At 67.9% G+C, this 82475-nt stretch carries 73 protein-coding genes (1 of these 73 running past the window's edge); 48 read left to right on the top strand and 25 right to left on the bottom strand.

The annotated features are described in order from the left end of the window. The first annotated feature begins 187 nt into the window (after positions 1–187). The 30 genes from LRH25_RS29015 to LRH25_RS28870 all read left to right on the top strand — a co-directional run bounded on the left by LRH25_RS29015 (position 188) and on the right by LRH25_RS28870 (position 33394). Positions 188–2257, top strand: a complete 2070-nt coding sequence (locus LRH25_RS29015) for a methyl-accepting chemotaxis protein (RefSeq protein WP_141290971.1) — start codon at positions 188–190, stop codon at positions 2255–2257. 35 nt (positions 2258–2292) lie between these two features. Next, complete coding sequence (locus tag LRH25_RS29010) at positions 2293–2853, top strand: chemotaxis protein CheW (protein ID WP_231013014.1); 561 nt, start codon at positions 2293–2295, stop codon at positions 2851–2853. 96 nt (positions 2854–2949) lie between these two features. Further along, positions 2950–5001 carry a methyl-accepting chemotaxis protein gene (locus tag LRH25_RS29005; RefSeq protein WP_141290323.1) on the top strand — a complete coding sequence of 684 codons (2052 nt, stop codon included), beginning with the start codon at positions 2950–2952 and terminating at the stop codon, positions 4999–5001. Positions 5002–5360: 359 nt separating this feature from the next. After that, positions 5361–6047, top strand: a complete 687-nt coding sequence (locus tag LRH25_RS29000; protein WP_141290322.1) for a response regulator transcription factor — start codon at positions 5361–5363, stop codon at positions 6045–6047. A gap of 18 nt (positions 6048–6065) precedes the next feature. Further along, entirely contained in the window at positions 6066–7913 is a 1848-nt protein-coding gene (locus tag LRH25_RS33220) for an ATP-binding response regulator (protein ID WP_231013013.1), read from the top strand. Between the two features lie 180 nt (positions 7914–8093). Further along, positions 8094–8462, top strand: a complete 369-nt coding sequence (locus tag LRH25_RS28990; RefSeq protein WP_141291446.1) for a DUF1428 domain-containing protein — start codon at positions 8094–8096, stop codon at positions 8460–8462. Between the two features lie 150 nt (positions 8463–8612). Next, entirely contained in the window at positions 8613–9626 is a 1014-nt protein-coding gene (gene tssA, locus LRH25_RS28985) for a type VI secretion system protein TssA (RefSeq protein ID WP_231013012.1), read from the top strand. Between the two features lie 81 nt (positions 9627–9707). After that, positions 9708–10226, top strand: a complete 519-nt coding sequence (tssB, locus tag LRH25_RS28980; RefSeq protein ID WP_141289182.1) for a type VI secretion system contractile sheath small subunit — start codon at positions 9708–9710, stop codon at positions 10224–10226. Between the two features lie 24 nt (positions 10227–10250). Further along, entirely contained in the window at positions 10251–11750 is a 1500-nt protein-coding gene (gene tssC / locus LRH25_RS28975) for a type VI secretion system contractile sheath large subunit (protein WP_141289180.1), read from the top strand. 70 nt (positions 11751–11820) lie between these two features. Beyond that, a complete protein-coding gene (locus LRH25_RS28970; RefSeq protein WP_141289178.1) occupies positions 11821–12300 on the top strand; it encodes an Hcp family type VI secretion system effector in 480 nt (159 codons plus the stop codon). A 15-nt stretch (positions 12301–12315) separates the two neighbouring features. Continuing rightward, the gene (locus tag LRH25_RS28965; RefSeq protein WP_141289177.1) at positions 12316–12825 is read left to right on the top strand and encodes an Hcp family type VI secretion system effector; all 510 of its coding nucleotides are present in this window, start codon (positions 12316–12318) and stop codon (positions 12823–12825) included. Positions 12826–12831: 6 nt separating this feature from the next. Continuing rightward, the gene (locus LRH25_RS28960) at positions 12832–13647 is read left to right on the top strand and encodes a type VI secretion system accessory protein TagJ (protein WP_141289175.1); all 816 of its coding nucleotides are present in this window, start codon (positions 12832–12834) and stop codon (positions 13645–13647) included. A gap of 87 nt (positions 13648–13734) precedes the next feature. Continuing rightward, positions 13735–14229: a type VI secretion system baseplate subunit TssE gene (gene tssE / locus LRH25_RS28955; protein ID WP_141289170.1), complete on the top strand. Its 495-nt coding sequence runs from the start codon at positions 13735–13737 to the stop codon at positions 14227–14229. Positions 14230–14270: 41 nt separating this feature from the next. Next, on the top strand, positions 14271–14687 hold the full coding sequence (locus LRH25_RS28950) for an F-box protein (protein WP_141289168.1): 417 nt from the start codon (positions 14271–14273) through the stop codon (positions 14685–14687). Positions 14688–14693: 6 nt separating this feature from the next. After that, entirely contained in the window at positions 14694–16595 is a 1902-nt protein-coding gene (tssF, locus tag LRH25_RS28945; RefSeq protein WP_231013011.1) for a type VI secretion system baseplate subunit TssF, read from the top strand. Between the two features lie 27 nt (positions 16596–16622). Then, positions 16623–17699, top strand: coding sequence for a type VI secretion system baseplate subunit TssG (gene tssG, locus LRH25_RS28940; RefSeq protein WP_231013010.1), 1077 nt, complete (start codon positions 16623–16625; stop codon positions 17697–17699). Next, complete coding sequence (gene tssH / locus LRH25_RS28935) at positions 17696–20347, top strand: type VI secretion system ATPase TssH (RefSeq protein WP_141290168.1); 2652 nt, start codon at positions 17696–17698, stop codon at positions 20345–20347. Before tssG ends, tssH begins: the two co-directional genes overlap by 4 nt. A gap of 44 nt (positions 20348–20391) precedes the next feature. After that, positions 20392–21108 (top strand): hypothetical protein, encoded by a 717-nt coding sequence (locus LRH25_RS28930; RefSeq protein ID WP_231013009.1) that lies wholly within the window; start codon positions 20392–20394, stop codon positions 21106–21108. Further along, a complete protein-coding gene (locus LRH25_RS28925) occupies positions 21105–21623 on the top strand; it encodes a hypothetical protein (RefSeq protein ID WP_231013008.1) in 519 nt (172 codons plus the stop codon). Before LRH25_RS28930 ends, LRH25_RS28925 begins: the two co-directional genes overlap by 4 nt. Before the next feature lie 98 nt (positions 21624–21721). Further along, positions 21722–24034 carry a type VI secretion system Vgr family protein gene (locus LRH25_RS28920; RefSeq protein WP_141287632.1) on the top strand — a complete coding sequence of 771 codons (2313 nt, stop codon included), beginning with the start codon at positions 21722–21724 and terminating at the stop codon, positions 24032–24034. 76 nt (positions 24035–24110) lie between these two features. Further along, positions 24111–24572, top strand: a complete 462-nt coding sequence (locus LRH25_RS28915; protein WP_141287633.1) for a DUF6484 domain-containing protein — start codon at positions 24111–24113, stop codon at positions 24570–24572. Positions 24573–24580: 8 nt separating this feature from the next. After that, the gene (locus LRH25_RS28910; protein ID WP_141287634.1) at positions 24581–25633 is read left to right on the top strand and encodes a DUF2169 family type VI secretion system accessory protein; all 1053 of its coding nucleotides are present in this window, start codon (positions 24581–24583) and stop codon (positions 25631–25633) included. Next, positions 25623–26687, top strand: coding sequence for a beta-ketoacyl synthase (locus LRH25_RS28905; RefSeq protein WP_141287635.1), 1065 nt, complete (start codon positions 25623–25625; stop codon positions 26685–26687). Before LRH25_RS28910 ends, LRH25_RS28905 begins: the two co-directional genes overlap by 11 nt. Positions 26688–26691: 4 nt before the next feature. Then, positions 26692–27597, top strand: a complete 906-nt coding sequence (locus LRH25_RS28900) for a DUF4150 domain-containing protein (RefSeq protein WP_141287636.1) — start codon at positions 26692–26694, stop codon at positions 27595–27597. Positions 27598–27623: 26 nt separating this feature from the next. Then, positions 27624–28070: a DUF6392 family protein gene (locus LRH25_RS28895; protein ID WP_141287637.1), complete on the top strand. Its 447-nt coding sequence runs from the start codon at positions 27624–27626 to the stop codon at positions 28068–28070. 6 nt (positions 28071–28076) lie between these two features. After that, complete coding sequence (locus tag LRH25_RS28890) at positions 28077–29129, top strand: hypothetical protein (protein ID WP_141287638.1); 1053 nt, start codon at positions 28077–28079, stop codon at positions 29127–29129. A 75-nt stretch (positions 29130–29204) separates the two neighbouring features. Further along, entirely contained in the window at positions 29205–29369 is a 165-nt protein-coding gene (locus LRH25_RS28885; RefSeq protein ID WP_170200858.1) for a hypothetical protein, read from the top strand. A gap of 91 nt (positions 29370–29460) precedes the next feature. After that, positions 29461–31419 carry a protein kinase domain-containing protein gene (locus tag LRH25_RS28880; protein WP_141287639.1) on the top strand — a complete coding sequence of 653 codons (1959 nt, stop codon included), beginning with the start codon at positions 29461–29463 and terminating at the stop codon, positions 31417–31419. 8 nt (positions 31420–31427) lie between these two features. Next, positions 31428–32468: a polysaccharide deacetylase family protein gene (locus tag LRH25_RS28875; protein ID WP_231013007.1), complete on the top strand. Its 1041-nt coding sequence runs from the start codon at positions 31428–31430 to the stop codon at positions 32466–32468. After that, positions 32465–33394: a hypothetical protein gene (locus tag LRH25_RS28870; protein WP_231013006.1), complete on the top strand. Its 930-nt coding sequence runs from the start codon at positions 32465–32467 to the stop codon at positions 33392–33394. The genes LRH25_RS28875 and LRH25_RS28870 overlap by 4 nt, the downstream gene beginning before the upstream one ends. Before the next feature lie 46 nt (positions 33395–33440). Here the strand turns inward: LRH25_RS28870 and LRH25_RS28865 are convergent, their stop codons facing one another. Further along, positions 33441–34409, bottom strand: a complete 969-nt coding sequence (locus LRH25_RS28865; RefSeq protein WP_231013005.1) for a LysM peptidoglycan-binding domain-containing protein — start codon at positions 34407–34409, stop codon at positions 33441–33443. A gap of 135 nt (positions 34410–34544) precedes the next feature. On the opposite strand from LRH25_RS28865, the gene LRH25_RS28860 reads away from it, so the two are divergent. The 3 genes from LRH25_RS28860 (at position 34545) to LRH25_RS28850 (ending at position 38312) form a co-directional block, all read left to right on the top strand. Next, positions 34545–35834 carry a TIGR02270 family protein gene (locus LRH25_RS28860; RefSeq protein WP_231013004.1) on the top strand — a complete coding sequence of 430 codons (1290 nt, stop codon included), beginning with the start codon at positions 34545–34547 and terminating at the stop codon, positions 35832–35834. A 63-nt stretch (positions 35835–35897) separates the two neighbouring features. Further along, on the top strand, positions 35898–37529 hold the full coding sequence (gene tagH / locus LRH25_RS28855) for a type VI secretion system-associated FHA domain protein TagH (protein WP_231013003.1): 1632 nt from the start codon (positions 35898–35900) through the stop codon (positions 37527–37529). Positions 37530–37553: 24 nt separating this feature from the next. Next, a complete protein-coding gene (locus tag LRH25_RS28850; protein ID WP_231013002.1) occupies positions 37554–38312 on the top strand; it encodes a PP2C family protein-serine/threonine phosphatase in 759 nt (252 codons plus the stop codon). Positions 38313–38520: 208 nt separating this feature from the next. Here LRH25_RS28850 and tagF read toward each other — a convergent pair whose 3' ends face one another. From tagF to LRH25_RS28820, 6 genes are all read right to left on the bottom strand, one after another. After that, entirely contained in the window at positions 38521–39225 is a 705-nt protein-coding gene (gene tagF / locus LRH25_RS28845; protein WP_231013001.1) for a type VI secretion system-associated protein TagF, read from the bottom strand. After that, positions 39225–42782 carry a type VI secretion system membrane subunit TssM gene (gene tssM, locus LRH25_RS28840; RefSeq protein ID WP_231013000.1) on the bottom strand — a complete coding sequence of 1186 codons (3558 nt, stop codon included), beginning with the start codon at positions 42780–42782 and terminating at the stop codon, positions 39225–39227. The genes tagF and tssM overlap by 1 nt, the downstream gene beginning before the upstream one ends. Continuing rightward, positions 42779–44125, bottom strand: coding sequence for a DotU family type VI secretion system protein (locus LRH25_RS28835; protein ID WP_231012999.1), 1347 nt, complete (start codon positions 44123–44125; stop codon positions 42779–42781). Before LRH25_RS28835 ends, tssM begins: the two co-directional genes overlap by 4 nt. Positions 44126–44140: 15 nt before the next feature. After that, positions 44141–45478, bottom strand: a complete 1338-nt coding sequence (gene tssK, locus LRH25_RS28830) for a type VI secretion system baseplate subunit TssK (RefSeq protein WP_310742449.1) — start codon at positions 45476–45478, stop codon at positions 44141–44143. Further along, positions 45475–45960 carry a type VI secretion system lipoprotein TssJ gene (gene tssJ / locus LRH25_RS28825; RefSeq protein WP_231012998.1) on the bottom strand — a complete coding sequence of 162 codons (486 nt, stop codon included), beginning with the start codon at positions 45958–45960 and terminating at the stop codon, positions 45475–45477. The genes tssK and tssJ overlap by 4 nt, the downstream gene beginning before the upstream one ends. Before the next feature lie 264 nt (positions 45961–46224). Further along, a complete protein-coding gene (locus tag LRH25_RS28820) occupies positions 46225–47607 on the bottom strand; it encodes a hypothetical protein (protein WP_141289730.1) in 1383 nt (460 codons plus the stop codon). Between the two features lie 33 nt (positions 47608–47640). On the opposite strand from LRH25_RS28820, the gene LRH25_RS28815 reads away from it, so the two are divergent. Beyond that, complete coding sequence (locus LRH25_RS28815; RefSeq protein ID WP_141289729.1) at positions 47641–49554, top strand: hypothetical protein; 1914 nt, start codon at positions 47641–47643, stop codon at positions 49552–49554. Positions 49555–49639: 85 nt separating this feature from the next. Here the strand turns inward: LRH25_RS28815 and metE are convergent, their stop codons facing one another. Then, on the bottom strand, positions 49640–51958 hold the full coding sequence (metE, locus tag LRH25_RS28810; protein ID WP_231012997.1) for a 5-methyltetrahydropteroyltriglutamate--homocysteine S-methyltransferase: 2319 nt from the start codon (positions 51956–51958) through the stop codon (positions 49640–49642). 96 nt (positions 51959–52054) lie between these two features. On the opposite strand from metE, the gene LRH25_RS28805 reads away from it, so the two are divergent. The 3 genes from LRH25_RS28805 (at position 52055) to LRH25_RS28795 (ending at position 55383) form a co-directional block, all read left to right on the top strand. Next, a complete protein-coding gene (locus LRH25_RS28805; protein WP_141289811.1) occupies positions 52055–53032 on the top strand; it encodes a LysR family transcriptional regulator in 978 nt (325 codons plus the stop codon). 7 nt (positions 53033–53039) lie between these two features. Beyond that, positions 53040–54230 (top strand): tRNA pseudouridine(13) synthase TruD, encoded by a 1191-nt coding sequence (gene truD, locus LRH25_RS28800; protein ID WP_211361509.1) that lies wholly within the window; start codon positions 53040–53042, stop codon positions 54228–54230. Between the two features lie 223 nt (positions 54231–54453). Continuing rightward, positions 54454–55383 (top strand): Gfo/Idh/MocA family protein, encoded by a 930-nt coding sequence (locus LRH25_RS28795; RefSeq protein WP_141289810.1) that lies wholly within the window; start codon positions 54454–54456, stop codon positions 55381–55383. Positions 55384–55415: 32 nt separating this feature from the next. Here LRH25_RS28795 and LRH25_RS28790 read toward each other — a convergent pair whose 3' ends face one another. Both LRH25_RS28790 and LRH25_RS28785 read right to left on the bottom strand, forming a co-directional pair. Then, positions 55416–55823 (bottom strand): DUF1801 domain-containing protein, encoded by a 408-nt coding sequence (locus LRH25_RS28790; protein ID WP_141289809.1) that lies wholly within the window; start codon positions 55821–55823, stop codon positions 55416–55418. A gap of 68 nt (positions 55824–55891) precedes the next feature. After that, positions 55892–56491, bottom strand: coding sequence for an EcsC family protein (locus LRH25_RS28785; protein ID WP_231012996.1), 600 nt, complete (start codon positions 56489–56491; stop codon positions 55892–55894). Between the two features lie 141 nt (positions 56492–56632). Between LRH25_RS28785 and LRH25_RS28780 the strand changes: the two genes are divergently transcribed. Both LRH25_RS28780 and rlmB read left to right on the top strand, forming a co-directional pair. Next, positions 56633–57421, top strand: a complete 789-nt coding sequence (locus LRH25_RS28780; protein WP_231012995.1) for a heparan-alpha-glucosaminide N-acetyltransferase — start codon at positions 56633–56635, stop codon at positions 57419–57421. Between the two features lie 76 nt (positions 57422–57497). Next, positions 57498–58256, top strand: a complete 759-nt coding sequence (rlmB, locus tag LRH25_RS28775; RefSeq protein WP_141290295.1) for a 23S rRNA (guanosine(2251)-2'-O)-methyltransferase RlmB — start codon at positions 57498–57500, stop codon at positions 58254–58256. On the opposite strand, the gene LRH25_RS28770 is transcribed toward rlmB, so the two are convergent. The 7 genes from LRH25_RS28770 to nosR form a co-directional block, all read right to left on the bottom strand. Beyond that, positions 58257–58793: a response regulator gene (locus LRH25_RS28770; protein WP_141290296.1), complete on the bottom strand. Its 537-nt coding sequence runs from the start codon at positions 58791–58793 to the stop codon at positions 58257–58259. It abuts the gene before it with no gap. Between the two features lie 35 nt (positions 58794–58828). Further along, complete coding sequence (locus LRH25_RS28765; RefSeq protein WP_310733371.1) at positions 58829–59755, bottom strand: ATP-binding protein; 927 nt, start codon at positions 59753–59755, stop codon at positions 58829–58831. A gap of 70 nt (positions 59756–59825) precedes the next feature. Then, positions 59826–60686: an HDOD domain-containing protein gene (locus tag LRH25_RS28760; RefSeq protein WP_141290298.1), complete on the bottom strand. Its 861-nt coding sequence runs from the start codon at positions 60684–60686 to the stop codon at positions 59826–59828. Beyond that, positions 60679–60891, bottom strand: coding sequence for a hypothetical protein (locus LRH25_RS28755; protein WP_231012994.1), 213 nt, complete (start codon positions 60889–60891; stop codon positions 60679–60681). Before LRH25_RS28755 ends, LRH25_RS28760 begins: the two co-directional genes overlap by 8 nt. Continuing rightward, positions 60888–63878, bottom strand: coding sequence for an EAL domain-containing protein (locus tag LRH25_RS28750; RefSeq protein WP_231012993.1), 2991 nt, complete (start codon positions 63876–63878; stop codon positions 60888–60890). Before LRH25_RS28750 ends, LRH25_RS28755 begins: the two co-directional genes overlap by 4 nt. Continuing rightward, positions 63878–66043: a PAS domain S-box protein gene (locus tag LRH25_RS28745; RefSeq protein ID WP_141288354.1), complete on the bottom strand. Its 2166-nt coding sequence runs from the start codon at positions 66041–66043 to the stop codon at positions 63878–63880. The genes LRH25_RS28750 and LRH25_RS28745 overlap by 1 nt, the downstream gene beginning before the upstream one ends. Next, positions 66036–67439, bottom strand: coding sequence for a response regulator c-di-GMP phosphodiesterase, NosR family (gene nosR / locus LRH25_RS28740; protein WP_141288355.1), 1404 nt, complete (start codon positions 67437–67439; stop codon positions 66036–66038). Before nosR ends, LRH25_RS28745 begins: the two co-directional genes overlap by 8 nt. A 218-nt stretch (positions 67440–67657) precedes the next feature. On the opposite strand from nosR, the gene upp reads away from it, so the two are divergent. Continuing rightward, on the top strand, positions 67658–68299 hold the full coding sequence (upp, locus tag LRH25_RS28735; RefSeq protein ID WP_141288356.1) for a uracil phosphoribosyltransferase: 642 nt from the start codon (positions 67658–67660) through the stop codon (positions 68297–68299). Between the two features lie 18 nt (positions 68300–68317). Here the strand turns inward: upp and LRH25_RS28730 are convergent, their stop codons facing one another. The 8 genes from LRH25_RS28730 to LRH25_RS28695 form a co-directional block, all read right to left on the bottom strand. Beyond that, a complete protein-coding gene (locus tag LRH25_RS28730; protein WP_141288357.1) occupies positions 68318–69325 on the bottom strand; it encodes a D-2-hydroxyacid dehydrogenase family protein in 1008 nt (335 codons plus the stop codon). 128 nt (positions 69326–69453) lie between these two features. After that, positions 69454–69981 (bottom strand): hypothetical protein, encoded by a 528-nt coding sequence (locus LRH25_RS28725; RefSeq protein ID WP_141288358.1) that lies wholly within the window; start codon positions 69979–69981, stop codon positions 69454–69456. Beyond that, on the bottom strand, positions 69959–70411 hold the full coding sequence (locus tag LRH25_RS28720) for a hypothetical protein (RefSeq protein WP_231012992.1): 453 nt from the start codon (positions 70409–70411) through the stop codon (positions 69959–69961). The genes LRH25_RS28725 and LRH25_RS28720 overlap by 23 nt, the downstream gene beginning before the upstream one ends. A gap of 100 nt (positions 70412–70511) precedes the next feature. After that, positions 70512–71150, bottom strand: coding sequence for an endonuclease III (gene nth / locus LRH25_RS28715; protein WP_141284708.1), 639 nt, complete (start codon positions 71148–71150; stop codon positions 70512–70514). 74 nt (positions 71151–71224) lie between these two features. Then, complete coding sequence (rsxB, locus tag LRH25_RS28710; protein WP_231012991.1) at positions 71225–71938, bottom strand: electron transport complex subunit RsxB; 714 nt, start codon at positions 71936–71938, stop codon at positions 71225–71227. A 33-nt stretch (positions 71939–71971) separates the two neighbouring features. Beyond that, positions 71972–73429 (bottom strand): polyhydroxyalkanoate depolymerase, encoded by a 1458-nt coding sequence (locus LRH25_RS28705; protein WP_141284662.1) that lies wholly within the window; start codon positions 73427–73429, stop codon positions 71972–71974. Positions 73430–73666: 237 nt separating this feature from the next. Further along, positions 73667–74359 (bottom strand): DUF6445 family protein, encoded by a 693-nt coding sequence (locus LRH25_RS28700; RefSeq protein WP_231012990.1) that lies wholly within the window; start codon positions 74357–74359, stop codon positions 73667–73669. A 34-nt stretch (positions 74360–74393) separates the two neighbouring features. Continuing rightward, positions 74394–75605, bottom strand: coding sequence for an amino acid aminotransferase (locus LRH25_RS28695; RefSeq protein WP_141284664.1), 1212 nt, complete (start codon positions 75603–75605; stop codon positions 74394–74396). A gap of 188 nt (positions 75606–75793) precedes the next feature. Between LRH25_RS28695 and uvrB the strand changes: the two genes are divergently transcribed. The 8 genes from uvrB to hscA all read left to right on the top strand — a co-directional run. Then, entirely contained in the window at positions 75794–77941 is a 2148-nt protein-coding gene (uvrB, locus tag LRH25_RS28690; RefSeq protein ID WP_141284666.1) for an excinuclease ABC subunit UvrB, read from the top strand. 286 nt (positions 77942–78227) lie between these two features. Next, the gene (gene iscR, locus LRH25_RS28685) at positions 78228–78761 is read left to right on the top strand and encodes a Fe-S cluster assembly transcriptional regulator IscR (protein ID WP_141284715.1); all 534 of its coding nucleotides are present in this window, start codon (positions 78228–78230) and stop codon (positions 78759–78761) included. 124 nt (positions 78762–78885) lie between these two features. Further along, positions 78886–80106 (top strand): IscS subfamily cysteine desulfurase, encoded by a 1221-nt coding sequence (locus tag LRH25_RS28680; protein ID WP_141284668.1) that lies wholly within the window; start codon positions 78886–78888, stop codon positions 80104–80106. A gap of 121 nt (positions 80107–80227) precedes the next feature. Beyond that, positions 80228–80647, top strand: a complete 420-nt coding sequence (gene iscU, locus LRH25_RS28675; RefSeq protein ID WP_141284670.1) for a Fe-S cluster assembly scaffold IscU — start codon at positions 80228–80230, stop codon at positions 80645–80647. A 1-nt stretch (position 80648) separates the two neighbouring features. Beyond that, complete coding sequence (gene iscA, locus LRH25_RS28670) at positions 80649–80972, top strand: iron-sulfur cluster assembly protein IscA (RefSeq protein ID WP_141284672.1); 324 nt, start codon at positions 80649–80651, stop codon at positions 80970–80972. Between the two features lie 145 nt (positions 80973–81117). Further along, the gene (locus LRH25_RS28665; RefSeq protein ID WP_141284674.1) at positions 81118–81630 is read left to right on the top strand and encodes a GNAT family N-acetyltransferase; all 513 of its coding nucleotides are present in this window, start codon (positions 81118–81120) and stop codon (positions 81628–81630) included. Then, positions 81627–82145, top strand: coding sequence for a Fe-S protein assembly co-chaperone HscB (gene hscB / locus LRH25_RS28660; RefSeq protein ID WP_141284676.1), 519 nt, complete (start codon positions 81627–81629; stop codon positions 82143–82145). The genes LRH25_RS28665 and hscB overlap by 4 nt, the downstream gene beginning before the upstream one ends. Positions 82146–82178: 33 nt before the next feature. Then, positions 82179–82475: the 5' portion of a Fe-S protein assembly chaperone HscA gene (gene hscA, locus LRH25_RS28655; protein ID WP_141284678.1), read on the top strand. 1563 nt of this gene lie beyond the right edge of the window; the window shows 297 of its 1860 coding nt (coding positions 1–297); the start codon lies at positions 82179–82181; the stop codon falls past the right edge of the window.

Below are 82475 nucleotides of genomic sequence, written 5' to 3'. Positions count from 1 at the left end.
CCGGCCAGCATTCGGGCATGGTCGCCAGCGAAGCAACGGCCTGATTCAACTGCCTGATTCAAATACCTCTTCAATTCGCCAGATTGCCTCGTACCGAGTTCCAGCATGTCTCGGGCTGACTGAATCGCTTTTCAGTGCCTCGAACTGACGGCCAATTACCCCCTTGGGAGCTACCTTGTTCAACCAAATGAAGATTTCAACCCGCCTGGCACTGGGCTTCTGCACGGTGGTGGCCTTGATGCTGGTCCTGTCGTTGACCGCCATCGTGAAGATGGGCGGCATGCAGGATCTCACCACCCAGATCACGAACGACCGCTATCCCAAAGTGATGCTGGTCAACGACTCGATCAAGAACACGCTGGACAACGGCCGGCTGCTGCGCAACATGCTGCTGAGCAGCGATGACACGGAGATGGCCACCTACAAGAAGGCGGTCGGCGTCAACACCGACGAAATCAAGACCTCGCTCAGCAAGCTCGACGGCATGATCAACACCCCGAAGGGACGCCAGCTGTTCGACGCGATCCGGGTCAAGAGTGACGCGCTCGGAGAGCACTACAGCAAGCTCTATGAACTGATGAGCACCGACCGCAAGGCCGCGGTCACCTACCTCAAAAGCAGCTTCGGCCCCGCCAATACCGCGTATTGGGAAGCCCTGGAGGCCATGGGCGCGTTCCAGTCCTCGCTGATGGAGGACGCCGTCAAGGCATCCGCCGCAACCTACGACAGCACCCGCACGACCGTCATCGGCCTGTCCGCCCTCGCCATGGCGCTTGCCGCCGTGATCGCGACACTCATCGTGCGCAACCTGAGCAAGGTTCTGGGCGGCGAGCCGGCCTATGTGGCCGAGATTGCCAGCAAGGTCGCGGCAGGAGATCTGACGATGGACGTGGTGACGCGGCCGAATGACGGTGGCAGTGCGGTGCTCGCGATCAAGAGCATGGTGGACAAGCTCAAGCAGGTTGTCGACAGCCAGCGCCGCATGGTCGAGGCGGCCAACCGGGGTAGTTTTGAAGAACGCATGAGCCTGGATGGACTTCAAGGCTTTCAGAAGGACATCGCGCTGGGCCTGAACAGCTTGATGAGCACCACCGGCAGCAGCATCGACGACGTCGTCCGCGTGATGGCCGCGATTGCCAAGGGTGACTTGAGCCAAAACATCGACAAGGACTACGACGGCGCCTATGGCCGCATGAAGTCTTACGTCAACGACATGGCGAGCACCACAAGCGGCAGCATCGATGACGTGTCGCGGGTGATGCGCGCGATGGCCAACGGCGATCTGACCCAGCAGATCGAGGCCGAGTACCCCGGTGTCTACGCCGAGCTGACGCGCTATGTGAATGCCACCGTGGTCAAGATGGCCGAGGTGGTGGCAGAAGTCAATGCCAGCGCAGAGTCGCTGGCCGGTGCTTCGGAAGAGGTGAGCGCCACCGCGCAGTCGCTGTCGCAAGCCGCCAGCGAGCAGGCCGCCGGTGTCGAGGAAACCAGCGCCTCGATGGAGCAGATGACGGCTTCCATCTCGCAGAACACCGAAAACGCCAAGGTCACCGACGGCATGGCCTCCAAGGCCGCGACCGAAGCGGCCGAAGGCGGCGAAGCGGTCAAGGCCACGGTGGCGGCGATGAAGCAGATCGCGCAGAAGATCGTGATCATCGACGACATCGCCTACCAGACCAACCTGCTGGCGCTGAACGCGGCCATTGAAGCGGCCCGCGCCGGCGAGCATGGCAAGGGCTTCGCGGTGGTTGCAGCCGAAGTGCGCAAGCTTGCGGAGCGCAGCCAGATCGCGGCGCAGGAGATTGGCACCGTGGCGTCTTCCAGCGTCGAGCTGGCCGAGCGCGCCGGCAGCTTGCTGAGCCAGATCGTGCCCAACATCCGCCGCACCTCGGACCTGGTGCAGGAGATCACCGCCGCATCGGAAGAGCAGTCTTCCGGCGTGGGCCAGATCAACGGCGCCGTGACCCAGCTCAGCCAGACCACGCAGCAGAACGCTTCCAGCTCCGAAGAGCTGGCTGCCACGGCAGAAGAAATGAGCAGCCAGGCCGAGCAGCTGCAGCAGACCATGGCCTTCTTCAAGCTGAGCGGCGGCGGCCAGCGCCGCCTGCCTCCAGCCCCGATTCGCCCGAGTGGCAAGCCAGCAGCGCGCAGCAGCGGCCGTGCAGCCCAGGCCAGTGGTGTGCGACCGCCAGTTGCACGCCCGGTCGCCTTGGCCACAGCCGACAGCATCGACGAATCGCAGTTCGCCCGCTTTTGAGTGATCAGCAGCCCTCAAGCCCACAGGACATCCCCATGAGCGCACTGGTTCCCCACACCTCTTCCGCCGCCCTCGCCGCGCCCGCATCCTCAACTGCCGAGCCTGGCCAGTACCTGACCTTCATGCTGGCCGGCGAGGTCTTCGCGATCGGCATCCTGGCGATCAAGGAGATCATCGAGTACCACAGCCTGACCGAGGTCCCGATGATGCCGGCCTGCGTGCGCGGCGTGATCAACCTGCGCGGCGCGGTGGTGCCGGTGATGGACCCGCTGGCGCGCTTCGGCCGCAAGTCCAGCGATGTCACCAAGCGCACCTGCATCGTCATCGTCGAGACCGAGGTCGACAACGATGGCCGGCTGGAACGCCAGGTCATCGGCGTGGTGGTCGACGCGGTCAACGAAGTGCTGGAAATCGCATCGAGCGACATCGAGCCGGCACCGGCCTTCGGCGCCCGCATCCGCAGCGAGTTCATCCAGGGCGTGGGCAAGGTCAAGGGCAAGTTCGTGATCCTGCTGGACGTGAACCATGTGCTCACGATTGACGGGGTCGGCGAGACCGCGGCGGTCGCCCCCGCTGAGCTCGCCATCGCGAACTGAACACCTCACCTGAGCTTTGGCTGGTGAGCTTGACCGGAAGACCCTGAAGCAGTCCCCGCTACACGCGGCTTGTATTCGTCCACCTGAAAGATACCCGTGCCAAATCAAAAAAGCATTGCCATTCGACTGGCCGGCAGCTTTGCAGCCGTCATCGTCTCGTTGCTGGGAACCAGCCTCTGGCTGAGTGCCCACGCCTCGGCCGTCTCCGAGTCCGGCAGCCTGCTCGCCGTCGTGGCAGCACTGTGTGGCGTATTGGGATTCTGGGTGATACGCAGCGTGACGGTGCCGCTGGGGCTGGCGGTAAGCGCCGCTGAGCAGATCAGCCTGGGGCATCTCGACGTCACCGTGCCCAGCGGCCCGGCCGATGAAACCGGCCGCCTGTTGCAAGCACTGGGCACCACCGTGCACGGGCTCAAGCGCATGAATGGCGAACTCACCCGCATGTCCGCCGAACACGACGCCGGGGACATCGATGTGGTGATCGACACCGAGGCCCTGGTGGGCGATTTCCAAAGCATGGGCCAGGGTGTGAACCGGATGGTGGCGGGTCACATTGCAGTGAAGAAGAAGGCCATGGCCTGCATCGCTGAGTTTGGCCGCGGCAACTTCGAAGCCCCGCTGGACAAGTTCCCGGGCAAGAAGGCCTTCATCAACGAGACCATCGAGCAGGTGCGCAGCAACCTCAAGGGCCTGATCTCGGAACTCAACCGCATGTCGCGCGAACATGATGCGGGCGACATCGACGTGATCATCGAAGCGGCGCGCTTCGACGGTGAGTTCCGCACCATGGCGCAAGGCATCAACCAGATGGTTGGCGGCCACATCGCGGTGAAGAAGAAAGCCATGGCCTGCATTGCAGAATTTGGCCGCGGCAACTTCGAAGCGCCGCTGGACAAGTTCCCAGGCAAGAAGGCCTTCATCAACGACACCATCGAGCAGGTGCGCCTGAACCTGAAGGCGCTGATTCGGGACACCGAAATCCTGGTCACCGCCGCCAACGCTGGGCGCCTCGAAGTGCGCGCAGACACTGACCTGCACCAAGGTGATTTCCGCAAGATCGTGGATGGCATCAACCGCACCCTGGATGCGGTGATCGAGCCCCTGAACGAGGCGAAGCGAGTGCTGCAGGCCATGGAAGGGGGCGACCTGACCCAGGTGGCCAAGGCCGACTACCAAGGGCAGCTCAAGGACTTGTGCGACTGTGTGAACAGCACGGTGGCCAAGCTCTCGCAGGTGGTGACCGAGGTCAACAGCGGTACCGATGCCTTGTCCAGCGCTTCCGAAGAGGTCAGCGCCACTGCGCAGGCCCTGTCGCAGGCGGCCAGCGAACAGGCTGCAGGCGTCGAAGAGACCAGCGCCTCGATGGAGCAGATGACGGCCTCCATCTCGCAGAACACCGAAAACGCCAAGGTCACCGATGGCATGGCCACCAAGGCTGCTGCAGAAGCCGCCGAAGGTGGCGAAGCCGTGAAGGCCACGGTGGCGGCGATGAAGCAGATCGCACAGAAGATCGTGATCATCGACGATATCGCCTACCAGACCAACCTGCTGGCGCTGAACGCGGCCATCGAGGCCGCACGTGCCGGCGAACACGGCAAGGGCTTTGCGGTCGTGGCCGCCGAGGTGCGCAAGCTGGCCGAACGCAGCCAGATCGCAGCGCAGGAGATCGGCACCGTGGCCTCTTCCAGCGTGGAGCTGGCCGAGCGGGCCGGCCAGTTGCTGAACCAGATCGTGCCGAACATCCGCAAGACTTCGGACCTGGTGCAGGAGATCACCGCCGCCTCGGAGGAGCAGTCTTCCGGCGTGGGCCAGATCAACAGCGCCGTGACCCAGCTCAGCCAGACCACGCAGCAGAACGCCTCCAGCTCCGAAGAGCTGGCCGCCACGGCAGAAGAAATGAGCAGCCAGGCCGAGCAGCTGCAGCAGACCATGGCCTTCTTCAAGCTGGCCAATGTGCAGCACCTTGCCCGCGCACCACAGCCGAGCCTGGTCGTCCGTGGTGGCCGCGGCCATGCCCCGCAGGCGTCACGCCGCCAGACCCGCAGCAACTCGCTGGTTTCCAAGAGCGGTGCCGTGACCCTTGGCGGACAGAGCAGCGCGCTCGGCTCGGCCGAAACCCTGGACGAGTCGCAGTTCGCCCGCTTCTGATCCCATGGTCATTTGAGTTGGGAATCAGGCACTGCGCCTGGCGGGAAAAGTGGGAAAAGTATTCGCCGGTGGTCGTGGACAGCGTTTCCAAAAAGCCGTCCGGGGGTGCTGGAAACTGAAATGGCCGCTTGTACGAAATCCATTGTCGGCAATGGACAATGCATCACAATCATTAACAACTTCATCGAAAATCGATCTCGGCGCAAATAACTGATCGCTTTGTCCCTTATCAGGGTTTCATCCCCCATTTGCGGGAGTGCGCCCCCGCCCGGGAAGCCTATGATCCGGCTCCTCCGGCGCTCAAAGGTTTGGCGACTGCCGAGCCGGAGATTTTTCTCCTGTCGCCAGGAGGCTCTCCCATGGAAGCAGTAACAGATCTTCGCTTTCACACGGTGAGCAGTGACCTTCGTTGCGCCGTGCCGGCAACGCGGCGTGTGCTGCTGATCGACGACCACGAACTGGTGCGCGCCGGCATCCGCACGCTGTACCGGCTGCTGGATGACCTCAGCATCGAGTGGCTGGAAGCCGCATCCTTGCAGGAAGGCCTGCAGGTCTACCGAGACAGCGGGCCGGTCGACGTGGTCTTGCTGGACCTGAACCTCAGCGACTGCAAAGGCCTGCAGGGCCTGCGCCAGTTCCTGCAGGCCTTCCCCGAGGCCAGGGTGGCCGTCTTCAGCGGCACGCAGGACGAGTTCGTCGTGCGGCAGGCCAGGGCGCTGGGGGCGGTGGGCTACGTGCCCAAGGGCGCGATGATGGTCGAGATGCGCAACACGCTGGCAGCGCTGGTGGGCGACGCGCGGCGCGGCCGGCCTGCATCGCCCGGCACCTTGTTCCCCCGCTTCCCGTCTTCTGCCATGTACGACCGCGTGGCCGAACTGGGTCCCCGCCACCTGGAGATCCTGGAACTGGTGCTGTCGGGCTGCAGCAACCAGGAGATCAGCAACTCGACCCAGCTCTCGCTGGGCACGGTGAAGAACTACGTTTCTTCGCTGTTGCTGGCATTGGATGTGAAGTCCCGTTCGCACATGATCAGCCTGTTCCGCTGACGGCCACCCCGGACCAAGGTGGCGTCACACGCGGCCGGTTCGCCAGCGCCATGGGCGGCGCATGTTGCAGTCGCCGGCCTCTCCCGTGGCGACGAGGACTCGCCGGCCGACGGCCGCTGGCACGAGCGCCGCGCGCGGGCCAGGCGCCTGAAGGACGCCGCCTTCGACGAGGCCTGGACTCCGGGCGCCTGCCTGCTGGCGGGCTTGGCCTTGCTGCTGCTCGTCTGCCTGCTGGTGCAGGCCTTCGGCCGCCCGCTGGAAGTCGTGCAGGGCCTGTGGCTGCTGGCGGTTGCAGGGTCGGCAGGCAGTTGCGTGTGGATGGCGGCGCGCTTGCGGCGGCGCAACCGGCGCAGCCTCGGCAACCCGCGCGCCACGCGCCGTTGGCTGACGGCACTGGCTGTGGCCTGCCTGCTGTTGCTGAGCCTCTACCCCTGGCTGGCCAGCACGCCAGTCCCGCGCCCGCCCTGGGCCGATGCCTTGCAGATCGTCCTGACGATGCTGCTGGCGCTGGCACTCGCCCCGTTGCGCCATGTGGCGACCATGACCGCGCTGCTGCCCATGTCCGAAGGGCTGGCGGCGCTCGCCGAGGCCGCGGCCATGGGCACGTCCTGGCAGGAGGCGGCCGACCCCGTGCCGTTCGGCCTGGCGTTCGGCGTCGTGGGCCTGGCCTGGTGGGGCCACCGCCACTGGCGCCGCATGCGCGAAGCGCTGATGGCGCGGGACGACCAGGTCGAGGTGCTGGCGGGTGCGCGTGACGCCGCGCTGCGTGCCGACCAGGAGAAAAGCCGCTTCCTGGCGATTGCCAGCCACGACCTGCGCCAGCCGGTGCATGCGCTCGGGCTGTTCGCCGCCACGCTGGAGCAGCGGCTGCAGGGCAGCGCCGAAGAGCCGCTGGTGCGCAACGTGATGCGCTCGATCGAAGGGCTGGAGCAGTCGTTCAACGCAATGCTGGACATCTCGCGGCTGGACGCCGGCACCATCGAGCCCAACATCCAGCACTTCCCGCTGCGCGACGTGTTCCGCCGCCTGCACATGCACCACGCCGGCCAGGCCGAAGCCTCGGGCCTGGGGCTTCGGTTTTCGCCCGGCGGCAAGTCGGTCAGCAGCGACCCGCAACTGCTCGAACGCATCCTCGGCAACCTGGTGCAGAACGCGCTGAAGTACACCCGGCAGGGCGGCGTGGTGGTGGTGGCGCGATCCACGGCCACGCACACCAACGTGGAGGTGTGGGACACGGGTCCGGGCATGCGGGCTGCCGACCTGCCGCGCATCTTCGTCGAGTTCCTGCAACTGGGCGACGGCCAGCGCAGCCGCGCACAAGGCCTGGGCATGGGCCTGGCCATCGTCAAGCGCTTGGCTCAGCTGCTGGGCCACCGGCTGGTCGTGGCCTCGCGGCCCGGCCGGGGCACGATGTTCCGCCTCAGCATTCCGCTGGGCGGCTTGCCCGAGATCCAGGATGCCACCGCTGCCGCCGACACCGTGCCGATGCCGGTCATGGAGCCGCGCTCGGTGCTGGTGATAGACGACGAGGAACCCATCCGCGAAGGCCTGCGCATCCTGCTGGAGGAATGGGGCTACGAGGCCACCGTGGCGGCCAACGCGATGGAGGCCGAGCAATCGGTACAGCTCCGCGGCCTGGCGCCCGACCTGATCCTGTCGGACCTGCACCTGGGTGCCGGCCGGGACGGCATTGCCGCCATCGAGGCGGTGCGCCGCCTGTGCGGCCAGGAGGTGCCGGCCATCCTGGTGACCGGCGACACCACGCGCGACGAGCTGCGCCGCGCCACCGAAAGCGGCCACACCGTGCTGTTCAAGCCACTGCAGCCGCGCCGCCTGTTCGACGCGATGCGCGGCATGGTGCCCTGAGGCGCAGGGGGCATGACTGAGGCGCTGCCCTGGGGGGCAGAAAATCTGCATTCCCGTCCGCCGACCGTGCTCAGCGCGCATCGGATGATCATGTCGAATCGGCGGGTCTTCATTCGTCGTGTTTCTACGGGGCGTGCCGAGCCGAGTGCGCCGACCGGTCAATCCAACAGGAGAGAAGCCATGGCCTACATTGACGGATTCGTGATCGCAGTGCCCACTGCCAACAAACAGAAGTTCATCGAGCACGCGCGACATTTCGATGCGATGTTCATCGAGCTGGGTGCGATCCGTGTGATCGAGGGGTGGGGTGACGACGTGCCCGACGGGAAGCTCACCGATTTCCGCCGCGCGGTCCAAGCGGCAGCCGAGGAAACGGTGGCGTTTTCGTGGGTCGAGTGGCCGGACAAGGCGACGCGTGACGCGGCCATGACGAAGATGAGGGAAGACCCCCGCATGGACCCGTCCACACCGGGCAATCCTCCGATACCGTTCGATGGCAAGCGCATGATCTTTGGCGGTTTCGAACAGGTGGTCGAAGTGAAGGCCTGAGCGCCGAGCTGGGGGCAGCGGGGTTGGGCTCGGACGCACCTGTCCTTGCCGGCCCTCCACAAGCAGTGGTCAAAGTGACTTTCGACCACTGCGCGGCGGCGGCCCGATCTCTAGAGTGCAGCCATCCCATTCCCATGGCCCGCACACGCGATGGCTGACCTGGACCTCGACTCGCTGCTCGCCCCGCTTCAGCATGACGCACCTTGCGGCGCGGACCTGGAGTACGACCCGGTTTTCCTCGCGCTGCAAACCGCAGGCGCCGGCCGGCCCGAGCAGCAGTACGGTGACACCGTCATCCCCGCTGAGGAGCCTGACTGGCCCAAGGTGCGCGAGTTGGCGCTGGCACTCGCGGCCCGCACCCGCGACCTGCGCGTGGCCATGTGGCTGCTGCGCAGCGGCGCGCGGCTGCAGGGCTGGCAGGGCGCATTGCAAGGCCTGCAGTTGCTGCAGGGCCTGCTGTCCCAGCACTGGCCGCAGGTTCACCCCCAGCTGGACGCGAGCGACGGCAACGATCCCACCGCGCGGCTCAACGCGCTGCAGCCGCTGGTCAGCCCATCCGAGGTGCTGGCCGACCTGCGCGCCGCCAGCCTCACCGGCCAGCGCGGCAGCCCGCGGGTACGCGAAGCCGAGCTGGCCGCAGGGTTGGCCGAAGCCGCTCCGGGTGAGGCCATGCCCTCGCCGCAAGGCCTGCATGACGCGCTGGCGAAACACGCCGCCGCGGTGCCGGTGCTGGCCCAGCAGCTGAGCGCCGGGCTGCCGGTGGTGCAAGGCGTTGCCGCGGCCATCGAACAGCAGCTTGGTGCGGCCCACGGGCCGGACTTCGCGCCGCTGCTGCGCCTGCTGAAGCCGCTGGCCGCGCTCGGTGCGCAGCTGCAAGGGGCGGACGCACCGCGAGTGGCCGCCGGGGCAGACGACGGCGCCGCGGGGCCGGTTGCCGCGGCAGCGCCGGCAGCCAGCGGCGTCATCGCCTCCCGAGAGGACGCGATGCGTGCGCTGCAGCGTGCCTGCGAATGGATCGAACGCAACGAACCCAGCCACCCGGCGCCGCTGCTGATCCGCCGCGGCATGCGGCTGATGAGCAAGAACTTCATGGACATCGTGCGCGACCTGGTGCCCGACGGCGTGCGCGAGCTGGAAAAGCTCGCCGGCGCCAGTTCCGAGTGACAGCCATCGATTGAGAACCCTCTTTTCACACCGCCCACCCGAACCGCCAGCGATGGCGATGCCGCCAACCAAGGAGCCGCCATGGCCACCAGCAGCCAGAAGTTCATTGCCCGCAACCGCGCGCCGCGGGTGCAGATCGAATACGACGTGGAGCTGTACGGGGCCGAGAAGAAGGTCCAGCTGCCGTTCGTGATGGGCGTGCTGTCGGACCTCTCGGGAAAGCCGACCGAGCCGCTGCCGCCGGTATCGGACCGCAAGTTCCTGGACTTCGACGTCGACAACTTCGACGCCCGCATGAAGGCGATGAAGCCGCGCGCCGCGTTTGCGGTGCCCAACACGCTGACCGGCGAGGGCAACCTGATGGTCGACATCACCTTCGAGAGCCTGGACGATTTCTCGCCCGCCGCGGTCGCCGCGAAGGTCGACGGGCTGCGCCAGCTGCTCGAAGCGCGGCAGCAGTTGGCCAACCTCATCACCTACATGGACGGCAAGGCCGGCGCCGAGCAGCTGATCGCCAAGGTGGTCAAGGACGAGGCGCTGCTGAAGTCCCTGGCGTCCGCCCAAAACCCGGCCCAGAAACCGGCCGACGCCGCGCAGTGACCCCCCAAACCGCAGGAGCTCCCCATGGCTGAAGACACCCTCGTGCAAGCTGCCTCGGCGCTGCAGGGCATCGAATACGAAGGCGGCGAATTCGCGCAGCTGCTCGGCAAGGAATTCAAGCCCAAGACCGAGGACGCGAAGAGCGCCGTCGAGCAGGCCGTGCAGACGCTGGCGCAGCAGGCGCTGAGCCAGACGCAGCTGATCGGCAGCGACGTGATCATGTCGATCGAAGCCATGATCGCCGAGCTGGACAAGAAGCTCTCCGAGCAGGTCAACGCCATCCTGCACCACGCAGACTTCCAGCAACTCGAGAGCGCCTGGCGCGGCCTTCACTACCTCGTCAACAACACCGAGACCGACGAGATGCTGAAGATCCGCGTGATGAACATCTCCAAGCTCGACCTGGGCAAGACGCTCAAGCGCTACAAGGGCACGGCCTGGGACCAGAGCCCCATCTTCAAGCGCGTCTACGAAGAGGAATACGGCCAGTTCGGCGGCGAGCCGTTTGGCGCGATGGTCGGCGACTACTACTTCGACCACAGCCCGCCGGACGTGGAGCTGCTGGGCGAGATGAGCAAGGTCGCCGCGTCGGCCCACGCGCCCTTCATCGCCGCGGTGAATCCGTCGCTGATGCAGATGGGTTCGTGGCAGGAGCTGGCCAACCCGCGCGACCTGACCAAGATCTTCACGACGCCGGAATACGCCGCCTGGAAGTCGCTGCGCGAGTCCGACGATGCGCGCTACCTGGGGCTGGCGATGCCGCGTTTCCTCGCCCGCCTGCCGTATGGCGCGAAGACCAGCCCGGTCGAGGAATTCAACTTCGAGGAAGAGACCGCCGGCGGCGACCATGCCAGCTACACCTGGGCCAACTCGGCCTATGCGATGGCGGTCAATATCAATCGCTCGTTCAAGCTCTACGGCTGGTGCACGCGCATCCGCGGCATCGAGTCCGGCGGCGCGGTCGAAGGCCTGCCGGCCCACACCTTCCCGACCGACGAAGGTGGCGTGGCGATGAAGTGCCCGACCGAGATCGCCATCAGCGACCGGCGCGAAGCCGAGCTGGCCAAGAACGGCTTCATGCCGCTGGTGCACCGCAAGAACTCCGACTTCGCCGCCTTCATCGGCGCCCAGTCGCTGCAAAAGCCTTTCGAGTACGACGACCCGGATGCAACCGCCAACGCCAACCTGGCCGCGCGCCTGCCGTACCTGTTCGCCTGCAACCGCTTCGCCCACTACCTCAAGTGCATCGTGCGCGACAAGGTGGGCTCGTTCAAGGAGCGGGCCGACATGGAGAAGTGGCTCAACAAATGGATCATGAACTACGTCGATGGCGACCCGGCGAATTCGTCCGAGGTCACCAAGGCGCAGAAGCCGCTGGCCGCCGCCGAGGTCACCGTCGAAGAGATCCCCGGCAACCCGGGCTACTACAGCTCCAAGTTCTTCCTGCGGCCGCACTACCAGCTCGAAGGGCTGACGGTGTCGCTGCGCCTGGTGTCCAAGCTGCCGTCGCAGAAGACGCAGTGAACCCGCGCCGGCGGCCTGACCGGCCGGCCGTGCAAACCATTCCCCCGCATCCACTCAGGAGAGACGCAACATGACCATCGACACCAACCTCAAGATCGCCGGCGTCGACGGCGAATCCGCCCACAAGGACCACAAGGGCGAGATCGACCTGCTCGCCTGGTCCTGGGACGTGCGCCAGGACAGCACCGCCGCCGCTGGCGGCGGCTCCGGCAAGGGCAAGGGCATTCCCGGCCAGCTGGTGTTCGCCCATTACTACGACAAGGCCTCGCCGGTGCTGGCCAAGAGCTGCGCCAGCGGCAAGCATTTCGACTCGGCCATCATTACCTGCCGCAAGGCCGGTGAAGGCCAGCTGGACTTCCTGAAGGTCACGCTCAAGCAGGTGCTGGTCACGTCGGTGGCGCCGTCGGCCAGCAGCGGCGGCGAGATCTCGGAAAGCGTCGCGCTGAGCTATGCCGACATCGAGTTCGAATACAAGCCGCAGGACGACAAGGGCGCGCTCGGCGGCTCGGTGAAATTCGGCTGGAACGTGGCCAGCACCGAAACGCGCTGAACCCCGGCCCCGCCCATGCCCGCCGGGAGCTTGCCGCTGGTGGTGGTCCCCACCAGCGCCGACATGTACCTGGACCTGACACTCAAGCGCGCCGGCAAGGCCAAGGGAGAGGCCGTTGCCGCCGGCCACCAGGACGACATTGTCGTCATCGGTTTCAGCTGGGGCGTGGGTGCGGTGGGCGACGCGGTGGCCGGCCTGGCCACCGGCCGGCGCAGCTACCGCCATTTGCTGATCACCAAGCGGCTTGACAGTGCCAGCACCGCGCTGATGAGCGCTGTCGCCACCAATGACGAGGTGCGCAGCGCAGTGCTGCATTTGCGCAAGGCCGGCGGGGAGCAGGAAGACTTCTTTTCGCTCACGCTGGAGAAGGCCCGCGTGGCCAGCTACGACGTGGAGGCCGGCGCCGATGGCGCCACGGTCGAGAAGGTGGCGCTGAGCTTCCAGAAGGTGGCGATCGAATACCGGCCGCAAAGCGCCAGCGGCCAACTGGGCGCGAGCCACAGCTTCACCGACGACCTGAGCTGAAAGACCATGGACACGATCAAGGAACTGGTGGCGGCCGGCAGGCCCGGGGAGGCGCTGGCCCAGGCGCAGCAGCAGGTGCGTGCCAAGCCTGAGGACGCCAAACTGCGTGTGCTGCTGTTCCAGCTGCTGGTCGTGACCGGCCAGTGGCAGCGCGCCAGCACGCAGCTGGAAGTCTGTGGCGAGCTGGACGCCGAAGCGCTGCCCATGGTCAACACCTACCGCGAGGCCTTGAAGTGCGAACTGGTGCGCGAAGCAGTTTTCGACGGCAAGACCACGCCGATGCTGTTCGGCCAGCCAGCCGAATGGGTGGCGCTGCTGGTGCAGGCGCTGCAGCAGCAGGCCGAGGGCAATGCCGGTGCCGCGCGCTCGCTGCGCGAACAGGCGCTGGCGCAGGCCGAGACGGTGGCCGGCGCACTGGACGGCACGCCGTTCGAATGGGTGTGCGATGCCGATTCGCGCCTCGGTCCGGTGCTGGAAGCGGTGGTCAACGGGCGCTATGCCTGGGTGCCGTTCTCGGCGCTGAGCAAGGTCCAGATCGAGGCGCCGGGTGACCTGCGCGACCTGGTCTGGCTGCCGGCGCACCTGTGGTTCCCGAACGGCGGCGAGACGGTGGCGCTCATCCCCACGCGATATCCGCGCAGCACGAACTGGGACGACGAGCGGGTGTGGATGGCGCGGCGCACCGAATGGACGCCGCTGGACCCACCGAATGTCGAGCAGTACGCGGGCGTCGGCCAGCGCGTGTTCGCCACCGATGCGGGCGAGCATTCGCTGCTGGATGTGCGTTGCATCGAGCTGGGTCAGTCGGGCGCCAAGGCATGAGGCATCCCGTTTCCGCCGGGCCGCTCCCAAGCCGGCCGGCATTTCCTCGGGGGATCGTCCGGCGTACCCGTCGGACGAGGGGCTGACGTGCCCACGAGCCCGCGTGACCGCCTGCAGCCGGCGCTGCTGGACCGGCTGACCGACGACGAGCCGCTTCGCCGCGAGGAGGCCGAGCATCACCGCGTGATGAGCAAGTCGCAGCTGCGCCAGGCGGTGCTGCGCGACCTGGGTTGGCTGTTCAACGCCGTGCAGCCGCTGGGCAAGGAGGCCGAGGCCTGGCCCGGCCTGGCCGCCAGCGTGCTGAATTTCGGGCTGCCGGCGCTGTCGGGCCAGCTGGCCTCGAAGGTGGACGTGAGCCTGCTGGAAAAGGCGATCCGCAGCGCCATCCTGCGCTACGAGCCGCGCATCCTGCCCGAGAGCCTGGCGGTGCGCGCGCTGGAGGCCACCAGCGTGCTGGACACCCACAACATCATCGAATTCGAGATCCGCGGCCACCTCTGGTCGCAACCCGTCCCGCTGGAGATCCTGCTGCGCACGCAGCTGGATCTGGAGGCGGGGCAGGTGGAGGTGAGGGAAGCATAGCGTGACCTGTCCGGGTCCATTGATTCTTGAAGGAGCGTTCCATGGCCGACTTTGGCGACGACCGACCAGACCCATTTCAAAACCTGCCCAACGAGGTTTTGTTCCAGATATTCGGGTATCTCAATCCACAGGACTACCTTCGTGCAAGCCGTGTGAGCCAGGCCACACGTGGCTTTGCGGTGGCGAACCTTCCCAACGCGATCAACGCTTTTGCGAACGACCTTGCCGGCCTGAAAGACGCGGGAAGGAATTGGCTGCTGAGCACAGCGGAATTGATGCATGCAAACAATGCCAACGTGCTGCAAATCGATGCCTGTCTTGAAACAGGTAGAAGCTTGATCTCCCGGCTTGGTGGCTATCGGGACGCGACTGCCGCACCGCTTGTCGCTGGCATGAGGACGCTCTGCCAGCTCCTGGAGACGGCCAAGCAGGGCGTCGTGGCGAGATCCGACGCCTGATTGAACATGGACCCCCGCCTCCTCCGCCACTACACCGACGAACTCGCGCATCTGCGCGAGGTCGGGGCCGAGTTCGCGCGGGACTTTCCGAAGATCGCGTCGCGGCTGGGCATGGAAGGCATCGCGGTCACCGACCCGTATGTCGAGCGGCTGCTGGAAGGCTTTGCCTTCCTCGCGGCCCGCGTGCAGCTGAAGCTGGACGCCGAGCACCCGCGGCTGATCGCCCACCTGCTGGAATCGATCTACCCGAACTTCCTCGCGCCGCTGCCGTCGATGATGGTGGCCCGCCTGGAGGCGGATCTGACCGACCCGAACCTGCTGGGCGGCTACCAGGTCCCACGCGCGAGCGCCATCGCGGCCGAGCTGGTTCGCGGGCAGGACACGCGCTGCGAATTCCGCACCGCGCAGGCGGTCACGCTGTGGCCGATAGCGATCGCTTCGGTTCAATATTTCACCCATGGCGCGGATCTGCCGCTCAAGCAGCTGCCGCCCGCGCTGGGCGCCAAGGGCGGGCTGCGCATCCGGCTGCGCTGTGGCGGTGGCGCCAGCTTCCGTCAGCTGCAGGGCCTGGATCGCCTGAGCCTGCACGTCAGCGCGCCAGACGACGTGGCCCACCGGCTGCACGAGCTGGTCCAGAGCGCCGTGATGGGCAGCTGGGTGCACGTGCCGGGTGCGCCGGCCGCACAGGCCCTGGCCCAATGGTGCGACGCCGCCAGCGTCCGCATGCAAGGCTTTGGGCCGGACGAGGCCTTGCTGCCGGAGCTGCAGCGCGGCTTCTCCGGCCACCGGCTGCTGCAGGAATTCGCCGCGCTGCCGCAGCGGCTGCTGTTTTTCGAGGTAGGCGAGCTGGCCGCGCGGCTGGCGCGCGTGCCGGGCGATGAGGCGGACCTGGTGCTGCTGTTCTCGCGCGGCGACGCTGCGCTGGAGCCGCTGGTGGACGCTGGCAGCCTGTCGCTGTTCTGCACCCCGGCGATCAACCTGTTCCGCAAGCGGCTGGACCGCATCCAGCTCGGCCCCGGCGCCTGGGAATACCACGTGGTGGCGGACCGCACGCGGCCGATGGACTTCGAGGTGCACAGCCTCGAATCGGTCGTCGGCTTCGGCACCGCGCGCGCCGGCCAGCAGACCTTCCAGCCGCTGTACGCCAGCGCGCATGCCCAAGGGCAGGGCGAGGGCGCAGCGCCCTCGGGCTTCTACACACTGCGCCGCGAGCCGCGCCTGATGTCCGAGCGGCAGAAGCAGCACGGCCCGCGCTCGGGCTACATCGGCGAGGAAGCATTCCTCTCGCTGGTGGACCCGCAGCACGCGCCGTACCGCGAAGACGTGCGCCAGCTCTCGGTCTCTGCCTGGGTCACCAACCGTGACCTGCCGACGCTGCTGCCCCCGGGCCAGGCGGGCGGCCCGTCGCTCTGGCGGCTGGACTCGCCCGGCCCGGTCAAGCGCGTGACGGCGCTGCGCGGGCCGACCCGCCCGCAGAGCCGTCGGCCGGTCGGCGAGCTGGGCTGGAGCCTGGTCAGCCTGTTGACGCAACGCCAGTTGCCGCTGGCCGGCCACGACCCGGCCCAGGCCGCGGCGATGCTGCGCCGTCTGCTGGTGCTGCACGGCCCGCCGGAAGACCCGGCCTGGCTGCGCATGGTGGACGGCGTGCGCACGCTGCGCGCCGGCACCGTGGTGCGCCGCCTGCCTGGTGGGGGCCGGCTGACCTTCGGCAGCGGCGCCGAGCTGCTGCTGGAACTCGACGAGCTGGCCTTCCAGGGCGGCAGCGCAGTGCTGTTCGGCAGCGTGCTGGAACACTATTTCGCGCGCTATGCGTCGATCAACACCTTCACCCAGCTGACGCTGCGCTCGGCCCAGCGCGGCGAGCTGATGCGCTGGCCACCGCGCATGGCCAGCGAAGGTGCGCTGTGAACGGGTTTTGTTTCTCGTGAGCTCGCCATGAACACGCGAGAACAAGCGGTGGAACAGGCGGCGGCGTTGCAGGCCTTGTTCGATTCGCTGGAGGCAGCACCCCACGCGCACGACTTCTTCGCGCTGCTGCGCCGCATCGAAGGCCTGTCGCCCAGCGCGCCACGCTTTGGCCGCGCGCTGCGGCCTGGCCAGGAGCCGCTGCGCCTGGGCCAGGCGGCCGAGTTGCGCTTTCCGCCGGCCATGCTGGCCAGCTTCAGCCGCGAGGGCAGCATGCCACGGCTGGCGGTGCATTTCTTTGGTCTGATGGGCCCGCAAGGCCCGCTGCCGCTGCACCTGACCGAATACGTGCGCGAGCGCCTGCACCAGCGCAGCGACCCCACGCTGCAGCGCTTCCTGGACGTGTTCCACCACCGTCTGCTGTCGCTGTTCTACCGCGCCTGGGCCCAGTCCCAGCCCTGCGTGCAGCTGGACCGCCCGGCCGACGACCGCTTCGCCACCTGGCTGGGCGCCAGCACCGGGCTGCACGAAAGCATCCGCCCGCAGGACAGCCTGCCGCATCACGCGCGGCTGTTCCATGCCGGGCTGCTGGGAGCGGCCAGCCGCTCGCCCGAAGGCCTGGTGAAGATCCTGCGGCAGCACTTCGGCGTGCCGGCGCGCATCGAGCAGCACGTGCCGCACTGGCTGCCAATGGCGCCGGCCGAGCGCACCCGCCTGGGCCACGCGCGCAACCGCAGCGAGCGCGTCGGCACCGTGCCGGCGGCGCTGGGCCGCAATGCCAATGCCGGCCACCAGGTCTGGGACCGGCAGTTCAAGTTCCGCGTGGTGCTGGGGCCGCTGACGCTGGCGCAGTACCAGGCCTTCCTGCCCGGCGGCAGCGCCTGGCGGCCGCTGGTGGATTGGGTGCGCGAATACGCCGGCCTGCACCTGCTGTGGGACCTGCAACTCACGCTGCAGCCGCGCGAGGCACCAGCGCCGCGGCTGGACCGCCGGCTGCGCCTGGGCCTGAGCAGCTGGATCGGCCGCGCCAGCACTTCCCCGCGCGCCGAGCTGCGCCTGCGGCCGCAAACCTCATTCGTTGCCAAAGCCCACGGAGGCCATTCATGACCGAGATTTCCCGCGTCGCGTTGTTCGGCAAGCTGAACCCGCTGGCCTACAAGGCCATCGAGGGTGCCACGGTGTTCTGCAAGCTGCGTGGCAACCCGTTTGTCGAGCTGCAGCACTGGCTCTACCAGATCCTCAACACCCCCGATTCCGACCTGCACCGCATCGTCAAGCACCACGGCCTGGATGCCTCCCAACTGGCCGCGGACCTGACCGCCTCGCTGGACCGGCTGCCGCGCGGCGCCAGCTCGGTGACGGACCTGTCCAGCTGGGTCGAAAACGCCGTTGAGCGCGGCTGGGTCTACGGCTCGCTGATGTTTGGCGACAGCCAGGTGCGCACCGGTCACCTGGTGATCGGCCTGTTGAAGACGCCGTCGCTGCGCAACGCGCTGCTGTCCATCTCCAAACAGTTCGAGCGCATCAAGGCAGACGAACTGGCCGACAACTTTGCCCGCATCGTCGAAGGCTCGCCCGAGCAGCAGATGCGCGCGACCGCTGGCAGCGCCGAACCCGGCGAAGCCAGCGGCGCGGTGGCGCCTGCGGCGATGGGCAAGCAGGAGGCGCTCAAGCGCTACGCGGTGGACCTGACCGAGCGCGCGCGCCAGGGCGAGATCGACCCGGTGGCCGGCCGCGACGAGGAGATCCGCCAGATCGTCGACATCCTGATGCGCAGGCGCCAGAACAACCCCATCCTCACCGGAGAGGCCGGCGTGGGCAAGACGGCGGTGGTCGAAGGCTTTGCGCTGCGCCTGGCGCAGGGCGATGTGCCGCCGCAGCTGAAAGAGGTTTCTCTTTACGCGCTGGACATCGGCCTGCTGCAGGCCGGCGCCAGCATGAAGGGCGAGTTCGAGAACCGGCTGCGTTCGGTGATCGACGAGGTGCAGGCCTCGCCCAAGCCCATCATCCTGTTCATCGACGAGGCCCACACGCTGATCGGTGCCGGCGGTGCGGCCGGCACCGGCGACGCGGCCAACCTGCTCAAGCCCGCGCTGGCCCGCGGCAAGCTGCGCACCATTGCCGCCACCACCTGGGCCGAGTACAAGAAGCACATCGAGAAGGACCCGGCGCTGACGCGGCGCTTCCAGGTCGTGCAGGTGGGCGAGCCCAGCGAGGAGAAGGCGGTGCTGATGCTGCGTGGCGTGGCCAGCATCCTGGAGCAGCACCACCGGGTGGCGCTGCTGGACGAGGCGATTGACGCGGCAGTGCGGCTGTCGCACCGCTACATCCCGGCGCGGCAGCTGCCCGACAAGGCCGTCAGCCTGCTGGACACCGCCTGCGCCCGCGTGGCCGTGAGCCAGCATGCCACGCCGCCGGCGCTGGAGGACAACCAGCGCCGCATCCAGGCGCTGGAGGTGGAGCAGGCCATCATCGGCCGCGAAGCGGCCATCGGCATCGAGGTGACCGAGCGCAAGCGCCGCGTGGCCGCTGCGCTGGACGAGGCGCACACCGAGCACGCGGTGCTGGCTGAGCGCTTTGGCAAGGAGAAGGCCGTGGTCGACCGTCTGCTGGCCCTGCGCGCCAGGCTGCGGGAGGATGGCGAAGGCGCACCCAGCGCCTCCGAGCGCGATGACCTGCTGGCGGAACTGCAAGGCCTGCAGCTGCAGCTGGGCGAGCTGCAGGGCGACGCACCGCTGATCCTGCCGACGGTCGACGAAGCGGCGGTCGCCAGCGTGGTGCAGGACTGGACCGGCATTCCGGTTGGCCGCATGGTGAAGAACGAGGTGCAGGCGGTCTTGCAGCTGGCCGACACGCTGAACCAGCGCGTGGTCGGCCAGCAGCATGCGCTGGAGATGATCGCCCGCCGCATCCAGACCTCGCGCGCCCGGCTGGACAATCCGAACAAGCCCATCGGCGTGTTCCTGCTCTGCGGCACCTCCGGCGTGGGCAAGACCGAAACCGCGCTGGCGCTGGCCGAGTCGCTCTACGGCGGCGAGCAGAACGTCATCACCATCAACATGAGCGAATTCCAGGAGGCCCACACCGTCTCCACGCTGAAGGGCTCACCGCCCGGCTACGTGGGCTACGGCGAAGGCGGGGTGCTGACCGAAGCCGTGCGCCGCCGCCCCTACAGCGTGGTGCTGCTGGACGAGGTGGAAAAAGCCCACCCGGACGTGCATGAGCTGTTCTTCCAGGTCTTCGACAAGGGCTGGATGGAAGACGGCGAAGGCCGCTACATCGACTTCAAGAACACCATCATCCTGCTGACCAGCAACGTGGGCAGCGAGCTGATCATGAAGCTCTGCGCCGACCCCGAGCTGATGCCCGAACCCGAAGGCATTGCCAAGGCGCTGCGCGAGCCGCTGCTGAAGGTCTTCCCCGCGGCGCTGCTGGGCCGCGTGGTCACCATCCCGTATTACCCGCTGAGCGAAACCATGCTGGCGCAGATCGTCCGCCTGCAGCTCGGCCGCATCCAGCGCCGCGTGCAGGACCATCACGGCGTGCCCTTCAGCTTCGACGACGCGGTCGTCAAGCTGGTCATCAGCCGCTGCAGCGAGGTGGAAAGCGGCGGCCGCGTGATCGATGCCATCCTCACCAACACCGTGCTGCCGCGCATCAGCCGCGAGTACCTGACCCGCCTGTCGGAAGGGCAGGCGATAGGGCAGGTGGGCCTGAGCGTGCAGGACGGCGATTTCGCATATGCGTTCGATTGACCCCGAGCCCATGAACGGCTCTGCGGCTTGAGCAGAATCCCCTGATGGCAGGCCAGCGCATTCCCGGTGCCACCAGCCCCACGCTGCGCGAGCCGGTGGGCTGGGGTGAGCCGTTCGACCTTCGCTCGGCGCTGCCCGGGCCGACGGGCCTGGTGGCCACCGGCATTGGCGCCGGCCTGGAAGGCTTGCCGGACAAGCGTGGCCAGTCGCCGCGGCCCAGCGTGCAGCCGGTGCGCCGGCCCACACCCGAGGGCGAATGGCGCAGGCTGACGGTCAATGAGCGCGACATGGCGCGCACGCTGTTCGGCAACTCGGTCGACTACAACCGCGTGAAGGTGCACAACGAGGAGTACCTCTGGTTTGGCCTGCAGCCGGACGACACCGCGATGACGCCCAACGGCGAGATGTATTTCAACCCCAAGCGCTTCAAGGAAGATTTCGCGCTCGCCGGCTTCAGCGATTCGCTGTGGTTCATGCACGAGATGGTGCATGTCTGGCAGCATCAGCTGGGCTACCCGGTGATGCTGCGCGGCGCCATCCGCATCGGGCTGGGCTACGACTACACGCTGGATGCGAAGAAAACGCTGGGCGACTACAACATGGAGGCGCAAGGCGATCTGCTGTCCGACTATTGGGCCGTGAAGAACTTCAGCCGCCCGCCCGAGATGCACCAGACCAAACACATCAACGACCGCGCCTTATTCGAGACCGTGCTGCGCCTGTTCATTGCCAACCCTTCGGACAAGCGCAATCTGCCATGAGGCTCGCCGGGCGCCCATTCGTCGCGTTACTGGCCGGCCTGTTGGTCTCGGCCGGCGGCCAGGCCGCTTCCAGCAAGGGCTCGGTCGAGGTCACGGCCGATGGGGGCCTGCCTTGCTTCGCGTTGTCGCAGCGCGAGCTGGCCGGCCCGATGCGCGTGTGGACGCTCAGCATCAGCCACGGTGAGCGCACCGACTGGCGCTCGCTGCCGCCCGAGGACTGGGGCTTCTCGTTCGGACCGCCCGGCGGCGCGGTCCAGCTTCGGCCGGAGGCCTGCCTGCGCTATGGCGCGCTGCCACCAGGCGCCACCCAGCGCACCGCCGCCGCGCCGCTGCAGGCCGGCACGCTGTACCGCGTCGAACTCGGCGCGCAGCCCGAGGCTGGTGCCGATGGCACCGTGGCCTACGAGGCCCGGTTCTGCGTCAAGCCTGGCAAGGCCAGTGGCAGTGCGGTCCAGCCTGTGCTGTGGGACGAAACCGCCCGGCGCTGGCGTACCGAGGACTGCGCTGCGCCTTGAAGGCCGCCGGTGGCTGAAGTGGCCGGGGTGACTTTGGTCGCTTTCGCGTGCGAAGCGGCCTGCGTACCGTAGGACCTCACTCGCGCCTGCGCCGCTTCATGCCGTCTGCCTCGATCACGCTCAGCTCCCCGCTGCCCCCTGACGACCTGCTCTTCGAATCGATGTTCGACGGCTGTGGGCTCAGTGTGCTGGGCGAGACGCAGCTGGGCCTGCTCAGCGAGAAGCCCGACATCCTGTCAACCGACCTGCTGGGCAAGACCGTGAGCGTGGCCGTCACGCTGCGCGATGGCGGCAAGCGCTACTTCCACGGCCATGTGACACGCTTCGGCATCGGGCCGCACCGGGGCCGCTACCACGCCTACCAGGCGACAGTGCGCCCCTGGCTGTGGTTCCTCACCCGCACCACCGACTGCCGCATCTTCCAGGACCTGACGGTGCCGGACATCGTCAAGAAGGTCTTCGAGGACCACACCGCCATTGCCCATTTCGAGTTCAAGCTCTACCGCAGCTACCGGCCGTGGGTGTACTGCGTGCAGTACCGCGAGACCGACTACAACTTCATTGCCCGCCTGCTGGAGCACGAGGGCATCTACTGGTACTTCGAACACACGGCCACCGAACACAAGCTGGTGCTGGTGGATGCCTATTCCGCGCACGACCCTGCGCCTCACTGCGAACGCCTGCCATACCACGAGAACACCGACCAACTGCCGCCCGATGCCGACTACGTGTCGAACTGGTCGTTCAGCTGCGGCGTCAAGACCGGCCAGGCGGCGCTCACCAGCTACGACTTCGAGCGCCCGGCCACCAGCCTCGCGGTGAAGGCCACGCAGCCCCGCGGGCATGACCTCGACAAGCTGGAAGCCTTCGACTACCAGGGCGACTACCTGCAGGTGGCCGATGGCACCCAGTACAACGAAGACCGCCTGACCGAGCTGCAGAGCACCTATGTCAGCATGCGCGGCGCCTCCAATGCCCAAGGCCTCACCACCGGCCATGTGCTGACGCTGGAGAAGCACCCGCGCGAAGACCAGAACATCAAGTACCTGATTTCGGCGATGCGCACCAACGCCGTGGTCGACGGCTACGAGAGCCAGGGCGGCGCGCCTGGCGGCTACCAATGCACCTTCGATGCCATCCCGGCCGACCAGCAGTTCAGGCCGCCCAGGCAGACCGCCAAGCCCTTTGTGCAAGGCCCGCAGACGGCAGTGGTGGTGGGCCCCTCTGGCGAAGAAATCTACACCGACAGGTACGGCCGGGTGAAAGTGCAGTTCCACTGGGACCGCTACGGCCAGCACAACGAGACCAGCTCGTGCTGGGTGCGCGTGAGCCACCCGTGGGCGGGCAAGAATTTCGGCGTGATGCACGTGCCGCGCATCGGCCAGGAGGTCGTGGTCGACTTCCTCGAAGGCGACCCCGACCAGCCGCTGGTTACCGGCCGCGTCTACAACGCGATGCAGATGCCCCCTTGGGACCTGCCCGCCAATGCCACGCAGTCCGGCATCCTGACCCGCTCCAGCAAGGGCGGCGCCTACGGCACCGCCAACGCCATCCGCTTCGAGGACAAGGCCGGCGCAGAGCAGCTGTGGATCCACGCCGAGAAGAACCAGGACATCGAGGTCGAGAACGACGAAACCCACTGGGTCGGCCACGACCGCAAGAAGACCATCGACAACGACGAGACCGTGCATGTGAAGCACGACCGCACCGAGACGGTGGACAACAACGAGACGATCACCATCGGCGTGAACCGGACCGAGAAGGTGGGCAGCAACGAGAAGATCACGATTGGCGTCGACAGAAGCGAGAAGGTCGGCAACAACGAGACCATCGTGATCGGCGTAAACCGCAACGAGACGGTCGGTTCAAACGAGACCATCAGCATTGGCTCGAACCGCAGCATCACCGTTGGCAGCAGCGAAACGGCGACCGTCGCGATGCAGCGCACGCACACCGTGGGCGTCAACGAGACGATCACGGTCGGTGCCGCGCAGGAGGTCACCATCGGTGCCATTCAGGCCATCACGGTCGGCGCGAGTCAGACAACGACTGTCGGCTTGAACCAGAGCAATTCGATCGGCGCGAATCAAAGCACCGATGTAGGCGCCAAGCAGAGCACCAGCGTTGGTTCGGACCGTAGCGTCTCGGTAGGGGGCGCGCAGTCGACCTCCGTCGGGAAGAAGCGGAGCACCTCGGTCACGGATGACGACAGCCTTAGCGTGGGCAAGAACCTGGTGATAGACGCTGGTGAGTCGATCACGATCAAGACTGGCGGTGCGAGCATCGTGATGAAGAAGGATGGAACGGTAGTCATCAAAGGGAAAGACGTGTCTGTCGACGGTTCGGGGAAGATCAACGTCAAGGCTTCGAGTGACATCGTCATCAAAGGCAGCAAGGTAGGTCTCAATTGACGCGTCGGGGGATCGCATGAGGGCATTTGTGGAGCCGGAAGTCACCGCGGCCGAAAGCAAGCCTGGGGACGCCTCATTGACCGAGCTGCAAGCCAATCCCTTGCTGTTCGGACAGTCGATGTCGTGGCCGCTGGTCGCAACCGTGGTCGCCTTCGACGAGAGCGGGTCACCGATGGTCGACATGCCAGACGTCATGCCGGGCCGCCTTGTGAGCGCACGCAGCACGGTGCCACTGCCACCTGGACGTTGCGAGGGCGTGATCGTGCTGCTGGAGCGCGGGGATCCTTTGCGTCCCATCGTCGTCGGTGTCATTCAGCCAGCGGGGATAGAACGGCAGCCTGAAGCCGCGAAGAGCGTCGCGGTGAGCGTGGATGGGCGTGCGCTGCAGATCACCGCTCAGCGGGAGCTGGTGTTGCGTTGTGGCCATGCCAGCATCACGCTCACCGCCGCTGGCAAGGTGTTGGTTGACGGGCGCTACGTGGTCAGCCGTTCGAGTGGGGCCAACCGCATCAAGGGCGCGGTGGTCGACATCAACTAGGTCGCACCATGTGGCAGATCCTGAACGCCACGCCGTTTTCTGCAGCTCAGTCGTGGATCCGGGGGCTTGATGGCGCCGAGACCTGGCTGGTTGTCGTGAAGGCGACGTACGATGTCTTCTCAGATGGCACCACGGCCCCCGCGTCGGTACAGCCACCGCCGGTGCGCACGCCGGAGTACTGGGAAGATGCTCCGGGCGTTCTGCGCTACGAGAACGATTTCGTGCTCGCGAAAATAACGACTGACATCGTCATCAACGGGACTGCACATTCACCTGGCGGGCAGCCAGTCGGCAGCTTGGACGTAGGCTTTCGCGTCGGTGGCGTGGGCAAGCGTCTTCGCGTGTCGGGTGACCGGCAGTGGGGCTCAAGCGGATCATGGCGTCCCGCGCCGCAGCCGTTTGTCCTCATGCCGATGCGCTACAGCCGAGCTTTCGGCGGCGCTGATTCCGCATCGAGCCGACCGGACAAGGACTGGTACTGGCCCAATCCGGTAGGTACCGGTTTCGCGACCTCTCGCGCCAATGCGGTCGGCCGGGCCTTGCCCAACGTTGAATATCCGCATGCCATGGTCGAGGCCTGGAGTGATCGCCCGACGCCGGCTGGGTTTGGCTTCATTGGCAGTCACTGGCAGGCGCGCGCGCATTTTGCCGGTACTTACGACGAAGCTTGGGAGCGCGATCGGCAGCCGTTGTTGCCCAGGGACTTTGATCCGCGGCACTGGCAGTCTGCACCATCAGATCAGTGGAGCCCCGAATTTCTACGTGGGGGTGAAGAGGTGGCGTTGCTGAACCTGACGCGGGAGGGCGTCACGCGCTTCGTCTTGCCCAGCACGCGGCTGGCGTTGCGCACACGCTTCATGAACGGGGATCGCATTGACCATCCACCGCCAAGCCTGCATACCGTCATCATCGAACCCGATGCGGCGCGCGTGTCATTGGTGTGGCACAGCGCGCTCGAATGCCATTCGCGTGTGTACCAGCTAGACCATACGCGGGTTGACATGCGCGATGCGCAGCTGACACATCAGGAAGAAGACCTGGAGGCGCTGCTTGGACCTTGACCGCGCTGCCGCGATTTGCGGACTGGGTGCAGCGACCGCCGTCGGCCAAGGTGCCTGGTCTTCGGCCGCCGCTGTGAGGGCTGGTGTGGCTGGTTTTATCCACCATCCCTTCATGGTGGACTCCGAAGGCGAGCCGATGAAGGTTGCTGCATGCGGCTGGCTTGCCGATCAGCCCGACACGGTCATGCGAATGGCGGACAACCTTTGTGCCTCGATTGCCGAGGCCATGGAACCGTTACGAGAAACGAATGGCCTGGTGGGGCTCGCCGCGCCATTGCTGCTCGTCGCGTTGCCCGCGGAGCGTATTCCTTTCGATGATTCTCTTGTGGCTCGTATCAGGCGGCATTTGAGCGCGGCATTCCCACGTGGTTTCGCGCACATGGAGATGCTTCGGTCGGGGCATGCGGGTGGATTGGTGGCGCTGGAGACAGCCTTGGCGATGGTGCGGACGCAGCAGCGCCAGCCGGTGATCATCGCCGGTTCGGATTGCTGGCTCGACCCCGACACGCTTGAATGGCTGGAGGAAACATCGCAGTTGCATGGCGCTGGCGAGCGCAACAACGCATGGGGCTTCATTCCCGGCGAGGCCGCGGGGGCCGCGCTCTTGCTGTCGAGCGCAGCCGCGAGGGCTGTCGGGATCGCGCCGCTGTCCTACCTTGTGGCAACCGGCCTGGGCAAGGAGGACAAGCTGATCCGGAGCGGCGAAGTGTGCTTGGGAAAGGGGTTGTCGCGAGCCTTTGGTTCGGTGTTGGAGGCTTGGCCCGGTGAGCAGGTCACCGACGTCTACTGCGACATGAATGGTGAGCCCTACCGCGCAGATGAGTATGGTTTCACGGTCACGCGTACGCGGCAGCGTTTTCGCGCGGCCAGTGACTTCATCGCACCTGCCGACTGCTGGGGCGATGTCGGCGCCGCGTCGGGACCGTTGGCGGTTGTGCTCGCGACCATCGCGCAGTTGAAGATGTATTCGCGTGGACCGCTCGGCTTGGTCTGGGGCAGCTCGGACGGTGGGGAGCGCGCAGCAGCACTGCTTCGCGCGGCCAGCAATTGCTAGCGCGATGGCCACCGTAAAAGTCAATGGCACGCTGAACGCACTGGTGCACAAGGGCGGCAGTTGGATGTCGATCGCGACGGTGCCGGATGTTTGCAAGACGCCGACGCCGGGCGGTCCTGTGCCGATGCCATACCCCAACATCTCTCAGTCCAGCACGCTGTCTGACGGTACGACCACGGTCAAGGTGGATGGCGGCAACATGGCCGCGATCAAGGGCTCAAAGTTTTCGATGAGCTCTGGCGACGAACCGGGCACTGTCGGCGGCGTCAAGTCCAACACCTTCAAGCAAGCCTCTACCTGGATTCTCTATTCCTTCGACGTGAAACTGGATGGTCAGAACGCGTGCCGTTTTTCCGACAAGAAGTTGCAGAACAATGAGAACACGGTGGATGCCGCCGGTACGATCCCATTGGTCACGCCGATCATCGATGGTCTCGACGAAGTCGAGATGAAGTGCGGCGAGATAAATCAATACGGTGAACAGAAGAAGAAGACCGCCAAGGGAAAGCGGGCGCGAGACCACATCCCATCCAAGGCTGCGTTGAAGGAGCGAGCCAAAGAGCTCAAAGCCCAAGCAGCCAAGAGCAAGCGGAAGAAGGTGCCGCTGTCGAAATGCGAGCGCAAGGTGATTGACGATTCCGCCTTGACCATCGTGATCCCTACCCGTGCGCATCAGCGCGCCAGCCCCAGCTACGGGCAGTCCCGCGTTCAGGCTTCGCGCGATGCGCAGAACCTGCAGGGCGCGGCCAAGGGGGACACAGCGGCCATGATGAGCGACAAGGACGGCATCAAAAAATACGATGCGGCCTGTCAAGAGGCCTACAAGCAGAACGCGGAAAAGATTAACAACATCACGAATGAGCAATACGATTCATGGCTTAAAAAATGCCTTGATGCATGCAAGGCCTGAGCCGACCCACTCCCTGGAGTTCATCGATGAATGCCGAAGACTTCCTCTTCTACCTGGGCAAGACAGACGACACCGAGGACATCAAGATGTTGCTTGCACAACTCGGCGTCAAGAAACATCCGAAGGTGAGGCGTGGCGATATCGACGTCTACGTTGAACTGCCAAAGAAGGGTGTCACGCTCGTTTTTGAACTACCCGAAGACGGCAAGACAAGTCTGCTCTCGCTGACCGACGTTCAGCTGTATGCCGGCCTTCCAATGCAGGACACTGACAAGTTCCCCGGCTCGCTGCCCGAGGGGCTTGAATTTTCCGATTCGTGCGATGAAGCACGCCGAAAACTGGGCCCGCCACCAGGAGGTGGTGGAGATGGCATTGACATCTGGGAACGCCCTGCGTATTCGCTGATTGCCGAATATAGACGCGACCTTTCGAGCATTGCCCTATTGCATTTGAGCGTTCCAGAAGCCGAGTGATGCCGAGTGGACGCAACGATCATGGGCGGTGATTCGCTTTTGGCACTGCTTGGTCGCCCGATTGAAGATCAAGGCGTTCAGGACTGCCTTGAGCGCCTTGCCCGTGGCATCCAGCCCGAATTGGATGCAGAGGACCGAGAGGTCTACGTGGACTGGATCGTTCTTAATGAGCTGGGCCTCGAGCTTGGATTTGATGACCAGGCATATCTGGAGGCACTCGATCCCACCTTGCGTCGCCAAGGGCCCGTGCTGTTCTCTCAGGTCATCTTTCATGCAGATGGCCCTGTCATGCGAAATTTTCCTTTCAAGTTGCCTTTCGGTCTGTCGCTGGACGACGCCCGGCAGGCCACCCGCACTAGACTCGACGCCAAAAGTTCTCAACGGCGCTCATACCTAAGCGACTTCTGGCGCATTGCGGGCCTCGATGTGACGGTGGCCTATCGCGATGCCGGCCATGCGATTCAATCAGTCTATTGCCGCATGCCCGAGACGCCGTGGGCGTTGGACTCTCACACCAGGCTGTTGCCAACTCCCGAAGAGTTCAGGAACCTGTTCGGGCTTCGCTGGTCGCAACTGCAGTTGCGGGCCGCATTGGCGATGTTCGGAATCGACCGTCATCTTGCGAGCGTCAGGCGTGAACACGTGGCGGACATGCGCCGCGAGTACGGCATCGAGTTGTACTTCACCGAGGGTCGTCGGATCGTCGGATCGGACCGACGATATCCGAATGCCCAGGTTTTTTCCGCCGTCACCTACTACGCGGCGCGCGAGCTGGATTCGCTGTGCTGGACTGGACCCTTGCCGTTCGATCTGAATTTTTCTGACACGCAGCAAGATCTTGTGCGCAAGGTAGGACACCGACCGGTGGTTCACGAAGATGCCCTGCTCAGCGGTCATGCGGTTTGGTGCTTTGAAGACGGCACCGGCCTGAACGTGTTGTATTCCAACCTGGAGAACCGGCTGTTGCGCGTTACATGGATGGCGCCCGGCTTTTGGTCGAAAGACGAGCCGGAGGCGGTCGTTGATCACGGTGAGAAGGGCCGTGGTGCCAGGGCATGAGCAGCCATGACGAGGTCGAGCAAGAGAGCGCCGTGGCGGCGTTGGCTGATAGACGCCGGAAGTGAGCTGAACCTCATGCAGGCCAATGTCATTCTTTCGGTTCTTGGATCGGTCTTTTTGGTGCTCGGCATCTGGCGCTTCCTTTCGGCCGGCTATCGCATGGTGCCGCAGGCGCGTGCCTGGATGATCGTTGGGTCTGTCTTCCTTCTCGTTGCAGCCTGGCTGAACTTGCGGACGTAGCCGACGCCTGCCTTGACGCAAGGGGCGCCTCGGGTGCGCCAAATGACTTTCGTACATTGCCACCTCGCCTCATCCGCGGAACCATGCCCGAATGTCTTCCGCTCCCCGTCAAGACGGCCGGGCCGGCCATTCGTCTTCCCTGCCGGACGATGAGGCAGGCAATGTCGACCCCGATGCCACCCGCATCGCGCCCGCTGCCGCGTCCTTGGCTCAGATACCCGAGCACACCGCAGCCAACAGCAAGTCCGTCGGCCGCAATACGGTTTATCCGCAGACCCAGCGTCTGTCCAGCGATACAGCGTCGCCGGCGCCCGTCACCGGCACCCTGCCAGGCGGTCGCATCGCACCCGGCAATGAGGCACCTGTCCGCCAGGTCGGTCGCTACGAGATCTCGGAGCGCCTGGGCCGTGGCGGCATGGCCAGCGTGTTCCGGGCGCATGACCCGGGCATCGCGCGGGATGTGGCGATCAAGTTCCTGCATGCGTCCTTGTGCGAGGACGAGGAGTACCGGGCGCGGTTCCTGAGGGAGGCGCGGGCTTCGGGGGGCTTGTCGCATCCGAACATCGTCACCGTGCACGATGTGGGCGAGATTGACGGGCGGCCTTACATGGCGATGGAGCTGCTGGACGGCGAGTCGCTGGCGGAGGTGCTGGCGCCGGGGCAGCCGCTGCCGGTGCGTGACGTGGTGATCATGGGCATGCAGCTGGCGCGGGCGCTGGACTATGCGCACAAGCGCGGCATCGTGCACCGCGACATCAAGCCAGGCAACATCGCCCGCGTGCGCAACACGCTGGACATCAAGGTGATGGACTTCGGCATTGCGCACATGGAGTCGACCAAGGGCGAGCAGCGCACCCGCGTGGGCGACGTGCTGGGCACGCCGCAGTACATGGCGCCCGAGCAGATGCAGGGCGAGAAGATCGACGGCCGCTCGGACCTGTTCTCGGCCGGCATCGTGCTCTACCAGATGCTCACCGGCCAGCGGCCGTTCCAGGGCGACAGCGTGGTGAACCTGGCGCTGAAGATCGCCAAGGAAGACCCGACGCCGATGGCCAAGCTGCGGCCCGGCCTGCCGGCCTCGCTGCGCCGCGTGGTGGACCGTTGCATGGCCAAGGCACCCGAGCATCGCTTCCAGACCGGCGCCGAGCTGGCCGAGGCGCTGGGCCGGGTGCTGGCCGAGATCGACGAGGAAGCCGGTGCGGCGAACCGGCCGCGCATCGTGCCGCTGCGTGTGAAGTGGGCCGGCATGATGGCGCTGATCGTCGCGGTGGTGATGGCGCTCAGCGCCTCGCTGATCATCCAGCGCCAGTACGCCGCGATGATGGCGCAGGTGGCCGACTACGGCGCGGCGCTGGCGCGTTTCATCGCGGCGCAGAACGCGGTGGCGGCGCTCAGCGAGGATTGGGTGGCGGTGGACGTGTCGCTGCAGGAGGTGATGAAGACGCGCGACTTCCAGAGCGTGACCGTGGCCGACCGCGGCGGCGTGGTGCGCGCCTCCAGCCAGCCGGGCTTGCAGAACCTGCCTTACCAGCCGCCACCAGGCGAGTCGCTGGGCGAGCGTGGCGGCGTGAAGCTCTCGCGTTACCTGGCCGGCGGTGAGCCGGTGCTGGGTTTCGAATCCACCATCACCTTCCAGGGCAAGCCGGTGGGCCGGGTGGCGCTGGGGCTGCCGGAGCGGCCGCTGGAGCGCGTGGCCCGGCTGTCGATCACGCTGATGATCGGGCTGGCGGTGGTCACGGTGCTGGCGGTGGCGGTGGCGATGTTTTTCGTGGCCAACTGGTTCGCGCGGCCGATCAAGCTGATGACCGAGGCGTTGGGCGAAATCTCGCGCGGCCGCTACGACTTCCGCATCCGCGAGCAGCGCAAGGACGAGTTCGGCCTGCTGTACGCCACCTTCGACCAGATGGCCCAGGCGCTGCAGGAGCGGCACGCGCCTGCGGCGGCACCGACGCTGGCGGCCGCCGAAGAAGTGGTCTCCGCCGAGGAGAAGAAACAGGCGGCCGACGCGGGCGGTTCGCCCACCGGCGCCACGGCGGACCTGCCGCTCTGAGCCTCACGATGAACACCGTGATGGCATGGCGCTGCAAGGCGCTCTTGGCAATGGCCTTTGTTCTGGCGAGTTGCACTTCGACGCCGCCCGCGCCGCAGACCCCTCCGCAAGTGGCGACCGAGCCGACGGCTGCGACCGGCGTGGTCGCGCGCAGCGAGCGCCTGCTGGTCTACCTGCCGGCGCCGGGCGACAGCCTGCGCAGCATCGCGGGCCGGCTGCTGGGCGACGAGGGGCGCGACTGGCAGATCGCCGAGGCCAATGCAGGGTTGAGCAGGGCAGAGCCCGGCCGGCCGCTGGTGGTGCCGCTGCAGCCGCTGAACCCGCTGGGCGTGCATGCCGACAGCTACCAGACGGTGCCGGTGCTCTGCTACCACCGGCTGGGCACCGGGGGCGGCAAGATGAACGTCTCGCCGGCCCGCTTTGCCGCGCAGATGGAATGGCTGGTGCGCAACGACTACCGGGTGATCCGCCTGGGCCAGTTGGCCGACTACCTGGCGGGCCGCGAGGCGCTGCCGCCTCGCTCGGTGGTTATCACCTTCGACGATGGGTATGAGTCGACCTACCGCCACGCCTATCCGGTGCTGCGCCGGCTGGGGTTGCCGGCCACGCTGTTCGTCTACACCGACTGGATCGGGGCCGGCGAGGCGCTGAGCTGGGGCCAATTGCAGGAGATGGCGTCTTCCGGCCTGGTGGACGTGCAGGCGCATTCCAAGAGCCACCGCAACCTGATCGAGCGCACGGCCGGCGAGGCCGACGAGCGCTACCGGCAGAACCTGGACTTGGAGATTCGCGGCCCGCGCGAGCTGCTGGAAAAACGCCTGCCGGTGCAGGTGCAGCACTACGCGTACCCGTATGGCGATTCCAACGACCTGGTGCTGGACCTGCTGGCCCGCCAGCGCTACAGCCTGGCCGTGACGGTGAACCCTGGCGGCAACGCCTTCTTCGCGCAGCCGCTGATGCTGCGCCGGACCATGATCTTCGGCGACCACGACCTGGAAGCCTTCAAGGCCAGGCTGCAGACCAGCCGCCGCTTCGGGCCGGTGCCATGAGGTGCACCAGCGCCGGGCTTGCCGTGCTGCTGTTGCTGGCGGGTTGCGTCGGCACGCCGCCTGCAGTGCCGCCCGCGGAAGGCGGTGGCATCGCGGTCTTGCCGGACGCACTGACCGTCTTCGAGTCGGCGCAGCGGCAACGCGCACAGGAGCTGGAGCGCAAGGAACAACTGGCCGACGCGGCCTGGGCCTGGGAAGTGCTGGCCACGCTGCGGCCGGGTGAAGCGGAGTACCGCGAGCGCGTTGCCGCGCTGCGCCGACGCATCGACACGGCAGTCGCCGAGCGGCTGCAGCGCGGCCAGCAGGCCCAGAAGCGGGGCGACCTGGAGGCCGCGAGCACGCAGTACCTGGCCGCGCTTGCATTGCAGCCGCAACCCGCCCAAGCGGCCCAGGCGGCCGATGCACTGCGTGCCATCGAGCGCGAGCGCAACCGCCGCAACTTCCTGGGCCAGCCCTCGCGCATCACCATCGCGCGGCGCAATCCGGCCGAGTTTCTCCAACCCGTGACGCCGGCCGCACCGGGCCGTGCGGACAACGCAGCACCGGACCGCAACGAGCTGGAACACATCACGATGCTGGCCGCGCAAGGCGAGCTGGACGAAGCGCTGGCGCTGGCCGAGCAACGTGTGGCGGCCGACAGGCGCGACGCCGCGGCGCGCCAGCTGCTGGTCGACCTGTATGTGCAGAAGGCCGAGCAACTGGCCGCACGAGAGCAGAAGCCCGAGGCCATTGCCTGGCTGCAGAAAAGCCTGAAGTTGCCTGGCAACCACGCGCGGGCCACGGCGCTGATGAAACAGCTCAAGCCAGCCGCGCCGGTGGCGGCCGGTGCCGTGCCGGCCAAGGCTGCGGATGCCGCCCGCTCCGCGGGCACCGCGGTTGGCACGGCCATCAGTTCGCCACCTGACGCTGCGCCGGTGGACCGCTGACGCAACCGACGCGCTCCCGCGCCCCGGCTGCAAGTCTCGCTTCAGTTCATTTCAGCTGATCGACCTTCAGCTTCAGCTGCACCGCTTTCTGGCGTTCCAGCTTGGCCAGCTCGTTGTTCGGGTCCAGCGCCAGCACGCTGTCCCAGCTGCGGATCGCACCGGCCAGGTCCTGCTTGGCAAAGGCCGTGCGTGCGGCCTGGGTGTTCTTGTCGACCAGGCGCTTGCGCACTGCTTCGGCCTTGGCCGTGGCGCCGGGTTGGTCCAGCGAAGCGGCGCGGCGGTATTCGTCCAGCGCCCGCTCCAGCTTGCCGGCGCGCTCGGCGGCCTCGCCGTTGCGCAGCGCGCGTTCGCCGGGCGAGGGTTCGGGCGGCGGGGCGGGGGCGGCAACCGGCGGTGGCGTGTCGGGCACGGCAGGCTTGCCCGCATCGCTGCCCTTGGTGCCTGGCGTGCCGCGGACCGGCTCTTTCGGTTCCAGCGAGCCCGGAGGAGGCGCCTTGCCGGGCACGCGGATCTGCTGGCCGCCGGCCACCTGCCTGGGCACCTTGATGTCGTTGTAGCGGGCCAGGATGTAGAAGGCGTAGATGTCGCCCATGAAGCGCCCGGCAATGCGCGAGAGCGAATCGTTGGGCCGCACGGTGTAGACCCAGGACTCGCGGCCCAGCGTGGCGACCGGGTCGGCAGTGATCTGGCGCATCAGGTTGTTGGCCAGCTTGTTCGCGTAGTCCAGGCCCAGGGCTTTCTGCAACTCGGCCCGCGCGTCGTCCTCGCGGCCGGCTTCCAGCAGGTCCACCGCGGCCAGCGCGATCTTCTGCGCCTGGGCCTGCGCGGCGGGGCCGGCGGGTGGTGGCGGCTCGGGCGGTGGCGGAGGCGGTGGTGCGGGTTGCGAGGCGGCCGAGGCCGCTGGAGCGGGTGCGGTGGCCGCCTGGCCCGAGGGCCGGCCGCCATCGGCGGCACAGGCGGCCAGCAGGGCCAGCAGCGTCAGCGCCGGCAGGGCGCGCGAAGAGGTGTGGAGCATGGGCATGGCGGCAGGCGCTGGGGCGGCCCTGCGTGTCCTCAGGAGACCAATGTGCAGTATGGGAGAAGCGCCGCGACCGCGCAGGTGACTTTCGGACATTGCAGCCGCGACCATGGGACAGGACCATCGGCCGCGATGCAAGCTGCACTTCCTTCCGCCACGACAGCCGCCGCCCCGCCGCGCCTGCTGCGTCCGCCCATCCCGGCCATCGTGCAGCAGCACGCCGACGACGCAGCCCACCTGCGCCACCTGCGCTCGGTGCTGGTGCGCGCCCCGCATGTGAAGCTGCTGCAGCTGCAGCGGCTGGACGACCGCCTCGAAGCCCACCTGGACGGCCTGGCCGTGGCCGGTGCCTACGGCCTGGCGCGGGCGCAGGAAGCGCTGGAGCGGCCGGGTTGCGGCGAGGTCTTCGCGGCGCTGGTCTGCGCGCTGCAGCTGCCGGACGAGCCTGCGGTGGATCGCCTGCTGAGCCTGGCGCCGGTGCTGCCGGAGGCCTGGCGCGGCGCGGTCTCGGCGCTGGGCTGGGTGTCACCTGCGCAGTTGCGCGAGCGGGTGCGCGGGCTGCTGGCGTCACCGCAGCCGTGGCGGCAGGCGCTGGGCATCGAAGCCTGCCGGCTGCACCGTGTGGACCCGGGGCCCGCGCTGGCCGCGGCGCTGCAGCAAGGCGATGCGTTGCGCCGTGATGCAGCGCTGAGGGCCGCTGGCGAGCTGGGCCGGGTCGACCTGTTGCCTGGAGCGCTGGCCTTGCTGGACTTCGCGCCGGAAGCCGCGCGCGCCGCCTGCCTGCTCGGCGACAGGACGTTTGCGCTGCGCGCCATCGAGCAGTCCGCTTTTGCCACACCGGCGGCGCACCCCTTGCGCAGCCTGGCCGTGCAGGCGCTGGACTGGCCACGGGCTCGCGACGCGGTGCGCGCGCTGGCGCATGACCCGCAGGCGGTGCGCCAGCTGGTCCGCGGCATCGGCTGGCTGGGCGACGTGCGGCTGGTGCCCTGGCTGATCGAGCGCATGGGCGAGCTGCCGCTGGCGCGCCTGGCCGGGGAGGCCTTCAGTTTCATCACCGGCGCGGACCTGGCGGCGCTGGACCTGGAGCGCAAACCGCCGGAAGACTTTCAATCCGGCCCGACCGACAACCCCGAGGACGAAGACGTGGCGATGGACGAGGACGACAGCCTGCCATGGCCGGATGCGGACCGCGTGCAGCGCTGGTGGCAGGCCGAGGCGGCACGTTTTCCGGTCGCGCAGCGGGCGTTCGTGGGTGGACCGGTCACGCCGGCGCACTGCCTGCAGGTGCTGCAGGTCGGCACGCAGCGGCAGCGTGCACTGGCGGCGCAGCAGCTGGCGCTGCTGCAGCCCGGCCGGCCGCTGTTCCCGGTGGCCGCGCCGGTGTGGCGGCAGCGCCGGCTGCTGGGCCAGCCCGCACGGTGACTTTCGTTCATTGAAGCGCCCCGGATCAGCCGCGAACATGGCGGGCAAGGAGCACGTTCCACCATGACCCTCACGCTGCGCGCGGTGTCGCTGAACGACCTGCCCCTGACCCAGCCCATCACCGCGCAGTTCGACGCGCAGGGCGGCACCATCGGCCGGTCCGACCACAACACCATGGCGTTGCCGGACCCGGAGCGCCACATCTCGCGCCAGCAAGCCGAGATCCGCAGCAGTGCCGCGGGCTACCTGATCTGCAACGTCGGCAGCGCCAACCCGATCACCGTGCACGGCCAGCCGCTGGCGCAGGGCCAGTCGGCGCCGCTGGCGCACCACGACCGGGTGCGCATCGGCGGCTACCTGCTGGAGGTGATCGATGAATCGCTGGCGCCCGACGCGGGTGCCACGGTGATCCAGCGCTCACCCGACACGCCCACCCGAATGAACGGCCTGAGTCCGGCCACGCCGGTGCACATGGCGAACCACGCGCTGCAGGGCGCGCTGTCCAGCACCAACCCGTTCGCCGACCTGATGGACCGGCAGCAGGCCTCGCCTGCGCCTGCGCCCGCAGCGGCCGTGCCATCGCCTTCACCGGCCAGTGCACGCCTGCCGGATGACTTCGACCCGTTTGCCGCGCCCGTGGCCCAGCCCCCGCCGGCCCCTCGGCCAGGTTTTGGCGCCGACCCTGGCGGCGTCTTCGCGGACCTGATGCCCGACACCGGCCCGCGCTCCATCGACGACCTGCTGGGCCTGCAGCCCGGGGCCAGCAACGACCCGCTGGCCGCCTTCATGGCCGGCGCCGCGCCGGTGCCGCAGGCCGGCGGCAGTGCGCCATTGCCGACCGATCCGCTGGCGCTGTTCGGTGGACCTTCGGTGGCCGACACGCAGGCGCCGGTGACCCCGGCACTGCCAGACCACACGCCGGCGCTGCAGACCGTCTTCCAGCCACCGCTGGCGGCCGCACCCCGGGCGCAGCCGGAGCCGGACACGCTGGCGCCGCAGCCGGTGGCGGCGCCTGCCGCGCCGGTGATGAGCGGCACCGGTGGCGACACGGTTGCGCTGTGGCGCGCGTTTTCCGAAGGTGCCGGCATTCGCCTGGACCCGCCGCAGGGGCTGAACCCGGAGCTGATGCGCGTGATCGGCCAGCTGCTGCGCTCGGCCGTGGAAGGCACGCTGCAGATGATGGCGGTGCGCGCCGCGACCAAGCAGGAACTGCGCGCCGAGGTCACGGTGATCCGCTCGCGCGACAACAACCCGCTGAAGTTCTCGCCGGGCGCGCAGTCGGCGCTGGAGCAGTTGCTGCAGCCGCCGGTGCGCGGCTTCCTGCCCGGCCCGGCGGCGATGACCGACGCGATGCGCGACCTGGTCGGCCACACCATCGGCACCATGGCCGGCACGCGCGCCGCGCTCGAGGGCGTGCTGGGCCGCTTCCGGCCCTCGGCGCTGGAGGCCAAGCTGGTCGGCCGCTCGGTGCTGGACAGCGTGCTGCCGCTGGGCCGCAAGGCCAAGCTCTGGGAGCTGTACCTGCAGCACTTCGAGGCCATCCGCGAAGAGGCCCAGGAGGACTTCCACACGCTGTTCGGCAAGGCCTTCCTCGAAGCCTATGAGGACCAGCTGGAACGCCTGGGCGAACTCGCGCGGGACAACGCCCGGTCCGCCGAAAAAGAGGTGTCTCAAGAGAGCGCCCGCGCAAGCTGACGCCGGGCCAGAGAAGTCCAGCCCATGTTGAACATCCGCATGGCCGCCTGCAGCGAGCCGGGCACGCGCAGCAGCAACGAAGACGCGCTGGCGACCGGCGACTGCGGCCCCGGTTGGTTCGCCGTGCTGGCCGACGGGGCAGGCGGCCACCGCCACGGCGCCGAAGCCGCGCGCCGCGCCGTCTACCGCCTGCAGACCTGCCTGGGCGACGCTACGCTGCCCTGGCGCCCGGAGCTGCTGACCGGCGCGGTGCTGGCCGCGCACGACGACGTGCGCCGTGGCCAGGACGGCGAAGGCCTGGCGCGCATGCACACGACGGTGGTGGCGCTGTGCGTGGATGCGCAGCGCGCCGTGGCGCTGTGGACCCACGTCGGCGACTCGCGGCTCTACCGTTTGCGTGGCGGCAGCATCGACACGGTCACACAGGATGACAGCCTGGTGCATTCGCTGCTGCAGGCCGGCCTGCTCACGCCAGACCAGGCCGAAATGCATCCGCACCGCAACCAGTTGCTCGCAGCGCTGGGCATAGAAGACGCGCTGGAGCCGCACACCACGGCGCTGCAGCCCTTGGTGGCGGGGGACGTGTTCCTGCTGTGCAGCGATGGGTGGTGGGGGAGCGCGGGGGAGGCCTTGATCCCGGCGACCTTGGGCGAGGCCGCATCACCGGACGAATGGCTGGCGGCGATGCGGCGAGCCATCGAACAGCGCGGCCTGGCGGATCAGGACAACTTCAGTGCGATTGCGGTGTGGGTGGATGCAGCAGAAACTGCGGACGGAGCTTGAGTTGGCTTGGGCCGCGCCGCGGCGAGGTGGAGTGAAAACAAATGGGGTCAGAGTCAATTTATCTTGAGATGCCTCAATTCATCGCGACCCATTCCGCCAGATAAATCGACTCTGACCCCATTTGTTTTTGGCACCGTGGGTGGCAGTGCGAGCCGGGAAAGTAGCAGGACGAGATCCTTCGGGCCGTCTGGCGAGTTTCTCAAGCCGCTCAGGTTTGCCCGTCCGCTTTCAGCAGCCCGGCAAAACCGGTCACCGTCGGCAGCCCCGGCCCCCAGCGCAGGTTCGCCGGTGCCGGCGCCGGCAGCGCTGGCGACCACAGCGTGCAGCCCGCCAGGCGTTCCAGCAGTTCGCCCGCGGCCAGCAGCGGTACCGCGTCACGCCAGCTGGACGACGAGGCGGTGAACTGCAGCCACGGGCCTTCGGCGATGGGCGCGGGCGGCGGCATGCCGGCCAACGGCCAAGCAGGCGCGCCGGCCAGGGCCTGCTCGAAGCCATCCACCGACGCACCATCGCCCAGCGTCTGCAGCGCAACCCGGGCGACGACCGTGTACCAGCGCTCCAGGTGATCGAGCGACTGCCGGTCGATCGGCGGGTGCATGCGGGACTGGGTGATGAGCAGCGGGAAGTAGCGGCCGACGTTGTCGCAGCTGGGCATCAGCACGCCGAACCACCAGCGCATGTCGACCACGCCCGGGGCCCAGGCGAAGCGCAGCACGGGCGCGGTGAGGTAGGTGTCCAGCCAGCGGGGCCCGAGTTCGTGCGGCAGTTCGCGCATCAGGCCGGCGAGCCAGGTGTCGCAGTGGCGCACCCAGTGCGGCGGCAGGCGGCGCTGCGCGAAGTCGCCCAGCGAGGCGAGCTTGCCGTACCAGCCGGGTGGGCCTTGGGCCGAGGTTTCGGTTTCGACGGCGGCCATCACAGCCCCGTCGGGCAGTTGAACTCGTTGAGCTCGCGCAGCTTGAAGGGGTTGCGCACGCTGCTGGTGGTGACGTCGAACACGGCCTTGCGGCCGTCGACCTCGAAGGTGGCGCGGAAGCGCTCGGGCGCGTTGCCGGGGTCGATGCGCACGCGGTCGAACATGCGGAACAGTGCCCACGGGCCATCGGTGACCGGGCCGGAGCCGCTGGCGCTGGGCGGGCTCATCTGCACCCGCACCTGCGAGCTGCCGCGCGGGCCGGGCCACTGCACCGACATCGGCAGCTGCGGGCCGTGGGCGTAGCGCACGATCTGGCCGTCCACGTCGAGGATGAACTGGGAGATGGACGGGTCCATCTCCACCGGCTTGAAGTCCAGCCGCAGCGAGGGTGTGTTGCTGCCGGGAAAGAGGGTTTCGCGGATCGCCGCGGCGCGCTGGAACTGCGGCAACGTGCCGGCGTCGCCGCCCAGCGGCGTGCCTTCCACCGGGCGGAAGCGCCAGGGCCGGCTGCTGGTGTCCACGTAGGGCGCGAGCTTCTGCTGGAACAGCTGGTCGATCTTGCCGCCGGGGGCGAACAGCATCGCGAAGTCGGCCTGCGTGGCGTCGCGGGTCGAGTTGCGGTCCAGCGGGTAGCGGCCGGCCACGGCCTGCAGGCAGAACTCGCCCACCTGTGAGCGCACTTCCTGGCCGAGGGTCTGCCGCATCAGGCCTTGCGAGATGCGCGAGCTGCTTTGCGATAGGTCGTCCAGCATCGCGCGCAGCGGCTGCGGCATGCGCGCGGCTTCGGCCTTCACGCGGTTGGGCACCGGCGAGGGCGGTGGCGCGGCGCCGCCCTGCAGCGCGGTCTCGGCCGAGTTCAGCAGCAGGTTGACCTCGGCGACCAGGGCCAGCGTGTCGTCCAGCGGCGCCTTGCCGCCGCCAGCCGGTGGCGTGACGAGCTGTCGCAGGCCGGCGAAGCGGTCGTCGACGATGGCTTCGATGCGCGGGCCGTTGGGGGCTGTGCTGGCATCTCTGTTGCCGAGTGCGATGGCAAGCTTTTCGCGAGCGCCTTGCACCAGGTCGGTCGCGCGTTGCTCCGCGCTCTCCAGCGTGGAGCCACCGCTGGCCAGCGTGGTTTCGCGCGAGATGGCCTTCATCAGCGGCGGCAGCGGGCTGTCGGGTGCAGACAGCAGGCGCGAGCGTTCGACCGATTGGGACAGGCTGCCCATGGGCTGCAGCCGCAGGTCGGCAATGAAGCCTTCCCAGGCCGCGGCGTAGTCGTTCAGGTAGAGCCGGCGCACGTCGTCCACCAGTGGCGCGTTGGCGCGCACCTGGGCCGCCGCGTCCTTGGGCGCGTCGGCCACGCCCAGCACCCAGGGCTGCTCAGCGGCCAGTTCGTCGGCCGCCTTGCCGACCATGGGCTGGAAGCCGCGCAGGTAGCCGTCGCGCGAGTACAGGCCGGGCACGCCTTGCGTGAGCGGCGCGCCGCTGGCGCGGGTGAAGACGAGTGCTGCGTTGTTGCCCGCCGCGCGGATCACCGTGAACTCGGGGAAGTCGTTGCCCAGGCCCTGGGCACGCAGCCGGTTGTAGATGCGTTGCGGCAGCGGCAGCGTGGCCAGCTGGGTACGCGTGGCATCCAGCAGCGGCTTGTCTTCGGCCAGCGGCGAGGCCACGCCGCCCTGGGCCAGCAGCGCGTCCAGGTGGCCGCTGAGCTGGCCGCGTTGCTCGGGCGTGAGCTCGCGGCGCGTGGCCTGCCAGTCGCCCTCGAAATGCTGCTTCAGCGCGGGCGGGTCGAAGTGCGTCGGGTCGTGCAGCATCACGTAGGCCTTCAGCGCTTCGTACAGCGTTTCGGGCGTGGCGGCGCCCTGGCGCAGCTGCTCCTCGATGCGCAGCGCCAGCCGCGGCAGCAGCGCGTCGCCCAGCATGCGCTGGTAGGCCGCGCGGGCGGCGCTGTCGAGCTTGCGGCCCTGGAACAGGCCCATGCGCAGCGACCACGGGATCGGGCCTTCGGTGGCGGCCAGCGCGCGCGTGGCCTCCAGCGCGGGCACGATGGGCAGGATGTCGGCGCTGGCGCGGTTGGGCGTGGCCTGCAGCAGCTGGCGCACCTGCTCGGCACGGGCCGAGACCTCGCCCACATAGCGCCGGTTCTGCACGTAGCTCAGGCCCCAGGCGCCCAGCAGGCCGATGCCGAGCACGCCGACCAGCGCGTAGCCGCCCACCGACAGCGCGGTGCGCTGGCGCTCCCAGCGGCGGTTGGTGCCGCCCAGGCCGGCCTCGGCGAACACGACCTCCTGCAGCAGGCGGTTCAGGAAGTAGGCCCGGCCACTGGCCTGGTTGGGCGGGATCAGCGCATGTTCCAGCCGGTAGCTGCGCGCCACCGCGCCCAGCACCCGGTCGATGGGCGTGCCCTCCTGCGTGCCGCTGACGAAATAAACGCCGCGCAGCTGCGCGCGCGTGGCCTCGAAGGAGGAGGGCGCGAATACGCCTTCGACAAACTCCTGCAGCACCTGGCGCAGGCCGGCGAACTGCTCGGGAAAGCCGTAGATGCGGGCGCGGCGCTGCGGGTCTCGTTCGAGCTGAAGCCGATCAATCAGGCCGTCCAGCAGGCGCTGCTGCAGCGCCTCGAACTCGGGCCCGAAGGCGGCCAGTGGTGCAGTGCTTTCGCGGCCGAAGGTGAAGCCCCAGGGTGCCGCGCGCTGGTCCTTATCCAGCGTGGCGAAGTAGTCCATGAAGCCGGCCAGCAGGTCGGCCTTGGTGACCAGCAGGTAGATCGGGAAGCGGATGTCCAGGTCCTTGTGCAGCTCCTGCAGCCGGGCGCGCACAGTGGCCGCGTGTTGCGCGCGCTCACCCGGGCTGCGCGCCAGCAGGTCCGAGACCGACACGGTGACCAGCGCGCCGTTGAGCGGCTGGCGCGGCCGCGAGCGGCGCAGCATCTGCAGGAAGCCGCCCCAGGTGGCGCGGTCGGTGCCGGGGTCGCTGTCCTGCGTGGTGAAGCGGCCGGCGGTGTCGATCAGCACCGCCTGGTCGGTGAACCACCAGTCGCAGTGGCGCGTGCCGCCCACGCCGCGGATGGCCTGCTCGCCCATCTGCTCGGCCAGCGGAAACTTCAGCCCGCTGTGGCGCAGCGCGGTGGTCTTGCCCGAGCCGGGCGCGCCGATGATGAGGTACCACGGCAGCTCGTAGAGGTAGCGCCCGCCGAGCTTGCCGGCCCAGCCCTTGAGGCGGCTGCTGCTGCCGAAGCGGGCACGCTGCAGCGTCAGCATGGCCTGGCGGAAACGCTCGCTGACGGCAGCCATGTCCGGGCTCTCGCGCTCGGCAGCCTGGGAAGGCGGCTGCATCAGCTGCTGCACCACGGCGGTGTTGCCACGCCTGGCGCGCCAGCGGCTCCAGGCGACCCAGATCACGACCAGCGCCACCAGCACGCCAATGGTGATCCAGCGCGAGGCTTCGGTTTCCAGCGGCCGCTTCTCGCCAATGGCCACCATCGGCCCGACGATCCAGACCAGCAGCGAGACCGCCAGCAGCAGCACCGCGAGCAGCACCCAGCGGTTGAAGATCCAGCCCAGCACGCGTTTCATCTGGCGGCTCCGCTGGCGGCCTGGGCCGGCGCCGTGGCTTCAGGGTTGCGCGCATTGACCATCAGGCTGATCTCCACGCGCCGGTTCATGGCCTTGTTGGCGGGGCTGTCGTTGGGGACCAGCGGCTCGGCGTCGGCCCGGCCTTCGGCGCGCACGCGCTCGGGCGCAACCTGGTGCGACACCAGCAGCTGGCGCACGGCCTGGGCACGTTCGTCGGACAGGTGCCAGTTGGACGGGAAGCGCGGCGTGCGGATGGGCGAGCTGTCGCTGTGGCCGGTGACCAGCACCGCGCCGGGCATTTGCGCCAGCGCGGCGGCAATGCGCAGCATCAGCGCCTCGCGCTCGGGTGCCAGCGTGGCACTGGCGGGCGGGAACAGGCCGTCGCCGCGCAGCGTGATGACGCTGCGGTCCACCTCGTCGCGCACGACGACCTGGCCGCTCTTGATGTCCGGCTGCAGGAACTGCGCGAGCCGCGGCTTGGCGGGCGGCGGTGGCGGGGCAACGACAGGCGGCGTGAGCCGCAGCGACTGGATCTGGCCGAACACCGGGTCCGAACGCTCGGCCAATGACAGCGAAAGCGCGAGGTACACGCCGACCAGCAGCAGCGCCATGACGGCCGCAGAGGCGGCCAGCGGCAGCCAGCCCAGGTGGCGGCGCTGCCGCGTGGCCTCGACCTGCCAGTGCTGGGCCAGTGCCGGTGCATGGTCGCCGCGCTGGGTCTTGAGGATCTGCGCCAGCCGGTCGCGCACGGCTTCGAGCTGCGCGCGGCCGTTGTCGATCACCCGGTAGCGGCCTTCGAAGCCCAGCGTGAGCACCGCGTAGATCAGCTCCAGCAGGTCGCGGTTGACGTCAGGCTTCTCGGCCAGCCGGGCCATCAACTGGAAGACCTTTTCACCGCCCCAGGTCTCGTTGTGGAACATGGACAGCAGGCTGTGGCTGGCCCACACGCCGGAGCCGCCCCAGGGCGTGTCGGCGGCGGCCTCGTCGATCATGGTGCACAGCACGTAGCGCGTGGCCATCACGCGCTCGGGCGCGATGCCGGCGGCCGCGGCTTGCGCCGCAAAGTCGCGGATGCCCTGGGCCAGCGCGTTGCGCAGCGCAGCAGGGTCGTCCACGCGGCGGGTGGCGCGCAGCTGCGGCACCAGCAGCAGCAGGCGGTTGGCCAGCGTGAGCAGCGGGTTCAGGCCGGGGGCGGTGCTGGCGGCCTCGTCGGCCGTGTCCTGCTGTGCTGGCGCGGCGGGTGTGTTGCGCAGCGCCGCAGCGGCACCGCCGGGGCGCGGCTTGATGAAGGTGCTCTGGTCGTCGAAACCGGCGAAGGGGTCATTCAAGGCGGAGGGGTCCATGGCGGTTCCCGTGGCTTACTGCCGAATGGCCCACAGCTCGAGTTCCAGGCCGGGGAAGTCACCGGCCACATGCAGCGCCAGGCTGCCGGCACGCTCCAGCTGCTTCCACAGCTCGCCGCCACGGTCCAGCTCGAAGTAGTGGAAACCGGCATGGAAGGGCAGCTGGCGTGGCGCCACCGGCAGCGAGCGCAGGGCCACGCCCGGCAGCTGCAGGTTCACCAGGTCGCGGATGCGGTCCACCGGCCCGAGCTTGGACTGCGCCGGAAAGCGTTGGCGCAGCTGCTCGGCCTGCAACTGCGCGTTCACCGCGAGCACGAAGTTGGCGCTGCGCAGCAGGCTGGCGTCCGGCACCACGGCCGTGCGCACGCCGTGCGAGCGGTCCACCAGCTCGATCTGCTGCGCATTGCGCTCCAGCACCACCGAGAGCATGCGGCGCAGCTCGTCCAGCAGCGGCGCGAAGCTGGCGCGCAGGTCGTCGTGCCGGTAGAGCGGGTACTCGGTGGCCAGGCGCGATTCGCTGACCAGCGTGGCCAGGTCGCCGGCGAGTTGCAGGCAGTCGCGGTGCAGGGTTTCGGGGTGCGCGCTGGGCGCCTGCGCATGCTGGCGGAACAGCGGCGCGGCGCGGTTCAGCGCCTGCAGCATCAGGAAGTCCGCCAGCTCGGAGACGCCGTTGCCGAGCTGGCCCATGCGCGAAGCCAGCAGCTGCGCGCGCTGCTGCACCAGCCCGTGCAGCAGCGAGGCCATGGCCGAGAGGTGGCCGCTGGCGTCGATGCGGGTCTGCGGCGCGATGTAGGCGCGGTCCAGCACCAGTTGCTGGTCGCTGCGGCGCTCCAGCACGCGGGCCACGCCGAGCGCGGCATGGCCATCGCCCAGCTCGCGCGAGGGCATCAGCCGCAGGCACAGCGCGCCGGTCTGCACCGGCTCGGGTTCGTCGCTGGCGTTGGTGAGGTCGCGCAGCGTGTGGTCGGCCACGCGGTAGCGCAGCAGTTCGCCGGTGGGCTCGCCGTCGAACGCGACCTGGTTCACACCTTCGCGGGCCATTGGCGCGGCCAGGCAGATGGTGTCGCCCTTCAGGTCGGCCGGCACGTCCAGCGGGGCGGGGGCGGCGTCGGCCTGCGGGATCAGGAAGGGCGTGCCGTCGGGCAGTACGCCGCTGGCGCGCAGCACGCCCAGCCGGCCGGTGGACAGCAGCGCCTCGTCCAGCACCAGCTCGGTGAAGCCCCAGCCGTGCGGTGCCAGCGCGCGCACGCGCAGGTCCACCAGGTGTTCGAGGTAGCGGGTTTCCTGCTGGAAGTGGTGCGGCAGCAGGAACATGCCCTGCGTCCAGACGACCTTGTTGCGGTGTGAACTCACGGTTGCACGACCGCGCTGACCGCCAGCTCGTCTGCCTGGATCAGCAACTGCTGCTGCTTGCCGGGGGTGACGGCAACGACGCTGCGCCACTTCGCGTGTTCGATGTCGCGGTACGCCGCGAAGACGGCGATGAAGCGCGTCTCGGGGGCCAGCGTCTTGTTCAGCGCGCGGCGCTCGCCTGGCGCCAGCGTGAACTCCTCGCGTGCCACCACTTCCGTGCCCAGCTCGGCCTGGTCGCGCTGGTAGAGCGAGACGAAGTCGGCGGCATTGAAGGCGTTGGCGGTCTTCAGCTCATAGACCCGCAGCAGCAGCGGCGAGGGTCGCTGGCTGACGCTGGGGTTGACCCGCGCCGAGGCCGCGATGCTGCCGGACACGACGGTCGGCTTGGGCGGCGGCGGGGCCGACGCGCAGGCCGCCATCAGCAGCGCCGCGGCGCAGGCGCTGCTTGCCGAACCCGCGAAGCCGTGACGCATGTTGACCATCTGGAATGCCTTTGGAGACCGGTGGCCAGAATAGCCAGCCGGGCAGGCCGCGCCGCGTGACCAAGGTCATCGGCCGGGTGCCTGCCTGAACGCAAGGCTGAGCTTCCAGATGGCCTGCGGCGACGGCGGCTTCGCCCGTCGCAAGACATGCCGCTGGCGCTGCGCGCCTCGCCCGAATCTGCAGCGCTGTTGCAGATGCTCGACGAACAGCCGAACACGCTCGCCGTTGCGCAGTGACCCGTTCGACGGTCACCCGAGCCGGGCTCAGGCGGGCAGCTCGAACTCGATGCCGATCTGGGAGCCGTAGATGGGGTAGCGGATCTTGCAGCGGTAGCCGCGCAGCCGCGCCGCGTCGATGCCGGCCACCGCGCACACATGGCGAAGCAGCTCCCCATAGCGCGGGTATTCCGGCAGGCGGAAGGCGTCCGGGCCGGTGCCCAGGGACTGCACGGTCTCGACCATGTCCAGCCGGTCGTTGCGCCGTGCAGCGTCGTTGGGATGGGCGGCCCCCCGCACGACGGTGTCGAAGATGTGAACCTCGGCCCGCGAGTCAGGCCAGACCTCATCGTGCAGCCAGACGTCCACGATGAAGTACTCGCATGGCGGCTCCGCGTGCCCGCCGATGCCAGCGGTGGACGAATCGCTGGTTCTGCGCCTGCGATTGAAGTTGGACAGCAATTGGCCGCAGACGTAGTCGACGCCGGGTGCGTCGTCGCTTCGGCCCAGCGGCAGGCCGGAAATCGTCGTTTCGACGAACACGCTGCTGTGCTGGACGGTTTCGACCAGATCGGGCGTCACGGTCGAGAAGCCGGCCAGCAACATGTCGCTGGCCTTCGCAATGGGCCGACCTTCGAGCGAAGTCACGGTGTGATGCGCGCCGGGGGGCACGAACCACGATCCGACGTTGCGCAGCAGCCCCGAAGGGCGCGTGCGGCGGCAGCCCAGCAGCGCATCGATGCCCACGGAGCTGAAGTTTTCGGCGCCGGGGGTCGGGAAGATGATGCCCGCGCTCAGCACCACGTCCGCCTGCACGCCGCGCAACGCGCTCATGGCCTTGAAGGCGGCGGCCTTGTGGCGTGCCTCGAATGCTGCGCGCGACTCCACGACCCAGTCGCTCAACACGGCGTCGAAGGCCGCACGGTCGCCGAAATCGGTATCGATGAAGTGGCCCAATTCGTCTACCGCGGCCGCTACCTTGGTGATGCAGTCGCGGTCGACATCGGCAGCGGACGCGCCCCGCAGCATCTGGCGCAGCGCCTCCTGGCCGGGGATCGAGTTCAGCGTCGTGAGCGGGTCGCCGCCACGCACCGAGGTCAGCAGCCGGCTGACCACCGGCTGGCTGAGCTGCAGCACCTCGCGAATCGAGCGCTGGTCGCGCATGCCGCGCCGCCCCAGCTCAGAGACGAGGGTCGAGAGGGCATCCTGCAACTTGCGGCCCAGCAGTTCGGCGCGCTGACGCAGCGCGGTGTCGCGGCTTTCGGAAATCATGAGCATGTCGGCCATGGCGAAAGCATAGCAGCTACGCGTTAGGGATATTCTGAGAATGTTCCAGGAAAATCCTTGCAAAGGATCGAGGCTGGTCCTATCCTGACCTGACACGCGATTTGAGACACGGCCGACGACCCGCAGGGCGGCGCCGATGCCCATCGCGCCCGCCGTTGTTTCCGAGGAGAGAGTCCGATGTCACGTTTTTCTCTGCACGTCCTTGCCAGACGCCTGATCGTCCTTTCTGCGCTGGTGAGCCCGCTCGCCTGGGCTGGCATCAAGGACGTGGAGCCCAACAACAGCTGCGCTGCGCCGCAGAACCTGGGCCAGACCAGCAAGGTCAAGCTGTCCGGCACCATCGATGCGTCGGACGTCGATTTCTACACGCTGACCGCCAAGCCCGGCCAATTGCTCCAGATCGACATGCGCGGCGCGCCATCGGGCGCCGGCACGCTGGGCAACATGCTGATGGGCCTGCTGGATGCCGACTGCAGCGTCGTGCAGTACAGCGACAACTCCGAGAACGGCCTGGAGGCACGACTGGTCTTCATGGCGCCCGCTGACGGCGTGGTCCGCATCGCCGCCGCGGGCGATCCGGATTTCGGCTTCACCGGCGCCAATACCTCGACCGGGACCTACAAGCTGACCATCGGCCCGCCCACGGTGCCGGTGATCGCCTTCAGCGGCAACCTTACGGATGCGGTCACGGGCCTGCCGTTGACCAAGGCCGACTTTGCCGTCGTGAACCTGATGTCCTGCCCTTCGGCGGATTACCAGATCTGCACGACCTACAGCGCACAGGGCATCCCCGACGCGAATGGCCACTACGCGATCGCCCAGGCCTTGCCGCCCGGCGTGTACCAGATCCGCGTGCTTGCCGACAACCACGCCAGCAAGAACCTGGCGCCGGTCACCGTCACCGGCTTCGAGGGCAAGTCGACCAAGAACTACGCGCTGGCGCCGCTGCCCATGGTGGTGTCGGACATGACCCCGTGCCAGACCATCGCGGCCGGCGGGAGCTGCAAGTACTCCTATGTGTTGTCGAACACGACGAGCAAGACCCTGAAGACCAGCGTCTGGTCGCAGACCGAGCAAGGTCCCAACGGCTCGCCGATGTTCCGCACCAACTACACGATGGGCAAGTCGACCAGCGCACCGATGGCGATCAAGCTCGCGCCGGGTGAATCCAAGAAGGTCACGCAGTCGATGTCCTTGAGCGACATGCTGTCGGGCAGCACGGGCGCCTTGTACGTCTACGCTTCCACGGCTGACGACCAGACCAACACCATCGGCTACGGCTACGGCTTCAACTACACCGTGACGGCGGCCGACAAGGCTGTTTCGACCGTGCGCTCGGCCCAGGCCATGAAGCCCCTGATGGCCCGGCAGCTGCAAGCCACGGCGCGCAGCGGGCCCGCTGCGTCGGCAGCGAGCGACGTCATCAGCGGCGTGGCGCTGGATCCGGTGACGAATCAACCGATCACGGACGGCAGCGTGGCGGTGCAGCTTCAGGGCTGCCAGGACCCGAGCCTCGACCTCTGCATGGGCACCAAAGCGCTGTTCACCGTGGACGCCAACGGCAAGTATTCGTACAACGCGCGCCGCCTGGCGCCGGGGCACTACCAGCTCTGGGCATTCCGCCAGGACGGCACGACCTACGGCCTGAACTACTCGCAGGCCTTCGACTACGCAGGCGGCGCCGCCACCGTCGACATCACGGCCGCGAAGGCGCCGGTCAAGTACGGCCCGGTCACGGCGTGTGCAGGTGCCGACGCGCTGCCTGTCGGCACGCCTTGCAAGGCCACCTACGACCTGACCAATGTCACCTCGGCGCCGCTGACGGTGGACCTGTGGGCCGTGGTCTCGACCTACGAGACCGGCTCGGTCCAGGGCTACAGCCAGTACAGCGTGGGGGTGGACGGCAGCAGCACCTTGAGCAGCGTCACGATCGCCCCCGGCGCCACGCTGACCGTCTCGCACAGCCTTCCACTGGCCAAGCAGCTGCCTTCGGGCACCTATGCCAGCACGGAGTTCTTTGCCAGCGTGCCGGGCAAGCAGGCGATGACCCTGGGCAACGCATCCGGCTTCTACGTCAACATCGTGCCCTGATGGCATGCACGCCGGTTGGCGTGCATGCCCCGGGGAAGCGCCCCCACCATCGCGAAGCCTGGCCGCGACCCTGCCAGGCGCGGAATCACCTCACGCGCAGCTCCCGCGCTGCGGCCACCATGTGGCGCAGCGCGGCCTCGGTTTCGGGCCAGCCGCGGGTCTTCAGGCCGCAGTCGGGGTTGACCCAGAGCTGCTCGGGCGGGATGACTTCGGCGGCCTTGCGCAGCAGGCGCAGCATTTCGGCTGTGGTCGGCACGCGCGGTGAGTGGATGTCGTAGACGCCGGGGCCGATCTCATTGGGGTAGCGGAAATCGCCGAAGCCGCGCAGCAGTGCCATGTCGGAGCGGCTGGTTTCGATGGTGATCACGTCGGCATCCATCGCGGCGATGTCCGGCAGGATGTCGTTGAATTCGGAGTAGCACATGTGGGTGTGGATCTGCGTGGCGTCCGCCACGCCGCTGGCCGAAACACGGAAGGCACGCGCGGCCCACTTCAGGTAGGCCGGCTGCTGTGCGCGACGCAGCGGCAGGCCTTCGCGGATGGCCGGCTCGTCGATCTGGATCACCGCGATGCCGGCGGCTTCGAGGTCGGCCGCCTCGTCGCGCATGGCCAGCGCGATCTGCAGCGCGGTGTCGGCGCGTGGCTGGTCGTCGCGCACGAAGGACCATTGCAGGATCGTGATTGGGCCGGTCAGCATGCCTTTCATCGGCTTTTTCGTCAGGCTTTGCGCGTAGGTCGTCCAGCCGACCGTCATCGCCTGCGGGCGGGCCACGTCGCCGAACAGCACCGGCGGCTTCACGCAGCGTGAACCGTAGCTCTGCACCCAGCCGTTGGCGGTGAAGGCAAAGCCGTGCAACTGCTCGCCGAAGTACTCGACCATGTCGTTGCGCTCGGCCTCGCCGTGCACCAGCACGTCCAGCCCCAGCGCCTCCTGGCGCGCCACGGCCAGCGCAATCTCCTGCTGCATTGCCGCCTCGTAGGCAGGCTGGTCGAGCTGGCCGCGCTTGAAGGCCGCGCGCGCCGCGCGGATCTCGGCCGTCTGCGGGAAGGAGCCGATGGTGGTGGTGGGGAAGGGCGGCAGGCGCAGGCGCTCGCGTTGCAAGGGCTGGCGCTGCGCGAAGGCGCTGGCGCGGCGATCGGCATGGGCCGGCAGTTGCGCCAGGCGCTCGCCCACGGCCGGGCGGCGCACACGCGGGCTGGCCGCGCGCGAAGCCACCGCGGCGCGGGCGGCAAACAGCTCGGCGCGCACGGCGGTTTCGCCTTCGTTCAGCGCACGCTGGATGACACGCAGCTCGGCCAGCTTCTCGGTCGCGCCGGCCAGCCAGCTGCGCAGTTCGGCGTCCAGCGCGGCGTCATGGGCCAGGCTGACGGGCACGTGCAGCAGCGAGCATGAAGGCGCGATCCACAGCTCGCCGCCGCGCCGGGCCAGCGCCGGGCGCAGCAGGGCAAAGGCCCGATCCAGGTCGGTGCGCCAGATGTTGCGGCCGTCCACGATGCCGATGGACAGCACGCGCTGCGGCGGCAGCCAGTCCAGCACCGCCTGCAGCTCGTGGCCGGCGCGCACGGCGTCCACATGCAGGCCGGCGACCGGCAGCTTGCAGGCCAGGCTGAGGTGGTCCTCCAGCGGCGAGAAGTAGGTGGCCAGCAGCAGCGAGACGCCACAGTTGTGCAGCGCGTTGTAGCTGCGCTCGAAGGCCAGCGCCCACGCGCCGGGCAGGTCCAGCCCGAGGATGGGCTCGTCGACCTGCACCCATTGCACGCCCGCAGCCGCCAGCTGGACCAGCAGCTCGCGGTAGACCGGCAGCAGGTCGTCCAGCAGGTCCAGCTTGTCCAGGCCCTCGGCCTTGGCCTTGCCCAGCCACAGGAAGCTCAGCGGGCCGATCAGCACCGGCCTGGCCTCGTGGCCCAGCGCCTGCGCCTCGGCCACCTCGGCCAGCAGGCGACCGGCGTTCAGGCGGAAACGGGTCTGCGCGTCGAACTCGGGCACCAGGTAGTGGTAGTTGGTGTCGAACCATTTGGTCATTTCCAGCGCCGGCTGGCCCGCCGCTGGCGAAGCGGCGCCGCAGCAGCAGGCTTCGTCGTGGGCGTGCGCCGCGGCCACGCCGCGCGCCATCGCGAAGTAGCGCGCGAGCTCGGGCTCGTCGCCGCTGAAGCCAAAGCGCGCCGGCTCGCAGCCCAGCAGCTGGATGTGGTTGGCCACCTGGTCGTAGAAGGCGAAGTCGCCCACCGCCACGCTGGCCAGCCCATGGTCGCGCTGCAGCTCCCAATGGCGCACGCGCAGGCGCTGGCCCTGCGTTTCCAGCTCTGCCGGGCTCAGCTCGCCGCGCCAGTGGCGCTCCAGCGCCTGCTTGAGTTCGCGCTGCGCGCCCATGCGCGGAAAGCCCAATGTATGAGTACGGATCATGTTCAAGCCAGATGTGTATGAATTCAGCTTGAATGATCGGCGGCCGCTCACTATGATTCAACCGAAACTTTCTTCTGATCATCCTGAGTCTGGCTCATGACCGTTTCGCACGTCTCCGCCCAATCCCCGCTGGAGCTTCGGCACCTGAAGACCCTGCTGGCCTTGCGCGAAGCGGGCAACCTCTCACGTGCGGCGCAACTGCTCAACCTCACGCAGTCCGCGCTGTCGCACCAGCTCAAGGGGCTGGAGGCGCACTACGGCGTGACGCTGTTCGAGCGCAAGGCCAACCCGGCCAGCTTCGGCGCCGCCGGCCAGCGCCTGCTGCGCCTGGCAGACGCCGTGCTGCCGCTGTTCGACGAAGCCGAGCGCGACGTGCGCCGGCTGGTCCAGGGCTCGGCCGGCCAGCTGCGCATTGCCGTGGAATGCCACACCTGCTTCGACTGGCTGATGCCGGCGATGGACGCCTTCCGCAGCCGCTGGCCCGAGGTGGAGCTGGACATCGTCTCCGGCTTCCACGCCGACCCGATCGGCCTGCTGCACCAGGACCGCGCCGAGCTGGCCATCGTCTCCGAGGTGGACGAAGACGAAGCCGGCGTGGCCGTGCACCCGCTGTTCAGCTTCGAGATCGTGGCGCTGCTGCCCAAGGGCCACCCGCTGCTCGCCAAGCCCTGGCTGGAAGCGGCAGACTTTGCCGACCACACGCTGATCACCTATCCGGTGCCAGACGAAATGCTGGACCTCGTGCGCCGCGTGCTGCAGCCCGCCGGCATCACCCCGCCACGCCGCACCAGCGAACTGACCATCGCGATGCTGCAACTCGTCGCCAGCGGCCGCGGCCTGGCCGCGCTCCCACTCTGGGCCGTCGAAAGCTACCTCGCCCGCGGCTACGTCGCCCGCCAGCGCATCGGCGAGCCCGGTCTCACCGGCCGCCTGTACGCCACCAGCACCACAGCCATGGCCGAAAAGCCCTTCATCGCCGACTTCGTGAGCATCATGCGGGAAACATCGCTGCTGAACCTGCCGGGGGTGAACCTGCTGCCGCCCGCTTTCCACCTTGCCTTGCCTGCCCCATGAACCGCTGGTGGCCGCCGCCGTGCCCGCGCTGGGCCGTCGAAAGCCAGCTCGCTGCCGAAGCCTGTTGGCGCTCGGCAAGGCATGCTGGCAGGGGGAGAATCACGGTCTGGACTGCCCCTTGGTCGGCTGGGCAGCCTGTCCCTTCTCTACGGCTGGTGCCGTCAAACCCCTCATGACCGACGCTCAATACACGACATTGCCACAGTGGCCCAACGCTTATCCGGCCAGCGGCGCCAGCGCCACCCTGAAACGCCTCAACGAGGATTTCATCGTGACCGAGTTGCCGCTGCAGCTGCCCTCCGGTGAGGGCGAACACATCTGGCTGGACATCGAAAAGAACGGTGCCAACACCGCCTTCGTCGCCCAGCAGCTGGCCGAGGCCGCCGGCGTGCAGGAAAGGGACGTGGGTTATGCCGGGCTCAAGGACCGCTACGCCATCACCCGCCAGTGGTTCAGCATCTACCTGCCGATTGGGAAAGGGAAAGGCGAGACGCCCGACCTGACCCAGCTTCAGCACCCGGAATTCAAGGTACTGGGCCAGAGCCGCCACGTGAAGAAGCTGCGCCCCGGTGATCTGCAGGGCAACCGGTTCCGCATCGTGCTGCGTGACCTGACCGGTGACCGCGAAGCCTTGGAGACCAGTCTCAAGGCCGTTGCGTCGCATGGCGTGCCCAACTACTTCGGCGCTCAGCGCTTCGGCTTCGAGGGCGGCAATGTCGAGCAGGGACGGGCCATGCTGGCGCGCGAAATCCGCGTGCGCAACCCGAAGAAGAAGGGCATCTACCTGTCGGCGGTGCGCTCCTTCGTCTTCAATGAAGTGCTGGCGCTGCGCATTCAGCAGGGACTTTGGGGCAAGACCCTGCCCGGTGACGTGATGGACGAGGCGGGCGGGCCCACCGGGCCGCTCTGGGGACGGGGCCGCGTGAGCACCACCGATCAGGCGCAGGCCCTGGAAATGGGCGTGGCCGAACGTCACGCCACTTTGTGCGACGGCATGGAACACGCCGGTCTGGATCAGGCGCGCCGCGCGCTGGTGGCCAGGCCGGTGGACATGTCATGGGAATGGCCGCAAGCCGGTCAACTGGTGCTCACGTTCTCTTTGCCTGCAGGCAACTACGCCACGTCCGTTCTGGACGAAATCCTCCGCACCACGGAGCCTGAGCGGCACACGGAGAACGAGTCTGCGGCTGTCGAATGACGGTGTCCTCATCTCGGGTTGAAGGGCTTTGGCGACGATCACGCCGTGCCAGCGGTCGCTCTGTCACGCCGCCGGGCGCCGACGCAGCGGATGGATTGAAGCGTGAGCAGAGCGGGGTGGATGCTCGACGTAACATGCCGGCTCGCCGGGCAAGCGGTCCGGCGGGATTTGAATCCGTGCGTCGCTCATCGAGCGACGCGACACCACTTCCAGGGGAAATGGCATGGCACTGAAGTTGGGCCTGGTGGGCATTGGCAAGATCGCCCGCGATCAACACATTCCGGCGCTGACCGCCGATCCGCGCTTTGAACTGGTGGCTTGTGCCAGCCGCAATGCGCGGGTGGACGGCGTGGCGAACTTCGCCGACGTCGAGACCATGCTGGCGGAGGTGAAGGACCTCGATGCGATCTCGATCTGCACGCCGCCCCAGGCTCACTTCGAGGCCGCGCTCGCCGCGCTGCGGGCCGGCAAGCACGTGATGCTGGAGAAGCCGCCCGCGGCGACGACCCGGCACATTGCGCTGCTGCAGGCCGAAGCGCAGCGCCAGGGCCGCACCCTGTTCCAGACCTGGCACTCGCGCTTGGCGGCGGGTGTGGACGCGGCGCGCGAATGGCTGAGCAGCCGCACGCTGACCGGCGGCACCATCACCTGGAAGGAAGACGTGCATCACTGGCATCCCGGCCAGCAATGGATCTTCGAGCCGGGCGGGCTGGGGGTGTTCGACCCGGGCATCAATGCGCTGTCGGTGCTGACCGAGGTGTTGCCGGGCGAAGCCGTCGTGCACGAGGCCACGCTCGATTTCCCGGAAAACCAGCAGGCGCCCATTGCGGCCCAGCTGGCGCTGCGCACGGAGGCCGGTGTCATGGTGAACGCGGAATTCGACTTCCGCCAGAAGGGCGAGCAGACCTGGGACATTGAGCTCGTGACCACGACCGGCCGCCTGAAGCTGACCCACGGCGGCGGCGCGTTGCAGATCGACGGCCAGCCGCTGGCGGCCGACGCAGCCCTGGCGGGCGAGTACCCCCGGCTGTACGCGCGTTTTGCCGAGCTGTGCATGGCCGGCGAGTCGGAGGTCGACTGGCGGCCATTCCAGCTGGTGGCCGATGCCTTCCTGGTGGGACGGCGGCGAATCGTCGCGGCGCATCAGGTCTGAGCGCCTGAGCAGCGAGCGGCGAAAACGATCGGCTACTTCTTCGCCGGCTTGCGCTTGGCGGCCCTGGCCGCAGTGTTGGCCGCCACGCCGGCCCGGATCAAGGCCTTGAGCGCGGCCTCGTCCGGCTTTTCGCCTTCGCGGATGTCGATGGCACGGCGCACGTTGCCTTCGAGGCTGGCATTGAAGAGCCGGTGCGGGTCGGGCAGGGCAGCGCCTTTGGCGAAGGTGAGCTTGACGACCTGCTTGTAGGTCTCGCCGGTGCAGACGATGCCGTCATGCGAGAAGACCGGCGTGCCGGGCGAGGTGGGCTTGGCCCATTTCCATTCTTCTTCGATTTCGGGATCGGCCTCGTGGATGAGCTGGCGGACCCAGGCCAGCGTTTCGCCTCGCCAGTCGCCGAGCGCCTGGATCTTCTGGGTGATGTTCTCTGTCGCCGTCATTTCTGTCTCTCCTTCTCGGGTGCCGATGACACGCCGTGGCGCTGCGGCTTGTTCGCTGACCTGCGGGATCAGTCGGCCGCGGGCGAAGCGGTGCTGGTGGTTTGTGGGTCGAACAAGGCCATGGCCTGCTTGGCGACCTGACGGGTGTCGTGCCATGCATAGGCGCCCACGCCGACTGCGCCGGCCACCGGCACCCAGCGGCTCACGCCATGGCCCAGTGCGCGCTGGCTGAGGTGCAGGCCGATGGCACCGGCCACGCTTTGCAGCACCTGCGCGCCGGCTTCCTTGACCAGCACGCGCTGGCCCATGCGCACGGCGAGGTCACGCACCGCCTGCGCAGCCGTGTGGCGGAACAGGCAGTACAGCATCTGTTCGCGTGTCGGTGCATGTTGGGTGCCGTAGATCGCGGCAATGTCGGCCACCATCTGCGCCTGGATGCGCCAGACCGCCACCAGTTCCGGCAGGATGGTCAGCCAGCCCAGCGGACCCGGAGGCAGCGCCAGCGTGCCGGCCGCCACGCCGGCCTTGCGGGCGGCACGCTGGGCCAGCTGCCAGGCGGCGTCTGCCGGCTGCGAGCTGGCGAGCTCCCGGGCCGGCGGCACGCTGCTGACCAGGTTCAGCACGGCTTCACCGAGCCGGACGGCGACAGAGGACGAATCGCTGCTCATTTGGCGTCAACTGGGGGCGTTCGGGGCGACTGCAAGCATCGCGCAACGATTCTTGACATCCCGGCAGCCTTGCTCAGCGCGGCGGCAACCGGGCAACAGCGGGGCTGCGGTATCGTCCCCAGGCTGATGAATGCAAGCCTCATGCCCCCCGAAACGTCCCCGGAACCTGCCGTTGCCACCCGCCCGCGCGGCGAGCGCTTTGACCGCCTGGATGCCTTGCGTGGCGTCGCCATCCTGTGGATGGCCTCCTTCCACTTCTGTTTCGACCTGAACCACTACAACCTGCTGACGCCGCACCAGCGCTTCCTGTCCGACCCGTTCTGGACCACGCAGCGCACGCTGATCGTCACGCTGTTCCTCAGCTGCGCGGGCCTGGGCCAGGCGGTGGCGCTGGCGGCCGGGCAGGGCTGGCCGCGCTTCTGGCGGCGCTGGGCCCAGGTGGCCGGCTGCGCGGCGCTGGTCTCGGCCGGCTCGGCGCTGATGTTCCCGCACAGCTGGATCAGCTTTGGCGTGCTGCACGGCATTGCGGCGATGCTGCTGCTCACGCGCTTGCTGGCGCCTGCGCTGATGCGGCGCGGTGCGGCCGGGCTGTGGGCCTTGGCCGGGCTGGGCGTGGTGGCGCTGGCCTTGCCGCGGGTGTGGCAGTCGCCGCTGTTGAATGGCCGCTGGCTGAACTGGACCGGGCTGGTCAGCGAGCTGCCCTTCACCGAGGACTATGTGCCGGTGCTGCCGTGGCTGGGCGTGATGCTGCTCGGCGTGGCCGCCGGCCTGTGGCTGCTGGCGCACCGGCGGCACTGGCTCTCGGGTGCGGTGCCGCCGCCGCTGCAGCCGCTGGCGGTACTGGGCCGCTGGTCGCTCAGCTTCTACATGGTGCACCAGCCGGTGTTGATCGGCGGCGTCATGGCCTGGGTGGCGTTCAGCCAGTGGTAGGCTAGAAGGTTGGCGGGCGCGTTGGCGCCCGTCCCAGCCTGCTGCCTCCACCAGGGCCTTCCGAGTCCATTTCCCCATGTCCACCAGCTTTCTCTACGGCTTCCATGCCGTCACCGTGCGCCTGAAAACGGCGCCGGAATCCATCCTCGAGATTCACCTTGATGCCAGCCGGCGCGACGCGCGCATGCGCGGCTTCGCAGACCGCGCCCGCGAGGCCGGCATCAAGCTGGTGGACAGCGACGATGATCGGCTGAGCAAGATGTCCGGCGGGCCGCGCCACCAGGGCGTGGTCGCGCGGGTCAACCCGGTCAAGCAACGGCATTCGCTGGACGAGGTGCTGGAAGAAGTGGAAGCCGCGAAGCTCGACACTGCGCTGGTGCTGGTGCTGGACGGCGTGACCGACCCCCACAACCTCGGCGCCTGCCTGCGCGTGGCCGATGGTGCCGGCGCCCAGGCCGTGATCGCACCGACCGACCATGCCGTGGGCCTGAACGCCACGGTGGCCAAGGTGGCCTCGGGCGCGGCCGAGTCGGTGCCCTACCTGATGGTGACCAACCTGGCGCGTGCGCTCAACGAGATGAAGGAGCGCGGCGTGCGCATCATCGGCGCCAGCGACGACGCAACGCAGACGCTGTACGACGTGGACCTGACCGGCCCGGTGGCCCTCGTGCTGGGCGCCGAAGGCCCGGGCATGCGCCAGCTCACGCGCAAGACCTGCGATGAGCTGGTCAGCATTCCGATGGCCGGTGCGGTGGAGAGCCTGAACGTGTCGGTGGCGGCAGCGGTGCTGCTGTACGAAGCGCGCCGGCAGCGCATGAAGGCCAAGCCGGCCTGATCAGTCCAGCGAGGGCATGATGACCGCGCCGTCGGCTGCCCATTCCACCAGCGTGATGCCCGGTTCCAGTGCCTCCAGGCGGCGGCGCTCCAGCTCCTGCGGCGAGAGCTGGCCCTGGCTGGAAGCCCAGGCATCGGCCGCATCGCGCTGGGTGCGCAGGCTGTCCGCATGCGCCAGCGCAGCCCGCATGTGCAGTCCCAGGTCGTCTTCCTGCCAGGGCTTGGTCAGGTAGCGGAACACGCCGATCTCGTTGACCGCCCGCTGCGCGGTGCCGAAGTCCGCCGAGCCTGTGAGCATCATGCGGGTGGAGTGCGGCTGCAGCTTGGCAAAGCGGCACAGGAAGTCCAGGCCGTCCATGCCAGGCATGCGGAGGTCGGAAATGACGATGTCGTAGCGCCGCTCCAGACCCATGGACAGCGCTTGCGCGCCGCCCAGTCCGGTGTCCAGACGCAGCTGCTTGCCGAACTGCTGGCGCAGCGCGCGCTGCAGTGCATTGAGGATCGCGGGTTCGTCGTCGACCAGCAGGACGTTGTGCATGGTGGGTTGCTCCGGGGGACGGGTGCGGATGAGGGTCAGGCAGGCGTGACGGCGGGTTCGCTGGCGCCGCCGGGTCGCTGCAGCGGAATGCTGAGCTGGAAGCAGGTGCGGCCGGGCACGCTCTGCACCTCGATGCGCCCACCGTGTTTCTGCACGATGCCGTAGGACAGCGACAGGCCCAGCCCGGTGCCCTTGCCAACCGGCTTGGTGGTGAAGAAGGGGTCGAAGATGCGGCCCAGGTGCTCGTGCGGGATGCCGGCGCCGTTGTCCTCGATCTGCACCCAGACCTGCTGCGTGTCGCAGCCCGTGCGGATGATGATCAGGCCACGTTCCTGCTGGATGGCCTGCGCGGCGTTCACCAGCAGGTTCATGAAGACCTGGTTCAACTCCGAGGGCAGGCACTGAACCTCGGGCAGCACGCTGTATTCGCGGTGCACGTCGGCCTTGTACTTGATCTCGTTGTTGACGATGTTCAGCGTCGACTCCAGGCCCTTGTGCAGGTCGCACCATTCCCATTCCTGCCGGTTGTCCACGCGGGAGAAGTCCTTCAGGTCCTGCACGATCTTGCGCACCCGGCCGATGCCCTCGCGCGACTCGGCCATCAGGCTGGGAATGTCCTGCTTCAGGTAGTCCAGCTCGATCTCCTCACGCAGCGCGCGCAGCTCGGTGGCCAGCGCCGGGTCGACAATGCCGGCTTCGGCCCGCTCATAGGCTTCGAGCATGCGGAACAGGTCGGCCAGGTAGCGCTCAAGGGTGCCGAAGTTCGAGAACACATAGCCCACCGGGTTGTTGATCTCGTGGGCCACGCCGGCCGCCAGCTGGCCAATGGAGGCCAGCTTCTCTGACTGCATCAGCTTGTCCTGCGCCTGGGCCAGCCGCTGGTTGAGCTTGCTGAGCTGCTCGTTGGCCAGCAGCAGCGCGCGCACCTTCTCGGGCGTGAGCATGGCTTCATCGTCAGCCATGGTGGGTGGGAGGGCTTGCGTGTTCATGGTGGGGTCGAAGAGCCTGCTGGCGGTCGCACGGGACCGGGCCTCACAGCGAAAGCGCGGCGCACATGTCGCGCACGCCGCCTTCGACGCTGGCAAACAGCCGCATGGCGCGGGCTTCGTCCAGCCGCAGCCGGGTCCAGACGGATAGGTCGATCTCCGGTACTGCTTCTTCGGCCAGGCCGGCGAGGTCCAGCGCATGGGCCACCGCGTCGCAGGCATGCACCAGGCCGGTCAGGTCCAGTGCGGCTGGGGCCGAGGCCGCCGCTGGCGGCGGCGCATGGTGCTGCGCAATGGCCTCGACGATGGGCGCCGGAAAGCGCCAGTGCACGGCCAGCAGCGCGCCCACCTGGCAATGGTCCTGCCCGAGCAGGGTTTGCTCGGCGCGCACACGTGGCACGTCCGTGCTGGTCATCAGCGCCTGCACCGCATTGCCGGCGGCCGGGAAGTGGGCGGCCAGCACCAGCTGGCCGATGTCATGCATCAGGCCGGCCAGGAAGGCCTGCTCCGGATCCAGGCCGCAATGCGATGCCAGCGAGCGGGCGCTCATGGCCACCGCGAGGCCGTGGCGCCAGTAGGCGGCGAAGTCGAAGCCGGCGCAGGCGCTGGCCGGGAAGGCCTGGGTCAGCGCCGCTGCGGCCAGCACGCCCGAGACGGTGCGCAGGCCCAGCATGCTGACGGCATCCGCGATGCGCGCCACGCGGCCCGGGGCGCCGTAGAAGGCCGAGTTGGCCAGGCGCAGGGTGCGCGCGGCCAATGCCGGGTCCTTCTCGATCAGCTGGATGCAGTGCTCCGCAGACAGGTTGTCGTTGCGCAGCACCTGCAGCACTTCCAGCACCGCCTGGGGCAGCACCGGCAGGTCCTTGACCTTGTGCGGCAGCTGCGACAGGCCGTAGGTGTCAAGCATGCCGAGTCTCTTCGTCGGAGTTGGGTGCGGCCGGCGTGCGCAGGCTGCGGTAGCGGCGCAGCAACGGCGCCAGCGGGTGGATGCGGCTTTCGCGCAGGGTGTGGCGGAACAGCTGCTGTTGCCGCGCGTCTGCGGGGGCGACCGCGGCCTGCGGTTCGGACGCGGGGGGCGGCGAGGCGGGGCGGGGCAGGGTGGGATCGGTCATCGGGCGGTCTCGGAAACGGTGGCCTGCAGCAGCGGCTCGGCGGTGAAAGGGGCTGGCATCGGGGGGCACATCAGCACCAGCATTTCGCCGCGCGGGCGGCCGTCGGGCGTGTAGATGCTGCGCTTCCAGGCCCGGCAGCGCTGGCCATGCACGAGCAGGGTGCCGGTGCCGCCCGGTGGCAAGGCCAGCGCCGGTGCCAGCAAGGGCCCGGGGGCCATGCCCAGCGGCAGTTGTTCGGCCGGCAGCCACTGGCGGGCGGTCTCGTTGACATAGGCCAGCAAGCCATCCGGGTCCAGACCCAGCACCGCTTGCGGCAGGCTGTCCAGCAGTTCATGGGCGCCGCCGGCGCTGGTCTGCAGCAGGGCGGCCTGTTCGCGCTGCTGGCCGAGCAGGCGCTCCAGGCGGGCATTCAGCTCGGCCATCTCGCGGTTGGCACCGGTGACCTCGAGGTCCAGCCGGCGGTTCTCGTCGGCCAGCTCCTTGCGGCGGAAGGCTTCGACCACGTGGGCGCGCAGGCGCTCGTCGTCCCAGGGCTTGGTGAGGAACTTGTAGACAGCGCCTTCGTTGACTGCATCGATGATGGACTGCAGGTCGGTGAAGCCCGAGAGCGTCATGCGCACCGTGTCCGGGTACAGCGCCTTGGCCTGGCGCAGGAACTCGACGCCGGTCATGCCTGGCATGCGCTGGTCGGAAATGATCACGTCGACCTCGGTTTCGGCCAGGCGCTGCAGGCCCTCGGCGGCGCTGCAGGCGGTGATGACGCGGTAACCGTCGCGCCGGAACAGGCGCTTCAGGGCCGAGACGATGTTTTCCTCGTCGTCCACCAGCAGCAAGGTGCGCGGGCGGCTGCGGCGGGTGGTCAGGTGTTCGGGCAGGCAGCGGTGCTCGGCCAGCATGCGGGCCACCTCATCGGCCGGCACCGGCGGGCTGAACCAGTAGCCCTGGATCTGGTCGCAGCCCTTGGCCAGCAGCAGGCTGAGCTGGGCCTCGGTTTCGACGCCTTCGGCAATCACCCGCATCTGCAGGCCGTGTGCCATGGTGATGATGGAGCGGGTGACCGAGGCGCTTTCCGGGCCGGCGGTCACGTCGTTGACAAACGAGCGGTCGACCTTGACCACGTCGATGGGCAGGCTGCGCAGGCAGCTGAGGCTGGAGTAGCCGGTGCCGAAGTCGTCCAGCGAGATCTCGATGCCGATGGACTTCAGCTCGCACAGCATCGCGGCGGCCCGCACCGGGTCGTCCATCAGCGTGCTTTCGGTCAGCTCCACGCCCAGGCAGGCCGGGTCGGCACCGGTGTCCAGCAAGGCTTTTTGCACCTGCTGGGCCACGTCGCCCTGCTGGAACTGCAGCGGCGAAAAATTGACGCCGATGCGCACCAGCGGCAGGCCTTGGCGCTGCCAGGCCAGCGACTGGGCACAGGCCTGGCGCAGCACCCAGTCGTCGATCGCACCGATCAGGCCGGCGCGCTCGGCGACCGGGATGAATTCCGTCGGCGAGACCTGGCCCCAGTCCGGCGAGTGCCAGCGCAGCAGCGCCTCGGCGCCGATGATCTGGCCGCTGGCCAGGCTGACCTGCGGCTGGTAGAGCACCGTGAGCTCGTTGCGCTCGATGGCGTGGCGCAGCGCGGCGGCCAGCTGCAGCTCGCGCACCGCCTGGGCATTCGATTCGGGCCGAAAGAAGGCCACGCCGCCGGTGGCCGCGGCGCCCAGCCTGGCGGTCTGTGCGGCCTCCAGCAGTTCCTCGGCGCTGGCGCCGTCGGCCGGAAAGGCGGCAATGCCGATCAGGCACAGCGGGAAGACATCGGTGGCACCCAGCAGCACGGGCTGCTGCAGGCAGGTCTGCAGCGCCTGCGCACGGGCCCGGGCGGCTTCCACCTCATGCGGCCCCTCGTGCCGCTGCAGCAGCGCGAACTCGCTGTCGCCCAGGTGGGCCACGGCCTCGCGCTCGTCGGAAAACTGGCGCAGCCGTGCGGCGATGGCCATGGCCAGCGTGTCGCCTGCGCCAAAGCCCATGCTGGCCTTCAGCTCGACGATGCGCGGGACCTCGATCACATGCAGCGTGAGGCCGCATTCCTCGCGAAGTGCGGCCTGGGCATGGGCATCGATCTGGCCGAGGAAATTCGTGCGGTTCGGCAGGCCGGTGACTTCGTCGAAGTTGGCCAGCTCGTGGATGCGGTGCTCGGCCTGGCGCTGCTGCGTGATGTCCTGCAGGATGGCGATGCCGTGCTGGCCCACATGCCCATCCTTGGCCCGGTGCAGCACCCCGCGGTGCAGCACGGTCAGCAGTTGGCCGTCTGCGCACAGCACGCGGTGCTGGAATTCGAACGGTTCATCGAGCACTGCATGGCGCCAGATCGTGGCCACCAGGCTGCGCTCGTCGGCGGGCACCCAGGGCAGGGCGTCGATCAACTCCGGCCCGGCCGCGGGCGTGGCCTCGCCGACCAGCATGCGCAAACCGCTGGAGCTGATCACCTGGCCGCTGGGCCATGCCAGCTCGAACGAGCCGCTGCGGCACAAGGCCTCGCTGCGGGCCAGCATCTCGGCATGCCATTCGGCTCGCCGCAGCGCCGCCTTCTGCTCGCTGACGTCGAACAAGGTCAGCAGGTTGGCCGGCCGGCCGTCGATGTCGACCAGCTGGCCGCACACCCTGCCGTCGAACTCGCTGCCGTCCGGGCGCACGCAACGCACGTCATAGGCCTTGCCGGGCTCGCCTTCCAGGCGGCGTTGCCTTTGCGCCAGCACCTGCAGGTGGTCGGCCTTGGCAATGAAGCGCAGCCAGGGCTGGCCGATGAGCCGTTGCGGTTCACAACCGAACATTTGCGCCGCCGCGGGATTGGCCAGCCGCACGTTGCCGCCGTCAAGCAGCACCAGCCCGGCCTGGGCCTGGGTCAGCAACTGCACCGCATGCCGAGGCACGAGCTCGCTGGCGGCGGACAGACCGAGGCCCGGTGGCGATGGTGCGGGCAGGGAGGTTTGCGGTGCGCGCATCAGAAGCTTCCTGGCGGGGTCAGCAGGCCGCCTTCGGCAGCGGGGCCGGCCACCGGGATCCAGACCCGGAAGGCACTGCCCTGGCCGGGGGCCGATTGCAGGCGGATCGAGCCGCCATGCCGCTGCACGATGGAGAACGACAGCGACAGGCCCAGGCCGGTGCCCTTGCCCACCGGCTTGGTGGTGAAGAAGGGCTCGAAGATGCGCCGCTGCACCTCTTCGTTCATGCCGCAGCCGCTGTCGCGCACCTCGACCCAGACCCAGTCGTCCTGGGTGCCGCTGGACAGCGTGATGGTGCCGCGGCCTTGAATGGCGTGCGAGGCATTGACGATCAGGTTCATGAAGACCTGGTTGAGCTGTGCGGCCAGGCAGCGCACCAGTGGCAGCGGCGTGAGCTGCTTGATCACCTCGGCCTTGTACTTGACCTCGTGCATGACCACGTTGAGCGTCGATTCCAGGCCGGTGTTGAGGTCGGCCTCCTGCCAATCGGCCTGGTCCACGCGCGAGAAGTCCTTCAGGTCCTGCACGATCTTCTTGACCCGCGCCAGCCCGTCCTCGCTTTCGCTGAGCAGCTGCGGCAGGTCCTCGCGCAGGTAGTCCATCTCCACGCTTTTCTTGATGTCGGCCAGGGGTGCGCGAGTCTCGGTGCCAAAGCCTTGCGACTCGGCCTGCTGGTAGCCGTCGATCAAGCGCATCAGGTCCTGCACATAGGTCTTGAGCGAGTTCAGGTTCGAGCCGACGAAGCCGATCGGGTTGTTGATCTCGTGCGCCACGCCGGCCGCGAGCTGGCCGATCGAGGCCATCTTGTCGGACTGCAGCAGCTGGTTCTGCGCTTCTTCGAGCTTGCGGTTGGTTTCCTGGATGCGGGCGAAGTTGCTTTGCAGTTCGTCTTGTGCGCGGCGGAATTCGGTGCGGTCCTGCACCAGCCACCAGGCGCCGGCGCTGAGGTCCTGGATGTCGGCCACGTAGGCGATCATCTGCACCCACAGTGCCGAGCCGCTGCTGTGGCGCAGCCACATTTCGTGCTGCACCGGCAGGCCCTGGGCCAGGCGCGGCTTGGCCAGCTGGGTCAGGGCGTCGTGGTCCTCGGCGCTGAGGAAGAAGTCGGCCCCGGCCATGCCGACGGCCGAGCCGCCCGGCAGGCCGAAGATCGCGGCCAGGGTCTGGTTGTTGTGCACCACCCGGCCGTCCATGGTGTGCAGAATGCCGATGGGCGAGTTCTCCATGAAGGCGGCCAGCTGGCGCACCGTGCCACCGAGCTCGGCCGAGCGCTCCTCCACCAACTGTTCGAGCTGGTTGCGGTGGCGCGTCAGCTCTTCCTCGGCCTTGCGCCGCTGGGTCACGTCCTGCAGCGTTTCGATCGCACCGATCAGCTCGCCCTGCGGATCGCGCAGCGGTGCCGCGGTGAAGAACAGCCAGCGGCCTTCTTCGCCTTCCTTGAGCGCAGGGAAAAAGGTTTCGCCTTCGTAGGCATCCTGCAGTTCCTGCGAAGGCTTGACGGCGTCCTGGTAGTGGTTCTTGAGTTCGTTCAGCTTGACGCCGTCGACGATCATGTCGGCCAGCAGCGGGCGTTCATGGTTGTAGAAGGCGCGCCAGTACTCGGTGCGGCCCAGCATCTCCCACGCCAGGCGGCCGGTCAGCCGCTCGCAGGCCTTGTTCCAGTGGGTGACGCGGTGGTCCCGGTCGACCACGAAGGTCGCGACCGGGCCGCCGTTGATGATCTGGTTCAGCAACTGGCTGACTTGCAGCAGGCTGCTCTGCACGTGCTGGATGTCGCTGAGGTCCTGGCAGGTGACGATCACGCAAGGCTGGCCGTCGAACATCACGCGGCGACCGTTGATCTCGACCTGGCGCGTCGCGCCGTGGGCAGTGATCAACTGCAGCTCCATGGCCGGCGGATCGCCTGCCGGGCTCAGGCAGGCCTCGCCATAGGCCTGCAGGCCCGGCTGGCCGGCTTCGTCGCAGAGTGCTGAATGGTGAAAGCGGCGCAGCGCGTCCAGTTCATGGCCGGCCAGCCGCAGCATCGCCGGGTTGGCGTGCAGGATGGGGCCGCCGGCATGCACATAGGTGGGCACGGTGACGGCGTCCAGCAACAGCGGCAGCAGGCTGTGCAGGCCGTTGGAGGGCAGGGCGCGGGGCGTGACCGGGCGCAGATCGTCACGCATGTTGTTTGTCCTGGGGGGCCGCGCCGCTGGCGCTGTTGCCGGTCAACGCGCGCGCGCTGGGCAGCGAGTCCTTGCGGATGCGCAGTGCGAGCTTCAGGCCCTCGCTGCTGACGAAGTCGCGCACCTGGCGGATGACCCGGGCGTCAAACACATAGCCGGCGGCCAGTAGCAGCGAGCCCTTGGGCGACAGCAGGTCGCGCGCCAGCACCATGCCGGGCTTGAGGTCCGGGGCTTCGACCGCGATGTCGTTGCTTTCGGATGCATCGGGGGTCTGCAGTGCCAGCTCCAGCGCTGCCACCACGCGAGGGTCGTAGCGGGTGCCGGCGCCGTTGGCCAGGGCTCGCAGCGCGGACTCCGGGCTGAAGCACTTTTCTGCCAGTCCGCCGTGCACCATGCCGTCGTAGTCGCTGGCGGCCGAGACGATGCGCGCGCCGATCAGGATTTCGTCGCCGGCCAGGCCGTCAGGAAAACCGTTGCCGTCCAGCCGCTCATGGTGCTGGCGCACGATGCGGCCCACCGTCTGCAACTGGGCCAGCGGCATCAGCGCGGCTTCACCGTCCCGCGGATGCTTGCGGTAGCGCGCCATCTCGTCTGGCGAGTAGGTCGAGACCGGTTTGCCCAGCATCTTGTCCGGAAAGCCGATCTTGCCGATGTCGTGCAGCAGCGCTGCGAGGTAGATGTCCTGCTGGGAACGCTCGTCGAGCTTCAGGGCGGCAGCGGTGCGGCGCGCCAGCGAGGCGACCCGGCGCGAGTGGCCGGCAATGCCGTCCTGGCGCATTTCCATCAGGCCGCTGAAGACGGTGACCGCGACCATGAAGTTCTGGTTCAGTTCTTCATAGGCCTTGTTCAGCATCGCATTGATCTGCTCGATCTCGGCGGTGCGGGACTTGACGCGGTTTTCCAGCCCCTGGTTGAGTTCGGCCAGGGCCTGGTTCTGGCTTTGCGTGAGGGCCAGCAGGCGGTTGTTCTGCTGTTCCAGGTCACGCCGGGTCAGGGCCTCGCGCACCACGAGCAGCAGGTCCTGGTCTTCCCAGGGCTTGGCGATGTAGCGGTGGATCTCGCCGCAGTTGATCGCGGCAATCGTGGCGCTGATGTCGGCATAGCCGGTCAGCAGGATGCGCACCGTGCCGGGGCAGCGGGCGCGCACCTTCTCCAGGAACTGGGCGCCGTCCATCTCTGGCATGCGCATGTCGGAGATCACCAGGTCCACGGTTTCCTGCTGCAGCAGTGCCAGGCCGTCTGCCCCGCTGGTGGCTTGCAGGATGCGGTAGCCCTGGGTGCGGAAGAGGCGCCGCAGGGCGCTCAGCACCGAGGCTTCATCGTCCACCAGCATCAGGGTGACCGGTGGCGCGTCGAGCGCGGGGCCGGCTGGTACGGGGGTCAGGGCATCGGACATGCGCAAGCGTCACGGCAGGAACAGTGCAGGGCGACGCGTGGCGCGTCGAGCGGGTTCGGGTGCGGCCAGACTTCGCCGCCTGAGTTGCTTATCGGCCTGCGGCGCTGCGGCATGCGTTGGCGGTGCGTGAATTTGTGCCGGCTTGATGTGGGGGACTACCCGCGGGTGCCGCCACTACACTCCGGCCATCCTCCTTGCTGCGCCGTCGCATCGCCACCATGCCCGTCATCGCCGTTCCCCACCCGTTGGTCCGCCACAAGGTTGGCCTGCTGCGCGAATCCGACATCTCGACCAAGAAGTTCCGCGAGATCACCGGCGAGCTGGCGCGCCTGCTGGCCTACGAGGCCACGGCCGACTTCCCGCTCGAAAACGTGATGATCGACTGCTGGAGCGGCCCGACGCAGGTCGAGCAGATTGCGGGGCGCAAGGTCACGGTGGTGCCCATCCTGCGGGCCGGCCTGGGCATGCTGGACGGCGTGCTGGACATGGTGCCGAACGCCAAGATCAGCGTGGTTGGCCTGGCGCGGGACCACGAAACGCTGCAGCCGGTGCACTATTTCGAGAAGTTCGTCGGTGCGCTGGACCAGCGTACTGCGCTGATCGTCGACCCGATGCTGGCGACGGCCGGCTCGATGATCGCCACCATCGACCTGCTCAAGCGCCGCGGCTGCAAGGACATCCGCGCGCTGGTGCTGGTGGCCGCGCCCGAGGGCATCAAGGCGCTGGAGGCGGCCCACCCGGACGTGCGCTGCTGGACGGCCGCCATCGACAGCCACCTCAACGAGCAGGGCTACATCATTCCCGGCCTGGGCGACGCGGGCGACAAGATCTTCGGCACCAAGGACGAAGGCACGCGCTGAGCCGTGCCAGGCCCGCTCTCAGCGCAGGACCTTCAGCGCGTCCGGGTTGACGATGTTGGACGGCGTGCCGCCGACGAAGTTGACGACGTTGTCGAACGCGGCGGTGAAATAGAGCTCGTAGCTGTCCTGCTCCACGTAGCCGATGTGCGGCGTGCAGACGGCGTTTTCCAGCCGCAGCAGCGGATGGCCCTGCAGGATGGGCTCGGACTCGAACACGTCCACCGCGGCCATGCCGGGCCGGCCGCGGTTCAGCGCCGAGACCAGCGCGGCGTCTTCGACCAGCTCGGCGCGCGAGGTGTTGACGAACAGCGAGGTCGGTTTCATCTTCGCCAGATCGGCATGCGTGACGCCGTGGCGGTTGCGGTCAGACAGGCGCAGGTGCACGCTGAGCACATCGCTCTGCTCGAACAATGCGTCTCGGCTGTCGAACGTGGCCCAGCCGTCGGCCTGGGCACGCTCGCGGCTGGCTTCGCTGGCCCAGATGCGCACGTCCATGCCAAAGGCCTTGCCGTAGCCGGCCACCAGCGCGCCGATCTTGCCGTAGCCCCACACGCCAAGGATGCGGCCGCGCAGCTGCAGGCCCAGGCCGAAGTTGGGCGGCATCGAGGCCGACTTCAGGCCGGATTGTTGCCAGGCGCCGTGCTTGAGGTTGCCGATGTACTGCGGCAGCCTGCGCATGGCGGCCATGATCAGCGCCCAGGTCAGCTCGGCCGGCGCATGCGGCGAGCCGACGCCTTCTGCCACGGCAATGCCCAGCCGGGTGCAGGCGTCCACGTCGATGTGCGGGCCCACGCGGCCGGTCTGCGAGATCAGCCTCAGCTTGGGCAGCTTCTCCAGCAGGGCGCGGTTGAACTGCGTGCGTTCGCGGATGGCCACCAGCACCTCCGCATCGCGCAGGCGCACCGACAACTGGCCTTGGCCCTTGACGGTGTTGGTGAAGACCTTGGCCTGCAGATGATTCAGTGCCGATGCGCAGTTGAGCTTGCGCACGGCGTCCTGGTAGTCGTCGAGGATGATGATGTTCACCCCGCGATTTTGCACCGTGATGCAGCCTCCGCCCGGGCCGTGGGGCCTCAGGACGTTACTTCAGCAGCCGGAAGCCATACCAGCTGTGTCAGGTGTATCGGCTGGAGGGTTGAACGGCGGCTTCAGCTTCAGCGGCGCGCGGCCTTCTGGTGCTCGGCCAGGCTGCGCATCGCGTCCATGGCCTGGATGGCCCAGGGTTCGGGCAGGTTCAGCGGCGGCAGCGTGACCGGGCCACCGATGGCCGCTGCAGCGGATGTGCCGTGGCCGTGGGCGTGCGGGAACAGGCTGTCCAGCCCGCGGTAGAGCTCGGCGCGCAGGCCGCGGGTTTCGCCGTCGGTCTGGCGCAGGGCGGCCAGCACCGGGCCGCGCAGCAGCCACAGGTCCAGCGGTTCGTTGGCCAGCCGCACCTGGTTGCGCAGCCATTCGCCCTTGCGGTCCTTCATGGTGGCCACGGCGCGCATGAAGATGTGTTTCATCTCGACGAAGGCGCGTCGGGCGGCAATGCGGGCAGCGCGTTCGGCCGGCAGGCCGGCGGCCGCCAGTTCGGCGTCGAAGGCGCTGGGCATCACGCTGTCCAGCTCGCTCAGCAGCGAGGACCCGGGCAAGGTGTTGGCAAATGCCGGTGCGCGGCGCTCAGGAATTGTGGCGTTGGGCATGGCGATCAGTCGACTGCAAGACATTCGTGGCCGTGCCCGCGGCGCGGGCCGGGAAATGGCGGTTCACCTGCGCCAGCCGGCGGTCGGCCTCGGTCTGGTTCAGGTGGAAAGCGATCAGGTTGTAGAGCTCGGCGCGCAGGTGCCACAGCTCGCGCAGCGAGCGGGCATGGCAGGCGCGGCGCGACAGGTCGTGCGTGGCCTCGCCGTGCAGGTCGCCCAGCGCGGCGCAGAAGTCCTGCCTGGCCTTGTCCAGCACGGTGGGTCGGGCACCGCCGGTGGCCGGCGACTGGCGCATCCAGCTCCACACCGACTGCCAGACCGGCTCGGCCTGGCCCCACAGCGCGGGCGGCCGGATTTCAATGCGGCTGGGCGGCACCGTCGCCGAGGGGCGGCGGCGCAGCAGGCGTTGAAGCAGGCGTGTGGGGCTCATGCGAGCTTCATCGGTCAAAGGCAGTGAGAACATGAGGGGATTGTTGAGATTCCCTTTCGTGTCCAAAGCCCGGAAAAGACCGGGAAACGGCCCCAGCCGCTCAGCGTGTGGCTGTCTTGGGCTGGAACTGGCAGTCCACTGCCACCTGGCAGGCCGCGCAGCGTGGCAGCCGGGCCTGGCAGACGTAGCGGCCGTGCAGGATCAGCCAGTGGTGGGCGTCCACCCGGTAGGCCGGCGGCACGCGGCGCAGCAGCACCTGCTCGACCGCCAGCGGGTTCTTGCCCAGCGCCAGGCCGGTGCGGTTGCCCACACGGAAGATGTGCGTGTCGACCGCCATCGTCGGCTCGCCGAAGGCCACGTTCAGCACCACGTTGGCGGTCTTGCGGCCCACGCCGGGCAAGGCCTCCAGCGCCTCGCGCTCGCGCGGCACCCGGCCGCCATGTTGCTCGACCAGCATGCGGCAGGTCTGCAGCAAATGCTTGGCCTTGGTGCGGTAGAGGCCAATGGTCTTGATCTGTGCTTCCAGGCCTTCGAGGCCCAGCGCCAGCATGCGTTGCGGCGTGGGCGCCAGCGCGAACAGCTTGCGGGTGGCCTTGTTGACGCCCACGTCGGTCGCCTGGGCCGACAGCAGCACGGCGGCCAGCAGCTCGAACACATTGGTGAACTGCAGTTCGGTTTCGGGGTGCGGGTTGGCGGCGCGCAGCGTGGCGAAGAAGTGTTCGACCTGGGCGTCCGTCATTGGGGCCGAGCTGCCGGGCGTGGCCAGGGCTTCGGGAGCGGCTGCAGGCGGGACAGGGTTGCGGCGGGTGGCGTTCATCGGGCCTTGTCGTCAGGAGGGGCGGGCTGGCGCTGGGCGCGGGCACGGGCCATCGCGGCTTCGACGATGGCGCGCTTGCGGTCCAGTGCGGCCGGGTCGGTGAGCTGGCTGGCGGCGGCCAGGTCGGCCAGCTTGTGGGCAGCCTTGGCGGCCAGGCGCTCGTCGTTCTCGCGCTTGTCGCGTGTGGTGCGGAACTGGTGGAAGGCGTAGCGCTGGCGGGCCTCGTCGGCCAGCTGGCTCTCCCATGCAGCCCAGCCAGTGGCCTGGCCGCTGACCGGCAGCATGGCGATGCAGTCCACCGGGCAGGCCGACACGCACAGCTCGCAGCCGGTGCACTGGGCTTCGATGACGGTGTGCATGCGCTTGGCTGCGCCGCTGATGCAGTCCACCGGGCAGGCCTTGATGCACAACGTGCAGCCGATGCACCAGGCTTCGTCGATGACGGCCACCGCACGCGGGCCTTCGTGGCCGTGCTCGGGGTTCAGCGGCAGGACGGGTAGGCCAGTCAATGCCGCGAGGCGGGCCACGCCTTCCGCGCCGCCGGGCGGGCATTGGTTGATGCCGGCCTCGCCCGCGGCGATGGCCTGGGCATAGCTGCGGCAGTCCGGATAGCCGCAGCGGGTGCACTGGGTCTGCGGCAGCGCCGCGTCAATGCGGACGGCCAGCGTGGGCAAAGGGGATGCGGGAGGCGGGAAGGGCGCGAGCGTCACCCTCGGATTATCCCGCTGGCGGGCTTCGCTCCCTCAGGCCTGTGACTTCTTGCGCGGCGTCGCGCTGCGCTTGGCAGCGGCTTTCACCGGCGCCTTGGCGGCCAGCTTGACCGCAGCCTTGGCTTCGGTCTTGGCCGGCACCTTCGCAGCGGCGCGAGCGGCCACCTTGCGGGCTGGCTTGGGGGCGGCAGCAGGTTCGTCTGCCGGGATGGCTTCCGGCGCAACAGGCACCGCGCTGGGCAGCGATTCGGCCGGGTTGAAGCGGCGGATGAACTCGCACACTTCCGGGTAGACCTTCTCGCGCCAGCGGCGGCCGGAGAAGATGCCGTAATGGCCTGCACCGACCACGTCGTAGTGCTGCTGGTGCTCCGGCGGGATGCCGGTGCACAACTGGTGCGCGGCGCGCGTCTGGCCAGCGCCGGAGATGTCGTCCAGCTCGCCTTCGATGGTCAGCAGCGCGGTGTTGCGGATGTCCTGCGGCCGGACCTGGGTGCCATCGACTTCCCAGGTGCCATGGACCAGCGCGAACTCCTGGAACACGGTCTTGATGGTGTCCAGGTAATACTCGGCCGGCATGTCCAGCACGGCGTTGTATTCGTCGTAGAACTGGCGATGGGTTTCGGCGCTGTCGTCGTCACCCCGCACCAGGTCCAGGAAGTAGTCGTAGTGCGAGCTGACGTGGCGGTCCGGGTTCATCGCAACGAAGCCGGTGTGCTGCAGGAAGCCGGGATAGACCGCGCGGCCCGCGCCGGGGAAGTTCTGCGGCACGCGGTAGATCACGTTGTTCTCGAACCACTCGAAGCTCTTGTTCATCGCCAGGTTGTTCACCGCGGTGGGCGATTTGCGGGCGTCGATCGGGCCGCCCATCATGATCATCGTGCGTGGCGTGAATTCCTTGTGCGTGGCCATCAGCGAGATGGCAGCCAGCACCGGCACCGTGGGCTGGCAGACCGAGATCACATTGACCTCGGGGCCGATGTGGCGGATGAATTCCTGGATGTAGGCGATGTAGTCGGCCAGGTGGAACGGGCCGGCTTCCAGCGGCACCATGCGGGCGTCGGTCCAGTCGGTGATGTAGACCTTGTGGCCCTGCAGCAGGCTCTTGATGGTGTCGCGCAGCAATGTGGCATGGTGGCCGGACAAGGGGGCCACGACCAGCACCACCGGCTGCGCCTTCATGTCGCCCAGCGCGGTGGCATCGTCCGAGAAGCGCTTGAAGCGCACCAGTCGGCAGAAAGGCTTTTCCACCGCGACCTGTTCCTGCACGGCGACGTCCACGCCGTCCACGCGCACGGTCTGGATGTTGAAGGTGGGCTTTTCGTAGTCCTTGGCCAGCCGGTGCATCAGGTCCAGGCCGGCGGCCACGCGCTGGGCCATGGGCGTGTGCGTGAACGGCGACAGCGGATGGCTGTACAGCTTGGCCGAGGCACTGGCGAATTCGGCAAACGGCGCCATCAGCGCGCGTTGGGTTTCATAGAGCTGGTAGAGCATGCGGGCTCCTGTTGGGGTGGCCCGGCGAGGTGAGCCGGCGGCTGGCTTTGGCAGCGCGCCAGCGTCCTCCATGGACCGAATTCTGCAATTGTGCACTGCAGCAAAAATTTGCGCATCGGTAGTGCCACGATCAGCACTTGCACCGATTGGCAGCGACTTGGCACCCATTGGGCAGCAGTTGCCTGCATGCTGCAGCGCGAAAAAGCGGCGCCGCGACGGGCCAGTTCAGCCGCTTGCTCAGGCCATCCAGAACATGACCACGCTCATGCGCTTGGTCTCCGGCGTGTTGCCCCAGTAGGCGGTGGCGCTGTGGATCAGGTCGGCCTTGTAGACCAGCATCCGGTTGAAGCGGTGGTCAATCGCAACGTCTTCGACGAACAGGTCGGGCGGCACGAAGCGGGTGTCCAGCGCCTCGACCAGGTTGGCGAAACGGGCGGGCAAGGTGTTGCCACCCAGCGAGCCGTCCGGCAGGCGCACGCGGTAGAGCGCGGTGCCGCAATGGTCAGGCACGTCCGGGTTCAGGTACAGCACCGCGGCGTATTTGCACAGGCGGCGCGAGTCGGTGTGCGGCTTGGCGCCGCTCTCGCCTGCGCCCACCAGCTGCACGCAGTTGTGGTTGAACTGCGGGCCAGTCTTGCCCGGCAGGCTCACGGCAAACAGCTTCTTCTGGCCAGTCTGCTGCCGCGCCCACGCTTCCAGCGGGGCCAGCTCATCCGCCGTGAGCGCCGGCTGGGCCCGCTGCCCCGGCCAGGCCTCCGGCCGGTGCGGCGCGCCCAGAACCCAATCGTCGCGCTGCAGCAGGCGCTGGCGCACCGCAAGCGGGTCGGGCAGGGCGTTGTCGAGGATCCAATAGTCCCGGCCGAGCAGCGGCGGGCGGTAGATCAGCCGGTGGGCCTTGGGCATACCGGGCGCGGGGGAGAGCACAGCCATGCGGCGATTGTGCCCTTGCCCCGCGGGCTCGGTTTCAGATCACCTTGGCGATGGACTGGGTGACGTAGCCGATGTTGTGCTCGTTCAGCGCAGCCACGCAGATGCGGCCGGAGTCCACGCCGTAGACGCCGAACTCGTTGCGCAGGCGTTCCATCTGGGGCTTGGTCAGGCCGGAGTAGCTGAACATGCCGCGCTGGGTGGTGATGAAGCTGAAGTCGCGGGTCACGCCTGCCGCCTTCAGCTGCTCGACGAACGCACCGCGCATCTTCTTGATGCGGTTGCGCATGCCGGCCAGTTCTTCTTCCCACTGGGCGCGCAGCGCGGGGGTGGTCAGCACGGTGGCGACGATCTGCGCGCCGTGCGTGGGCGGGTTGGAGTAGTTGGTGCGGATGGTGATCTTCAGCTGAGAGAGCACGCGCGCCGTTTCGTCCTTGCTGGCGCAGACGACCGACAGGCCGCCGACCCGCTCGCCGTAGAGGGAGAAGCTCTTGGAGAACGAGGTGGAGACGAAGAAGTCGATGCCGGCGGCAACGAACTGGCCGATCACGGCGCCGTCTTCCTGGATGCCGTCGCCAAAGCCCTGGTAGGCCATGTCGAGGAAGGCAACCAGGCCGCGCGCCTTGACCGCGGCGATGACCTGTTCCCACTGGGCCGGCAGGATGTCGTAGCCGGTCGGGTTGTGGCAGCAGGCGTGCAGCACGACGACGGTGCCGGCGGCGGCGCTGTTCAGCGCGGCCAGCATGCCGTCGAAGTTCACGCCTTGCTTGTCGGCGTCGTAGTAGGGGTAGGTGTCGACTGTGAAGCCGGCGTTGGTGAACAGCGCGCGGTGGTTTTCCCAGCTCGGGTCGCTGATCAGCACCTTGGCGGTGGGGTTCAGCTTCTTCAGGAAGTCGGCCCCCAGCTTCAGGCCGCCGGTGCCGCCAATGGCCTGCACCGTGGCGACGCGGCCTTCCGCCAGCAGCGGGCTGCCTTCGCCGAAGACCAGGGCCTGCACGGCCTTGTCATACGCGGCAATGCCATCAATTGGCAGGTAGCCGCGGGCGCGGGCGGCTTCGACCAGTTGGGCCTCGGCGGCTTTCACGCAGGCCAGCAGCGGCAGCTTGCCGTTGGCATCGGTGTAGACGCCGACGCCGAGGTTGACCTTGGCGGGATTGGTGTCGGCGTTGAACTGTTCGTTGAGGCCGAGGATCGGATCGCGAGGCGCCATTTCAACGGCGGCGAACAGCGACGAGGCGGAGGAAGACATGGAAGCAGTCCTGTGGATCGGAGGAGGCGCCGGGGCGGCAAAGGCATCGACAGTCGGCGCGGCCGTTTGGGATGCGCTACGCTGTCAGGTTGGCCCGGCGTGCAACTCGCGCCGAGCTTGCGGATTTTAAGCGTTGAAGGGGGAAAGACCCGATGTCGGAACTCACGGGCCTGGGAACGGGCGCTGGAATGGATGCAGGTGCAGGTGCAGGTGTGGGTGCGGGCACTGGCGCGAAGGCAGTCTCGCTGGATGCCGAAGGCTTCCCCGAGGGCGAGTTCGTCAGTTTCCCGGATTCGCCGTTCCAGCTGTACCAGCCCTACCCGCCAGCGGGGGATCAGCCGACGGCGATTGCGCAGCTGGTCGAAGGCATACAGGACGGGCTGGCCTACCAGACGCTGCTGGGCGTGACCGGCTCGGGCAAGACCTTCACGATGGCCAACGTGATCGCCCGCATGGGCCGGCCGGCCATCGTGTTTGCGCCGAACAAGACGCTGGCGGCGCAGCTGTACAGCGAGTTCCGCGAGTTCTTCCCGAAGAACGCGGTCGAGTACTTCGTCAGCTACTACGACTATTACCAGCCCGAGGCTTACGTGCCTCAGCGGGACCTTTTCATCGAGAAGGATTCGGCGATCAACGAGCACATCGAGCAGATGCGGCTGTCGGCCACCAAGAGCGTGCTGGAGCGGCGCGACACCATCGTTGTCGCCTCGGTCAGCGCGATCTACGGCATTGGCAAGCCGGAGGACTACACGCAGATGCGCTTCATCTTGCGCAACGGCGACAAGATGGGCCAGCGCGACGTGATCGCCCAGCTGATCCGCATGCAGTACACCCGCAACGAGACCGACTTCTCGCGCGGCAGCTTCCGCGTGCGCGGCGACACGATCGACGTCTTCCCGGCCGAGCATTCGGAGCTGGCGGTGCGCATCGAGCTGTTCGACGACGAGGTCGAGGCGCTGTCGCTGCTGGACCCGCTGACCGGCAGGGTCCAGCAGAAAGTGCCGCGCTTCACGATCTACCCCTCCAGCCACTACGTGACACCGCGTGACCGGGTGCTGGCGGCCATCGACGCCATCAAGACCGAGCTGCGCGAGCGGCTGGCGTTTTTCGTCAAGGAAGGCAAGCTGGTGGAGGCGCAGCGCGTGGAGCAGCGTACCCGCTTCGACCTGGAGATGCTGCAGGAGGTTGGCCACTGCAAGGGCATCGAGAACTACAGCCGCCATCTTTCGGGCGCCGCACCCGGCGACCCGCCGCCGACGATGGTGGACTACATGCCCAAGGACGCGCTGATGTTCCTGGACGAAAGCCATGTGCTGATCGGCCAGTTCAGCGGCATGTACAACGGCGACCGGGCGCGCAAGACCACGCTGGTGGAATACGGCTTTCGCCTGCCCAGCGCGCTGGACAACCGGCCACTGAAGTTCGCCGAGTTCGAGACCAAGATGCGGCAGTGCGTGTTCGTCTCGGCCACGCCGGCGGACTACGAGAAGCAGCACGCCGGCCAAGTGGTCGAGCAGCTTGTGCGGCCCACCGGGCTGGTGGATCCCATCGTGGAAGTGCGGCCGGCGCAGCAGCAGGTCGACGACGTGCTGCAGGAGATCCGCGAGACGGTGGAGAAGGGCGAGCGGGTGCTGATCACCACGCTGACCAAGCGCATGGCCGAGCAACTGACCGACTACCTGACCGACAACGGCGTGAAGGTGCGCTACCTGCACTCGGACATCGACACCGTGGAACGCGTCGAGATCCTGCGCGACCTGCGGCTGGGTGTGTTCGATGTGCTGGTGGGTATCAACCTGCTGCGCGAAGGGCTGGACATCCCCGAGGTCAGCCTGGTGGCCATCCTGGACGCCGACAAGGAAGGCTTTCTGCGCGCCGAGCGCAGCCTGGTGCAGACGATTGGCCGGGCGGCGCGCAATGTGAATGGCCGCGCCATCCTCTACGCTGACCGCATCACCGACTCGATGCGCCGCGCGATGGACGAAACCGAGCGCCGCCGCGCCAAGCAGGTCGCGTTCAACGAGGCCAATGGCATCGTGCCGCGCGGCATCCGCAAGCAGGTGCGCGAGATGATCGACGGCGTGGTGGCGGAAAAGTCGGGCAAGGACGACCTGCGCTTCGCGCAACAGGCGGCCGAGGTCGAGGCGATGAGCGAGAAGGACCTCAGCAAGCGCATCAAGCTGCTGGAAAAGCAGATGCTGGAGCATGCAAAGAGCCTGGAGTTCGAGAAGGCGGCCCGCATTCGCGACCAATTGGCCCTGTTGCGAGAACAGGCTTTTGGCGGCGGCAGCACGCACGACAGCAGTGCCGTGAGCCTGGTCGCCGCCAGCCGCTGAGCCTGGTTTCCCTGGGAGCGCGCCATTTCCGTTGCTTTTCCGGGGCCTGCATGACCGGACGCCGGGTAAGGAAATTTCCCGCCAGACCACGGAACCTTTGACCGGGATACACGACTAAAAGACTCGGCTTCGCCTATAATCGAGCAAATCACTCGGGATCTTCCGAGGGTTAACCCGGCGCGAAAGCGGTCATCCGCCCAGCCCACCGGGAGCCGGTGAGGAAGCCGGCCGCGGGACCAGATGTTCCGCTGGCATGTGTCGCCAACCGAGTAGACAGGAGAGTCTCATGCGTCTGACCACCAAAGGCCGCTTTGCGGTAACCGCCATGATCGATCTGGCGCTGCGTTCGAACAACGGGCCCGTGGCCCTGGCAGCCATCAGCCAACGTCAGCAAATCTCCTTGTCGTATCTGGAGCAACTGTTCGGCAAGCTGCGTCGCCACGAACTGGTCGAAAGCACCCGCGGCCCTGGCGGCGGCTATTCGCTGGGCCGCAAGGCCGAGGAAATCAGCGTTGCCGACATCATCGTCGCGGTCGATGAACCCATCGACGCGACCGGCTGCGCCGGCAAGGAAAATTGCATGGGCGAGGATGCCGGCCGCTGCATGACCCACGAACTGTGGGCCAATCTGAATGCGAAGATGATCGAGTACCTCGACTCCATCAGCCTGCGCAAGCTGGTTGACGATCAGTTGGACAAGGGCCTGTCGATCGAGGAGGCGCCGATCAAGCGTGCCATCTCGACCGTGCCTGTGGTCAAGCCGATCAAGGTCACCGCGCCGAACTCCGTGTTCGCGCTGGGCAACGCCTTTTCCAAGTAAGCCAGGCGCCAGCCTGCGTCACGCCGGCCGCTGGGCGGCTCGGCCGGCGTGGTGAATGGTGCTGCCCTGCGGCGCCAACTGTTTCCCTCACTGCCGTGCATTTGAAGCGCAAGAAGAACCGATCATGGACATGACCCCGCACTTCCCAATCTACATGGACTACGGCGCGACCACCCCGGTGGATCCGCGTGTTGTGGACGTGATGGTGCCGTGGTTGCGCGAGCATTTCGGCAACCCGGCGTCCCGCAGCCATGCCTGGGGCTGGGAAGCGGAAGAGGCGGTCGAAAAGGCCCGTGTGCAGGTGGCCGACCTGATCGGCGCCGACCCGCGCGAGATCGTCTGGACCTCCGGTGCCACCGAGTCGAACAACTTGGCGCTGAAGGGCGCGGCCCACTTCTACCAGAGCAAGGGCAAGCACCTGATCACGGTGAAGACCGAGCACAAGGCCGTGCTGGACACCATGCGCGAGCTGGAGCGGCAAGGCTTCGAGGTGACCTACCTCGACGTGAAGGAAGACGGACTGCTGGACTTCGACGCCTTCAAGGCTGCGATCCGCCCGGACACCATCGTTGCCTCGGTCATGTTCGTGAACAACGAGATTGGCGTGATCCAGGACATCACGGCGCTGGGCAACTTGTGCCGCGAGCGCGGCGTGATCTTCCACGTCGACGCGGCCCAGGCCACCGGCAAGGTCGAGATCGACATGAAGACGCTGCCGGTCGACCTGATGAGCCTGGCCTCGCACAAGACCTATGGCCCCAAGGGCATTGGCGCGCTGTACGTGCGCCGCAAGCCGCGTGTGCGCCTGGAAGCGCAGATGCACGGCGGTGGCCATGAGCGCGGCCTGCGTTCGGGCACGCTGCCCACGCACCAGATCATCGGCATGGGCGAGGCCTTCCGCATCGCCAAGGAAGAGATGGCGAGCGAACACGCGCGCATCTCGGCGCTGCACCAGCGCCTGCTGAAGGGCCTGTCGGAGATCGACCAGACCTTCATCAACGGCGACCTGACGCGCCGCGTGCCGCACAACCTGAACATCTCGTTCAACTACGTCGAAGGCGAGTCGCTGATCATGGGTGTCAAGGGCCTGGCGGTGTCGTCCGGCTCGGCCTGCACCTCGGCCAGCCTGGAGCCCAGCTATGTGCTGCGCGCGCTGGGCCGCAGCGACGAGCTGGCGCATTCCAGCCTGCGCATGACCATCGGCCGTTTCACGACCGAGGAAGAGATCGACTACGCGATCAGCGTGCTGAAGGACCGTGTGGGCAAACTGCGCGAGCTGTCGCCGCTGTGGGACATGTACCGCGACGGCATCGACATCTCCAGCATCCAGTGGAGCGCGCATTGACGGCATGACAACCCCGGGCTGCGGGCCTACCGCAGCCACCCCCCGAGGGGGAGCGGGGCCGCTTGGGAGCGGCCCGGCGCTGGCCCCGCGGCAGTGATCAAGAGACAGACAGGAGTTCGAAATGGCATACAGCGACAAGGTCATCGACCACTACGAAAACCCGCGCAACGTGGGCGCGTTCGACAAGGGCGACGAAACCGTTGGCACCGGCATGGTCGGCGCGCCGGCTTGCGGCGACGTGATGAAGCTGCAGATCAAGGTCAACCCGGTGTCGGGCCTGATCGAAGACGCGCGCTTCAAGACTTACGGCTGCGGCTCGGCCATTGCCTCGTCGTCGCTGGTCACCGAATGGGTGAAGGGCAAGACGCTGGACCAGGCGCTGACCATCAAGAACACCCACATCGCCGAAGAATTGGCGCTGCCGCCGGTGAAGATCCATTGCTCCATCCTGGCCGAAGACGCGATCAAGGCCGCGGTGGACGACTACAAGGCTCGCCACGCCGCGGCTTCGGCACCGCAGGTCGCCACGGAAGCGAACTGACATGGCGGTGACCCTCAGCGAGGCCGCAGCGCGCCATGTGACGCGCTACCTGGCGCGCCGTGGCAAGGGCGTGGGTGTGCGCCTGGGCGTGAAGACCACCGGCTGCTCCGGCCTGGCCTACAAGCTGGAATACGCCGACGACATCACGCCCGACGATGTGATCTTCGAAGACCACGGCGTGAAGGTGCTGATCGACCCGAAGAGCCTGCCGTACCTGGATGGCACTGAGCTGGATTTCGTGCGCGAAGGCCTGAACGAAGGCTTCAAGTTCCACAACCCGCGCGAGAAAGACCGCTGCGGCTGCGGAGAGTCCTTCCGGGTTTGAAGTGCATGCGGGCCCACCGGCCTGCGTTGCGGCGAAAATCTGCCGGTTTCTGAAAACTGGCAATCCTGAGCGCGGAGCCCCCTGGCCGCGCTCTTGGTTTTTTGAAGCGCCTCTTTCGCGCGTTCCTCCACTTCCGCTGTTTGACATGACCCACGCCTCGCCCGTGAGCATTCGCCCCGAGCGCGCCGATCATCCCCAGGTTGGCCCGTTGCTGGCGGCGCTGGACGACTACCTGGCCACGCTGTATGCGCCGGAGGACAACCACATCCTGGACGTGAGCGCACTGCTGCAGCCCGAGGTCGACTTCCTCGTTGCCACGCAGGGCGACAGGCTGGTGGGTTGCGGCGCCACGCGCCGCATGCCGGGGGAAGCTGACACGGCGGGCCAGGCCTATGGCGAGATCAAGCGCATGTACGTGGCGCCCGAGATGCGCGGCCAGCGCATTGCCGAGCAACTGCTGGCGCAGTTGGAGGCCCGGCTGCTGGCCGATGGCCTGACGCTGGCGACGCTGGAGACCGGCCGCGACCAGTTGCAGGCGGTGCGCCTGTACGAGCGTTGTGGCTACCAGCGCCGCGCGCCCTTCGGTGGCTACCCGGACAACGGCCTGTCGCTGTTCTACGAAAAGCGGCTGGCGCTTTCGGCACCGGTTCCGGCATGAACCTGCAGGACGACGACTTCACGCTGTTCGGTCTGCCGGTCCGCTTCGCGTTGGACCGTGCCGCTTTGGACCAGCGCTGGCGCGAGTTGCAAGGCCGTGTGCACCCGGACCGCTTCGCTGCCGAAGGCGCGGCCGCCCAGCGAATTGCGATGCAATGGTCGGTGCGCATCAACGAAGCCTACCGTCGCCTGAAGGATCCTCTGGCCCGTGCGCAGTACCTGTGCGAGTTGCGTGGCGCGGCCATCGAGGCAGAAAGCAATACCGCGATGCCGACCGGTTTCCTGATGCAGCAGATGGCCTGGCGCGAAGCGCTGGACGATGCGCCGGATGCCGCGGCCGTGCAGTCGCTGGACGACGAGGTTGCTGCCGACGAGCGCCGCCTGCAGGCCGACATCGGTCGCCTGCTGGACGAGGCCAATGACGCCCCCGAAGCCGCCCGCCAGGTGCGTGCGCTGATGTTCGTGAACCGCTTCCGTGCCGACCTGGCGCGCCGGCTGGACGCGGACGACCGTTGAATTCAAGAACCCGGACTTTCGCTGTACCGATCCATGGCCCTGCTCCAGATTTCCGAACCCGGCCAGGCGCCGGACCCGCACCAGCGCCGCATCGCGGTGGGCATTGACCTGGGCACCACCAATTCGCTGGTCGCCGCGCTGCGCCATGGCGTGGCCGAATGTCTGCCGGACGGGCAGGGCCGCACCATGCTGCCGTCTGCCGTGCGCTACCTGGAGGGCAACGGCCGCCAGATCGGCGTGGACGCCGCAGCCGCCTCGGCCGAAGACCCGGAAAACACCATCGTCTCGGTCAAGCGCCTGATGGGCCGCAAGCTGGCCGACGTGACAGGC

The sequence above is a fragment of the Ideonella azotifigens genome (assembly GCF_021043325.1).
GTDB lineage: Bacteria > Pseudomonadota > Gammaproteobacteria > Burkholderiales > Burkholderiaceae_C > Ideonella > Ideonella azotifigens.
Note: the sequence above shows the minus strand (reverse complement) of the source record. Positions and strands in the feature narration are given on the sequence as shown.

Excerpts from the sequence above, each read along its gene's own strand:
- LRH25_RS29015 (WP_141290971.1), top strand. The coding sequence starts at position 188 with ATGAAGATTTCAACCCGCCTGGCACTGGGCTTCTGCACGGTGGTGGCC.
- LRH25_RS29010 (WP_231013014.1), top strand. The coding sequence starts at position 2,293 with ATGAGCGCACTGGTTCCCCACACCTCTTCCGCCGCCCTCGCCGCGCCC.
- LRH25_RS29000 (WP_141290322.1), top strand. The coding sequence starts at position 5,361 with ATGGAAGCAGTAACAGATCTTCGCTTTCACACGGTGAGCAGTGACCTT.
- LRH25_RS28990 (WP_141291446.1), top strand. The coding sequence starts at position 8,094 with ATGGCCTACATTGACGGATTCGTGATCGCAGTGCCCACTGCCAACAAA.
- tssA (WP_231013012.1), top strand. The coding sequence starts at position 8,613 with ATGGCTGACCTGGACCTCGACTCGCTGCTCGCCCCGCTTCAGCATGAC.
- tssB (WP_141289182.1), top strand. The coding sequence starts at position 9,708 with ATGGCCACCAGCAGCCAGAAGTTCATTGCCCGCAACCGCGCGCCGCGG.
- tssC (WP_141289180.1), top strand. The coding sequence starts at position 10,251 with ATGGCTGAAGACACCCTCGTGCAAGCTGCCTCGGCGCTGCAGGGCATC.
- LRH25_RS28970 (WP_141289178.1), top strand. The coding sequence starts at position 11,821 with ATGACCATCGACACCAACCTCAAGATCGCCGGCGTCGACGGCGAATCC.
- LRH25_RS28965 (WP_141289177.1), top strand. The coding sequence starts at position 12,316 with ATGCCCGCCGGGAGCTTGCCGCTGGTGGTGGTCCCCACCAGCGCCGAC.
- LRH25_RS28960 (WP_141289175.1), top strand. The coding sequence starts at position 12,832 with ATGGACACGATCAAGGAACTGGTGGCGGCCGGCAGGCCCGGGGAGGCG.
- LRH25_RS28950 (WP_141289168.1), top strand. The coding sequence starts at position 14,271 with ATGGCCGACTTTGGCGACGACCGACCAGACCCATTTCAAAACCTGCCC.
- tssF (WP_231013011.1), top strand. The coding sequence starts at position 14,694 with ATGGACCCCCGCCTCCTCCGCCACTACACCGACGAACTCGCGCATCTG.
- tssG (WP_231013010.1), top strand. The coding sequence starts at position 16,623 with ATGAACACGCGAGAACAAGCGGTGGAACAGGCGGCGGCGTTGCAGGCC.
- tssH (WP_141290168.1), top strand. The coding sequence starts at position 17,696 with ATGACCGAGATTTCCCGCGTCGCGTTGTTCGGCAAGCTGAACCCGCTG.
- LRH25_RS28930 (WP_231013009.1), top strand. The coding sequence starts at position 20,392 with ATGGCAGGCCAGCGCATTCCCGGTGCCACCAGCCCCACGCTGCGCGAG.
- LRH25_RS28925 (WP_231013008.1), top strand. The coding sequence starts at position 21,105 with ATGAGGCTCGCCGGGCGCCCATTCGTCGCGTTACTGGCCGGCCTGTTG.
- LRH25_RS28920 (WP_141287632.1), top strand. The coding sequence starts at position 21,722 with ATGCCGTCTGCCTCGATCACGCTCAGCTCCCCGCTGCCCCCTGACGAC.
- LRH25_RS28910 (WP_141287634.1), top strand. The coding sequence starts at position 24,581 with ATGTGGCAGATCCTGAACGCCACGCCGTTTTCTGCAGCTCAGTCGTGG.
- LRH25_RS28900 (WP_141287636.1), top strand. The coding sequence starts at position 26,692 with ATGGCCACCGTAAAAGTCAATGGCACGCTGAACGCACTGGTGCACAAG.
- LRH25_RS28895 (WP_141287637.1), top strand. The coding sequence starts at position 27,624 with ATGAATGCCGAAGACTTCCTCTTCTACCTGGGCAAGACAGACGACACC.
- LRH25_RS28885 (WP_170200858.1), top strand. The coding sequence starts at position 29,205 with ATGCAGGCCAATGTCATTCTTTCGGTTCTTGGATCGGTCTTTTTGGTG.
- LRH25_RS28880 (WP_141287639.1), top strand. The coding sequence starts at position 29,461 with ATGTCTTCCGCTCCCCGTCAAGACGGCCGGGCCGGCCATTCGTCTTCC.
- LRH25_RS28875 (WP_231013007.1), top strand. The coding sequence starts at position 31,428 with ATGAACACCGTGATGGCATGGCGCTGCAAGGCGCTCTTGGCAATGGCC.
- LRH25_RS28870 (WP_231013006.1), top strand. The coding sequence starts at position 32,465 with ATGAGGTGCACCAGCGCCGGGCTTGCCGTGCTGCTGTTGCTGGCGGGT.
- LRH25_RS28865 (WP_231013005.1), bottom strand. The coding sequence starts at position 34,409 with ATGCTCCACACCTCTTCGCGCGCCCTGCCGGCGCTGACGCTGCTGGCC.
- LRH25_RS28860 (WP_231013004.1), top strand. The coding sequence starts at position 34,545 with ATGCAAGCTGCACTTCCTTCCGCCACGACAGCCGCCGCCCCGCCGCGC.
- tagH (WP_231013003.1), top strand. The coding sequence starts at position 35,898 with ATGACCCTCACGCTGCGCGCGGTGTCGCTGAACGACCTGCCCCTGACC.
- LRH25_RS28850 (WP_231013002.1), top strand. The coding sequence starts at position 37,554 with ATGTTGAACATCCGCATGGCCGCCTGCAGCGAGCCGGGCACGCGCAGC.
- tagF (WP_231013001.1), bottom strand. The coding sequence starts at position 39,225 with ATGGCCGCCGTCGAAACCGAAACCTCGGCCCAAGGCCCACCCGGCTGG.
- tssM (WP_231013000.1), bottom strand. The coding sequence starts at position 42,782 with ATGAAACGCGTGCTGGGCTGGATCTTCAACCGCTGGGTGCTGCTCGCG.
- LRH25_RS28835 (WP_231012999.1), bottom strand. The coding sequence starts at position 44,125 with ATGGACCCCTCCGCCTTGAATGACCCCTTCGCCGGTTTCGACGACCAG.
- tssJ (WP_231012998.1), bottom strand. The coding sequence starts at position 45,960 with ATGGTCAACATGCGTCACGGCTTCGCGGGTTCGGCAAGCAGCGCCTGC.
- LRH25_RS28820 (WP_141289730.1), bottom strand. The coding sequence starts at position 47,607 with ATGGGCATCGGCGCCGCCCTGCGGGTCGTCGGCCGTGTCTCAAATCGC.
- LRH25_RS28815 (WP_141289729.1), top strand. The coding sequence starts at position 47,641 with ATGTCACGTTTTTCTCTGCACGTCCTTGCCAGACGCCTGATCGTCCTT.
- metE (WP_231012997.1), bottom strand. The coding sequence starts at position 51,958 with ATGATCCGTACTCATACATTGGGCTTTCCGCGCATGGGCGCGCAGCGC.
- LRH25_RS28805 (WP_141289811.1), top strand. The coding sequence starts at position 52,055 with ATGACCGTTTCGCACGTCTCCGCCCAATCCCCGCTGGAGCTTCGGCAC.
- LRH25_RS28795 (WP_141289810.1), top strand. The coding sequence starts at position 54,454 with ATGGCACTGAAGTTGGGCCTGGTGGGCATTGGCAAGATCGCCCGCGAT.
- LRH25_RS28790 (WP_141289809.1), bottom strand. The coding sequence starts at position 55,823 with ATGACGGCGACAGAGAACATCACCCAGAAGATCCAGGCGCTCGGCGAC.
- LRH25_RS28785 (WP_231012996.1), bottom strand. The coding sequence starts at position 56,491 with ATGAGCAGCGATTCGTCCTCTGTCGCCGTCCGGCTCGGTGAAGCCGTG.
- LRH25_RS28780 (WP_231012995.1), top strand. The coding sequence starts at position 56,633 with ATGCCCCCCGAAACGTCCCCGGAACCTGCCGTTGCCACCCGCCCGCGC.
- rlmB (WP_141290295.1), top strand. The coding sequence starts at position 57,498 with ATGTCCACCAGCTTTCTCTACGGCTTCCATGCCGTCACCGTGCGCCTG.
- LRH25_RS28770 (WP_141290296.1), bottom strand. The coding sequence starts at position 58,793 with ATGCACAACGTCCTGCTGGTCGACGACGAACCCGCGATCCTCAATGCA.
- LRH25_RS28765 (WP_310733371.1), bottom strand. The coding sequence starts at position 59,755 with ATGGCTGACGATGAAGCCATGCTCACGCCCGAGAAGGTGCGCGCGCTG.
- LRH25_RS28760 (WP_141290298.1), bottom strand. The coding sequence starts at position 60,686 with ATGCTTGACACCTACGGCCTGTCGCAGCTGCCGCACAAGGTCAAGGAC.
- LRH25_RS28755 (WP_231012994.1), bottom strand. The coding sequence starts at position 60,891 with ATGACCGATCCCACCCTGCCCCGCCCCGCCTCGCCGCCCCCCGCGTCC.
- LRH25_RS28750 (WP_231012993.1), bottom strand. The coding sequence starts at position 63,878 with ATGCGCGCACCGCAAACCTCCCTGCCCGCACCATCGCCACCGGGCCTC.
- LRH25_RS28745 (WP_141288354.1), bottom strand. The coding sequence starts at position 66,043 with ATGCGTGACGATCTGCGCCCGGTCACGCCCCGCGCCCTGCCCTCCAAC.
- nosR (WP_141288355.1), bottom strand. The coding sequence starts at position 67,439 with ATGTCCGATGCCCTGACCCCCGTACCAGCCGGCCCCGCGCTCGACGCG.
- upp (WP_141288356.1), top strand. The coding sequence starts at position 67,658 with ATGCCCGTCATCGCCGTTCCCCACCCGTTGGTCCGCCACAAGGTTGGC.
- LRH25_RS28725 (WP_141288358.1), bottom strand. The coding sequence starts at position 69,981 with ATGCCCAACGCCACAATTCCTGAGCGCCGCGCACCGGCATTTGCCAAC.
- LRH25_RS28720 (WP_231012992.1), bottom strand. The coding sequence starts at position 70,411 with ATGAGCCCCACACGCCTGCTTCAACGCCTGCTGCGCCGCCGCCCCTCG.
- nth (WP_141284708.1), bottom strand. The coding sequence starts at position 71,150 with ATGACGGACGCCCAGGTCGAACACTTCTTCGCCACGCTGCGCGCCGCC.
- LRH25_RS28705 (WP_141284662.1), bottom strand. The coding sequence starts at position 73,429 with ATGCTCTACCAGCTCTATGAAACCCAACGCGCGCTGATGGCGCCGTTT.
- LRH25_RS28700 (WP_231012990.1), bottom strand. The coding sequence starts at position 74,359 with ATGGCTGTGCTCTCCCCCGCGCCCGGTATGCCCAAGGCCCACCGGCTG.
- LRH25_RS28695 (WP_141284664.1), bottom strand. The coding sequence starts at position 75,605 with ATGTCTTCCTCCGCCTCGTCGCTGTTCGCCGCCGTTGAAATGGCGCCT.
- uvrB (WP_141284666.1), top strand. The coding sequence starts at position 75,794 with ATGGATGCAGGTGCAGGTGCAGGTGTGGGTGCGGGCACTGGCGCGAAG.
- iscR (WP_141284715.1), top strand. The coding sequence starts at position 78,228 with ATGCGTCTGACCACCAAAGGCCGCTTTGCGGTAACCGCCATGATCGAT.
- LRH25_RS28680 (WP_141284668.1), top strand. The coding sequence starts at position 78,886 with ATGGACATGACCCCGCACTTCCCAATCTACATGGACTACGGCGCGACC.
- iscU (WP_141284670.1), top strand. The coding sequence starts at position 80,228 with ATGGCATACAGCGACAAGGTCATCGACCACTACGAAAACCCGCGCAAC.
- iscA (WP_141284672.1), top strand. The coding sequence starts at position 80,649 with ATGGCGGTGACCCTCAGCGAGGCCGCAGCGCGCCATGTGACGCGCTAC.
- LRH25_RS28665 (WP_141284674.1), top strand. The coding sequence starts at position 81,118 with ATGACCCACGCCTCGCCCGTGAGCATTCGCCCCGAGCGCGCCGATCAT.
- hscB (WP_141284676.1), top strand. The coding sequence starts at position 81,627 with ATGAACCTGCAGGACGACGACTTCACGCTGTTCGGTCTGCCGGTCCGC.